This is a genomic window from Exiguobacterium sp. SH4S7, assembly GCF_004336795.1.
Lineage (GTDB): Bacteria > Bacillota > Bacilli > Exiguobacteriales > Exiguobacteriaceae > Exiguobacterium > Exiguobacterium aurantiacum_A.
The window spans coordinates 1-110,135 of the sequence record NZ_SJUT01000007.1 but is presented as its reverse complement, the minus strand read 5'-3'; the positions used below and the strand labels follow the sequence as shown (position 1 = coordinate 110,135).

Annotated in this window: 124 protein-coding genes and 1 pseudogene (1 of these 125 running past the window's edge); 87 read left to right on the top strand and 38 right to left on the bottom strand. The window is 50.1% G+C overall.

Annotated elements, in window-relative coordinates; translation table 11 throughout:
- Positions 1 to 413, top strand: partial view of a hypothetical protein gene (locus EVJ29_RS12990; RefSeq protein ID WP_071399028.1) — the 3' portion only. Its footprint begins 154 nt before the window's first position; 413 of the gene's 567 nt are visible here — the last part of the coding sequence; its start codon lies off the left edge, out of view; it ends in the stop codon at positions 411 to 413.
- Between the two features lie 571 nt (positions 414 to 984).
- A complete protein-coding gene (locus EVJ29_RS12985; RefSeq protein WP_131505217.1) occupies positions 985 to 1,959 on the top strand; it encodes a DUF2599 domain-containing protein in 975 nt (324 codons plus the stop codon).
- A gap of 380 nt (positions 1,960 to 2,339) precedes the next feature.
- Here EVJ29_RS12985 and EVJ29_RS12980 read toward each other — a convergent pair whose 3' ends face one another.
- Entirely contained in the window at positions 2,340 to 2,747 is a 408-nt protein-coding gene (locus EVJ29_RS12980; protein WP_233589699.1) for a hypothetical protein, read from the bottom strand.
- A complete protein-coding gene (locus tag EVJ29_RS12975; RefSeq protein WP_131490682.1) occupies positions 2,744 to 4,645 on the bottom strand; it encodes an ABC-F family ATP-binding cassette domain-containing protein in 1,902 nt (633 codons plus the stop codon). The genes EVJ29_RS12980 and EVJ29_RS12975 overlap by 4 nt, the downstream gene beginning before the upstream one ends.
- A 149-nt stretch (positions 4,646 to 4,794) precedes the next feature.
- Between EVJ29_RS12975 and EVJ29_RS12970 the strand changes: the two genes are divergently transcribed.
- From EVJ29_RS12970 to EVJ29_RS12945, 6 genes are all read left to right on the top strand, one after another.
- A complete protein-coding gene (locus EVJ29_RS12970) occupies positions 4,795 to 5,451 on the top strand; it encodes a redox-sensing transcriptional repressor Rex (protein WP_070328993.1) in 657 nt (218 codons plus the stop codon).
- Complete coding sequence (locus tag EVJ29_RS12965) at positions 5,451 to 5,669, top strand: twin-arginine translocase TatA/TatE family subunit (RefSeq protein WP_016509907.1); 219 nt, start codon at positions 5,451 to 5,453, stop codon at positions 5,667 to 5,669. Before EVJ29_RS12970 ends, EVJ29_RS12965 begins: the two co-directional genes overlap by 1 nt.
- A 3-nt stretch (positions 5,670 to 5,672) precedes the next feature.
- Complete coding sequence (tatC, locus tag EVJ29_RS12960; protein ID WP_070328994.1) at positions 5,673 to 6,461, top strand: twin-arginine translocase subunit TatC; 789 nt, start codon at positions 5,673 to 5,675, stop codon at positions 6,459 to 6,461.
- 140 nt (positions 6,462 to 6,601) lie between these two features.
- Complete coding sequence (locus EVJ29_RS12955; RefSeq protein ID WP_131505216.1) at positions 6,602 to 9,247, top strand: hypothetical protein; 2,646 nt, start codon at positions 6,602 to 6,604, stop codon at positions 9,245 to 9,247.
- Positions 9,248 to 9,351: 104 nt separating this feature from the next.
- The gene (locus EVJ29_RS12950; RefSeq protein WP_070328996.1) at positions 9,352 to 9,645 is read left to right on the top strand and encodes a YesK family protein; all 294 of its coding nucleotides are present in this window, start codon (positions 9,352 to 9,354) and stop codon (positions 9,643 to 9,645) included.
- Positions 9,646 to 9,838: 193 nt separating this feature from the next.
- On the top strand, positions 9,839 to 11,185 hold the full coding sequence (locus EVJ29_RS12945; protein WP_070328997.1) for an FAD-dependent oxidoreductase: 1,347 nt from the start codon (positions 9,839 to 9,841) through the stop codon (positions 11,183 to 11,185).
- 40 nt (positions 11,186 to 11,225) lie between these two features.
- Here EVJ29_RS12945 and EVJ29_RS12940 read toward each other — a convergent pair whose 3' ends face one another.
- From EVJ29_RS12940 to EVJ29_RS12930, 3 genes and pseudogenes are all read right to left on the bottom strand, one after another.
- Positions 11,226 to 11,408 (bottom strand): PspC domain-containing protein, encoded by a 183-nt coding sequence (locus EVJ29_RS12940; protein WP_131505215.1) that lies wholly within the window; start codon positions 11,406 to 11,408, stop codon positions 11,226 to 11,228.
- A 169-nt stretch (positions 11,409 to 11,577) separates the two neighbouring features.
- Positions 11,578 to 12,576, bottom strand: a pseudogene (locus EVJ29_RS12935) (RNA-guided endonuclease TnpB family protein).
- A gap of 246 nt (positions 12,577 to 12,822) precedes the next feature.
- Positions 12,823 to 13,758, bottom strand: coding sequence for an ABC transporter substrate-binding protein (locus EVJ29_RS12930; protein WP_131466363.1), 936 nt, complete (start codon positions 13,756 to 13,758; stop codon positions 12,823 to 12,825).
- Positions 13,759 to 13,886: 128 nt separating this feature from the next.
- Between EVJ29_RS12930 and EVJ29_RS12925 the strand changes: the two genes are divergently transcribed.
- From EVJ29_RS12925 to EVJ29_RS12905, 5 genes are all read left to right on the top strand, one after another.
- Entirely contained in the window at positions 13,887 to 14,864 is a 978-nt protein-coding gene (locus tag EVJ29_RS12925; protein WP_236633546.1) for a FecCD family ABC transporter permease, read from the top strand.
- The gene (locus EVJ29_RS12920; protein ID WP_131505214.1) at positions 14,861 to 15,907 is read left to right on the top strand and encodes a FecCD family ABC transporter permease; all 1,047 of its coding nucleotides are present in this window, start codon (positions 14,861 to 14,863) and stop codon (positions 15,905 to 15,907) included. Before EVJ29_RS12925 ends, EVJ29_RS12920 begins: the two co-directional genes overlap by 4 nt.
- Positions 15,904 to 16,716 (top strand): ABC transporter ATP-binding protein, encoded by an 813-nt coding sequence (locus EVJ29_RS12915; protein ID WP_131505213.1) that lies wholly within the window; start codon positions 15,904 to 15,906, stop codon positions 16,714 to 16,716. The genes EVJ29_RS12920 and EVJ29_RS12915 overlap by 4 nt, the downstream gene beginning before the upstream one ends.
- Before the next feature lie 89 nt (positions 16,717 to 16,805).
- Complete coding sequence (locus tag EVJ29_RS12910; protein WP_131466358.1) at positions 16,806 to 17,279, top strand: hypothetical protein; 474 nt, start codon at positions 16,806 to 16,808, stop codon at positions 17,277 to 17,279.
- Positions 17,280 to 17,293: 14 nt separating this feature from the next.
- Positions 17,294 to 17,878 (top strand): NADPH-dependent F420 reductase, encoded by a 585-nt coding sequence (locus EVJ29_RS12905; RefSeq protein ID WP_071399018.1) that lies wholly within the window; start codon positions 17,294 to 17,296, stop codon positions 17,876 to 17,878.
- A 37-nt stretch (positions 17,879 to 17,915) separates the two neighbouring features.
- On the opposite strand, the gene EVJ29_RS12900 is transcribed toward EVJ29_RS12905, so the two are convergent.
- Positions 17,916 to 18,251, bottom strand: coding sequence for a TM2 domain-containing protein (locus EVJ29_RS12900; RefSeq protein ID WP_131466356.1), 336 nt, complete (start codon positions 18,249 to 18,251; stop codon positions 17,916 to 17,918).
- Positions 18,252 to 18,368: 117 nt separating this feature from the next.
- On the opposite strand from EVJ29_RS12900, the gene EVJ29_RS15505 reads away from it, so the two are divergent.
- The 3 genes from EVJ29_RS15505 (at position 18,369) to bsh (ending at position 20,044) form a co-directional block, all read left to right on the top strand.
- On the top strand, positions 18,369 to 18,527 hold the full coding sequence (locus tag EVJ29_RS15505; protein WP_016509914.1) for a hypothetical protein: 159 nt from the start codon (positions 18,369 to 18,371) through the stop codon (positions 18,525 to 18,527).
- 83 nt (positions 18,528 to 18,610) lie between these two features.
- Positions 18,611 to 18,937: a hypothetical protein gene (locus tag EVJ29_RS12895; RefSeq protein ID WP_236633545.1), complete on the top strand. Its 327-nt coding sequence runs from the start codon at positions 18,611 to 18,613 to the stop codon at positions 18,935 to 18,937.
- Between the two features lie 132 nt (positions 18,938 to 19,069).
- A complete protein-coding gene (gene bsh, locus EVJ29_RS12890) occupies positions 19,070 to 20,044 on the top strand; it encodes a choloylglycine hydrolase (RefSeq protein WP_131505211.1) in 975 nt (324 codons plus the stop codon).
- 34 nt (positions 20,045 to 20,078) lie between these two features.
- On the opposite strand, the gene EVJ29_RS12885 is transcribed toward bsh, so the two are convergent.
- Entirely contained in the window at positions 20,079 to 20,357 is a 279-nt protein-coding gene (locus EVJ29_RS12885) for a hypothetical protein (RefSeq protein ID WP_131490686.1), read from the bottom strand.
- 121 nt (positions 20,358 to 20,478) lie between these two features.
- Here EVJ29_RS12885 and EVJ29_RS12880 point away from each other — a divergent pair, with 121 nt between their 5' ends.
- The gene (locus EVJ29_RS12880; RefSeq protein WP_131505210.1) at positions 20,479 to 20,844 is read left to right on the top strand and encodes a hypothetical protein; all 366 of its coding nucleotides are present in this window, start codon (positions 20,479 to 20,481) and stop codon (positions 20,842 to 20,844) included.
- Between the two features lie 67 nt (positions 20,845 to 20,911).
- The gene (locus tag EVJ29_RS12875; protein WP_131505209.1) at positions 20,912 to 21,301 is read left to right on the top strand and encodes a hypothetical protein; all 390 of its coding nucleotides are present in this window, start codon (positions 20,912 to 20,914) and stop codon (positions 21,299 to 21,301) included.
- A 31-nt stretch (positions 21,302 to 21,332) separates the two neighbouring features.
- On the opposite strand, the gene EVJ29_RS12870 is transcribed toward EVJ29_RS12875, so the two are convergent.
- The gene (locus EVJ29_RS12870; RefSeq protein ID WP_016510842.1) at positions 21,333 to 21,542 is read right to left on the bottom strand and encodes a YdiK family protein; all 210 of its coding nucleotides are present in this window, start codon (positions 21,540 to 21,542) and stop codon (positions 21,333 to 21,335) included.
- A 16-nt stretch (positions 21,543 to 21,558) separates the two neighbouring features.
- Positions 21,559 to 22,209, bottom strand: coding sequence for a CPBP family intramembrane glutamic endopeptidase (locus EVJ29_RS12865; protein ID WP_070329114.1), 651 nt, complete (start codon positions 22,207 to 22,209; stop codon positions 21,559 to 21,561).
- Between the two features lie 258 nt (positions 22,210 to 22,467).
- Here EVJ29_RS12865 and groES point away from each other — a divergent pair, with 258 nt between their 5' ends.
- Together groES and groL are read left to right on the top strand one after the other, a co-directional pair.
- Positions 22,468 to 22,752: a co-chaperone GroES gene (groES, locus tag EVJ29_RS12860; protein ID WP_016510840.1), complete on the top strand. Its 285-nt coding sequence runs from the start codon at positions 22,468 to 22,470 to the stop codon at positions 22,750 to 22,752.
- 42 nt (positions 22,753 to 22,794) lie between these two features.
- Positions 22,795 to 24,435, top strand: coding sequence for a chaperonin GroEL (groL, locus tag EVJ29_RS12855; RefSeq protein WP_070329019.1), 1,641 nt, complete (start codon positions 22,795 to 22,797; stop codon positions 24,433 to 24,435).
- Positions 24,436 to 24,626: 191 nt separating this feature from the next.
- Here groL and EVJ29_RS12850 read toward each other — a convergent pair whose 3' ends face one another.
- On the bottom strand, positions 24,627 to 25,223 hold the full coding sequence (locus EVJ29_RS12850) for a TetR/AcrR family transcriptional regulator (RefSeq protein WP_236633544.1): 597 nt from the start codon (positions 25,221 to 25,223) through the stop codon (positions 24,627 to 24,629).
- 156 nt (positions 25,224 to 25,379) lie between these two features.
- Between EVJ29_RS12850 and EVJ29_RS12845 the strand changes: the two genes are divergently transcribed.
- From EVJ29_RS12845 to EVJ29_RS12795, 12 genes are all read left to right on the top strand, one after another.
- Complete coding sequence (locus EVJ29_RS12845; protein ID WP_131505208.1) at positions 25,380 to 26,198, top strand: hypothetical protein; 819 nt, start codon at positions 25,380 to 25,382, stop codon at positions 26,196 to 26,198.
- Positions 26,199 to 26,264: 66 nt separating this feature from the next.
- Positions 26,265 to 27,209: a DUF5692 family protein gene (locus EVJ29_RS12840; protein WP_131505207.1), complete on the top strand. Its 945-nt coding sequence runs from the start codon at positions 26,265 to 26,267 to the stop codon at positions 27,207 to 27,209.
- 319 nt (positions 27,210 to 27,528) lie between these two features.
- On the top strand, positions 27,529 to 27,948 hold the full coding sequence (locus tag EVJ29_RS12835; protein ID WP_131505206.1) for a hypothetical protein: 420 nt from the start codon (positions 27,529 to 27,531) through the stop codon (positions 27,946 to 27,948).
- A gap of 146 nt (positions 27,949 to 28,094) precedes the next feature.
- The gene (locus EVJ29_RS12830) at positions 28,095 to 29,108 is read left to right on the top strand and encodes an HNH endonuclease (protein WP_131505205.1); all 1,014 of its coding nucleotides are present in this window, start codon (positions 28,095 to 28,097) and stop codon (positions 29,106 to 29,108) included.
- Positions 29,109 to 29,281: 173 nt separating this feature from the next.
- A complete protein-coding gene (locus EVJ29_RS12825) occupies positions 29,282 to 30,757 on the top strand; it encodes a TIGR02677 family protein (protein ID WP_131505204.1) in 1,476 nt (491 codons plus the stop codon).
- Positions 30,754 to 31,911, top strand: a complete 1,158-nt coding sequence (locus tag EVJ29_RS12820; RefSeq protein WP_131505203.1) for a TIGR02678 family protein — start codon at positions 30,754 to 30,756, stop codon at positions 31,909 to 31,911. The genes EVJ29_RS12825 and EVJ29_RS12820 overlap by 4 nt, the downstream gene beginning before the upstream one ends.
- Entirely contained in the window at positions 31,908 to 36,002 is a 4,095-nt protein-coding gene (locus EVJ29_RS12815) for a TIGR02680 family protein (RefSeq protein ID WP_161567358.1), read from the top strand. Before EVJ29_RS12820 ends, EVJ29_RS12815 begins: the two co-directional genes overlap by 4 nt.
- Positions 35,999 to 37,279 carry a TIGR02679 family protein gene (locus EVJ29_RS12810; protein ID WP_131505201.1) on the top strand — a complete coding sequence of 427 codons (1,281 nt, stop codon included), beginning with the start codon at positions 35,999 to 36,001 and terminating at the stop codon, positions 37,277 to 37,279. Before EVJ29_RS12815 ends, EVJ29_RS12810 begins: the two co-directional genes overlap by 4 nt.
- Positions 37,279 to 37,620, top strand: coding sequence for a restriction endonuclease (locus EVJ29_RS15585; protein ID WP_236633543.1), 342 nt, complete (start codon positions 37,279 to 37,281; stop codon positions 37,618 to 37,620). Before EVJ29_RS12810 ends, EVJ29_RS15585 begins: the two co-directional genes overlap by 1 nt.
- Before the next feature lie 129 nt (positions 37,621 to 37,749).
- The gene (locus EVJ29_RS15580) at positions 37,750 to 38,301 is read left to right on the top strand and encodes a restriction endonuclease (RefSeq protein ID WP_236633542.1); all 552 of its coding nucleotides are present in this window, start codon (positions 37,750 to 37,752) and stop codon (positions 38,299 to 38,301) included.
- 23 nt (positions 38,302 to 38,324) lie between these two features.
- Positions 38,325 to 38,618, top strand: coding sequence for a hypothetical protein (locus EVJ29_RS12800; RefSeq protein WP_131505200.1), 294 nt, complete (start codon positions 38,325 to 38,327; stop codon positions 38,616 to 38,618).
- 271 nt (positions 38,619 to 38,889) lie between these two features.
- On the top strand, positions 38,890 to 39,453 hold the full coding sequence (locus tag EVJ29_RS12795; protein WP_131505199.1) for a YdeI/OmpD-associated family protein: 564 nt from the start codon (positions 38,890 to 38,892) through the stop codon (positions 39,451 to 39,453).
- Between the two features lie 204 nt (positions 39,454 to 39,657).
- Here the strand turns inward: EVJ29_RS12795 and EVJ29_RS12790 are convergent, their stop codons facing one another.
- The 3 genes from EVJ29_RS12790 to EVJ29_RS12780 form a co-directional block, all read right to left on the bottom strand.
- Entirely contained in the window at positions 39,658 to 40,365 is a 708-nt protein-coding gene (locus EVJ29_RS12790) for an ABC transporter permease (RefSeq protein WP_131505198.1), read from the bottom strand.
- Complete coding sequence (locus EVJ29_RS12785; RefSeq protein WP_131505197.1) at positions 40,362 to 41,210, bottom strand: ABC transporter ATP-binding protein; 849 nt, start codon at positions 41,208 to 41,210, stop codon at positions 40,362 to 40,364. The genes EVJ29_RS12790 and EVJ29_RS12785 overlap by 4 nt, the downstream gene beginning before the upstream one ends.
- A gap of 131 nt (positions 41,211 to 41,341) precedes the next feature.
- Positions 41,342 to 42,328 carry a LytTR family transcriptional regulator DNA-binding domain-containing protein gene (locus EVJ29_RS12780; protein ID WP_131505196.1) on the bottom strand — a complete coding sequence of 329 codons (987 nt, stop codon included), beginning with the start codon at positions 42,326 to 42,328 and terminating at the stop codon, positions 41,342 to 41,344.
- Positions 42,329 to 42,450: 122 nt separating this feature from the next.
- On the opposite strand from EVJ29_RS12780, the gene EVJ29_RS12775 reads away from it, so the two are divergent.
- From EVJ29_RS12775 to EVJ29_RS12760, 4 genes are all read left to right on the top strand, one after another.
- Entirely contained in the window at positions 42,451 to 44,100 is a 1,650-nt protein-coding gene (locus EVJ29_RS12775) for a DUF2075 domain-containing protein (protein ID WP_131505219.1), read from the top strand.
- The gene (locus tag EVJ29_RS12770; RefSeq protein WP_131505195.1) at positions 44,097 to 44,405 is read left to right on the top strand and encodes a nucleotide pyrophosphohydrolase; all 309 of its coding nucleotides are present in this window, start codon (positions 44,097 to 44,099) and stop codon (positions 44,403 to 44,405) included. The genes EVJ29_RS12775 and EVJ29_RS12770 overlap by 4 nt, the downstream gene beginning before the upstream one ends.
- Before the next feature lie 94 nt (positions 44,406 to 44,499).
- Complete coding sequence (locus EVJ29_RS12765; RefSeq protein ID WP_161567357.1) at positions 44,500 to 45,165, top strand: DUF3841 domain-containing protein; 666 nt, start codon at positions 44,500 to 44,502, stop codon at positions 45,163 to 45,165.
- Between the two features lie 19 nt (positions 45,166 to 45,184).
- Positions 45,185 to 45,655 (top strand): hypothetical protein, encoded by a 471-nt coding sequence (locus tag EVJ29_RS12760; RefSeq protein ID WP_131505193.1) that lies wholly within the window; start codon positions 45,185 to 45,187, stop codon positions 45,653 to 45,655.
- 37 nt (positions 45,656 to 45,692) lie between these two features.
- Here the strand turns inward: EVJ29_RS12760 and EVJ29_RS12755 are convergent, their stop codons facing one another.
- The 3 genes from EVJ29_RS12755 to EVJ29_RS12745 are packed head-to-tail and all read right to left on the bottom strand — an operon-like array spanning position 45,693 to position 46,432.
- Entirely contained in the window at positions 45,693 to 45,971 is a 279-nt protein-coding gene (locus EVJ29_RS12755) for a hypothetical protein (protein ID WP_131466327.1), read from the bottom strand.
- A gap of 18 nt (positions 45,972 to 45,989) precedes the next feature.
- Positions 45,990 to 46,205 (bottom strand): hypothetical protein, encoded by a 216-nt coding sequence (locus EVJ29_RS12750; RefSeq protein ID WP_131505191.1) that lies wholly within the window; start codon positions 46,203 to 46,205, stop codon positions 45,990 to 45,992.
- Positions 46,205 to 46,432: a hypothetical protein gene (locus tag EVJ29_RS12745; protein WP_131505190.1), complete on the bottom strand. Its 228-nt coding sequence runs from the start codon at positions 46,430 to 46,432 to the stop codon at positions 46,205 to 46,207. The genes EVJ29_RS12750 and EVJ29_RS12745 overlap by 1 nt, the downstream gene beginning before the upstream one ends.
- A gap of 133 nt (positions 46,433 to 46,565) precedes the next feature.
- Between EVJ29_RS12745 and EVJ29_RS12740 the strand changes: the two genes are divergently transcribed.
- Together EVJ29_RS12740 and EVJ29_RS12735 are read left to right on the top strand one after the other, a co-directional pair.
- Positions 46,566 to 47,105: a DUF3841 domain-containing protein gene (locus EVJ29_RS12740; protein ID WP_131505189.1), complete on the top strand. Its 540-nt coding sequence runs from the start codon at positions 46,566 to 46,568 to the stop codon at positions 47,103 to 47,105.
- Positions 47,102 to 48,136 carry a flavin monoamine oxidase family protein gene (locus tag EVJ29_RS12735; protein WP_131505188.1) on the top strand — a complete coding sequence of 345 codons (1,035 nt, stop codon included), beginning with the start codon at positions 47,102 to 47,104 and terminating at the stop codon, positions 48,134 to 48,136. The genes EVJ29_RS12740 and EVJ29_RS12735 overlap by 4 nt, the downstream gene beginning before the upstream one ends.
- A gap of 41 nt (positions 48,137 to 48,177) precedes the next feature.
- On the opposite strand, the gene EVJ29_RS12730 is transcribed toward EVJ29_RS12735, so the two are convergent.
- Both EVJ29_RS12730 and EVJ29_RS12725 read right to left on the bottom strand, forming a co-directional pair.
- A complete protein-coding gene (locus EVJ29_RS12730) occupies positions 48,178 to 48,609 on the bottom strand; it encodes a MarR family winged helix-turn-helix transcriptional regulator (protein ID WP_236633541.1) in 432 nt (143 codons plus the stop codon).
- 21 nt (positions 48,610 to 48,630) lie between these two features.
- Positions 48,631 to 49,836 carry an MFS transporter gene (locus EVJ29_RS12725; protein WP_131505186.1) on the bottom strand — a complete coding sequence of 402 codons (1,206 nt, stop codon included), beginning with the start codon at positions 49,834 to 49,836 and terminating at the stop codon, positions 48,631 to 48,633.
- Between the two features lie 150 nt (positions 49,837 to 49,986).
- Here EVJ29_RS12725 and EVJ29_RS12720 point away from each other — a divergent pair, with 150 nt between their 5' ends.
- The 16 genes from EVJ29_RS12720 (at position 49,987) to EVJ29_RS12645 (ending at position 66,462) form a co-directional block, all read left to right on the top strand.
- Complete coding sequence (locus EVJ29_RS12720) at positions 49,987 to 50,442, top strand: hypothetical protein (protein WP_131466315.1); 456 nt, start codon at positions 49,987 to 49,989, stop codon at positions 50,440 to 50,442.
- 11 nt (positions 50,443 to 50,453) lie between these two features.
- Positions 50,454 to 50,915 carry a hypothetical protein gene (locus tag EVJ29_RS12715; protein WP_131466313.1) on the top strand — a complete coding sequence of 154 codons (462 nt, stop codon included), beginning with the start codon at positions 50,454 to 50,456 and terminating at the stop codon, positions 50,913 to 50,915.
- An 11-nt stretch (positions 50,916 to 50,926) separates the two neighbouring features.
- Positions 50,927 to 51,409 (top strand): hypothetical protein, encoded by a 483-nt coding sequence (locus tag EVJ29_RS12710; RefSeq protein WP_131466311.1) that lies wholly within the window; start codon positions 50,927 to 50,929, stop codon positions 51,407 to 51,409.
- Between the two features lie 44 nt (positions 51,410 to 51,453).
- A complete protein-coding gene (locus tag EVJ29_RS12705) occupies positions 51,454 to 51,879 on the top strand; it encodes a hypothetical protein (protein WP_131466309.1) in 426 nt (141 codons plus the stop codon).
- On the top strand, positions 51,876 to 52,364 hold the full coding sequence (locus tag EVJ29_RS12700; protein ID WP_131505185.1) for a hypothetical protein: 489 nt from the start codon (positions 51,876 to 51,878) through the stop codon (positions 52,362 to 52,364). The genes EVJ29_RS12705 and EVJ29_RS12700 overlap by 4 nt, the downstream gene beginning before the upstream one ends.
- 283 nt (positions 52,365 to 52,647) lie before the next feature.
- A complete protein-coding gene (locus EVJ29_RS12695) occupies positions 52,648 to 54,801 on the top strand; it encodes a glycoside hydrolase family 3 N-terminal domain-containing protein (protein WP_131505184.1) in 2,154 nt (717 codons plus the stop codon).
- A complete protein-coding gene (locus EVJ29_RS12690) occupies positions 54,798 to 58,016 on the top strand; it encodes a GH36-type glycosyl hydrolase domain-containing protein (RefSeq protein WP_131505183.1) in 3,219 nt (1,072 codons plus the stop codon). Before EVJ29_RS12695 ends, EVJ29_RS12690 begins: the two co-directional genes overlap by 4 nt.
- Positions 58,017 to 58,051: 35 nt before the next feature.
- Complete coding sequence (locus EVJ29_RS12685) at positions 58,052 to 59,584, top strand: alpha-glucosidase (RefSeq protein WP_131505182.1); 1,533 nt, start codon at positions 58,052 to 58,054, stop codon at positions 59,582 to 59,584.
- A 17-nt stretch (positions 59,585 to 59,601) separates the two neighbouring features.
- Positions 59,602 to 60,576, top strand: a complete 975-nt coding sequence (locus EVJ29_RS12680; RefSeq protein WP_131505181.1) for a LacI family DNA-binding transcriptional regulator — start codon at positions 59,602 to 59,604, stop codon at positions 60,574 to 60,576.
- 146 nt (positions 60,577 to 60,722) lie between these two features.
- Positions 60,723 to 61,964 (top strand): sugar ABC transporter substrate-binding protein, encoded by a 1,242-nt coding sequence (locus EVJ29_RS12675; RefSeq protein ID WP_131466297.1) that lies wholly within the window; start codon positions 60,723 to 60,725, stop codon positions 61,962 to 61,964.
- Positions 61,965 to 62,007: 43 nt separating this feature from the next.
- On the top strand, positions 62,008 to 62,895 hold the full coding sequence (locus EVJ29_RS12670) for a carbohydrate ABC transporter permease (RefSeq protein ID WP_131466295.1): 888 nt from the start codon (positions 62,008 to 62,010) through the stop codon (positions 62,893 to 62,895).
- Positions 62,896 to 62,907: 12 nt separating this feature from the next.
- On the top strand, positions 62,908 to 63,801 hold the full coding sequence (locus EVJ29_RS12665; protein WP_131466293.1) for a carbohydrate ABC transporter permease: 894 nt from the start codon (positions 62,908 to 62,910) through the stop codon (positions 63,799 to 63,801).
- Between the two features lie 121 nt (positions 63,802 to 63,922).
- Positions 63,923 to 64,861, top strand: coding sequence for a DMT family transporter (locus EVJ29_RS12660; protein WP_131505180.1), 939 nt, complete (start codon positions 63,923 to 63,925; stop codon positions 64,859 to 64,861).
- 18 nt (positions 64,862 to 64,879) lie between these two features.
- Entirely contained in the window at positions 64,880 to 65,305 is a 426-nt protein-coding gene (locus tag EVJ29_RS12655; RefSeq protein ID WP_016510013.1) for a DMT family transporter, read from the top strand.
- Between the two features lie 11 nt (positions 65,306 to 65,316).
- The gene (locus tag EVJ29_RS12650) at positions 65,317 to 65,976 is read left to right on the top strand and encodes a Crp/Fnr family transcriptional regulator (protein WP_131505179.1); all 660 of its coding nucleotides are present in this window, start codon (positions 65,317 to 65,319) and stop codon (positions 65,974 to 65,976) included.
- A gap of 12 nt (positions 65,977 to 65,988) precedes the next feature.
- Positions 65,989 to 66,462, top strand: a complete 474-nt coding sequence (locus EVJ29_RS12645; protein ID WP_131505178.1) for a DMT family transporter — start codon at positions 65,989 to 65,991, stop codon at positions 66,460 to 66,462.
- A gap of 3 nt (positions 66,463 to 66,465) precedes the next feature.
- On the opposite strand, the gene EVJ29_RS12640 is transcribed toward EVJ29_RS12645, so the two are convergent.
- Positions 66,466 to 66,669, bottom strand: a complete 204-nt coding sequence (locus EVJ29_RS12640; protein ID WP_071398978.1) for a hypothetical protein — start codon at positions 66,667 to 66,669, stop codon at positions 66,466 to 66,468.
- Between the two features lie 78 nt (positions 66,670 to 66,747).
- Here EVJ29_RS12640 and EVJ29_RS12635 point away from each other — a divergent pair, with 78 nt between their 5' ends.
- From EVJ29_RS12635 to EVJ29_RS12615, 5 genes are all read left to right on the top strand, one after another.
- The gene (locus EVJ29_RS12635; protein WP_071398977.1) at positions 66,748 to 67,245 is read left to right on the top strand and encodes a hypothetical protein; all 498 of its coding nucleotides are present in this window, start codon (positions 66,748 to 66,750) and stop codon (positions 67,243 to 67,245) included.
- Positions 67,230 to 67,727, top strand: coding sequence for a hypothetical protein (locus EVJ29_RS12630; RefSeq protein ID WP_131505177.1), 498 nt, complete (start codon positions 67,230 to 67,232; stop codon positions 67,725 to 67,727). Before EVJ29_RS12635 ends, EVJ29_RS12630 begins: the two co-directional genes overlap by 16 nt.
- Positions 67,724 to 68,533, top strand: coding sequence for an SMI1/KNR4 family protein (locus EVJ29_RS12625; protein WP_070329053.1), 810 nt, complete (start codon positions 67,724 to 67,726; stop codon positions 68,531 to 68,533). The genes EVJ29_RS12630 and EVJ29_RS12625 overlap by 4 nt, the downstream gene beginning before the upstream one ends.
- Before the next feature lie 67 nt (positions 68,534 to 68,600).
- Positions 68,601 to 69,068, top strand: coding sequence for a hypothetical protein (locus tag EVJ29_RS12620; protein WP_131466281.1), 468 nt, complete (start codon positions 68,601 to 68,603; stop codon positions 69,066 to 69,068).
- A 26-nt stretch (positions 69,069 to 69,094) separates the two neighbouring features.
- The gene (locus EVJ29_RS12615) at positions 69,095 to 69,580 is read left to right on the top strand and encodes a hypothetical protein (protein WP_131505176.1); all 486 of its coding nucleotides are present in this window, start codon (positions 69,095 to 69,097) and stop codon (positions 69,578 to 69,580) included.
- 237 nt (positions 69,581 to 69,817) lie between these two features.
- Here the strand turns inward: EVJ29_RS12615 and EVJ29_RS12610 are convergent, their stop codons facing one another.
- The gene (locus EVJ29_RS12610; protein WP_131490719.1) at positions 69,818 to 70,546 is read right to left on the bottom strand and encodes an AAA family ATPase; all 729 of its coding nucleotides are present in this window, start codon (positions 70,544 to 70,546) and stop codon (positions 69,818 to 69,820) included.
- A gap of 9 nt (positions 70,547 to 70,555) precedes the next feature.
- Positions 70,556 to 71,281 (bottom strand): hypothetical protein, encoded by a 726-nt coding sequence (locus tag EVJ29_RS12605; RefSeq protein WP_131505175.1) that lies wholly within the window; start codon positions 71,279 to 71,281, stop codon positions 70,556 to 70,558.
- A 144-nt stretch (positions 71,282 to 71,425) separates the two neighbouring features.
- Between EVJ29_RS12605 and EVJ29_RS12600 the strand changes: the two genes are divergently transcribed.
- From EVJ29_RS12600 to EVJ29_RS12580, 5 genes are read left to right on the top strand one after another with little or no spacing between them, the layout of a single operon-like run.
- Positions 71,426 to 72,067 (top strand): efflux RND transporter periplasmic adaptor subunit, encoded by a 642-nt coding sequence (locus EVJ29_RS12600; protein ID WP_071398966.1) that lies wholly within the window; start codon positions 71,426 to 71,428, stop codon positions 72,065 to 72,067.
- Positions 72,064 to 72,747 (top strand): ABC transporter ATP-binding protein, encoded by a 684-nt coding sequence (locus EVJ29_RS12595; RefSeq protein ID WP_131505174.1) that lies wholly within the window; start codon positions 72,064 to 72,066, stop codon positions 72,745 to 72,747. The genes EVJ29_RS12600 and EVJ29_RS12595 overlap by 4 nt, the downstream gene beginning before the upstream one ends.
- Positions 72,744 to 73,895: an ABC transporter permease gene (locus EVJ29_RS12590; protein ID WP_236633540.1), complete on the top strand. Its 1,152-nt coding sequence runs from the start codon at positions 72,744 to 72,746 to the stop codon at positions 73,893 to 73,895. Before EVJ29_RS12595 ends, EVJ29_RS12590 begins: the two co-directional genes overlap by 4 nt.
- Before the next feature lie 18 nt (positions 73,896 to 73,913).
- Positions 73,914 to 74,588 (top strand): response regulator transcription factor, encoded by a 675-nt coding sequence (locus EVJ29_RS12585; RefSeq protein ID WP_131505173.1) that lies wholly within the window; start codon positions 73,914 to 73,916, stop codon positions 74,586 to 74,588.
- Positions 74,585 to 75,892 (top strand): HAMP domain-containing sensor histidine kinase, encoded by a 1,308-nt coding sequence (locus tag EVJ29_RS12580; RefSeq protein WP_131505172.1) that lies wholly within the window; start codon positions 74,585 to 74,587, stop codon positions 75,890 to 75,892. The genes EVJ29_RS12585 and EVJ29_RS12580 overlap by 4 nt, the downstream gene beginning before the upstream one ends.
- 3 nt (positions 75,893 to 75,895) lie before the next feature.
- On the opposite strand, the gene EVJ29_RS12575 is transcribed toward EVJ29_RS12580, so the two are convergent.
- Positions 75,896 to 76,513 carry a TetR/AcrR family transcriptional regulator gene (locus EVJ29_RS12575; RefSeq protein ID WP_131505171.1) on the bottom strand — a complete coding sequence of 206 codons (618 nt, stop codon included), beginning with the start codon at positions 76,511 to 76,513 and terminating at the stop codon, positions 75,896 to 75,898.
- Between the two features lie 168 nt (positions 76,514 to 76,681).
- Here EVJ29_RS12575 and EVJ29_RS12570 point away from each other — a divergent pair, with 168 nt between their 5' ends.
- Positions 76,682 to 77,410: an ABC transporter ATP-binding protein gene (locus EVJ29_RS12570; RefSeq protein ID WP_131505170.1), complete on the top strand. Its 729-nt coding sequence runs from the start codon at positions 76,682 to 76,684 to the stop codon at positions 77,408 to 77,410.
- Entirely contained in the window at positions 77,403 to 78,416 is a 1,014-nt protein-coding gene (locus tag EVJ29_RS12565; protein WP_131505169.1) for an ABC transporter permease, read from the top strand. The genes EVJ29_RS12570 and EVJ29_RS12565 overlap by 8 nt, the downstream gene beginning before the upstream one ends.
- A gap of 37 nt (positions 78,417 to 78,453) precedes the next feature.
- Here EVJ29_RS12565 and EVJ29_RS12560 read toward each other — a convergent pair whose 3' ends face one another.
- Together EVJ29_RS12560 and EVJ29_RS12555 are read right to left on the bottom strand one after the other, a co-directional pair.
- Positions 78,454 to 79,953 (bottom strand): phytoene desaturase family protein, encoded by a 1,500-nt coding sequence (locus EVJ29_RS12560; protein WP_131505168.1) that lies wholly within the window; start codon positions 79,951 to 79,953, stop codon positions 78,454 to 78,456.
- A 210-nt stretch (positions 79,954 to 80,163) separates the two neighbouring features.
- A complete protein-coding gene (locus tag EVJ29_RS12555; RefSeq protein ID WP_131466262.1) occupies positions 80,164 to 80,643 on the bottom strand; it encodes a DedA family protein in 480 nt (159 codons plus the stop codon).
- Between the two features lie 269 nt (positions 80,644 to 80,912).
- On the opposite strand from EVJ29_RS12555, the gene EVJ29_RS12550 reads away from it, so the two are divergent.
- The gene (locus tag EVJ29_RS12550; protein WP_071398959.1) at positions 80,913 to 81,605 is read left to right on the top strand and encodes a response regulator transcription factor; all 693 of its coding nucleotides are present in this window, start codon (positions 80,913 to 80,915) and stop codon (positions 81,603 to 81,605) included.
- Positions 81,602 to 82,675, top strand: coding sequence for a HAMP domain-containing sensor histidine kinase (locus EVJ29_RS12545; protein WP_161567356.1), 1,074 nt, complete (start codon positions 81,602 to 81,604; stop codon positions 82,673 to 82,675). The genes EVJ29_RS12550 and EVJ29_RS12545 overlap by 4 nt, the downstream gene beginning before the upstream one ends.
- Before the next feature lie 28 nt (positions 82,676 to 82,703).
- Here EVJ29_RS12545 and EVJ29_RS12540 read toward each other — a convergent pair whose 3' ends face one another.
- Positions 82,704 to 83,324 carry an SAM-dependent methyltransferase gene (locus EVJ29_RS12540; RefSeq protein ID WP_131505166.1) on the bottom strand — a complete coding sequence of 207 codons (621 nt, stop codon included), beginning with the start codon at positions 83,322 to 83,324 and terminating at the stop codon, positions 82,704 to 82,706.
- Between the two features lie 213 nt (positions 83,325 to 83,537).
- The gene (locus tag EVJ29_RS12535) at positions 83,538 to 84,155 is read right to left on the bottom strand and encodes a glucosaminidase domain-containing protein (RefSeq protein WP_131505165.1); all 618 of its coding nucleotides are present in this window, start codon (positions 84,153 to 84,155) and stop codon (positions 83,538 to 83,540) included.
- Positions 84,156 to 84,288: 133 nt separating this feature from the next.
- On the opposite strand from EVJ29_RS12535, the gene EVJ29_RS12530 reads away from it, so the two are divergent.
- A complete protein-coding gene (locus EVJ29_RS12530) occupies positions 84,289 to 84,735 on the top strand; it encodes a hypothetical protein (RefSeq protein ID WP_131466254.1) in 447 nt (148 codons plus the stop codon).
- A gap of 47 nt (positions 84,736 to 84,782) precedes the next feature.
- Here EVJ29_RS12530 and EVJ29_RS12525 read toward each other — a convergent pair whose 3' ends face one another.
- Positions 84,783 to 86,276 carry a DHA2 family efflux MFS transporter permease subunit gene (locus EVJ29_RS12525; RefSeq protein ID WP_131466252.1) on the bottom strand — a complete coding sequence of 498 codons (1,494 nt, stop codon included), beginning with the start codon at positions 86,274 to 86,276 and terminating at the stop codon, positions 84,783 to 84,785.
- A gap of 154 nt (positions 86,277 to 86,430) precedes the next feature.
- Between EVJ29_RS12525 and EVJ29_RS12520 the strand changes: the two genes are divergently transcribed.
- The 8 genes from EVJ29_RS12520 (at position 86,431) to EVJ29_RS12485 (ending at position 94,045) form a co-directional block, all read left to right on the top strand.
- Positions 86,431 to 87,303 (top strand): TetR/AcrR family transcriptional regulator, encoded by an 873-nt coding sequence (locus tag EVJ29_RS12520; protein WP_131505164.1) that lies wholly within the window; start codon positions 86,431 to 86,433, stop codon positions 87,301 to 87,303.
- Positions 87,304 to 87,449: 146 nt separating this feature from the next.
- A complete protein-coding gene (locus EVJ29_RS12515; protein ID WP_131505163.1) occupies positions 87,450 to 88,463 on the top strand; it encodes a LacI family DNA-binding transcriptional regulator in 1,014 nt (337 codons plus the stop codon).
- A gap of 197 nt (positions 88,464 to 88,660) precedes the next feature.
- A complete protein-coding gene (locus tag EVJ29_RS12510) occupies positions 88,661 to 89,974 on the top strand; it encodes an ABC transporter substrate-binding protein (RefSeq protein ID WP_236633539.1) in 1,314 nt (437 codons plus the stop codon).
- Positions 89,975 to 90,036: 62 nt separating this feature from the next.
- On the top strand, positions 90,037 to 90,936 hold the full coding sequence (locus EVJ29_RS12505; protein WP_016510553.1) for a carbohydrate ABC transporter permease: 900 nt from the start codon (positions 90,037 to 90,039) through the stop codon (positions 90,934 to 90,936).
- Between the two features lie 3 nt (positions 90,937 to 90,939).
- Positions 90,940 to 91,866: a carbohydrate ABC transporter permease gene (locus tag EVJ29_RS12500; RefSeq protein WP_173647386.1), complete on the top strand. Its 927-nt coding sequence runs from the start codon at positions 90,940 to 90,942 to the stop codon at positions 91,864 to 91,866.
- A 24-nt stretch (positions 91,867 to 91,890) separates the two neighbouring features.
- Positions 91,891 to 93,243, top strand: a complete 1,353-nt coding sequence (locus tag EVJ29_RS12495; protein ID WP_131466244.1) for a GH1 family beta-glucosidase — start codon at positions 91,891 to 91,893, stop codon at positions 93,241 to 93,243.
- A 101-nt stretch (positions 93,244 to 93,344) separates the two neighbouring features.
- A complete protein-coding gene (locus EVJ29_RS12490) occupies positions 93,345 to 93,587 on the top strand; it encodes a hypothetical protein (RefSeq protein WP_131441496.1) in 243 nt (80 codons plus the stop codon).
- Positions 93,588 to 93,589: 2 nt separating this feature from the next.
- Complete coding sequence (locus EVJ29_RS12485) at positions 93,590 to 94,045, top strand: WapI family immunity protein (protein WP_071398940.1); 456 nt, start codon at positions 93,590 to 93,592, stop codon at positions 94,043 to 94,045.
- Positions 94,046 to 94,152: 107 nt separating this feature from the next.
- Here the strand turns inward: EVJ29_RS12485 and EVJ29_RS12480 are convergent, their stop codons facing one another.
- The 8 genes from EVJ29_RS12480 to EVJ29_RS12445 all read right to left on the bottom strand — a co-directional run bounded on the left by EVJ29_RS12480 (position 94,153) and on the right by EVJ29_RS12445 (position 100,803).
- On the bottom strand, positions 94,153 to 94,701 hold the full coding sequence (locus EVJ29_RS12480; RefSeq protein WP_071398939.1) for a hypothetical protein: 549 nt from the start codon (positions 94,699 to 94,701) through the stop codon (positions 94,153 to 94,155).
- A complete protein-coding gene (locus tag EVJ29_RS12475) occupies positions 94,698 to 95,018 on the bottom strand; it encodes a hypothetical protein (protein ID WP_071398938.1) in 321 nt (106 codons plus the stop codon). The genes EVJ29_RS12480 and EVJ29_RS12475 overlap by 4 nt, the downstream gene beginning before the upstream one ends.
- 253 nt (positions 95,019 to 95,271) lie before the next feature.
- Positions 95,272 to 95,910: a hypothetical protein gene (locus EVJ29_RS12470; protein ID WP_131466242.1), complete on the bottom strand. Its 639-nt coding sequence runs from the start codon at positions 95,908 to 95,910 to the stop codon at positions 95,272 to 95,274.
- A 615-nt stretch (positions 95,911 to 96,525) separates the two neighbouring features.
- On the bottom strand, positions 96,526 to 97,854 hold the full coding sequence (locus EVJ29_RS12465) for a PTS sugar transporter subunit IIC (protein ID WP_131505162.1): 1,329 nt from the start codon (positions 97,852 to 97,854) through the stop codon (positions 96,526 to 96,528).
- Between the two features lie 11 nt (positions 97,855 to 97,865).
- A complete protein-coding gene (locus tag EVJ29_RS12460) occupies positions 97,866 to 99,272 on the bottom strand; it encodes a GH1 family beta-glucosidase (RefSeq protein ID WP_070329087.1) in 1,407 nt (468 codons plus the stop codon).
- Between the two features lie 15 nt (positions 99,273 to 99,287).
- Positions 99,288 to 99,596, bottom strand: a complete 309-nt coding sequence (locus EVJ29_RS12455; RefSeq protein WP_070329088.1) for a PTS sugar transporter subunit IIB — start codon at positions 99,594 to 99,596, stop codon at positions 99,288 to 99,290.
- Positions 99,593 to 99,940 (bottom strand): PTS lactose/cellobiose transporter subunit IIA, encoded by a 348-nt coding sequence (locus EVJ29_RS12450; RefSeq protein ID WP_016510548.1) that lies wholly within the window; start codon positions 99,938 to 99,940, stop codon positions 99,593 to 99,595. Before EVJ29_RS12450 ends, EVJ29_RS12455 begins: the two co-directional genes overlap by 4 nt.
- A gap of 152 nt (positions 99,941 to 100,092) precedes the next feature.
- Positions 100,093 to 100,803 (bottom strand): GntR family transcriptional regulator, encoded by a 711-nt coding sequence (locus EVJ29_RS12445; RefSeq protein WP_070329090.1) that lies wholly within the window; start codon positions 100,801 to 100,803, stop codon positions 100,093 to 100,095.
- Between the two features lie 194 nt (positions 100,804 to 100,997).
- Between EVJ29_RS12445 and EVJ29_RS12440 the strand changes: the two genes are divergently transcribed.
- Genes EVJ29_RS12440 through EVJ29_RS12410 form a run of 7 tightly spaced genes read left to right on the top strand, consistent with a single transcriptional unit; the run spans position 100,998 to position 104,613 of the window.
- On the top strand, positions 100,998 to 101,429 hold the full coding sequence (locus EVJ29_RS12440) for a hypothetical protein (RefSeq protein WP_131490731.1): 432 nt from the start codon (positions 100,998 to 101,000) through the stop codon (positions 101,427 to 101,429).
- A complete protein-coding gene (locus tag EVJ29_RS12435; protein ID WP_131490732.1) occupies positions 101,426 to 101,854 on the top strand; it encodes a hypothetical protein in 429 nt (142 codons plus the stop codon). The genes EVJ29_RS12440 and EVJ29_RS12435 overlap by 4 nt, the downstream gene beginning before the upstream one ends.
- A 4-nt stretch (positions 101,855 to 101,858) precedes the next feature.
- Positions 101,859 to 102,305: a hypothetical protein gene (locus EVJ29_RS12430; RefSeq protein ID WP_131490733.1), complete on the top strand. Its 447-nt coding sequence runs from the start codon at positions 101,859 to 101,861 to the stop codon at positions 102,303 to 102,305.
- Positions 102,305 to 102,814, top strand: a complete 510-nt coding sequence (locus EVJ29_RS12425; RefSeq protein WP_131490734.1) for a hypothetical protein — start codon at positions 102,305 to 102,307, stop codon at positions 102,812 to 102,814. The genes EVJ29_RS12430 and EVJ29_RS12425 overlap by 1 nt, the downstream gene beginning before the upstream one ends.
- 10 nt (positions 102,815 to 102,824) lie before the next feature.
- Entirely contained in the window at positions 102,825 to 103,277 is a 453-nt protein-coding gene (locus tag EVJ29_RS12420) for a hypothetical protein (protein ID WP_161567355.1), read from the top strand.
- Between the two features lie 35 nt (positions 103,278 to 103,312).
- Positions 103,313 to 103,858 carry an AAA family ATPase gene (locus tag EVJ29_RS12415; protein ID WP_131490736.1) on the top strand — a complete coding sequence of 182 codons (546 nt, stop codon included), beginning with the start codon at positions 103,313 to 103,315 and terminating at the stop codon, positions 103,856 to 103,858.
- Positions 103,855 to 104,613 carry an endonuclease/exonuclease/phosphatase family protein gene (locus EVJ29_RS12410; RefSeq protein ID WP_131490737.1) on the top strand — a complete coding sequence of 253 codons (759 nt, stop codon included), beginning with the start codon at positions 103,855 to 103,857 and terminating at the stop codon, positions 104,611 to 104,613. Before EVJ29_RS12415 ends, EVJ29_RS12410 begins: the two co-directional genes overlap by 4 nt.
- 35 nt (positions 104,614 to 104,648) lie before the next feature.
- On the opposite strand, the gene EVJ29_RS12405 is transcribed toward EVJ29_RS12410, so the two are convergent.
- Positions 104,649 to 104,984 carry a hypothetical protein gene (locus EVJ29_RS12405; protein WP_131490738.1) on the bottom strand — a complete coding sequence of 112 codons (336 nt, stop codon included), beginning with the start codon at positions 104,982 to 104,984 and terminating at the stop codon, positions 104,649 to 104,651.
- Between the two features lie 354 nt (positions 104,985 to 105,338).
- On the opposite strand from EVJ29_RS12405, the gene EVJ29_RS12400 reads away from it, so the two are divergent.
- Complete coding sequence (locus EVJ29_RS12400) at positions 105,339 to 105,830, top strand: hypothetical protein (RefSeq protein ID WP_131505161.1); 492 nt, start codon at positions 105,339 to 105,341, stop codon at positions 105,828 to 105,830.
- A 248-nt stretch (positions 105,831 to 106,078) separates the two neighbouring features.
- Here EVJ29_RS12400 and EVJ29_RS12395 read toward each other — a convergent pair whose 3' ends face one another.
- Positions 106,079 to 108,433, bottom strand: coding sequence for a bifunctional diguanylate cyclase/phosphodiesterase (locus EVJ29_RS12395; protein ID WP_236633538.1), 2,355 nt, complete (start codon positions 108,431 to 108,433; stop codon positions 106,079 to 106,081).
- Positions 108,434 to 108,595: 162 nt separating this feature from the next.
- On the opposite strand from EVJ29_RS12395, the gene EVJ29_RS12390 reads away from it, so the two are divergent.
- Both EVJ29_RS12390 and EVJ29_RS12385 read left to right on the top strand, forming a co-directional pair.
- A complete protein-coding gene (locus EVJ29_RS12390) occupies positions 108,596 to 109,447 on the top strand; it encodes a CPBP family intramembrane glutamic endopeptidase (RefSeq protein ID WP_131490739.1) in 852 nt (283 codons plus the stop codon).
- Positions 109,448 to 109,463: 16 nt separating this feature from the next.
- Positions 109,464 to 109,994: a GNAT family N-acetyltransferase gene (locus EVJ29_RS12385; RefSeq protein ID WP_236633537.1), complete on the top strand. Its 531-nt coding sequence runs from the start codon at positions 109,464 to 109,466 to the stop codon at positions 109,992 to 109,994.
- Between the two features lie 60 nt (positions 109,995 to 110,054).
- Here EVJ29_RS12385 and EVJ29_RS15700 read toward each other — a convergent pair.
- A partial coding sequence (locus EVJ29_RS15700) for an IS3 family transposase (protein WP_131440828.1) occupies positions 110,055 to 110,135 on the bottom strand: 81 nt, incomplete at its 5' end.

Here is a 110,135-nt window from a genome sequence, read left to right as displayed (position 1 = left end):
CGCTCGAAGGCATCACCCGTGTGACCGGTGAGAACACACTCATCGAGACACTGTATGGTTATAAGAATCTAGAAGACCAAGACATCAAGAGCGTCATCGTCGTCGACCGTAACCTCGGCGTGCAGCCGAAAGCGAGCGACGCCTATTACGAGCTCTTCCCGGGCCGTGAGGCGACAGAGGAAGAAGCGGCCAAGTTCGATGCGCTCGTCAAAGAGTTCGACGAACAACAACTGTTCGCGCAAGTCATCTCGGCCCATGAGGCCCGTTATGTGACGAACCGCGAAGAGACGCTGACGTTTTATAAAGTGTTCGTCCGCGACGTCGATACGAACGAGTACGTGTTCTTTATCACGGAAGACGGCATCAAGCTCGACTTCCACACGCGCGGGTTCCAACCGTTGCGCTACTTCTAAAAAAGGCTCACAGAAACGGATATTGTCCGTCTCTGTGAGCCTTTTTCATTTGTCTTCGATGAAGAACGTGACGACGAGAAAAGAACTGCAACTACGGTAGACTTTATAGAAAATGCGCCAAGTGAGTATCGATAGTCAGCCGGCCAATAATATGTGCGCATGGATGGGACGCAATTCATAATCCATCAAGCGGATATTTTTAGTCTACTCCATTGATTTCACCTACTTTCTGTTGTTCGTTTACATAGTCTATCTGACAGTCGGATGAACCGGGCTCGTCACTTTATGGTGATCTTTTTAATAGTGGACTCTGGATGAAATTATAATCACAAAAATGGGAAATGGTTACTTTGAGGGCCATAAGCCTAGTATATTTTTCATGACCTAAGAAAATTGTTGTACTATTGTCCTTTTTGTTTTGATAAAAAAGACATCTAGAAAATTGATTAGCAATCTTGAATACTATTAGAGTGGTGGGAAAGACATGGGCAGAATAGAGAAAACAGATGATTGAACTGCCGATATTTGTCTTTTCCCAAAATATAAAGCTTATATAGTAGGGGACACAACGTTGAGTAAAGGTTTTATAATGAAAGCATGTATGAGTAGTTTGGCTTTATTTACAATACTGGGGACAGCACATCCAGCTTACGCATCTACAAGGGGGAGCGAATCGAAATTGCGTCCAGACGCAGAAGTAGATTCGATTGAAGACGATCGTTTAGTAAACGATACGGATCAGCTTAATGAAATTGAAGTATTTTTCACTAATCCATCAGTTACGATGACGAAAGAAAGTGATGAGTTTAGTATTATACATGAAGACTCAAATTTAGAATTCGATAAAACAGAAGAAGGGAAAGTGATTTTCAGAAACAAAGAAGAACAGTATTCTATTGAAAATGTGGCTTTAGTAGGAGGTGTCCAAATCCTCTACAACATTGAATCAACTGAGTCGCCAAAAGAATATGTCTTAGATTTAGACATTACTGAAGGTAGTCGAATTATTCACGAAGATGGAGAGTACAAAATTGTGAATGAAAAAGGTGAGGTAGAGGTCTTCATTGGCTCCCCTTGGGCGAAAGACAGTAATGGAAACGAAGTCGAAACATATTATGAGATTAAAGACCAACAGTTGATCCAACATATTGATTATGAAGGAACGGATTATCCTTTAGTCGCTGATCCATTGTTCTGCTCGGATACAATCGATAATACAGCGTCGAAGTATACGGACTCTAATACTTTTTCTGTATATCCACGGACATGTGCACGAACGTATATTACAGCTAGCTATACTTTGGGTGGCGCATTATTAGGCGTTTTTGGGTCAACTGCCATCGGAAAACAGATGTGGTCTGAAGTTGTAGCAGACGCTTCGTATCAAGCGACAAGTACGGCAAACCGCCCGAAGCTCAAAGATCAATTTATCTGTCATGCAGTTAACCCGACTACGATTTGGAAATCATCTTGGAATCTAGATACGAATCGACCGGATGTTTCATTGTTGGATACGTATAAAGCACTTTGTAATCCAGACTATTAAAGGCGAGGTAAACTATGAACATTCAATACTTTGAACCAGATTCGTTATTTTTCATTGTAATCGCGTTGCTAATCCTCTATCCAATCCTTCTTTTAGTAGGGGTGACTACGAGTAAAACAAATCTTATTGGAAAGATTATTTACGGTATTTCAGCATTCTTTTATGCTTACGTGATTTGGTATAGCTACAGCCTAGGCATTTACTTAGACGAGATGTCTGATCCGGCACAAGATGAAGTCATCTTTGGTAGTATAGGATATTTCCATTTAATTTTGTTGGCATTCCCCTACATCTTTTTAACGATGGGTTTTACGTTCAAACAGCATACTCGATCATAATAAAAGAGCGCCTTCCGCTATACGCGGATTGGCGCTCTTTCGTCAGTTTTTCGGTTGTCGATAATTATTTCGATACCACATATTCACCCGGCTCACGACGTAGACGATAAACGCGAGCACCCACATGAACAGCGTCTCTCGATAAAAGTGGCCCCAGACCGAGCCAGGCGCATAAAAGCTATGCACCGTGACATCGATCGGCCAAATGACAAGCCGGATGAACAACGTGCTCATAAGCAAGCCGCTGAAGAGGCTGATGATGATACCGGACCATGTTTGGATGATAAACCCGACGACAATCGGCAGGAAGTAAAATAAAATGATCGGGACGTTCGTCGCCTCGCCGCGGATGAGTTCCGAGATATACTCGGTCCCACTCGGCACGATGTAGACGAACCCGGTCAGGAACGCATGCATCCAATCGATCCGCATGGCACGGGAACGCATCATGAATGGAGTTCCTCCCATTCTGTGAACAGTTCCGTGATCGACTCTTTCGTCGCGTCGGACTCGGTCGACAGCTCTTGGGCGCGGGCGAAGTCGTTGAACACGTCCGGTTCGCATAACAGCTGCTCGATTTCTTCAAGCCGAGCTTCGTGGCGCTCGATTGTCAGCTCGATCTCTTCGACCCGCTGTTTCAACCGGCGTTCTTCGCGCTGCTGTTCCTTGTCGGCGCGCTGCTTCTTGACGACGACTTGTTTCGTCTCCTCGCGGGCGAGCCGGGCAAGGTCCTCGAGCTCTTCTTTCTTCTCGACGTAATACGAGTAGTCGCCGAGGTACTCATCGATGCCGTTCGGCGTGATCTCTAAGACACGCGTCGCGAGCCGGTCGATGAAGTAACGGTCGTGGGAGACGAACAAGATCGTCCCGGGATAGTCGACGAGCGCGTTCTCGAGGATCATCTTCGAGTCGAGGTCCAAGTGGTTCGTCGGCTCATCCAAGACGAGCAAGTTCGGTTGCTCGAGCTTGAGCTTGGCGAGCGTCAGCCGGGCCCGTTCGCCGCCGGATAGTTCTTGGACGCGTTTCATGACGTCGTCCCCGCTGAACAAGAACTGGCCGAGCAGACTGCGGACTTCTTGCTCGCGCATGAGCGGCCAGTCGTTCCAAATCTCGTCGATGACGCGGTTCGCGTCCGACAAGTTCTGTTGTTCCTGGTCGTAGTAGCCGATTTCGACGCCGGTACCGTAGCGGATGTCACCGGTGAGCGGTGGTTGTTGTTTCGTCAACACTTTGAGGAGCGTCGATTTGCCGACTCCGTTCGGGCCGACGAGGGCGACCGACTCGCCGCGTTGCAGTTGGAAACGCAAGTGTTGTGCGATCGGTTCTTCGTAGCCGATGGCGAGGTCGCTGCCGCTCAACACATCGTTCCCGCTTTGGCGTTTGATCGAGAACGACAACACCGCGCTTCGTTCGTCACCGTCCGGCACGTCCATGCGGTCGATCTTCTCGAGCCGCTTGCGGACGCTTTGGGCGCGTTTCGTCGTCGTCGCCCGGGCGATGTTCCGTTGGATGAAGTCTTGCATCTTGGCGATCTCTTCTTGTTGCGACTCGAACTGTTTCTTCTCTTGCTCGTAAAGCGCGGCCTTCTGCTCGAGGAATTTCGTATAGTTCCCGACGAAGCGGCGGCTGCGGTTGCGTGACAGCTCGTAGACGACCGAGACGACGCGGTCGAGGAAGTAACGGTCATGGGAGACGATGAGGACGGCACCTTTATAGCCGCTCAAATATTTCTCGAGCCAGCTGAGCGTCTCGATGTCCAAATGGTTCGTCGGCTCATCCAAGATGAGCAGGTCCGGGCTTTGCAGGAGCATCTTCGCTAAGGCAAGACGTGTCCGCTGTCCCCCTGAGAGCGTATCGATCCGACGTTCGAAGTCGTCCGGGTAAAACCGCATCCCGTGCAAGATCGAGCGGATTGTCGCTTCATACTGATAGCCGCCGCGGTCTTTGAACGTGTGTTGCTCCTCGTCATACGCCGCAAGCAGACGCTCGTAGGCGGCCGGGTCGTTCAAGATCCGCTCCGAGCCCATGTCTTGCTCCATCTGGCGGAGCGTCTTCTCTTGTTCGATCAAGTCGGTGAAGACGGTGAGCATCTCGTTCCACATCGTCTCGTTCGATTCTAATCCTGAGTCTTGGGCGAGATAGCCGATCGTCACGTCTTTTGGCTTCATGATGTCGCCCGAGTCATAGTTGTACTCGCCGGCGATGACTTTTAACAGCGTCGACTTGCCGGCGCCGTTGCGGCCGACGAGGGCGACGCGTTCGCCTTCTTGGATTTCTAGTTTGACATTCTCTAAAATCGGCTCGACGCCGAACGATTTGGATAAGTTGTTGACTTGCAGTAGGATCAAGTGAAAAAACCCCTTTCTCTCTGTTTAGTATACTTTATTTCTTCCCCTTTTCAGGTATATTCATTGAGTGCTTATGTGAATTCGTTTACAATCAAGGTGTATGAAATCAGATTCGTTTGAAACGCGTCGTAAAAAGGAGGCTCTTTCCGTTGAGTCAAAACGAACCAAAGATTCCGCAAGCGACAGCCAAACGGTTGCCACTATACTATCGGTTTATCCAAAGCCTACATTCGTCAGGGAAACAGCGTGTCTCTTCTGCTGAACTGAGCGAGGCGGTCAAGGTCGATTCGGCAACGATTCGCCGTGACTTCTCATACTTCGGTGCGCTCGGTAAAAAGGGATATGGCTATAACGTACAGTATCTGTTAGAATTTTTCCGTAAGACGCTGAATCAAGACGAGATCACGAACGTCGCCTTGGTCGGGGTCGGTCATCTCGGGACAGCGTTCGTCAACTATAACTTCCTTAAAAACAATAACACACATATCGTCGTCGGGTTCGACGCAGACGAGACAAAAGTCGGCACGACGATGTCAGGTGTCCCGATTCATCACGTCGATGAGATGGAACAGATTATGAAGCAAAACAAAATCGATGTCGCCATCCTCACGGTCCCGTCTGCCTACGCGCAACCGGTCGCCGATGATTTGGTCCGCTATGGCGTTCGAGGGATCTTGAACTTCACGCCGGCGCGATTGACTGTACCGGACACGGTCCGCGTCCATCATATCGACTTGTCGATCGAACTCCAGTCGCTCATTTACTTTATGCAACACTATCCATCCGCTGAGGGGGTCCATCAATAATGGAATTTCTACAATCATCACTCGTCGTCGGTATCCCAGGTGGCGTCAGTATTTTCGTCATCGCCATCATCGCGCTCATCCTCTTCGGGCCGAAGAAATTGCCAGAGTTCGGCCGGGCAGCGGGGCAGACGCTCCGTGAGTTCAAAAATGCCACGAACGGTATGATGAAAGAGCACGATGAGACCGACAAGAAAGAAATTGAGAAGAAAGAGCAGTAAGCCATGAGCCATCAACCTGATCAAGAACGGGCACTGTCCGATCACTTGACAGAGCTGCGGAGACGACTGATGCTGTCGGCATTTGTCGTCTTTGCCTTCTTTCTGATCGCTTTGCCGAGTGTCAAATACGTGCTCGCCTATCTGCAGGCGGACCTCGTCGAACGAGGGCTCGAGCTGAACGCCTTTGGGGTCGCGGACCCGCTCATGATTTACTTGAACTTGGCGCTCGTCATCGGGCTCGTCGCATCGGGTCCATTTCTACTGTATCAACTGTGGGCGTTCGTCGCACCTGGTCTGCATCCGAATGAACGAAAATGGACGCTCGCCTATATCCCGGTCATCTTTATCTTGTTCCTCATCGGTCTCGCATTCGCCTACTATTGGTTGTTCCCGCTCGTCCTCGATATCTCGACGGACCTCGGGCAAGACCTCGGTCTGACGCAAATCATCGGGGCGACGAACTATTTCACGTTCCTGTTGCAACTGACGATCCCGTTTGGACTGTTGTTCCAACTTCCGGTCGTGACGATGTTCTTGACGCGCATCGGTGTCGTGACGCCGTACTTCCTCTCAAAAATTCGGAAGTACGCCTACTTCGCCTTGTTCGTCATCGCGGCATTCATCACGCCGCCGGATTTGACGTCGCACCTCATGGTGTCGCTGCCGCTCTTCTTCTTATATGAGATCAGCTTATCGATCTCGCGTGTGACGTACCGCGGTGTGCTCCGACGTGAGAAAGAGGCGATGGTGAAAGAACAGATGGATTTGATGAAGCAAATGAATGAGAAGTGAACACTACGTCATGTGACGTGGTGTTTTTTTTAATTTTAGGGCTATTAAATTTTGAAAAAACAACTTAAAATTAGGAAGGTTGAATTAAAAATGGATTATTTTTGAAAGTTATGTATTCATAAACAGAAATGAGGAGAACGATGAACAAATGGTTATGGAGCATACTCGTTGTGCTCGTCATGGTGGCAGCGCCCGGATTAGACGTTCGGGCAGAGGGTTATGCCAAGCCTGAAGTCATTCCGGCAGGAGAAGTGGTAGGAAATAGTGAATATGTGTGGCGCTCAGGAGATCCTGAGACGCTCGTCCATGTGAAGACCGGTGAAGTCTATACATTACCGATTCGAGTGTCCGTCTTGCACAACATTCACGCAGTCGGGGACGGTCGATTTATTTTGGAAGGGTGGCAACAATGGATGGTATGGGATATCCATACCGATTCAGGTTCAAGCTTTCCGATTGAGCCGGGAAGCGGTCTGGATGCAGTCGTTGCGATCAATCAGTCGGCGGAAACAGTTTTATGGACCGACGACAAAAAATATGTCACCACGTCGATGGCAGGGGACATCCTCGGGTCGATCACTAAAGAGAGTATGTATGAAGCATACGGACTGCTCGACGACGGAAATGTCCTCGCATTCGTGGATGGCCAAATCACGAAACGGACAGTGACGGGTGAAGTGCTCGAGACGCTTGGTTCATATACGGGCCAGGTGAGGGGAGCGTCGTTGATCAAGGGAGCGAACCAGTGGGTCGTCACAAAATCCGGTGACTGGGAACATCTCAATATATTCGATATAGCGACGAAACGATGGATTGAGAAAGATGCGCCAGACGTAAGGAATCTAAGTTGGAAAGACGGCGTCTACTACTTCACGATTCGAAAGATGTACACGACGTTTTATGTCAGTTATAACGTGGCGACGAATGAGTGGCGAGAAGCGCCGATCGATGACGCGGACGTCCGACAGCACGGACCGTGGTATGTCTTTTCTGAAAACCGCACGGTAGGTTATACGCCGGAGTCGTTATGGAAAGCACCATGGAAACTGCTTGTCAACGTGCCGAAAACGACGGCACGTTATGAAGTAGGTCGTCCCTATGAAGTGAACGGAACCGTGACACTTGTCGATGGGACGGTTTTACCTGTCTCGGGTACCGAGTTGAAGGCCCGTTTAGCTTACCAAGACGATCCATTCGTCTGGGAGCAAGACAAACTGACGCTGCAGACGAATGGTTCTTATGACATGATTTTCGAGTGGAATGATTTGGACCGACGCTTAGATTTATGGGCGTCGAATTACGTACCCCTCACACTCGATCCACCGTCGGGCGTATTAGGTCCGATCAGTGGGAAGACGGCGCCGAACACGCCGGTGTTTGTCAGCGTGACGAAAAACTTGTATCTATCGAATTCATCGGATTCATTGTTGAACTATCAATCGACGACGGTCCAATCGGATGAATCAGGGCGCTATACGTGGCAACCTGCGCGTTGGTTCACACCGGGATCTCGCGTGACTGTGAAAATCGGTAGTAAGTCGGGCGTGTACGCCGAACCAATCGAACTTCAGACGGTCAAGGAGAGTGAGGACACGTCACCGAACGGCATCTCGGTTCTGACGAAAACGGTCACTTCAGGTGTCACGTTGAAAACGACGCCGAACGCCTCGGTGGATGTGTTGATTCGCAGTGGGAAATACTACGAAGTTTTGAATGAGCAGGCAGATGAGGACGGGCTCGTTTCGATTAAAGAGTTCAATACGATGCCTGTAGACACCGGAACAAAAGTCTACTACAAATTAAAAGAGGCACCCGCTTCAGCGTTCCGGCTCACAACCGTTGAGACAAGAGTGGAACCGCCTGTGTTTTCGTGGACTCGGACACCGTTGATGTATGACAAATCCATCAATGTCACATCGAGTACCGATCAGGCCTATCGCATTTATCGAAATGGTACGCATGTGGCGACAACACGCGCGATGCCGTACACGTTCGACACCCCACTGAAAGAAGGGGAGGTCATTCTCGTCACACGCTCGAGCGGCGATGCGACGTACCAACTCACGAAAAAGGTCCAAGCGTTCACACCGACGCTCAGTGTGACGGACACGCTGATGACGAAGACAGAGGCGACGCTCACGATCAAGAAGACGAGTACGGCGACTGTTCGATTTTACGTGAATGATAAGCTCGTCACGGCGAAACGTCTGTCGACGACGCGATACACGGTCCCGGCCAAACCGGGAGATGTGATTCGTGTCCGAGCGGCGGTCGGATCGAAGTCGCGTGACGTCTCGGTCAATTTGCCGAAGACATCGCTGTCGACGCTCTCAATCAACGATGAGAAGTCGCTTTGGGTCGGATACGTGATTCCGAACAGTACCGTCACGTTGAAGAACGGTTCGAAAGTACTTGCTACGGCGAAGGCAAGCAGTACCGGGCGAGTGACGCTCCGCTTCACCCGTCAGCCGATTAACGGGACGCTGTCCTTGACGAGTCAAGGAGGACTGTTCCGCCATGTGCAGACGTCGAAAGTGACTGTTGGTCCGACGCCTACACTCATGACAACGATTCCGTCGAGTGCGTCGAAGACACTCAAGGCGACTTCGAACGTCGCATACGGCACGTTGACGCTCACACGTGGCTCGACCGTCCTCACCAAGAAGACGGTGACGGCTACGTCGACGACGCTCAGTTTCGCCTCACAAAAGAAAGGGACGAAATTGACGCTCCGTCTCGTGACGCCGCAAGGTCGGAGTGTGACGAAAACAATTTATGTACGGTAATAGAGGAGCCATTCGCTGAAGCGGATGGCTTTTTTCTGAGATGGGGAATGTGACAAGAAAGTGATACGATGAAACCAATCAAACACACGTCAGGGGGAGAAGCGATGGCTTGGGAATATTACGGGGACGCGCTCATCGTCACAGGGATGTTGACGACGGTGCTCTTACTCGTCGTGCTATCTTTTTTGAAGTTACTATACAGGCGGAGACTCGTCTTTCCGTTGACGCTCGTGGTGATGGGCTATGTCCTGTTCATGGTCGGGCTCGTCTTCGTCCGGGGCTGGGACGGGATGGGCTGGAGTTTGATCGGTTTCAGTTTGTACGTGATCGGGCTCGTCACCTATATCGGTGTCGTCATCTATCACTGGGTGAAAGCGAGACGCACGTCCAATTCATGATCAAAACCGTTCCGGTCGCGGAGCGGTTTTTTTGTCGTCATAACCGTCGTTCAAACTTTAGACATAATTACGTGAAAAACTGAGCAAAGGGATTGTCAAACCTTCTTGTGAAATAGTACACTAAGTTCAGAAAGCGAATGTGATATTTGTCACAAACACTAACTTGCCTACAACTCAAAGGAGAAACTACCATATGAAAATCGCAGTCATCGGATGTACACACGCAGGAACAGCAGCAGTCAAAGGCTTACTCGCCAAGCACGACAATCTCGACATCACCGTGTATGAGCGGAACGACAACGTCAGTTTCCTCTCGTGTGGGATTGCCCTCCACGTCGGCGGTGTCGTCAAACGCGCTGAAGAATTGTTCTACTCATCACCGACCGAGCTCGAAGAACTCGGCGCGACGATGCGCATGAAGCATGACGTGTTGAACATCGATGCGGAAGCGAAGACGGTCCACGCCAAAAACCTCGAGACGGGTGCAGACGTATATGACACGTTCGACCGTTTAATCGTGACGACAGGATCTTGGCCAATCGTCCCGACGCTGCCGGGCATCGAGATGACTGGGATCGAACTTTGCAAAAACTATGGTCACGCTCAGCGCATCATCGAGCGGGCTAAGGGTGCGACAAATATCGCCGTCATCGGTGCCGGCTATATCGGCGTCGAGCTCGTCGAGGCGTTCGAAGTGTACGGCAAGCACGTCACGTTCATCGACAGTGCTGACCGCATCTTGAACAAGTACCTCGACAAGTCGTTCACGGACCAACTTGAAGCCGACATGACGTCACGCGGTATCGACCTTGAGCTCAGCCAAACGGTCGAAGCGTTCCGCGGCACAGACGGAAACGTCACGCACGTCGTCACCGACAAAGGTGAGTTCGAAGCCGACCTCGTCATTCTATGTGTCGGTTTCCGCCCGAACACGGGACTGCTCGCAGGACAAGTCGATATGCTCGGTAACGGTGCCATCATCGTCGACGAATATATGCGCACGAGCAACCCGGACGTCTTCGCAGCTGGTGACAGCTGTGCCGTCTACTACAACCCGGCGCGCACACACGCCTACATCCCGCTCGCGACGAACGCCGTCCGCATGGGTACGCTCGTCGCCGAGAACCTCGTCACACCGCGTGTCCGTTACCAAGGGACACAAGGGACGTCGGGCCTTCGTCTCTATGACTGGAATATCGCCTCGTCAGGCCTCACGGAAGAAGCGGCCGGATTGTTCGGCCTCGACGTCGAGAGCGTCGTGATCGAGGACGCGTACCGCCCTGAGTTCATGCCGACGGCGGAGCCTGTCCAGTTCAAACTTGTTTATGAAGTCGGCACACACCGTGTCGTCGGGGGACAAGTGCTCTCGAAAGCGGATATGACGCAAGCGGTCAACACGTTGTCGCTCGCGATCCAAAACGAGATGACGGTCGAAGAGCTCGCCTACGTCGACTTCTTCTTCCAGCCGCACTACAACAAGCCGTGGCACTTCATCAACAGTGGGGCGCTCGCGGCGATGAAAGACAAAGTTAACGCATAACGCAAAAGATTCGAAAGCAGCCGCTTTCGAATCTTTTTTTTCATAGATAGCGTGGCGCGTCCTGCATCGAGTTGGCGAGGATGATGTAGATGAAGACGTTGCCTGGTAAAAATAAAAAAAGGAGACGAACGCCGAGCGAGGACATGCCGAAGTACTCGGCGATGCCGCCGCAGACACCGGCGAGAGAACGGTCGGTCGCGGATTTTCGAAGTGCACGTTGCATAAAGTAGACTCCCATCTCGAATTTGATATGTAAATTTTACCATATGTGTAGTGAACTACTCACCACTTGTTTGCTTCGCAACTTGAAGTGGGAGCTTCTTGGGAAGACCGTGCTTTGACCAGCCACGGTTGTGGACCAAGCTCGTCGGGCAGTCCCTGCCTGGGGTGTTTCAGTCGGCGAGACCCAACAGGTTGAGGCTCGCGTTGACGTCGCGGTCGTGGTGCGCGCCGCATGCGGCGCATGTCCACTCGCGGACGTGCAGGTCCTTCTTGCCGCCGTTCTCGCCGCAGGCCGAACAGACCTGGGTCGAGGCGAACCACGGATCGGCTTAAACGAGCGTCCGGCCGTGGAACCTGCATTTATAGGCGAGCTGGCGGACGAACTCGCCCCACCCGGCGTCCCCGATCGACTTCGCCAGGCGGCGGTCCTGCATCATCTCCCTCGGCTTCAGCGTCTCGACCACGACGACTTGGTTCTCGTCGACGATGCGTCGTGACAGCTTGTGGAGGAAGTCGTGCCGTCGGTTCTTGACCTGCTCGTGTTTCTTCGCGAGGACGAGCCGGGCCTTCTCGCGGGAGAGCGCACGCTGCGTGCGTTTGAGCCGCGCCTCGGCCTTTCGTAGGTTGCGCGGGTTCGCGATCTTCTCCGTGACGAGCGCGTCGTTCGTCATGACGGCGAAGTGCCCGAGGCCGAGGTCGATCCCGATCTTGTGCTCGGCCGGGACCCACGGCTCGTCGTCCTGCTCGACGAGGAGCGACACGAAGAACTTGCCCGTCTTCGTCATCGATACGGTCGCAGAGCGGATGGCCCCGTCGAAGATTCGGTGCTGTGTGAAGCGGATGAACCCGACCTTCGGGAGCCGTACCCGGTTTCCCTCGATGCGGATCGTGCCGTGCTGGTTGTTCGTCGTGTAGGACGCGCGCGCTTTCCGTTTCGACTTGAACACCGGGAAGCCGGCCGCCTCGGCGAGGAACGGGAACAGCGGCTTGTAGGAGGCCGGCGTCGGCGGCTTCCGCTTCGGCCCGCCGTTCGCCTTCGCCTCCTCGTGGAGGGTGATGCGGTCCTCGAGCAGCTTGTTGTAGATGAACCGGGCGCAGCCGATCGTCCTGACCAGGAACTCGGCCTGTGCCGCCGTCGGGTGGAGCCTGTATTTGTAGCCCTTCAGCATGTCTCCGCCTCCTCCCGGCCGATGATCGTGATGAACGTCTTCCTCATCCGATACCCGCGGCCGGGGATGGAGAATCTGACGGAATCACGAACTTCTGTTCGTCATATCTGTCACAGGGGTGGCCAAGAGGTTTATGTACGGGCGATTCATCTCCCACCTACGCTGGGCCTCGCCCCAGACGCTTAGAGGTGGGAGAATTCTCGCTTAATTATGTTAAAAAAGCGCGCCGATTTGGCGCGCTTGTGCTTATTTCAAGATGGTGACGAGTTCGTCGAGCACTTCGTTGGCTGACAAGACGCCGCCTGACGTGTTCCACGTATCGTCGCTCACTTCGGTCACTTCACCGGCCTTGACGGCTTTCAAGTCTTTCCAAAGCTGGTTTGACTGCCATTCTTCGGCCGTCTTCGATCCGTCCGCACCGCCATATGTGAAGTAGACGATATGGTCGCCGTCCATTTCCGGGATGCGTTCCATCGTGACTTCTTCAGCGAATTCCGTGCGGTCTTGTGACGCCGGGCGTTTGACGCCGACGTCGCCTAAGATGACGCCTGAGAAGCTGTCCGTGAAGTAGATGCGTGACGCGCCAGGAAGGAAACGGACGACCGACAATTCTTTGTTCACGGCGTCGCCGAGCTCAGTTTTCGTGTCTTCGACGTGTTGGTCGTAGTCAGCTAACACGTCTTTTCCTTTGTCTTCGAGGTTGAGGGCGTTCGCGTAAAGCGCGAAGTTCTCTTGCCAGTCGCCTTTGAGCGTCTCTGACATGACCGTCGGTGCGATCGCGTTCAGTTTGTCATAGATGTTCTCTTGGCGAAGTTTCGTACCGATGATGAGGTCTGGCTCGAGTTTCGCGATCGCCTCGAGGTTGACCTCGCTCTCTGTCCCGACTTCCGTCACATCTGTCATCTCAGACTCGATGTGCGGGTACCACGGGTCACCGTTCCATGATTTGACGGCACCGACTTGTTTGACGCCGAGGGCGATCAACGCCTCGGTCCCTTCGTTCGTCAAGACGACGACGCGTTTCGGTTCTGTTGGGACTTCAGCCGTGCCCATGGCGTGCTCGACCGTGCGCGTCGCTGCTTCTTCTGATTCGTTCGAGTTGCTTGCCTCTTCCGACCCGCCGCAAGCAGCGAGGACGACGGTCAGACAGAGCGTAAGTAACGCTAATCCAAGTTTTTTCATATGAATAAAGTCTCCTTTGAATAGTAAGTTTTCCTTCCCGACTATAAGTGATAATGATTATCACTGTCAACCCCTTTTTCTAACAGCGAGATTTTGCTATGGTAGGGGAGGAAAGAAGTGAGGAAATGATGAAACCGTGGATCAAACTATTTGCCTTGATCATTGCATTACCAATCTTGAGTTATATCAGTTTACGGGTCGGCGTCATCCCGGTCGGTCACGAAGACGTGCTCGGCTTAGGCGGTGACGTCTCTTCCAAGGCGATGATCGCCTTAGAGGACAACCGGATTCCGCGGACCGCCGTCGCCCTCGTCGTCGGGAGTGTCCTCGGCTTGGCCGGACTCTTGTTTCAACTCGTGACGCGCAACCCGCTCGCGTCACCCGATATTTTGGCCGTCAACGCCGGGGCGAGTCTCGCCATCGTGCTCGTGACGTTGTTCGGGTTCAGCAGCATCGCCTCGTTCACGACGGCCGCACTCATTGGCGCTTTCATCGCCGGTGTCATCGTCTATCTCCTCAGCGCGAACGGTGGCAACGTCATGTACATGACGCTCGCCGGTGCATCGCTCGCGGCGCTGTTCAGCTCGTTCACCCAATCGATTATCGCGTATGAGGAAGGGGCGCTCGACGAAGTGCTATTTTGGCTGACCGGGTCGGTCGCGGGACGATCGCTGACGCTCGTGACGACGCTCTTGCCATGGATGATTGGCGCGACCGTGCTCGTCATCTTCATCAGTAAAGAACTTGAGACGTTGTCGCTCGGTGATCAAGTCGCCCGTTCGCTCGGTCAAAACGTCGGTGTTGTGAAGTTCGTCGCCGTGACGCTCGCCGTCATCTTGTCGGCGTTCGGTGTCGCGCTGGCCGGTCCGATCGCTTTTGTCGGACTGCTCGCCCCGCACCTCGCTAGGTACATGTTCGGTACGGCGTTTTTCGCGAGGTTGCTCGGGAGCGCCCTGCTCGGAAGTGTGCTGTTGCTCGCGGCCGATATTTTCGGACGTATCATTTTATTCCCCCGCGAAGTCACGGTCGGTGTCGTGCTCGCCGTCATCGGTGGAGCTTTCTTCATCTATCTCGTCAGTGCTAGACAAGGAGTCTTTAAGTCATGAAATCATACAGTTTTCGAAAAGGCCCGTTCTCGTTCACGCTCAGGAGGCGTGAAATCGTCTTGGCGATCGCTTTACTTGTCGGTCTCATCATTGCCATTTATTTAGGTCTCGCCATCGGAGAAACGTTTTTGACGCCGTGGTCACTCGGGGCACTCTTCGTTGGATCGGGTGATGCGTTCGCGGAGCTCATCGTCTTCGAGTTCCGGATGCCGCGCGTCTTGATGGCGATCACCGCCGGGGCCTGTCTCGCCGTCAGTGGGCATTTGTTACAGCTTACAATCAAGAACGAACTCGCCTCGCCCGAGATTTTCGGGATCGTCGGCGGGGCCGGGGTGGCGACGGCGACGTTCTTCACCGTCTTCACCGATGAGCGGACGAATCAGTTGTCCGTCCCGCTCGCCTATATCCCGTTCGCCTCATTTGCCGGTGCGCTCGCGGTCGGGGCGTTTCTGTTTTATTTATTGAAGCGCGGTGTCCCGCCGGTCCGGCTCGCACTCATCGGGATCGGGATCAGTATCTTCTCGCAAGGCATCGTCCAGTTCATGATGCTCGCCTCGAACGTTTACCGGAAGAACGACATCCAACAATGGTTGACCGGAACAGTATATGCAGCGACGTGGAAGCAACTTACGATCATGGTCCCGCTCGCGATCCTGTTTTTACTTGCCGCTTTCTTAATTGAACGGCACGTCCGGCCGCTCCACATCAGTGAGGCGGTCGCGACGAGCATCGGGGTGCCGGTGCGCGGGATCCAGCGAGGGACGCTCTTGTTGTCGTGCCTACTCGCCGGCGTCGGTGTCGCTTTCGTCGGCGCCATCGGCTTCGTGGGACTGATGGCCCCGCACATCGCCCGTCAAGGATTGAAACTGCCATATGTTTGGGCGACGCTCCTCGTCGGGGCGACAATCGTCGTGTTGGCGGACGCAATCGGTCGGACGATCTTTTATCCGTATGAGCTCCGGACCGGTGTGATGACAGCCGTCATCGGTGCGCCGTACTTCTTCTATTTACTTCGCCGTATGATGAAAGGAAGCATGAGATGAATACATTTGATTTACAGCAAGTCGCCATCGGCTATGAGCAGAAGACGGTGCTCGACGATTTGACGTTCTCGATCCCACACGGAAAGATCACCGTGCTCATCGGCGCGAACGGGTGCGGGAAGTCGACGCTCTTATCGACGCTCGCCAGGCAACGCGCCGCTTTAGCAGGCACGGTCTCGTTCCGCGATAAGCCGCTCGACGCTTACCGGGCGAAGGAGGCGGCCCGGCTCATGGCGTTCATGCCGCAAGTGAACGTCGCTCCGGACGGCCTGACCGTTGAACAGCTCGTCCGCTTCGGCCGTTATCCGTACCAGACGTTCTTCAAGCGCTATTCGGAAGACGATGAGCGCGCCGTCGAGCGAGCGCTCGCCTTCACAGACACGGTCTCGCTCCGGGACACGCTCGTCAGCAACTTGTCGGGTGGGCAGAAGCAACGCGTCTGGATCGCCCTCGCGCTTGCCCAAGAGTCGGAGACGATCCTTCTCGATGAGCCGACGACGTACCTCGACATGTCGCACCAAATCGAGATCCTCGACTTGATGTACCGGTTGAACCGGTTGGAAGGCAAGACGATCATCATGGTGCTCCACGACCTGCATCTCGCTTGTCGTTACGCCGATCACGTCATCGCACTCGCGGGCGGCAACGTGTATCGTCAGGGCAGTCCGAACGACGTCGTCGATGAGACGTTCATGAACGACGTCTTCGGCTTAAAAGTCGTCGTCACGAAAGACCCGTTGTACGGGACGCCGCTCTGTATCCCGTATTCGCATTACGAATTGAATGAGAAACGGCCACCTACGACCTAGTCTTCGGACTAGGTTTTTTTTCGTCTGAACCCGGGGAAGAACTAAAAGAAAGCTGATGTGTCCCTGTGTTTGTAAAAGGAGGAGCCAACATGAGTAAGAAGGAAAAACAGCCGTACCATATCGTCACGTTCACGTTTCCAGAAGAGTCGATTTCGTATCAGGCGTTCAGCAAGTTGAAAAAGTATCACGCCGACGGGCTCATCGGGTTTGAACAACTCGTCGTCATCAAGCGTGAGGACAACGGGGCGTTTTCATTTGAGGATGCGGTGCAGTTGAAACCGGTGACGAAGTCGACGAAAGGCGCGTTGATTGGGATGGCAGTTGGTATCCTCGGGGGTCCGTTCGGGATTCTGTTCGGGACGCTGACCGGTGGACTGATCGGCGGGACGAAAGACTTGAAGCACGTCCAAAGCATTCAAGAGACGTTCAAACGGACCGTCGGCAACATCGAGCCGGGGCAGACCGGTGTGATGGGGATTGGGGAAGAGTTCGACCCGTCGGTGCTCGACGGGCTCGCAAGCGAGCTCGGTGGAACGATCACGCGGACGGATGAAGAATTATAAGGGGGACTTTATACATGAAGATCGGGATATTAGGCGCCGGCAAGGTCGGGCGGACGCTTGGCCGCAAGTTCGAGGACGTCGGCTATGACGTGTTATACGGGACTCGTACCGAACGGGAAGGGACGATGTCGCTCCAAGAAGTGGCGTCAAACAGTGACGTTCTGTTACTGACTACTCCGTTCGCGGCGGCGATCGATTTGATTCAGTCGCTCCGGGATTTGGACGATAAGATCGTCATCGATGTGACGAACCCGATCGCCAAAGAGTTTGATGCGATTGAGCGGCCGGAAGGGAAGTCCGGGGCCGAACATCTGCAGGACTTGGCCCCGCACGTCCGCATCGTCAAAGCGTTCAACCAGACCGGGGTCGAGAACTTAGAGAACCCGAACATGTCGATGATGTTCATCGCCGGGGACGAGCAGGAGGCGGTCCGGGCCGTTCAAGGCTTGGCCTCGAAGATCGGCTTCGACGCGCATACGCTCCACCACTTGAAGCTCGCCCGTGAACTCGAGTCGCTCGCATGGTTATGGATTCATTACGCGACGAAAGAGCGGAAGCATCGTAACTTCGCATTCTATTTGAAAGAGAATAACTTCTGAAAAAAGACGGTCACGCGATTGCGTGGCCGTCTGATCGTTAAAAGGCTGCTTGTTGCTCGTTACGAGTTTTCAACGAAGCGATCGTTTCGCTTTCGATTGCCTCGACTTCGCGTTGTTGCCAGCCAGGCATGAGGAACGCGTCGACGAGTGCCCAAATACCTGTGATGATGGCACCAAAACCAATCGTCAAAACGACCATCAAGAGCATGGCAATGCCTGTTCCTGTTTTCTTGAAATAGAAGCGGTGAGCGCCTAAAGCGCCGAGGAAGAACCAGAGCAAATAAGCGACGACGAGACTGCGTTTCTTTTTCTCGACTTCGCTGTTGACGAGGAGCATTTCCTCAGTCGTTAAATCGGTACGTGAATAATTCATGGTGTGGTGTGCCTTCTTTCCAAAAATTGATATAATAAATGCATTCTTTATTGTACCGGGAAACGGATGAATTCCCATGAATTTCTATTTATTTTTTTAGAAGAGAGGAAGAACCAAATGGGCTTTGCCATTTTGACGTTCATCGTCGCGTTTATTCACATCATCGCGGGAGCGGTCGTGTTACATAAGTATCCGCAATATAAATCGATTGCCATCAGTGTGATTGTCCTTGGCTTCATGTATGGACTATTGACGGTCGGGTTTATCGTATTATGAAGAAGCGTTCGGTAATGCTTCGTGTTCGGGAGAAATTTTCGAACCAAGACGTACTGAAACTAGGGACGGGCGTTATGCTCGGGATGGTCGTAGTGGAACTCCTGCTCGGGGACGTGCCTCAAAGTACTTTGATGTCGTTCGCGTTAGTTTTTTATTATTGGCGCCATGACGTGGCGTATTCACAGGGTGACGCGACGGGGAAAGCCATCGGGGAACAAGCAAGTACGTTCACGCTTCGCGTCGTGATTGTCGCGTTGATGATCGGGTTCTTCATCTCGTTTCGGGTCGAGACAATCGACTATTCGTTGCGCGCGCTCATGCATTACGGACTGGCGCTCGTCTTCGGATTAAAGGGCTTTGGTCTCTGTTTTTTTCAAGACCTGGAACCTTCTATCGAACGTCACGTATAACATAGCGAGCGAGACCGGTGAAGCGACAGCTTGACCGGTCTTTTGTCGTCAGAAACTGTGGTTGAAGTCCCCGGATAACGTGAATAGACCAAAGAGTGTCGTTGTCTGTTTTTGAACGGAAGGAGTCCTGTTATGTGTACAGCCATCACGTATTCAACGAAAGATCACTATTTCGGCCGCAATCTTGACCTGAACGTCTCCTATCACGAACAAGTGACGATCACGCCTAGGAACTATCCCTTCACATATAGACGCGTGGGCGACGTCCCTCATCATTACGCGATGATCGGGATGGCGACGGTCGTCGATGACTATCCGCTTTATTATGAAGCGACGAATGAAACAGGTCTCAGTATGGCCGGGCTTAATTTTCCGGGGAACGCCGACTTCAAACCGGAGGCGAGCGGTTTAGATAACGTGACTCCGTTCGAGTTCATTCCGTGGATACTCGGACAGTGTGCCACGGTGGGCGAGGCGAAGCAACGACTTGAGACGATCAACTTAGTCAACATCGATTTCAGCAATGAACTGCGGCTGCATCCGCTCCATTGGATGATTGCCGACCAACAGCAGTCGATCGTCGTGGAGCCGCTCAAAAACGGGTTGCGCGTCTACGACAACCCAGTCGGCGTGTTGACGAACAATCCGTCGTTTGACTATCAATTGTTCAATTTGAACGACTACCGTCATGTGTCGACGAAGCTACCGGACAACACGTTTGCGAAAGCACTCGATCTCGAAGCGTATTGCCTCGGCTTAGGCGGTCATGGCTTACCCGGTGACTTATCGTCGACGTCGCGATTCGTACGAGCGACGTTCGCCAGATTCAATTCGGTCGCCGGGACAACCGAGTCCGAGAGCGTCAGCCAGTTCTTCAAGCTACTGGACACGGTGATGCAGACACGGGGGCTGAATGAGGCAGCGGACGGGACGTTCGAATATACGATCTATTCGTCTTGCTGCAATATGGACCGAGGCATCTATTATTATCAAACGTATGAGAACAGCCAGATCACGGCCGTGTCGCTGTTCAATGAAGATTTAGACGGGACGCGGCTGATTGCTTATCCGCTCGTCACCGGGCAACAGATTCATTACGCGAATTAAGACACAGCCTGCTTCCTGAGAAGCGGGCTGTGTCTTAGAGTGTATCGTTATAGAGCGGGGCTTCAGCGTCCGTGCTGATGACTTTCAAATGACGCTCGTTTTTCACATAGACGCTTTTATACGCCACACGTTCATCTTCATAGAATAGGATGACGCGGTTGCCGTCGTTGTCCGTCTCGACTTTCGGTTCATATTGTGCGACATCAATCGTCTCTTCGAGCACGCCATATTCTTCGTATGTTGACAGGTCGTCTGCGTTTGAACAGGCGACGAGAAACAGGGAAGCAACCGTCGCGAGAAGTACTTTCTTCATCAATATCTCTCCTTATTTGATAGTCCGTCTATCAAATATAACGTAGATTGACGTCTTTTTCAAAAGCGAATGAAACTTTGATTATTTTTCTTCGTATAGATTGAACAGAGGAGGGGAAATGATGAGCGGACGTAACATGGCAGTAGCGGTGAGTATTGGTTTAATGGCCGGATCCGTCCTATTCGGTGTGTCTTCGCATCTATTGTTTCTCATCGCGAGTGTGCTGTTTTATCGGTGGCACCGACGAAAAGCCGGACAGTATCCGACCTCGATCAGAGAACGCTTGTTTTGGCGCTCTAGTGAGAAGACATGGCTTGTCGCAATCATCGTGTTCATTGTGATCTTCTTAATCGGGTTTGGTGCGACGCGCCTGACGCAATCGACACAAGAACTCGCACTGACCGCGTTGACGTATTTGTTTGCGACAAAAGGACTGTTCTTGATGAATGAGATACATATGTATGAGCAGGAGCGGAACGAGACTTGAGTCTTGTCAGGATATCATCATAGATTAAGCTGGAAACACCGCTCAAACTATAGAAAAGAGGTAAGAAATGAGACTTACTAAAAAATGGTTCATCGTTTTATTAATCCTATGGCCCGTTTTGTTCGGGCTAGGTGTATGGGACGGCGAATATGCGATGAGCGCAGTCACCGGATTCGGGGTGACAATGGCGACTTATTACGAGCAAAAATTAGATCGATTAAACAAACAGAAAGCCGCAATGATTCGTGACTCGGCAAACTCAAAATTGATGACGTTCGTCTTTGGTACGCTCATGCTCACATTCATCATCGGTGTCTTCTTCTTCGATAAGCCGACGGTGCCGTTGCTCGATACGATTCATCTTGTCCTTGGTGCGTTATTGACGTTTCGGGGCCTATTTATGCGGAGCGCTTATCGAGATGAGCTGATTGATACTTCTAATGTGGTTCGAATGTAAAAAATCCCAAGCGACTCCGCTTGAGATTTTTTTATGCTGATTTATTGTTGTTGTCTTTTTTAGCTTTCCGAGCGAGCGTCAAGATTTGATACACCTTGAAGAAGTCGTAAGCGGCTACGGCGATGATGAAGTACGTCCAGAAGCTGAAGCCATACTCCTGCACCGAGTAGTAGGCGAGGACCGTAAACAGAATCCCGAATGAGAGACTGAACAAAAACATGACTTTTAAGTGTCGCGGCATATGTGCCACCTCATTTCTACATTAAAAATAGTACGACCATGACGAGCGCGTTGTTGAACGCGTGAATCGCGATCGGGACGATCAAGCGACGCGTCTTGGCGTAAGCGACCGTGAAGGCGAAGCTCATCGCCACATAGACAAGGATCTTGTTGTCGCCGTGGATGAGTGCGAACAAGAGTGAACTGACCGCAAACGCGATCCAAAACCCGAACCGGGCGCTCAAGTTCCCGAACAGGATGTGGCGGAACAAAATCTCTTCCATGATCGGTCCGAGCAAGACGACTGAGAGCGTCATGACTGGGACGAGACGGACGATATCAGCGATTTGCTCGGTGTTTTGTGACCCTACGAGATCACCTGATATCGCGGTCTCAATCAGGTTGGCGACGATGACGAGCCCGTACTGCATCAAAATCCCGAGCCCGATCCATTTGACCGTGTCGTTTAAGTTCGACTGGATGCCTTGTTGCTTATACAGCTTCAAATCCGGCCAAAGCAAGAAGAACGAGATGACGATCGTTAAACTGAAGCCGATTGCGAACCAAAGGCCGGTCGACAGCGGGGTGATCCACTCGGGACGGACTCCACTAATGAGCAGCGGGAAGAACTGCACGAACGCGTAGAGGAGAATTGGGATGATGTGCCGGATCCGAATGTTAGGCGCCATCGAAAACCGGGTATTTATCGATTGGTTTGAGTTTAATGTGGCCAATTCAACACTTCCTTATTCACAAGAGTTAAGCGTTCCTTTTGACCATTGTAACAAATAAGGTCTCTTGACCGCGAGTGGAAGCATTTTTCGATGTTCCCGCTTGCATTTTTCATCGTCTCATACTACACTAAACAGTGTTAGCACTCCATTTTGACGAGTGCTAAAACTTACGATACAACGATACATCATTCATATTCGGAGGAGGTTTTTTCAATGTTAAAACCACTAGGAGATCGCGTTATCATCGAAGTCGTGGAGAAAGAAGAAAAGACGATCGGAGGCATCGTGCTTCCTGACACGGCGAAAGAAAAGCCGCAACAAGGGAAGGTCCTCGCAGTCGGCACAGGCCGCGTGACAGACCAAGGCGAGCGGATCGCTCTCGACGTCAAAGAAAATGATTTGGTCATCTACTCGAAATACGCGGGTACCGAAGTGAAGCATGATGGAAAAGAATACTTAATCGTTCGTGAGAGCGACATTCTAGCAATCGTAGGCTAAGACTCACCATTCTTCAAAACTTTTTTTAGGGGGAAATGAACAATGGCAAAAGAAATTAAATTCTCAGAAGACGCACGTCACGCGATGCTTCGCGGCGTCGACGCACTCGCTGACGCGGTAAAAGTAACGATCGGACCGAAAGGACGTAACGTCGTCCTCGAGAAGAAGTTCGGCTCACCACTCATCACGAATGACGGTGTGACGATCGCGAAAGAAATCGAACTTGAAGACCACTTTGAAAACATGGGCGCGAAGCTCGTCGCGGAAGTCGCGTCGAAGACGAACGAAGTCGCAGGGGACGGTACGACGACAGCGACAGTCCTCGCTCAAGCGATGATCCGTGAAGGGTTGAAGAACGTCACAGCGGGCGCGAACCCGATGATCCTTCGTAAAGGGATCGACAAAGCGGTCCGTCGTGCGCTCGAAGAACTAAAAGCGATCTCGAAACCGATTGCGTCGAAAGAAGCGATCGCGCAAGTCGCGGCCATCTCAGCTGCTGACGAAGAAGTCGGCGAATTGATCGCTGAAGCGATGGAACGTGTCGGCAACGACGGCGTCATCACGATCGAAGAATCACGCGGCTTCACGACGGAACTCGACGTCGTTGAAGGCATGCAGTTCGACCGCGGATACTTATCACCATACATGATCTCAGACTCAGACAAGATGGAAGCGGTACTCGACAACCCGTTCATCTTGATCACAGATAAGAAGATCTCGAACATCCAAGAGATCATCCCAGTGCTCGAGCAAGTCGTGCAACAAGGGAAACCGATTTTGATCGTCGCTGAAGACATCGAAGGCGATGCGCTCGCGACACTCGTCTTGAACAAGCTCCGTGGCACGTTCAACGCGGTCGCAGTCAAAGCACCAGGCTTCGGCGACCGTCGTAAAGCGATGCTCGAAGACCTTGCGACGCTCACAGGCGGCCAAGTCATCACAGAAGACCTCGGCCTCGAACTCAAGTCGGCGTCACTTCAACAGCTCGGACGCGCATCGAAAGTCGTCGTCACGAAAGACACGACAACGATCGTTGAAGGTGCTGGAGACGAAGCAACGATCAAATCGCGCGTTCAAACGATCCGTAACCAGATTGAAGAGACATCGTCTGACTTCGACCGTGAGAAACTCCAAGAGCGTCTCGCGAAACTCGCAGGCGGCGTAGCCGTCGTCAAAGTTGGCGCAGCGACTGAGACTGAATTGAAAGAGCGCAAGCTCCGCATCGAAGACGCGCTCAACGCGACACGTGCAGCGGTCGAAGAAGGCATCGTCGCAGGTGGCGGTACAGCCTACATCAACGTCATCCCAGCGGTTCGCGCACTTCTTTCTGAAGTGACAGCGGATGAAGCGACAGGTGTCAAACTCGTCCTCCGTGCGCTTGAGTCACCGGTCCGTCAAATCGCGGAAAACGCGGGTGAAGAAGGTTCGGTCATCGTCGAGAAGCTCAAGAACGAGTCGGTCGGCATCGGCTACAACGCCGCGACTGGCGAGTACGTCGACATGATCGCATACGGTATCGTCGATCCGGCGAAAGTGACGCGCTCAGCACTTCAAAACGCAGCATCAGTATCAGCCATGTTCCTCACAACGGAAGCGGTCATCGCAGACAAGCCAGAACCAGCAGGCGCTGGCGGCGGCATGCCTGACATGGGCGGCATGGGTGGAATGGGCGGCATGATGTAAGTACGCCATCTAAACCCAACCCTTGATATCACAAGGCTTGTTGGTAAGATGAGAGTGATTTGCTAGCATTTCAATAGTGAAATATTTATGTAAACTGTACCCCGGTTGTTAGATACATCTGACAATTGGAGGTGCAGTTTTTTTATGACCAAATTAAAAATGAGCCCGGTATCGTACCGAACTCATTTCATTTACTTATCGTTAAGAAGTTGAATAAATGGTGGTAGTCCTTTTTCTAATAACAATTCGAAAACCTCCATCATATCTTCAACATCGTTATCGTTAACGTCTAGAAGGTACTGGAGGATCACGCCATCAATGGCCCCTAATAACCATGAGGTTAATGCTTGATTCAATCGTGTATCTTCAAGTCCGTATACATTGATTAAGATTTCTTCAATGCGGAAAGTCCATTCTTTATATTTTTGTTTGAATTTTAGCTGTAATTCCTGATTTCCTAATAGTATTTCGTGTGCGAAATGGTATTGCAGACGATTTTCCGCATCTTTTTTAAAGCGTTCTTCCGTCTTTCGCAAAATTTCTGTCTTCACCTGGTCTTTTCCTAACTCTTGCTTGGCAATGCCTTTTGCAATCCGGGTAGAGTCAGAAAGACTCTCGTCTAGAAGGTCATATAAAATGTCATCTTTATTTTTGTAATAATGATAAATTGCCCCTGTGCTCATGCCAGCTTCCTCTGCAATCGCTCTTACTGTCGCCCGGTTAGATCCGTGCCGACTGATTACTATCTTTGCCGCAGCAAGTATTCTTGATTTGCCATCCACCTTCATCATGAATCCCCCTTACAAAATTAACAATAACATAGCAAAAGAAATTACTTAAATGTATTATTGTGAATTATTTCACATTGACTATTTAATTAGCTGGGTATACACTAAAAACATAACGAACGTTCGGTTTGTTAAATCCAAGAATGAGGTGAAAACATGGTTATTTGGCCGCATGTAATTTCTATGCCAATCTATTTCGCGCTTTTGTTAGGTGTAATTGTCTTCTTTCGTAAGCACTACAAGCTTTCTGCATACTTTTGGCTCGCTTCTCTTTTAACATTTCCGTTGTGGTTAATGGGAAACGTAGACGGATGGTTTCGCTGGGTAAAAATTTTGAGTGTCATCATCCCGACAATCATCGTTGGATTTTCAAGAATTGCCGTGCATGAAGATAAGAAAGGTCCAATCTGGGACTTTCTGAAGAAAGATGATTTCTTGTGGTTCTTTTACGCCATTCTATTCCTCAACATTGCAGAAGCGACGATTAAAGATATAACGCTTGGGAACTATTCTAACGCGGCTTGTGGATTCCTTCTATGTGTAACGATTCCGTTCGCGCCAAAATACTGGAAAATCCTAAAAAATTCTTCGGCGGATTTGGTTGCCTATACGACAGGATCTTGGAACTTCATTTATACGTCATGGAACGCTTGTTTTGTGTATGCCGAATCTCCAATGTATTTCGCCAGTTCGTTATGTATTTTGTTGGCAGCCGAGTTGTACCCGGTCATGAAAAAACGTCCTGAATTATACATTACGGCTCGTATATATACGCTAGCAGCACATCTATTGTTAAGAGCTTGTTTTGATATCTTCCCAAAAGTCATGGATTCCACTTCATGGTTCAACCCACAAGTGATGAGTGTATGGGGAATCATTAACTTTGTGATTATCGTTCCTTATGTATTCTGGCATATGTGGCAGTTGCACAATAACAAAGCACAATATAGTTTTAAACGGTTGAAGTCGGCATAAGTCGTTTTTTGTTACACATACTTGTTCAATAGTGAGCAAACTAAAAGAGTTTCAGGAGGCGCCGTCATGGGTTTGTTATACGAATCAACAGACGTTATGGGATGGGGAATATGGATTTTTGTCCTATTTGCACTAATGGCTTTTAATGAGTTCAGTCGCACGACAAAATGGGGTGGCATTGCCTTATTTCTTATTCTCCCTATCATATTGACGATTTTTGTTTGGCCAACAACAGCCGCCCCAGGCAATGAGTATGGAACAGGTACGTGGTTCAACTGGGTCAAAACGTATTCTGCTTTGGCGGGATGTCTTGGCTTCATGGCTATTCGTTATTATCCGTCGATCGCGAAGAAGAAGTGGGTCCTATGGTTTCCGCCGGGAATTTTAGCGCTCAATATTTTAGAGGCATGTATTCGTGACTTTCAAGTGTATATGTATGGTGCCTGGGACGGAGCGTATATCGACAACCTTTGGGTCATGTCAGGACCATGGAATATTATGAATGGCATAGCTGGATTGCTAAATATCGTTGCAATCTGTGGATGGGTCGGCATTAAAATTTCTAAAGATAAATCAAAAGACATGATTTGGCCAGATATGATTTGGCCTTGGATTATCGCATATGATTTATGGAACTTCGCGTACGTCTATAACTGCATTTCAGATCATTCGTTTTACGCTGGATTTGCGCTGTTACTAGCTTGTACGATTCCTTCTTTCTTTATCAAAAAAGGCGCGTGGCTACAACATCGAGCTCATACGCTAGCTCTATGGATTATGTTTATTATGACCGTTCCTTCATTTGCAGATCGACTTGCACCTGTACCCTCGACACATGACCCAAGAGCGTTTTTCATCGTCAGTTTAGTGTCCTTGTTAGCTAATATTGCATTAGTCGCTTATCAGTTTTACCGGATTCGGAAGTTGAAGCTCAACCCGCTTAAGGATGAGATATACGTTGATACAAAAGCGTATAAAGAAATCATGGAAGATAATGGATTGAGTGCTTGAACAATCAGTATCGATTGATGAAAGGCAAAAACAGCATCTCATGAGTTCCTTGAACTGAACGAAACAAGCTAAACAGTGAATGATTCATTCCGCAAACTTCAAGACCTGGGTCCGGTGTTGCACCGGACCCAGGTCTTGAAGTCGTTCTTGATGCGATGATGATTGTAGTAATAGAGGCAGCGCGCGAAATCACTGAGAGGAAGTGATAGATTTTTTAAAATAGGTAAACGAAACGGGTCAGCACTGTCGAATGAAAATACAGTCTATAAAATTTACTTACTATATAATTAGATTTAATAGCGAATACGGAGGTGTGAAGATGAGTGAAGAAGTAGAACTTGTTCAATCATTAGAGAAGCTTAAGGACAACAATTATGCGTTGGACGGGTTAACCTCAATGGAATATGAGATGGTACTAAAAAATGCTCCGGCGATTATAAATGCGGTTAGTAATATGGGGGCAGTTGGTTCGAAGTCTCAAGAAAATGTATATAATACGATTGATAAAGTCATCGAGATTTTCTCTGAACAATTAAAAAATCCGAATCTAAGTGATGAAGCTAGAGACAAACTTAATGATCGCATTGAGCGAATGGTAGAGAAGTCCTTTCAGAAAGATTCTGAATTTAAGAGATGGATGGGCGCATCGATTGCAGCGGGAGTTGGGAGCGTGGCTTTACTCGCCAAAAATCCTGAAGTTAGAAAGACTCTGGTGAATTTACTCACTAAGAACAAATAATAGTAACTCATTTTAGTTGTTGCGAAAGTGAAATATGGAATGGAGCGGCGAAGTGATTCGTCGCTCCATTTTGAATGAAGATATCTATTTCAGGACGTACATAATGTATCAAGCAGCAAACTTTAAACAGCGAAGGAGGATTTATAATGGCTACACCTATCACCATATTTAAAAACGACCAGAAAATAAGTGAGCAGTCGAATATTCAATTTGCAGCAACATTCTTCTCAGACCTTTTGAATTTGAATAAGTCGAAATGTTTTAACGCGATTGAAAGGGGTTATACATACGACATTCCATTTTTTGATCAGGAGGATGAGTATCGATTTGTTGCTCCAAAGGATATTGCGTTAAAGAGAAGGATTGAGTTAGAAGAGAGAGACCATCATAATGCACGTCGGATTTGGCTCATCCCAGCAAATCCGAATGAATATGACTTGGAGCGCGCGTTCAGTCGATATGATTCTTTACATTGGAAACGGTCTTTCAACTATGAAAATGGAGACATCCTATTTATCTATATATCAGGTCATGTCCGAAAAGTACGTTATAAAGTTGAAGTGGTAGCAGGCATCGTGGATTCTTCTGTTGTGAATCACAATCGCACATTTTGGAAAGATGAAGATAAGTTTGAGGATTCTAAACAATGGGATTGGTCTTATGTTCGATTGGTAGATGAAGTAGAGACTGACCTATTGTCTTTAGAACATTTACGTGAGTATGGTTTGAAAGGAAATATTCAAGGGTCGATGAAGCTGACGGGAGAATTGAAAGACTACATCACGTCATTTTTCGATAAGGATTTAACAGGTGAGTATTACCCGGACGAAGTGTCTGAACTACTAGAAGAAGGGGAGCGAAAAATCGTTACAGTTAATACGTATGAACGTAATCCACTCGCGCGTAAAAAATGTATGGAGCATTATGGTGTGAGCTGTCAAGTCTGCCAAATTAACTTCGAACAAATATACGGTGAGATCGGTAAAGACTTTATTCATGTACATCATATTAAACCACTTCATGAAATAGGACAAAACTATGTGGTAGATCCGATAAACGATTTGAGGCCAGTTTGTCCAAACTGTCATGCGATGCTTCATCGAAAAGAAAGCGGTGAATATTTAACGATTGAGCAGTTGCGAAAGCGGTTGTTAAAGTAATGACTCCTTTTAAATATTCACTTTTGCGAGCTAAGGATTCTTATCCCTAGCTCGTTTTTGTTGAACCCATCACAAAACCGTTCATCCTCTTCCAAAAATAGGAACTTCCTATTTCCGCTCTAACAGATCTGTATTATGCTTAATCATGGAGATTAGCTGAGAGGAGCAACCGCATGCAATCAGGTCTACAAAAGAAGATTAAAGAAGCCACGTATTTGACGGCGGAAAAAGCGTGGAGCTACCGTCCGATTTTACGTTACTTCTACATCCAACATGAACGGATGCGTGAATTTTTATATCCGGAAGAGATTTACGAGTATTTAAGTCAGTACATAGAATTTCAAGAATATACGATGGACGGGTTGCATCAGGATTTGGAGTCGCTCGTCAAATGGGGCAATTTGATCGCGAGTCAAGAACACCGGAAGGCGAAGACGATTGAAGAATACAAAAAGAAAAGTTTCCGTTATCAATGTACGCCATACACGGTCGAGTTCGAGCGGATGATGGTCCAACTCGAGCAACTAGGTGACAGTTTCGGCGGCTCACTCGAGAAGACGCAGTTCGAGCGGCTCTATCACGTCCTCGACGCCATCGAGAAAGCAAACGGACAGTCCGACGCTGAATGCGCCCAGCTTTGGGAAGACGCAATGCTCTACTTCCGCCAAATCACGCAAAACACGTCGGACTATATCGCCTACATCCATAGTGAGAAAGTCGTTGACAAGATGAAGACGGAAGCGTTCCTCGTCTATAAGGACCGCTTCACGACGTATTTACGCGACTTCATTATCGCCTTGCAGAGGACGGCGATGCAAATTCAGGATTTGCTGACGTCGCTTACAACGAAGCGGCTCGAGCCGTTCTTCCAACAAGTTGTCCGGCACCAACATCAGGCGTTCCGGTTCGAAGAAGACGACATGGACCCGATGATCGACTTAGTCGAAAAATGGCGTAACTTGAGAGCGTGGTTCCTCGGGACGACGCATGGCGAGAGCGAGTTTGAACGTCTGCAAGAACGGACGAACGAAGCCATCCGCCGCATCACCCGGATGGTCCAACGAATGAGCGAACGGCATCAACAGTTCCGGAGCCGGCGCCGTGATTACGAACATTTGGCAAAGTGGTTCGATGGGATCGATACGATTGAAACGGCCCATGAGTTGTCCTCGGTCGTGTTCGGCGTGTTCCACACCCGACACTTGTACGGAGATGAAGTCCCGACCGACGACATGTACGTCGACATTTGGGACGAGACACCGATGCGGCACGAGACGAAACCACGGACGACGAAATATAAAGAATCGACGAAAGCCGGTGCCATCATCGACCGGTCTGAGAAGATCGCGGAGATGCGCCAACTTCATTTGAAGCAACTTGAAGAAGAGAAAGAAGCGATCGAACGATACATCGAAGCGGGCGTCATCTCGATCAAAGCGCTCCCGGTCATCGAGCCGCACGTGCGGAAGCTGTTATTGTCGTGGCTCGGTAAAGCGATGGTGCGGGAAGATCGGGTCGTCAAAACGGAGTATGGCCGACGCGTACGGGTGACGCTCGAGGAAGAGCGTGTCATCCTGCGAGCGACCGACGGATCACTTGAGATGCCGAACGTGGAGTATCACTTTATCGATGAGGAGGTGACGTCATGAGTGAGGAAGCAAAAGTAGATGAACGGATGCTTGAGGCGCTCGGGATTCTATTCGAACAGTTTTGGGTGTTGCGAGCGGAGCAACCGCTCGTCTACCAAAAAATCCGTGAACGTGAACATCAGTTGAAGCGTTACGTGACAGAGAAGTTCGGCTTCGATTTGATCGTGCATCAACATTTCATCAAACTCGAGAAGCTCCCGGTCGAACCGAAGCCATGGATGGGCATCCAGGCGTTCACCGAACCGATGGATTACGCCATTTTCTGTTGTGCGCTAGCATTTACGGAGAGCAAGTCGGTCGATGAGCAGTTCTTGCTGTCCCATATCACGGAGGACGTTCAAGAGATGTACCCGGGCGACTTGCCTCTCGACTGGACGAACTACCGTCATCGCAAATCACTCGTCCGCGCGCTCAAACAACTCGATGAGCTGAAGTTGATTCGAGCGGTCGATGGGGATGTCGACTTGTTCGCGACGAGCGAGACGGAAGAAGTGTTGTATGAAGTGAGCGTCCACGCACGCTACTTCATGCGGTCTTATCCAGATGACTTGTTCAACTACGAGACGATTCAAGACATCTTAACGAGTGAGTGGAGTCGTCAAAAAGAAGATGAGCGCCGGAAACGAGTGTACCGCAAGCTCATGTTCTCTCCAATCGTGTACCGAGAATCGAAAGACGACCCCGACTTCGCCTATATCCGCAATTTCAGGAATCGGCTCGGGGAAGAGTTCGAGAAGTTCACCCCGTTCCGGTTAGAAGTATTCAAAAATGCGGCCATGCTCGTCTTGCCCGAGCAAAAACAACGCTACACGTTGTTCCCAAACCAAAAAGGGATCACGGGTGCCGCCTTGCATGTGGCAGACCATATCAGGAAACGTGAACTACCGATCAATGAGATGGGCGAGATCCGGATCACGTTGCTTGAATTTGAACGAATCGTTGAGGCGGTCCAGCTTGAGTGGGGACCGGGCTGGGCGAAACAGTACCGGGAAGACACACCGAAAAAAGTAGCAGCAGAACTCGTTTTGCTCCTACGTGAATGGGAGTTCGGATACGTGGAGGCGGATTCAGGGATCCTTGTCATCCAGTCCGGGTTCGGTCGCACGACAGGATATTATCCAGAAAAATTCGTAGAGGAGTTGGCGAACAAATGAGGGCGCAAAATCGCTGGCAAATGAACCGGGCAGGCTTGCTCAATTTTTGGTATTACACAGAAGAAACGTTCGATTTCTCGGACGGGAAGTTGTTGCTTCGAGGCAGTAACGGCTCGGGGAAATCCGTGACGATGCAGAGCTTCCTGCCCGTGTTACTCGACGGGAAGAAGTCACCGGACCGGCTCGACCCGTTCGGTTCGCGAGCGCGCAAGATGGAAGACTACTTACTCGGTGAAAAAGAAGTCGTCGACCGGGAAGAGCGGACGGGCTACTTGTTCATCGAATACAAGAAGGCCGAGACGAATCAATACGTGACGACAGGGATCGGGCTCCAAGCAAAGCGTGGGAAGCCACTCAAATTCTGGGGGTTTGTCATCACGGACAATCGCCGCATCAACATCGACATCGAGTTGTATAAACTCGACCGCCAAGGGACGCAGACGAGTAAGATCCCGTACTCGCGGGTCGAACTTGAACGGGTCATCGGGGAAGGTGGGAAAGTCGTGACGACGCAGGGTGAGTATATGCAGCTCGTCAACAAGTACGTCTTCGGCTTTGAGTCGATCGACGCCTATGAAGAGTTGATCAAGCTGCTCATCCAGTTGCGAAGCCCGAAACTGTCGAAAGACTTCCGGCCGACCGTCATCTACGAGATTCTCGAGGCGGCGTTGCCACCGTTGTCAGATGACGACTTACGCCACTTGTCCGACACGATCGAACAGATGGACCAGACGAAGCAACAACTCGAGCAGCTCGAACGTGAGCTCATCGCATTGCAGAAGTTGAGTCGAACGTACGATGCATATAACGAGCGTCACGTGGCCGACCTCGCCGTCGAGTACCGGATCGCGACCGAACGAGAGACGACAGAAACACAAGAACTCCACGAGTTACGTGAACTCCAAGCGTCAAGGGCGCGTGAGGTCGAGACGCTGAAACAATTGATTCAACAACTCGAGCAAGACAAAGCGACGGCCGAACGTCAGCGCCAACGTTTGGCGTCCCACAAAGTTTGGAACTTAGAAGACGAGTTGAAGAAAGAAGGGAAGACGTTACAGCGCATCACGGCCGATTATCAGCGTCAAGACGAGCGGCGAACGAAGACCGCTCAAAAAATCTATGATACGAAACAGCGCCAAGACGAAGAGCAGTTGGTCCATCGCGCCACGCGTCAAGCGATTGACGGACTGATCGAGGATATGGAGTACGACGCGGAACAGGCGGCGTTCGACCGTCATGAGTTGAACGTCTCCGACTATCGACGCTTGAATCAAGACTTCGACTTCCTGACGTGGAAACAAGAAGTGGTCGAACATACGAATCGCCTCGGCAAAGTAGCGGAAGGGATGCGGGCGCTCGAAGAGACGAAGCAAAAGCTCCAAACGGAAAACAAGCAACTCGCCGACGAGCAACAAGCGCATGATCAGAAAAAGCACGAACAGAATGATTGGAAGAAGACGTTCGAACAAGACCTCGAGCGTCATCTCGCAGACGTGTATAGCTGGACCGAGGAGCATCCTGAGTTTGACGTCGAAGGAGAGACGGTCGGACAGATCGAGCGCACGCTTCGAAACGACTATGACCCGTCGACGTATGAGGATGTGTTGCGTCTCGTTCAACCACATGTGGTCCGTTACCAGAACCGACTGCGCGAAAAAGTTGCTTTGAAGAAAGCGGCCGAACAGGCGATCAATACAAACATTCAAGACGTCGAGACGACGCTTTCTGAATGGAAAGCGAAGACTGATCCCGAACCAGCCATCGATCCGATGACGAAAGCATACCGTGACCAGATGCGGGCCGACGGCGTCGTCTTCGCGCCACTATATGCGCTCGTCGAGTTCGTGGACGGGGTGGATGTAGACATTCAAAAACGGATCGAAGCGGCGTTGATTGACAGCGGGATGTTAGACGCCCTCATCACCGAGGCGGATGTCACATACGACCGGGTCTTGTTGCCGGCGCCGCAGATGATGGCACACACGTTAGCCGATTATTTGAAGCCGAGCCCGGGAGATACGGGAATCGCTTCAGACCGGATCGACGACGTGCTTCGCAGCGTCCTCATTGGCGACGGTGAGACGTCGATCCGAGAAGACGGGACGTATCGACTCGGACAATTGAAAGGACATGCGGTGCCGGTCGAACACGTTCGTTTCCTCGGACGCGTTGCCCGGAAACGTTATCGTGACGAGAAGATTGAACAGTTAAAGTATGAGATTGAACAACTTCAACTCGAGCGCGTGACGTTACGTGGTGAGCAAGCGGAGTTGCGCCAACAAATCGAGTTGGCTGACGCGGCATGGGACGTGTTTCCGTCCGACCGCGATCTGCGAATGAGCCACCAAGAGATTCAAAAGGTCGGATTTGAGATCGAGAGCCTGGAGCGACGTTGCCGGCAGATTGAAGACATGTTGAAACAGACGAGTGAGCGTTTCAACGTGTTGAAGCGTGAAGTATATACATTGGCCGAGCCGTTCGAACTAGAAAAGACGCAATCCGCGTTTGAGCAAGCGAAGCGGGCGATGGTGAATTATAAAGATTTATTACTCGAGACGCATCGGGAGCACGACAATGCGGTCGCGTCGAACAAACGGCTCGTAACGATTGAAACGACCATCGAGGAAGCAGAAGAGGACATCCTCGAACTGATGGGTGAACTGAACGAGCTCGAGGACGGGATGGAACGGGTTCAAAAAAATATTGCTCAAATCGAGGACCAACTGGCGAAAGAAGGCGCCGACGATATCCGTCAACAAATCCAAGACGTCCAAGCGGAGTTGGCAAGAATTGAACGTGAACGGAGCCAGTCACTACAGCTCGTCGCGACTCGACAAGCACAACTTGAGACGGACGCGACCAAGCTAAACGATAAGAGTCATAGCCATACACTGTCGAAAGCGATGCGGCAAGCATGGGAAACGGCGCTTAAAGCGGAGTGGAGACGAGGTGTCGTCTCACTCGACGTGGACGGAGACGATCCCGAAGCGTTGTCTCGAACGATTGAAGCAGTGTACGGGAAACGACTTACAAGTAGCGCATCAAAAGCCGACGAACTTTTATCAAAAGCGTTCTTCGACCAACAAAATGATTTGATGGAATACCAGATGCGAACCTTCAAGGAAGAGCTATCACTTGAATTGTGGATGCAGGGCGTTGACGACCGCTTCAGACGAGAAGTCGAAACGTGGCAACAGAAAACAGCCCGCCGTATCATTTCGCTCGACTTGCGTGGCCAACAAGCGAGCCCGCAGGCGGTCAAACGAACGGTCGAGGAGGAATTAGCACGGCAAGAGAGTATTTTGAAAGAGAGTGATGAACAGCTGTACGAAGAAATTCTTTTTAAATCGGTCGGGACGAAGCTCCGCTCCCGAATCCGCCGCGCCGAACAATGGACCGAGAAAATGAACGCGTTGATGGAGAGCCGGAATACGTCGTCCGGTCTCACGTTCTCAATCAAATGGCGACCGCGTACGGCGGAGAGCGAGGAAGAACTCGACACGAAAGACTTGGTCCATATTTTGAAACAAGACGCGAAGCTGTTAAAAGACGAAGATTTCGAACGGATCACGACCCATTTCCGGTCGAAACTGAGTAAAGCGAAGCAGATGATCAAAGAAGACGGGGACGGACAGACGCTCCTGCAAGTGCTTCGTGAAGTGCTCGACTACCGGAAATGGTTCTCGTTCGTGTTGTACTTTGAACGGACGAATGAACCGAAGCGCGAACTGACGAATAACAACTTCTTTAAGTTCAGCGGCGGGGAGAAAGCGATGGCGATGTATATTCCGCTCTTCACGGCATGCTACTCGCGTTATCAAGAGGCGGCCGATACAGCGCCGTATATCATCTCGCTCGACGAGGCGTTCGCCGGGGTCGACGAGAATAACATCCGCGAGATGTTCGAGATTGTCGAGCAGCTCGGCTTCGACTACATCATGAACTCACAAATTCTGTGGGGGGATTATGATACGATTTCGTCGCTGTCGATTTGTGAGCTGTTGCGCCCGAAAAACGCCGACTACGTCACTGTCCTCCATTACGTGTGGGACGGGGAGAAACGGCATGCGAAAGAAGAGACATTGTTATGAAGCCGTTGGTCGAAGAAGCCGTACATTATTTCAAAGCGTCGACAGGATTCTCGCGTCTGTTTGAACAGTTCCGGAAGAAATATGCATCGCTCGGGAAAGTAGGTGGATCGGTTTCGATTCAATCGTTTAAAGATGATGAACTCTACGCGATCGCCCGTTTCTTCGGAGACGACGTTGCATCGATCCAGTTGAAAAAAACGTTGACGCTTCGAGCGTTCGAGAAAAAACTGCAGACGACAAAATTTGAAGGGGTGACGTTATTCGAGTTACTTGAGGCGTATTTCGGGGAGTCGCTCGTAACGAAACAAGAAGCGCTTGTCCAAATCGAAGGACAGCGAGCGGAACGTTTTCGTGAGCTCGCGCTGACGTACCCACAACTTGGCTATTGGTTCACCCACATCGAACAAAAGTCAGCCGATACACATTGGATCAATCGAATGCTTGGAACGGATCAGTTTGATCTGTATTGTAGACAGCTGACGCAAGCACTAGACGGGGTGCCGCTCGATTACGAGCGGCTGCCGGTGTTTGGGCAACGTATCGTCGGGAATCCGCATGCGTTCGACCGGACGAATGATTTAGGGCGACTGTTGATTCACGCACTGCACGTCAAACGTGGGCAAGGTGGTCCGCCACCGAGCGACACGGAGCGGGTAAACGAACTGTTGCTTGAGTACAAACTACTTCGGGACGACATCACGAACTATGTGTCGTGTGCAAATTTAGCGGCCGACAGTAAGGGTGTAGAACATGCGATGTGGCAAGGGGCACGAGCGACACACAGTGTCTTGAACGTGCCGATGCGGGAGTTGTTGAACGTTGACCGGATTTATCCGAGTCATGGGAAAACGGTGTGGATTGTTGAGAACTCAGGAGTGTTCTCGAGTTTACTCGATGACGTGCCGAATGCACCGTTCGTTTGTACGCACGGACAGTTCAAACTCGCGGCCTATCGGTTGTTGGACGCACTTGTCTCTTCAGGTTGCCAGTTGAAGTACGCCGGAGATTTTGATCCGGAAGGACTGCAGATGGCGGCACGGTTGAAAGAACGTTACAACGACAAGCTCGACTATTGGTGTATGGACTTGGAGAATTATGTGGCGTCCGAGCCGAGTGTTGAAATGTCAGCAGAACGATTGGTGAAACTTGAACGGGTGACGGATGCTGAGCTGCAAGACGTCGTGGAAGAGATGAAGCGGAGAGGGAGAGCGGGGTATCAGGAGGCGTTGATGGAAACGATGGCAATACATTTAAAAATGGGAAGGGACGATGTGTGATGAACAAACCGATTTGGTTAGTACGAGCTGGGAGAACAGGGCATCAAGAAAATGCGGCACTTGAACACAATTTAGTTGCGATCGGGTGGGAGGACTTAGGGGACCTGACTGACATTGAGGATAGGGACGAATTGATTGAATTATACGAAGAGACTTACTTAGAAGATAAGGCACGAGCAATTAGCAACATGGCTAATCAAATTTGGCGTTTTGCCAAAGAGATTCAAATCGGAGATTATGTCGTGCTTCCGTTAAAGACAGAACCGGTCATCGCTATCGGTCAAGTGACAGGACCATATGAATTCAATACAAAGATTACGGACGAAGTAAGGCATATTTGAAGAGTGAAGTGGCTGACGACAGATATGCCACGAACTCGCCTAGATCAAGATTTGCTGTATTCCCTTGGTGCATTTATGACGGTATGTCGGATTCAACGAAATGATGCTGAAATAAGAATTCCAAATGCATTGCAACGTTACAAAAACGGTGTGGATTCGCTTTCTACTCCACCGATTTCTGATGTCGATGAGGACGAAATAGTCGATTTAGAAGCAATTGGTCGTGACCAAATTCGAATTCTCATCGAACGAGAGTTTGCCGGACACCGATTGCAAGACTTGGTCGCAGCCATTTTAAAAGTAGAAGGGTTCCAACCGGTTGTTTCTCCTCCAGGTAAAGACGGGGGCGTCGACATTTTGGCGGGGAAAGGTGTTCTTGGCCTTGAAGAACCGCGTATTTGCGTCCAAGTAAAAGCGACGGTTTCACCGGCTGGGATAGATGTAATCAACAGTTTGTTAGGTGTGGTAGCAAGCTATGGTGCGACGTACGGATTGGTCGTCTCACTAGGAGGTTTCACGAAAGACGCTCGCAATAAAGCGAAGGAACAATTCTTTAAAGTACGTCTATGGGATTCGGATGATCTGATCGAGGCGTTGCTCCGTGTATATGATGAACTGGACGAAGAAATGCAGGCTTCTTTGCCTTTGAAACGAGCATGGGTGACTGTTCCGGGAGAATGATACGCTAGAGGGAGTAAGAAAATATGAAAAGACAAACGTCTATCATCGTTGTGACTGGTTTATTGTTGTTAGCTGGTTGCGATGGTACTGATAAGTTTGGAGCCAATGCCGATCACGCTTCTGAGGAAAAGCAATATCAAGAGTATTTAGAGATGGTAGAAGAGTTAGAGGGTCTTCGAGAAAGAAATGCGGAGTTAGAAGAGGAAGTTTTCAACTTAACGGAGTATCGAGATAGTCGTGAAGATGCGTACGAGTACTTCTGCGAGTACGGATACGATGAGATTAGTGAATCAACGTATAATGAGTTGTGCCAATAAAAAATTCTTATACGGACAGTAATACTCATCAATAATACTATCTAAAGCCATTTCATAAGAATTATGGAGTGGCGTTTACCCTAATCGCGGATTAATCAATGTGAATACGCAGCATGAAGATGCACTGCCGTTCGTGTAATCCGATGTTGTGATGGTTTGATGAGATCAGAAATTAATCATGAGCAGTGTCCAAACGGGCATTGCTTTTTGTTTACCCTCTATCCCTGTACATAAGATAATAAAGAAAAGGTTGAGAGGGGAGAGAACACGCATGGAAATTGAACAGGTCCTGCGATTTCAGCATCGGAACGACTTTCGAAAATGGCTTGAAGCACATCAAGACGAACAATCGTTTTGCTGGGCCATCCTCAGTCGGAAGGGTAGCAGCGATGGACTATTATATTTAGACGCCGTGGAAGAAGCGTTATGTTTCGGATGGATTGATGGGATTGCTAAAAAAACAAAGGAAGATGAATTAGCGCAACGGTTTTCGCCAAGAAGGAAGAAAAGTAATTGGACCGAACTGAATAAAGAACGTGTCCGCAGGCTCCAACGATTAGGGTTGATGACAGAGAGCGGGATGCGTGTTCTGCCTGATATGCGCAACGAATCGTTTGTCATTGATGAAGAAATAATCGAACGCTTGAAAGAGGAGATGCAAGTGTACGAACACTTCATGGGATTCCCTGAGTTGTATCGCCGCATCCGCATTGATACGATTCAAAGTGTTCGTCAAGATCGCGATTTATATGTGAAACGACTTGATAAGTTTATCGAGAAGACAAAAGCTAACGAGATGTATGGGCAGTGGAATGATGGGGGGCGTTTATCATAATGTATGATCAAATTTCTAGGATTGTTGTTATCCATCAGTCTCGCGTACTGGGCCATTGATTATGGGATTCACGATGAGGGGTTAGGATTTCATAGAAAAGTTCCATTGCTTACCGTGTTACCTGCGTGCTTATCCTACATGTTTCTCTATGAAGTTGATTTAAAAGAACGCTTCAACAAAAGCGACGAGTAATATCGTCGCTTTTTAGTCTGTCTGTTTCCGGTTATACATGACAATACTGCCAACAAATACGACAAGTGCCCAAGCAGACAGAATCACAAGCTCCACCCATGTAGAACCAAGTCCAGCCCCAGACTCAATCTGAAACGCAAGATCGATTAACACGACGTTCGGTAAGTAGTCGAGAAGGCCGATGATCGCGAACCGGTCTTCGTACACTGACAACATCGGTGAAAACGAGAAGAAGAAGAACGCTGGCATGACGATGAGCGAAGCTTCCATGACCGTCTTCGTCATCAATCCGAGAATCGTCCCAATCCCGATATAAAAGAACGTCGAGACAATCAATACGAGTGAGATGACGAATAGGTTCGCAGGGCTGTAGCCCATGATGAAGGCACACGCCGCAATGAGGATGAGCGTCGTCACGAACGTGAGCGCACTCTTCCCGAGCAAGATGTCGAGCGTGCTCGCTGGCGACAACATCAACCCACGGAGCGTGTTCTTCTCTTTCTCTTCGGCAATCAAGGCGCACTGGACGAACGTAGCGACGAGACTGAACGTGATGTTGATGACGAAGTACGTGATGTCGATGCCTTCTCCGCCGAGCTGTGAATAGAAGACGGCGAAGAACAACGGCATAATCAACGTCGAGGAGACGAATAAGTTCCGCGACAAGTCTTTGTAGTCTTTCTGGAAAATAGCGAGTGCCCGTTTCATTGAAAATGTCATGATAGTTTCCTCCCCGTCACTTCGATAAAGATGTCCCCGAGCGTAGGCTCGTTCGAATGGATGGCCGCGATGTTTTGGTCGCGCATCTGTTCATGGAGCCAATCGGCCCCGTCTTTCCCTTGTTTCAAGTCAACCGTCTCCCCGTCATGCAGTTCGACGCGCATCGATCCGTTCGCGTATTTCCGGCGCAATACTTTCGGCGCGTCGAGCAATTGGATTTGTCCTTGATGCAAGAAAGCGACGCGGTCGCACAGTTCTTCAGCCTCGTTCATATCATGCGTCGTCAAAAAGATGGTCGTCCCTTTTGCTTTCAACCGCTCAATCCCTTTATAAATGTGTCGCGAGTTGACCGGATCGAGCGCGGACGTGGGCTCGTCTAAAAATAACAGCTCCGGTTCATGTAGTAGCGCCCGAGCGAGCGTCACCCGCTGCAACATCCCGCGTGAGAGCGCCGCGATGCGTTTTTTGCGTTCACCTGATAAGTTCACCATTTCTAGTATTTCATCGATGCGTGTCCGCGGCTCATCGTATAAGTCGCAATAGAGCTGTAAGTTCTCTTCGATCGAGAGACGTGTGTAGAGGCCGCTGTTATCGGTCAACACGCCGATCCGCTTCCGATACTGTTCTTGTTTTAACTCGGAGACCGGGACACCGAACACGGTCGCGTCACCTGACGTCTGGGCGAGTTGTGACGTCAAGATTTTGATCGTCGTCGTTTTCCCCGATCCACTCGGTCCGAGAAAGCCGAACACCTCGCCTTTTTTTACAGAGAACGTCACGTCCTGTAGCGCCTCTTCATTGCCGAACAACTTTTTCAATTGATTCACTGTAATGATATCCTGCATCGCTCGTTCCTCCTTGTTGATGTCGTCTTGCTTGCTTACATCATATCGAGAGGAAAAGGCGGACGCATTAGAATGGCGATAAACGGTGCTTTTTGAGGAGCGAGTGGAGCGAAGGAGACGGTGAATGGAGCTTATTTCAGCCCGATCATCGTCTTCAATTCGGCCATTTTCGTCTTTGAGAGCGGAATGGTCGTCTTCTCGGCATCGTCTAAGACGAGACTAAAACTGTTTTTCGTATACGTGATGACTTCTCGTACCCGTTGTAGGTTGACGATGTACGACCGGTGGCAGCGGAAGAAGCCGTAAGGAGTCAGACGCGTCTCGAGTTCGTTCATCGTGAAGACGCTCGGGAACTGTTCGGATTGGCTATGCAACATGGATTGTCCGTCCTGGCTTTCGATGTAGTCGATTTCTGGCGGGTCGAGCAAGACGATTTTCTCGTTCACTTTCGTCGGAATCTTTTCGAAGCGGACGTGCATGACGTCAGGCGTGACATCTTTGTTCGCATCCGGTTCATCAGGTTCGACATCGAGTAGGCGCAAGTGCCGGTGGTCGATGCGATAGACGGTCGATGTAACGAAGAGGGCACTCTCCATGTTGCTCGTCAGAAGCAGGATCGTCTTTTGTTGCTGCTTCAGTTGCATCAAGACGGTCGCGAACAAATGCCGTGTCTCTTGGTCGACGTTCTGATCCGGTTCTTCGAGGATGTAGATGTCCCGATTATGTAAGAGGAGCGCGGCGTATTGGACGCGCCGGACGAGCGACAGACTGAGTTGGTTCAATCGTTTGTTCCGGTAAGGAGTGAGTTGAACGGTTTGAAGGACGGCATCCAGCGATTCCGTCGATTCGTAGAGCGTGTGTGTGAAACGCAAGAATTCCTCGACCGTCAGCCGATCATATAAACCGTCACGGATAGAGAAGAGCGAAAGCGTACGATTTTCTGTATCGATGGTTCCAGAGTAGGTCGCATACTTGTCGGTCAGTAGCGCGAACAATATTTCCCGGGAAGTGACGCCGCAGTGAATGGCCGCGATTTCACCCGGGTTGATCGTAAACGAGATATTTTCAAGGATGAGTGTATCTTGTTGGCGAACAGAGACGTTGTCGAAAGTAAGCACCAAATCCCTCCCTTTTTAGTTGGAGTATACCATTGATTCAAAGAAGACTTGAGTAACGAATTGGAATAACACTATGCTAAACTGGAGATAATTTGAAATTAGATGAGGGTGGGCCGGTGACTATGATCGAAGTCGTTCCGTTAGCATTTGAAAAGAATAGTCTAGACGCGATTGACCGGACGGCTGACTATTTGAACTATCCGGTCATTTACATCCTGAACGGACAAAAAGAAGCGTACATCGGGGAAACGGTGCATTTCCAAAAACGGATGAAGCAACATTTGAAGCTGAAGCAGGCAGAACGCAAGAATGTGGACCAAATCAATCTCGTGAAGCACGAGACGTTCAATCGGTCGGCCACGTTTCATCTCGAGACGAAGCTGATCAACTACTTCCTAGGTGATGAGAAGTACGCGTTACAAAACAAAAGCAAGATAGCGAGTGACTTCACGCATAACTACCACAATAAATCGTTCTATGACGATCAACTGTTTCCTGAATTATGGAGCGCGTTACATGAGAAGGGACTCGTTCGGAATGAACTTCATGCCATCGAAAACAAGGACATTTTTAAGCTGTCACCGTTCAAAGAGCTGTCGCTCGAACAAATGGAGTTGAAGGAGCGCGTGCTCGAGTTTTGCGAGACGCGAATCGATAAGGCAAAACCGGAAGACATGTATGCGGATTTGTATGTCATTGAAGGCGAGGCGGGCGTCGGCAAAAGCGTCGTCCTCAGTTCAATCTTCAATACAATCCAAGCCCGGACGAATGAGGCGGGCTCAAAGCTGCATCAGACGGAGAACTATTTGGTCGTCAATCATGAGGAGATGCTGAAGACGTATAAAGGGATTGCCAAACAGGTCAAACATTTGAAGGCGGGCCATTTTGCGAAACCGACGCCGTTACTGAACAAACTAAAAGATAAAAAAGTTGATATCATCTTGGTCGATGAGGCGCATCTTCTATTGACGAAGTCAGATGCGTACAACAACTTTCGTGCGGATAACCATCTCGAAGAATTGATGAAGGTGGCGAAAGTCGTCATCGTCATTTTCGACCAACATCAAGTATTGAAGTTGAAAAGCAAGTGGAATCAAGGTCTACTAGCTGCATTCAAACAGAAAGCAAAGCATGCGGAGACATATCAGCTGACGAATCAATTCCGGATGCAAGCGAGTGAAGAAGTCATCGAATGGATCAACGCCTTCAAAGACAAGCGCATCCAGGCATTCCCGGAGTCAAACGATTATGAGTTACGCGTGTTTGACACGTTAGAACAGATGCATCAGTTGATCGTGCAAAGAGATAAGGAGCATGGACTCAGCCGGGTCGTGTCGACGTTTGATTACCTTCATAAGAAGGACGGTGAGACGTATTACGTCTATGAGTCGAATGGGGCATACAAGATGCCGTGGAATACGACGGGTGGCAAGACGACGTGGGCCGAGAAGTCAGAGACGATTGCGGAGGCTGGATCAATCTATACGATTCAAGGCTTTGACTTGAACTATGTCGGGGTCGTTTTAGGTCCGTCGGTAACATACGATCATACGGAAGAGTGCCTAGTGATCGACACGAATCTTTATAAAGATACAGGAGCATATGCCGGGATTGACGGCATCGACAACGTTGAATTGGCGAAAGAACAAATCGTCTTGAACTCGATTAACATTTTGATGAAGCGAGGCGTTCAAGGGCTTTATTTGTATGCAAGCGATGAAGCGTTGCGACAGAAACTGTTACATATTCAAAGAGAGAAGGTACAGACATGAACGAAATACAACGACTGATGGACAAAGTGATCGAATTCCGAGACGAGCGCGATTGGGCGTTTCATCATAATCCGAAAGACTTGGCGTTATCGTTGTCGCTTGAGGCGAGCGAACTGTTGGAGCTGTTCCAATGGGTGTCGAGCGAAGAAGCGCTCGAGACGAAACACGTCGAAATGAAAGAAGAGCTCGCGGATGTCCTCATTTACGCGCTGACGTTCGCCCATGCGGCAGGAATTGATGTGTCGCAAGCGATTGAAGAGAAGCTTGAGAAAAACGCGGTGAAGTATCCGAGTCCGAACGCCTAAGTTGCAATCGACCGATTAACCTTGACCATTATTTTCACTACTTGTTGATATGAAATCGGATAAAGTGGTGAAAGAACAAATATGGAGAGGGTTAATGAATATGGGCATCTATTATACGTATCAGCATGAAAACGCTTGGAAAGTAGCATTGGAGAGAGGATATCTACAAGGTGACCCTCAATTCGCCATGTTCAATGACGAAGGGTTCGAATTTTTCGAACCCGCTTACGACTGGATGGTTGAACAATATGAGCAACGAATTGGGATTTCGCTGAATGGAAACTATCCGGTCTGGTGTTTGGACGAGTTTCCTGACCTAAGCACTGACGGACATATCGGACAAGGAAACAAAGGTGTTGTGTTGACGGTTGAATTACCGGACGATCAAGTGTTGGCTTCGGAAATTTCATTTTGGGACTTCGTTCCGTATAACTCTACTTTTTGCGATACGGCCGAAGCATTTGACCACCGGGAAGACATTGACCCGGCATATACACGAAAGTCTTGGGAAAAAATCTTTGATCGAAAGTGGTGCGAAGAGATGGCGGTCAATCGGTCAATCGAGGCACCTGACTATCAATACGTGATTCATCGCATCGAGCTACATCAAGTCCGAGACGTCATGCCGTTCCAAAACTTGAATGACAGTTGGTTGGACCGGATCCGAGGATTTGGGTGGCGTCTCGGCTATCGACTTGGTTTGAAGAAGTCGATTCCATTCCATTGGCAAGGAAACTGTCATTTTAAAGAAATCAGTTGAAGAGAGGAAGACGAGATTCATGACCCAACGCGAACGGTTTGATCACTTATACGAAGCAGGGAAACGTTCCACTCGCCAAGCGTTCCTTCTTGGAGTGTTCATCGTCTTACTCGGCCTTATATTTTGGTTCACAGGCGAGCTTCGACTCGCTGAACTAATTTGGTTCGTCTTGTTCATTCCAGCCATTGGGTTCGTCAAAATATGGTCACGAACGAAGACGTTGCTCACGTTCAACGATGCTCCCGACTATCGGCGACTTGTCTGGTATGAATATTGTAGCGGGATGGCCGTGATTGTGATTTTTTGTATCTTGATTGTGACGTTGCTGTTACGTCCGGAACAAGCAAATATTTTAATTCTCGTTGTGGCGTTCAATCTATTTGCATGGATTGCCTCTTCTAAGATTGATCAAAGGCTTGCTAACATCGACCCGGAGCACGTCACACATAAAGTCTACGAACGAGGAAAAGTCGGTTTCTTTCCGAAATGAAATCAATCAAAAGGGAGTAGCGCGCGCTACTCCCTTTTTATGAAGTCGATCGACCAGTAATGCGGTCGACGAGTCGTTTCGCTTCAAGTAGTGACATGTCATGAGTCTCCCGTAAAAACTTTACGGCCGTGACGACCCCATGCGTATCAATTTTCTCTTTCACTATTGCAGCCAACGCATCGTCTAGTATGAGAGGATCGTTCTGAATTTGCTTTCGCCGCAGTGCACGTACGTCTTTTGCTTGCTCAGCAATTACATTGATTAAAAAGGCGTTTAGCAGGAGCGATGCGATTAAGAACATGGTGTTCAACTCCATGGAAACACTCCTTTCGCTTTAGTCAGGCATGATGGTGAAGCTATATGCGTTCGTCAGCGGGTTATGAATAATTAACTCGTAACTGAGTTGTTGTTCGTCCGCCTTGTCGACCAATAGATTGATTTCGGACATGTTGAATACGCGTTGACAGGCGATAGTAGAGACTAGTAATACACCGCCGATGATGGCTGTGATGACGAGACGTTTCGTCCAAATTGTGAATGATGTCGACATTAAGGACGCACCTCTATTTTTTCTTCGATTCGCTCGAGGCGCTCCACTAAGACGTCGAATTGTTGTTGCTGATGAGCTGCGGCTTGACGTTCTAGCTCGAGTCGCGTGTCAGCTCGTTTTTCATAACGACCGATAAATCGAACGATCAATACGATGCCGGTAATGATTAACGCGAGTGGGACAATTATTGCCAATAAACTAAATAGTAATGTGATTAAAACATTCATCCTCTTTCCTCCTTTACGTAATCCACACGACTAGTATACTTCCAAATTCATACAAACTCAAAGAGCTCGAGGGTGGATGGATTGACCTCACGTTCGTTATGCTATAGATAACAGACATTAAAGGAGTTCGATTATGGCAATTTACTATACATATCAACACGCAGCAGCTTGGGAAGCCGCAGAAAAACGAGGCTACTTGTTCGGCGACCCAGAATATGCCGTGTTTCAAGATGAAGAGTTGGCATTATATCGCCCTGCCTATGATTGGCTGGCCGGACAATACGAAAAACGGACGGGTCAGTCGCTCGCGGGAGCGTATCCCGTTTGGTTGAGTGATACGATTCCAGACGTCGGACGAGGAGGGTATCTTGAGCCGGGAGAGCCCGGTGTCGTCTTGACCGTCGATTTGCCGGATCTGAGTGTGCTCGCGATAGAGGCGGGCTATTGGAACTTTGCTGTGAATCGTTGGTTTTTGACGTTCGAGGACAGGGAGGCGACAAGTGAAGAAGAATTGCAGACGTCATGGGAGAAGATGTTCGACCAGGATTGGTGCGAGGCAGTAGTTGAGGAGTATCCCGAAACGAACACGAAATACTACTATCTCGTCAATCGAATCGAGGTCGGCCAAGTGCTTGACGTGACGACGTTTATCGAGGAAGGAGCAACATTATGAAAATCGCCATTATCGGAGCTGGTGTCAGCGGCCTTTACGCCGCCTCGCTCCTCATCGAAAAAGGCTATGACGTAACAGTATTTGAATCACGCGATCGCATCGGCGGGAGGGTGTTGAGCCAAAACGGCTTTGATCTCGGTCCGACATGGTATTGGCCGGATACCGAGAAGACGATCACGCAACTCGTCGATCGGCTCGGACTTCTTGCATTCTCACAACATGCGACCGGTGACTTGATGCTCGAGCGGCAAGTTGGCGTGATTGAGCGCCACACGTTGCCATCCGAACAGACCGTTCTATCGATGCGACTTGAAGGTGGTATGGCGACACTGACTACAGCGCTAGCTGCGAGACTTCCAGAAAGGACAATCGAACTCGAGACGACCGTCACGTCGATTCAACAGACAGAAGACGGGGTATCGGTCACGGTCGAAGCAGGATCGTCAAAAACGTTCCAACACGTCATGTTAGCCATCCCGCCACGGCTCGTCTCACGCATCTCGTTTCAACCAGAACTGTCTGAAGCGACGAAGGCGAAGCTGTCGGCTACACCAACGTGGATGGCCGGACAAGCAAAAGTGGTCGCCGTGTATGACCGACCGTTTTGGCGAGACGCCGGCTTATCGGGGCTCGGTATGAGTTGGTCCGGGGTGTTGCAGGAGATTCATGACGCGTCAGCGCCGGGAGGGTACGGGGCACTGTTCGGTTTCTTCCGGTTATCACCTTTTGAGCGGGCCACACTAGACCGGGACGAGCTCAATCGTCTCGTCGTCGAGCAACTCGTTCGACTGTTCGGGGAAGAGGCACGCGAGCCGCGTGACGTCTTGTACGTGGATTGGTCGAGTGACCGCGACACGGCAAGTTCGCAAGATGCTCAACCGTTGACCGACTTCCCTGTTTACGGACCGATTACGCTCGACACCGCTTGGGCAGGACGTCTCTCACTTGCTGGGACCGAGACGGATTCCATGTTCGGCGGTCATATCGAAGGGGCACTTCGTTCTGCAATCCGGGTCGTCGAGCAACTCTAATCAAAAATGCGTATCCTCCCAAGTCGGGACGATACGCATTTTTATTTGAACTTCTGAATCATCAACGCGAGCGCGCGATTGATCATCTTCATCTCGTCATCCTCGAGCACGGAGAACATCTCTTCGGCGAGCTGTTCTTCGATTTGGTCGACTTGTCTCGAGTAGTCATGGCCGATCGGACCGAGGCGGATGAAACTCTCTCGCAAGTTGTCCGGATTTTTCTCTTTTTGGACGAACTGGCGTTGTTCGAGCACCTTGAGTACTTGGCTGACCGCACTTTTTGAGATATTCATCTTCGTCGCGATCTCGGTCGTCGTCCATGTGTCTTTTCGTTTGAAGAGCAGCAACATCTGTTCTTGCTGGTAACTCAGTTCAAACTCGTTCAAGTCGGTAAAGTATTTGGTGAACAGCAAGTCGAGCTCGTCGACTTGACGATACATCTCGATGACTTGTTGTTTGCGTGTCTCTTTCAAAACCCGTTCTCCTTTCATTCCTTAACGTGTGTCACGGAACGTCTGGCTCCGCACATACAGGACGATACTAAACACTAGTCCGATTATACCAAACGTGATGAGGAGTGTTTGAATCGGAACGGACAACGCGACAAGGATTGATAGAACGGCGAACGCGATCGGCTCTAGGCCGGACGCGGCGAGCGCCATGATGCTCATGACGCGACCGATCTTATCTTGGTCGCTATGCTCTTGCATGAGCGTGACGGCCGGTAAATAGACGAGCATCAGCATGAAGCCGCTCATGGCCGCCGCGAAAGCGAGCATCGGGATGGACTCGGCTTGCGTGTAGAAGAGAAATGCGACAATCGTCAAAAACAAGGCGCGGAAAACGAAGCGGCCGCGGTGGACCGACCGTAACAATAAGACGAGGAAACTTGCAACGAACGTCCCGACAGCAAGCCCGCCTTCAATCAAACTCAAGTCAAACGCCGTGCCGCCGCGTTCACCGACGAGGATCGGGATGCTCATGATGAGCGGTCCCATGATGAACAAGTTGACGATCGCAATCGAGAACGTACCGCTTCGCAAAATCGGTGTCTTCGAGACGTAGCGGATTCCTTCTTTCAAATCAAAGACGACGTGCTTGAGCGACATCGTCTGTGCCGCTGGAATATGGTCTCGAATCAGCCGCGGCATCATCAAGAAAGCAGAGATGAAGATGAGCGCAGCCGCCGTACTAAAGCTAAGACCGAAGCCGCCCCACGTCAACAGAAGACCGGCTAAAAATGGACCGATCACGAACATGAGCTCGAGCGACCCTTGGAATAACGAGTTGGCGCGTTGAAGTTCATGTTTTTTGACGAGTGATGGGATGAGTGAAGACAGTGCCGGATACGACATGCCGTCCAATAGTCCGAACGCGATCGAGATAAGGATTAAGACGATCACGGAATAAGCGTCGGCCAAGTGCAACGCGACGACGACGAGCATCAAGACGCCTTGCCCGAGGTTCGTCAAAAATAAGAGACGACTCTTTTGATAGCGGTCGGCGAAGACGCCGCCGAACACCATCATGATCACGCGCGGCAACGAGACGGCCGTCATGATGATTCCGAGCAGGGCCGGTTGTTTCAACACATCGATTGTGAGCCACGACATACTCAAAAAGAAGATGGAAAAACCGAGCGTCAGCGTCATGCCGGACAGCCAAGTGAAAATGAAACGGGAATTGTGTAGCAAGTTCATAAGGAGACCTCATTTTTAAATAAAGTTAAGTTAACTAAACTATAAGACGAGATTTTAATCTGGTCAAGCAAATCGGACCGACGAGAAAAATGTAAAAATACGGAACTTTTTGAGACGGATGAACGTATAATTACAGAAGAGGTGAACGATATGAACAAACATGAACGTCTAAAGAAAATGATTAAAGGAAATCGAAAATGGCTTCTCGTCAGGCTCGGTTTTGCGATTCCGCTTGCTGTGCTTATCTTCTTATTTTTACAAACCGAGACACACGCCCTCTTGTACGGAAGTTTGATGATTGTGGCATTGCTAGCGTATGGATTGAATGCTATTCGCGAAAGTCGATTTATGAGCAGCTTTACCGAGCGGGTCCGGGCTAAACGAATCATTCACATCCAGTATGGATTTGATTATGTGATGATTGTTGCTATAGGATTCGTTTCCCCATTGCTCATGAAACTAGACGGAGTCAGCTGGATGCCGTTTCTTGTGCTCTCACTTGGAGCTGGAATCCTGTTAATTGTCGAGCGTCTGCTTGATGAGAAAGTAAAACTGATCGACCCCGAGCAACCGACGCGTCGCGACGTCAAACGGGAAAGTTTTTAAGGGGTGATTCGATGACAAAACAAGAGCGCATCAATGTCATCTATAAATCGAACGTTAAAATGGCATTGCTTCAAGGCCTCATCACGTTTCCGATGTCGTTTTTCATCGTCGGTTTGATTGAATCGGATTCATGGAACGGTTGGTACGTGACCGGTGTAGCCGTCTGTTTGTTGTTACTTGGGGGCTCTTTTTTAAAGGTGAGTCGGTTCGAGACCGGGTTGACCGAGCACGCTGGTGCAAAAAAAATCATTGCACGACGAAACGGATTCACCTTCGTCCTGTTTGTTCTCTCGATTTTGTCGATTGCACTGACAATTAAACTCGGTTGGATGTATGCGTGGATAGTGGTGCTGACAATCGGTGTGTTGTATGGAGGATACCGCTTGATTCGAAAACAAGACGAGCGATTGACGGACATCGACCCGGAGCATCCGAGGTTTCGGGAGATTCGACTCGATAATGTTAGGGACTAAGGGGGAGACTGATGGACCGGGAAACTCGATTCCAAGCGCTGTTACAAGTGGACAAAACGTATCGACGTTTTATGATTGGGAGCAGTGTACTCCTTTTCGTGGGTGCGCTCTACTTTATGATGCAGACGACTTACTCCAGCATGATCGCGGTTGTTGGCCTCGTGCCGACGCTGTTTTTCGAATGGAAAAAGACGGTTGTCTACCTGCAGTTTAATGAAGACTGGGCGTATCGTCGTCTCATCAAAGTGAATTTTTTCTCACTATGCTTTACTTTCTTTTTACTGTTCGGTCTTGTCGCCTCGTTTTTGACGGGCCACATGAACCGTGATGGATTCATGTGGGCAATGGTGATCGGGGCACCACCTTCCATCTTGTTGCCATTTTGGATTGATCGGAAACTGCTGCAACTTGACCCGGAACATGTTACTTCCAGTATGCTAGCGAAAGCAAACCGCGAGCAACTGAAGCGTCGTCTTGACGGAATCAATGATTAGAAAAGGACTGAAACGGTATGACGAAACAAGAACGAATAGACCGAATGGATACATATCGCAAGCAGTGGAAGAAACGACGGGAGACGTTATTCGCCCCGTTCCCTGCATTCTTATTTTTTTCTCTCCTCGCTGAAGAGATTTGGTGGTTATGGACAGGGTTGATGGCATTGTTAGCAGCCGGACTGATAGTATCTTTATGGAAGGAAGCCGATGTGTTTGCTCGTCTGTCCGATAAACTTGAGGCGCAACGGGCGACACGGAACGTCTACTGGATTCTCATCGGTTGGCTCGCCCTCACAGTCGGTAGTGTCGTCAGCTATAAACTCGTGGCCCCGTGGTGGGTATGGGTGCTCCTAGTGTGCTGCGCGGTCATGCTGACGCTATTTTATAACCGATCCAACAAATCCGTCAGTAAAGACCCTGAGCAACCGCTTCGTTCAGAATTAGCTACGGCGAGAGGTATCCTATGACTAGCCTGACGAGAAAAGAACGCATTAATCAGCTACTCGCACAAGACGATACCCATTGGTTTGTGCGGTGGTGGATTTGGATGGCCGGGCTCGTCGCCACGGTCGTCGTCGGCTATATGGCACCGACGTGGCTCCCGTTTGTCTTGGCCATCTCCTATTTCCCGTATTTATGTCTGGAGTGGCGTAAGACGAAGCTCTTGCTCACGTTCAACGAAAGTCGTCGCTACAAGCGATGGGTCTACATGGGCTTCGTGTTCGAATGGATCGGATTCGTCGCGATTTTGAGCCTGTTCGCTTTCTATCATGCAGGTGTTGTTTCGATTCAAGTTCTGCTGGCACTCATTGTCAGTTTGATTGTTTTCAGTATCCTCACCCCACGCTGGCTCGATCGATTCATCTTGATGTTCGATGACGACCATGTCACCGCGAAAGTGTTGAGCAAAGCAAAAGAACAACGGAATACCGAGCACAAAACGAGTCAATGACACATGTCATGGTTCGTTTTTTTTCATTAAGCAATCTCGAATTATGAATCAATAAGCTTCGTAAAGACGCTAGTTCACATAAGGATCCACTTTGTGAGAGTTGGAGACTGCCGAGAGCGCAGATACCAGAGCCATTGACCTAAAGATAAGATTTATCCATAAATTATATTTTTTATAGAAACGTTTCGATAAACCATTGCATCTCATTTTGTAAGCGCTTATACTTTTGATATACACAGGTGAAACGTTTCGATTTTCAAATTAGAGATAAAGGCGGGATGGAATGAGAGCGACACAATTAGTGCAGCAAATGACGGTAGCCGAAAAAGTGGGACAGCTTGTTCAGACACTGCCATCCATTTTTTCGGATGACGAGCAAGATGTGATTACCGGACCGATCGCGGAGCTGCTTAAGGAAGACGGCATCACCGACGAGAATCGGTGGAACATGGGATCGGTCATCGGGATCAGCAACGCGAAGCAAGCGCGAAAACTGCAGGAAAGTTATTTGCGACATAATCGACTTGGCATCCCGCTCCTGTTCATGGCAGACATCATCCACGGGCACCGGACGATTTTTCCGGTCCCGCTCGCGATGGCCTGTTCTTGGGATCTCGACGGACTTGAACAAATGGCACGCACTTCTTCTATCGAAGCGACGGCCTCCGGTCTACACGTCACATTCTCTCCGATGGCTGACTTGTCACGCGACCCACGTTGGGGACGTGTCATGGAATCGACCGGAGAAGACGTTTGGCTGAACGGGGAGATGGCGGCGGCGTTCGTCCGTGGTTATCAGACGAACGATTTGACGAAAGAAGACACGCTGGCAGCCTGCGTCAAACACTTCGCGGCCTATGGTGCACCGGAAGGCGGACGCGACTACAATACGGTCGATGTGTCCGACCGCGAACTGCGTGAGTACCATCTACCAGCCTACAAACGGGCCCTTGAAGCAGGGGCGAAGATGGTAATGACGAGTTTCAACGTCGTCCATGGTGTTCCGGCCACGGCGAGCGAATATCTCATGCGGGACATCCTCCGAAGCGAGTGGGGGTTTGAAGGCGTGCTGATCTCAGATTGGACGGCGATCAAAGAACTCATTCATCATGGCGTCGCCGAAACGTTGAAGGATGCGGGCGAACTCGCGCTACGAGCTGGCGTTGATATCGACATGATGTCGGGCGCATATTCGAACCATATCGAAGCGATGCTTGAAGCAGGGATCGATGTGGCATTACTCGACGAGGCGGTCTTGCGAGTTTTGACGCTGAAAGAAGAGTTAGGCTTGTTCGACAACCCTTACCGAGGGATCGATCAGACGAAAGAGACAGCGCTCCATCTGTCAGATGAGCACCGTGACCAGGCGCGGCTCCTGGCTGAAAAGAGTGCGGTCCTCTTGAAAAATGATGGTGTCCTCCCGTTACAAAAGCAACGTGTCGCGCTCATCGGACCGTTCGCCGACTCGAGCGACGTGCTCGGTCCATGGGCGGGCTACGGGAAAAAAGAAGAGGCCGTGACGTTGCGACAAGCGTTCGACCGGGCCGAACTTCCATATGTGTTTGCGGACGGGGCGACCGTCGAAGAAGAGATTGATTGGACGGAAGCATGCCGTATCGCCGAGCAAGCGGACGTGATCGTTCTAGCGCTCGGTGAAGCATCATGGATGAGTGGAGAAGCCGGCAGTCGGACGGACATTCGTCTTCCGAAGACACAACGCGAAGGGCTTAAACGCCTGAAGGCGCTCGGGAAGCCGGTCGTGACAATCTTATTCAACGGCCGTCCGCTCGATCTTCGCGACGTCGTCGAGCAGTCGGATGCAGTGCTTGAAGCCTGGTATCCGGGGACCGAGGCCGGTTCGGCACTCGTGAACTTGTTGTATGGGCAAGTCAGTCCGTCCGGGAAGTTGACGATGTCGTTTCCTTACAACATCGGACAAGTGCCGATTCGCTATGATGCGCTACGGACAGGGCGTCCGTCAGACATCGAACACGCCGACCCACGCTACACGAGCAAATATCTCGACGCACCGAACGAGCCGCTCTTCCCGTTCGGATATGGCATGACATACACGACGTTTAGTTACAACGACTTCATCGTCAAAGAAGTAACGGACGGCATCGTCGAGGCGACGGTCGTCATTCGGAACGACGGGGCGACGACGGCAGACGAGATCGTCCAATGGTATATCCAAGACAAAGTGGCCAAAGTCTCGCGGCCCGTCAAGCAATTGAAAGGGTACGACAAAGTGACGCTCGAAGCAGGTGAGTCCGTGACGGTAACGTTCACTGTTGAAGCAGACATGCTCCGCTATCTTCAGCCGAACGGTACGTTTGACGCCGACCCTGGAACGTTTACGCTCTTTGTGGGCCCGAACAGCCGTGACGTATTGGCAAAATCTTTTGAACTAAAAACAAAAACGAGGTGTACGACGTGAATGTATTAACCGAACAGACGACGCTGACAGCTGGAGACGTGAGCCTCTCGCTCACTCCGATGGGAGATATCCGTCAATTGAAAACCGGACCGATCATGGTCAACCAGTTGATCCACCATCCATTTGATGGCTCAATGGCAAACCTTTATGTCCGATATGAGGGAGAAGTTGCCCGTCCGTTGCTTGGGCTTCATTCACCTAGTGATTTCGTGGCCTCAGGCCAGGAAATCGTTTGGTCCGGGCGATACCCTGAGTTCGCTTATGAAGTACGGGGGACGCTCAGTGACAATGGCGTTCGCTTTGACGCGACATTCGAAGGGACAGGCCGATTCGACGTCACGTACGTCCAAGATCTCGGGCTCGCTGATGAAGGCGGTGTCCGCACGAACGAGGCGTACATGGCCCAGTATATCGACTATGTGAAGACGGATGCAGCGCTGATGGCACGCCAAAACCAAAAGCAGTCGACCGGGTTCCCGGCGATTCGGATGACGTCGTCCCGAGCCATCGCAGAATATGCGACGGACGGATTTGACGTGTATGGGACATCGTATAAATTGACTGGACGGGCCGCGGGGCTAGACGGGGCATTGCCTTCCCGCGTGTATCAATATGAGTTCGCCTTGCCGACGCTTCGGACCGAAACGTTGGACATGGGGACGGACCGAGAAATCGCGTTCGAATTGTCATTCGTTCAAGATCATCCAGAGGCGCTGACCGAGCAATCGATCGAGCGTTTCGTAACGGTCGAAGCGGGAGCGCCTGTCGAACAACCAGTACGTCCGCGTCCGCGTCTTCGCCAACCGTTCCAACCAATCAGCGGAGCCGGGCTCACGATGACCGAAGTCGAGCGCCTCTATCCGGTGCGCCGACTCGAGGAGACGGAAGACGGACAGCTCTTGTCCTTCTTCACAGAAGAGGGCGCGCACGTCGTGTTGGCGGCGAAAGAGCACCTCGTTGAGCGGAGTCACGGCAACATCTTATTGAACGCCGGCAGCCTGATGCCGGACGAGTCGAAGCTCGCGACGACCGTGTTCATGAACGGCGTCTTCAACTCGCACATCGTTTACGGCAACACAAACTTCAACAAGTGGACGACCAACGTCCGCAACCCGCTCAACGTCCCGAAAACTTCAGGGCAGCGCATCTATGTCGAGATGGACGGGGCATACCGTTTGTTGACGATGCCGAGTCTGTTCGAGATGCGGCTGAACGAGGCAGTGTGGCGCTACGAGCTAGACGGGGAGACGATCGTCGTCCGTACGTTCATCGCTTCGGATGCTCCGGTCATCAAGACGACCGTCGAATCGTCGCAACCGCGACGATTCGTCATGAGTAACCAGATCGCGATGAACACGCAAGAGTACGTCGCCCCGTTCCACATGGAGCAGACGGACAACCGGCTCGTATTCAAGGCGGACGAGGCGGCAGACAGCGCCGCGACACGACCTGATCTGACGTACGCGATCGAGAGCAATCAGCCGTTCCAACTCCTCAAAACGTCGGATTGGTTCGATCAACCGTTCGAGGATGATCTCGTCTGGATGGCTTACGAGCCGAGTGAGCGTGTGACGATGCATCTTGGTCTGGCGACGCATACTCCGTTCGAGCTAGATGAAAAGCAGGAGCTACACGCTTACCGTACATGGATGGACAGCTATATGAACGGGCTCACACTTGAAGGTGAGACGGCGGACATCGAGGCGTTGAATATTCAGGCGCTATGGTACGTCCAAAACATGCGGGTGCACTATCAGTCGCCGCACGGTCTTGAGCAATATGGTGGAGCCGCCTGGGGGACGCGGGACGTGTCGCAAGGACCGATGGAGTTCTTGCTTTCGACCGGTCACTTTGACGAGGCGCGTAAACTTCTCCTCGTGATTTTCAGCCATCAATTCAAAGATGGGGACTGGCCGCAATGGTTCATGTTCGATGAATATGCGGGCATCCAACAAGAAGATAGCCATGGTGACGTCATCGTCTGGCCTCTCAAGGCGCTCTCGGACTATTTGAGCCGGACCGAGGACGTGACGTGCCTCGATGAAACGATTCCGTTCCGCGACCGGGACGGTAAAGCGGAGGCGAACGCTACACTTTATGCACACGTCGAACGCGCTCTCGGATTCATTGAAGAGCATTTCGTCGACGGCTCGGTCTTCTCCGCCTATGGCGGGGGAGATTGGGACGATACGCTGCAACCGGCCGATGAGGACTTGAAACGTCACTTGATCAGTTCATGGACGGTCACCTTGACGTACCAAGCGTTCCGTCAGTTGCATGAACAGTTGCCAACGTCTGCTTTGGCAGAACGTCTAGGCGAGTTGAGCCAAATCATCCGCAAACAGTTCACTGAGGAGATGATCCGTGACGGTGTGATCGCAGGGTTCTTGAAAGAAGTCGATGGACGGTTCGAGGCAATGCTCCACCCGTCCGATGAAACGCTGCCGATGCGCTACCGCTTGTTGCCGATGACGCGCAGTGTCATCGCGGAACTTGTCGATCAAGACCAGATGACACGTAACTTTGATTTGATCGCCACGCATTTGACGTTCCCGGACGGGGTTCGTCTCATGAACCGGCCAGCTGAATACCGCGGCGGCGTCAGCCGTCACTTTATGCGGGCCGAGCAGGCGGCAAACTTCGGTCGGGAGATCGGACTGCAATACGTGCACGCCCATATCCGTTACATCGAGGCGCTCGCGAAAGCAGGACATCGTGAGAAGATTCGCCCGGCCTTCAACATGATCAACCCGGTCCGGATGGACGAAGTGAAAAATGCCGCACCACGGCAACGGAACGCCTACTTCAGCAGCTCGGACGGGGACTTCGCTGACCGCTACGCAGCGGAGTCGCAATTCGACCGCTTGAAAGATGGGACAGTACCCGTGAAAGCGGGATGGCGCATCTATTCGAGTGGACCGGGAATCTGGTTCAACCAGCTCGTCTCGAACTACCTCGGGATTCGTCTCGGGACAAACCATGTCGAGCTCGATCCGATCGTGGATGCCGATATGCATGTCCAGCTCCGCCTCTTCGGTGCGGATACGACGATCCAGTTCCGTAAGGGTGACCCGAGCGTGACATTGAACGGTCAGAAATTGACCGGTCACGCTCTGTCGAACCCTTACCGAGAGGCAGGACAACGCATCGGAAAAGATGAATTTTTACGCTACGCCAAGGAAAAGAATGAGTTAGTGATTACGGTGAAAGGGTGACGAATTCGTCACCCTTTTCTTAATAGGAGGAGCATATGGACGCAAAACAAATGAACACGGTTTATCAAGTGTATCCGAAGAGCTTTCAAGACAGCGACGGTGACGGGGTCGGTGATTTACAAGGAGTGGTCAGTCGCCTTGATTATTTAAGCTGGCTTGGGGTCGGCATGGTGTGGCTGAATCCGGTATACGTCTCGCCCGGTTACGATAACGGTTATGACGTCGCGAACTATGCGCGGATTGACCCGATGTTTGGGTCGATGGAAGATATGGACGAGTTGATCCGAAAAGCGAAAGATAGAGGGATCGGCATCATGATGGACATCGTCGCCAACCACACGTCGCATCAGCATGATTGGTTCCTCCAGTCCGAGCGTGACCCGGAAGGAGCATACGGCGACTTCTACATTTGGCGCGATACGCCGAACGAATGGAGCTCGTTCTTCGGGGGCGGGACGTGGACGTATTCACCGGTCCGGGGCCAGTACTATTTCCATGCGTTCGCCCCGGAGCAACCGGATTTGAATTGGGGGAATGAGCAAGTACGGACGGAGATGGCGGGCGTCTTGGCGTTTTGGGCCGAGCGCGGGGTGACTGGTTTTCGTTTTGACGTCATCGATTTGATCGGGAAAGATGTCGACCGCAAACGATGGCTCGACTTTCCGTTGATGCGCCGCTACTTAAAAGATTTAGTGGCGCAAGTCGACACCTCTTCTTTGCTTCTTGTCGGTGAAGCGGGCGGATTGACCCCGGACGAAATTCTAGCTTTGCAACGGGACGGTTCGCTAGACATCGTCTTTAACTTTGAAGTCTGTGCCCTCGACGAACAAGCGGGGCAGGGTAAATGGAAGCTCGCCCCGTTCGAGCCGTCGCGGCTGAAAGCCACGCTCGACACGTGGCAACGGGCGTTCGCGGTCGAGGGACGCAATAGCCTGTTTTGGAACAACCACGATCAACCTCGTGCCATTTCAAGATGGTATGACGGTGACGAGCGGGCGGCGAAAATGCTCGCGGTCCTCTTATACGGGTTGAAAGGGATCCCGTTCCTCTACCAAGGGGAAGAAGTCGGCATGACGAACGGTATGATCGCGCCAGAGGATTATCAGGATATCGAGACGGTGAATTACTTACGGACGGGCGGGACGCTTGATGCCGTCCGAATGAAAGGACGTGATCACGCCCGGCTTCCGATGGCATGGGGCGAAGGAGCGGACACGTTCAGCACGGGAACACCGTGGCTTCGGTCGCTTCACCACGACGAAGGTAGGGACGTCTCGACGATGCGCTTGGATGAAACGAGTCTGCTTCACTTGTACCGAGAACTGATTGCACTGCGTCGGACGAATCGAGTGCTACGTGACGGGGCGTATGAACTCGTTCCGACCGAAGATCATCTGTACGTCTATCGCCGCTTCCTCGCGGAGGAGACACCACTCCTTGTCGTCGTGAATCTGTCTCCGGACACGGTACCGATACCGGTTGAATGCGGGGACCGATTGATTGCCACAGAGCAGGTCGAGTCACCAATGCTACGGCCGTATGAAGCGTTCATATGTTATAATTTTTGACAGAAGGAAGTGAGGAAATGGCAGGAATCAAAGACATCGCAAAAGAGGCGGGCGTTTCGATATCGACCGTTTCGTATGCGCTAAACGGTAGTCCGAAAGTGACAGAAAAAACGAGGCAACGCATCATTAAAATCGCCGAAGAGTTGAACTACGTGCCAAACGCCGCGGCGCGTACGCTAAAGACAAGAAAAACGCATATCATCGGAGCGTTTCTCGGGGACTACTCCGGATCGTTCTACGGGGAGTTACTAAAAGGGATCAACCAAGAGCTGGCTGATACCGGCTATGAGTTGATCGTTTGTAACGGTCCCGAATCACATCGTCTGATGACTGAGCGCATGGTAGACGGGGCGCTCATCTTAGGGCATCGCTTCACCCAAGAACAAATTTTAGAGTTCGCGGATCGAGGCCATCCGCTGACGATGCTCGACCGTGAGATTGAACATCCGAACATCAGTTGTGTGCTACTCGATAATCAAATCGGAATGAATCAAGAGATGGACGCCATCTTGGAAACGAACCCTAATCAGATTCATCTTGTGAACGGTCCGGTCGGCAACCATGATGCTGTCGAACGACGGAAAGTCGTCGTTGATCGCGCAAACACAGCCGGAGTCGCTGTTCGAGAATGGAACGGCGAGTTTACGAAACGTTCAGGTATCCGGGCAGCGAGTGAATTGCTTGAAGTGATTCAAGAAGGCGACGCCATTATTTGTCTGAACGACGATATGGCACTCGGGGTTTATGACGTCTTGCAAAACTTTTCTCTCCGGATCGGGGAAGATATCTCGCTCGTTGGCTTTGATAAACTTGAAATCACCAACTATACTCAACCTCGAATCGCGAGTGTCAGCTACTCGAAGCCGGACTGGGGCAAGAAGGCGGCTCGTGCGTTGCTCCATTTGATTGAAGCGAAGGAAAATTCAAAACAGACAATCCCTTCAAAATTCATTAAAGACGCTTCAATCCGAAAAAAAAATAATAAAAAATAAAATACGTATTGTAAGCGGATACATTGTGAACTATAATGTTTATAGAAACGTTTAACCTGTTGATTTTGCAGTAAACCTTTGTATAAACATTATTTTTTTACATGATAATCGAAACGTTTCGATTATCGAGAAACGGAGGAATTCAGATGAAGAAATTAGGGTTAGCAGCGGTAGCGGGCACGGTAATCATTTCAGGTGTGTTGGCGGGATGTTCTTCTGGATCGAGCGGCGATGACGCGAATACAATCACGGTCTGGGCGATGGGCGAAGAAGGAAAAGCTTTACCGAAACTAGCAGAACAGTATGAAAAAGAGAATGAAGGTGTCAACGTCAAAGTACAGGCGATCCCTTGGGACACGGCGCACGATAAACTGTTGACTGCGGTCGCTTCGAAAAATGGTCCGGATGTCGTTCAAATGGGAACGTCTTGGATGCCTGAATTCGTAGAAGCGGGAGCACTCGCAGATATGAAAGACCTTGTAAAAGATTACCCGGAGCTCGATCCATCGAACTTCTATGAAGGATCGGTTGAAACGGTTCAATTCGAGGACGGCCTTTACGGAGCACCGTGGTATGTCGACACACGCGTTCTTTATTACCGGAAAGACGCGCTTGAAAAAGTAGGTTACCCGGAAGCACCGAAAACATGGGATGAATTAGAAGACGCTTCGAAAAAACTAGCGGCTCGTGACGGGGAAGACATGTACGGGATCACGTTGGACACGAACGACCAAATGCTATCGTTCATGTTCGCTCGTCAAAACGGTTCAGAGCTGTTGACAGAAGATCAAGAACCGCTCTTTGATCAACCGGAATTCATTGAAAGCGCAGAGTACTTAACTAATTACTTCACAGAAGGATATGCGCCAATCGATTTAGGGCTTGATGTCGTTCAAGCGTTTGGGGCCGAGGAACCGAACGTGCCGATGTTCATCAGTGGACCGTGGATGATCAACATCATCAATGACCAAATGCCGGACATTGAAGATAAGTGGGGTACAGCCGTCCTTCCAGCGAAAGAAAACAATATCTCGTTCCTTGGTGGATCGAACTTGAGTATTTTTGAGAGCAGTGAGAAGAAAGACGAAGCTGCGAAATTCATCGCCTATATGAGTAAACCAGAAACACAGACAGAGTGGATGGAGATGACGAAGTCACTTCCATCGACGAAAGCGACATGGGCAGAGAATGAGACGCTCAAAAACGATGAGAAACTCAAAACGTTCGGTGAGCAAATGGAAGCAGCAGAGCCGATGCCGATGATGACAACGTGGGAAAAAGTAGCGCAAACGTACTTGCAGAGTTTTGAGAAGATGTATCGCGGTGCGGCTACTGTAGAAGATGAAGCTAAGGTGTTCCAAGAAAAAGCGAAGTCGATTTTAAAATAAACGGAGGGGTACACCCCCTCTCGTTTTATTAAAGGAGAACCTTATGAAACAATTTCTTAATGATCGAGCGCCATATTTGCTCGTCGCTCCGACCGTTCTCTTGTTACTCATGTTCTCAATCATGCCGTTATTCATCGCGTTTTTCATGAGTTTTACAGACATGGATTTGGCGGGGATTGCGAACTGGGCAAACATCGAATGGATCGGGCTCACCAACTACATCGAAATCTTCAAAGATGAAGTGTTCATTCAAGCGCTATTGAATACGGTCGTTTATGTCGTCATTGGGGTACCGATTGTCATCGGTCTCTCGCTCGCGATTGCGATGTCGATCAATTTCGGGACTGGCAAAGTCTTCGAATGGTTCCGTGTCGTCTTTTATATGCCGTCGATCACGAACGTCGTTGCGGTCGCCGTCGTCTGGGGCTTCTTGTTTAATCCGCAGTACGGCCTCTTCAACTTCCTATTAAACACAGTCGGCCTTCCAGACGTACCTTGGCTCCAAGACCCGTTTATCGCTAAGCTATCGTTGATCATGCTCGCTGTATGGCGTGCAGTCGGAATCAACATGATTATTTTCCTAGCGGCGCTTCAAGGGATTCCACGCACGTACTATGAAGCGGCAGCGTTAGATGGAGCGAGTACGTTCCAGCAAATGTTCAAGATCACAATCCCGTTGCTCCGTTACGCGATTTTCTTCGTGACGGTCACGACGCTGATCGGCTGGATCCAGTTCTTCGAAGAACCGCTCATCATGACCGAGGGTGGACCGCTCAATTCGACGACGTCGCTCGCACTCTTTATTTACAACAACGGTTTCCAGCTTAGTAACTTCGGTTATGCGGCTGCCGGGTCCGTCGTACTGTTCATTTTGATCATCACGGTGACACTCATTCAGTTCCGTCTTCAAAAGAGCGAGAATAACTATTAAGGAGGGACATTCATGATTCCAAACGAAAAACCGGTTGCCGTGAATGTGAAGCGGGAGAAATTCTCGCCACTTCCCGACTTAAACCATAAACGAAAAGCCAAGCTGTCGCAGTTGTTCGTCGCGCTCGTTTTGACCGTCCTTGGCATCGCCTTCATGTTGCCGTTCTTCTGGATGGTGATCTCGTCCTTTAAAACGGATGCGGAAATCTTGTCGCTACCGTTGACAATCTTACCGGAAAACGTGACGTTCGAGCATTACATCGATTTATTCGTAAATTTAAACTTTTTGACGTATTTGAAGAATACGTTGTTGATCGTGCTTGCATCATTTTTCGGTTTATTGCTCACAGCAATGGCCGGTTATGCGTTTGCGAAGCATAAATTTAAGGGAAGTAACGTCCTGTTCATCGGTGTCTTGGCGACAATGATGATCCCGGGTCAGGTTACGATGATTCCAGTTTATTTGATGCTCAATCAAATGGGTCTTACGAACACGATGACGGGGATTGTCCTCCCCGGTCTCGTCGGGGCGTTCGGGGTCTTCTTGTTCCGGCAGTTCATGACGACGATTCCAGAAGAAATGTTAGAAGCGGCCCGCTTGGATGGAGCGAGTGAGTTTCGGATTTTCTTCTCAATCGTCTTGCCGATGTCAAAACCGATTTTGGCTGTACAAGGGATCTTAACGTTCATCGGGGCCTGGAACAGCTTCTTATGGCCGCTTATTATCGCTAACGACGAAGCGCTTTACACGCTGTCTGTCGGACTTGCGCTCCTCCAAGGGCAGCACGGTGGGAACTATGCGTTACAGATGGCCGGGGCCACATTTATGGTCGTGCCGATCATCATCATCTTCATGATTTTCCAAAAGTACATCATCGAAGGGTACAATATATCTGGGATGAAGTGAACCTTACGCCATGTAAGGTTCTTTTTTTATACTCAGGACATCGGTCCTTTATACTTTGGATGAGTGAGATGTACATTGAGATAATAACTTGCACTACATCATAGAATCGAGGAAACGAAATATGTTAGCCATTATTATTGGACTCGTGATCGGCATCTTACTACCGATACAGACGAGCGTGAACTCGCGTCTGCGTTCGATCGTCGGGTCACCGTTTGTCGCTTCGTTCCTATCATTCGCGGTCGGGACGATCTTTTTATCGCTCATCCTTCTTGTCTCTGGACAAGGATTCGGGTTCGACTCATCAATCTTTCAGCAACAGCCGATCTGGATATGGTCGGGCGGTTTGTTAGGGGTTATTTTTTTAACGGGGAACATCCTCTTGTTCCCACGGCTCGGCAGCGTCCAGACGGTCATCATGCCGATCTTTGGACAGATCGTGATGGGGCTGTTAATCGATCACTTCGGTTGGTTCAATTCGACCGTGAGCGTCCTCAAACCGTGGCGCGTGTTTGGGGCCTTGCTTGTTTTACTAGGGGTCGTCGGGACGGTCGCACTCACAGACTGGATCAATCGCCGACGTGGGAAATTTGTCATCGCGAACCGGGTGGAGACCGGTAACTTGAACGTCTGGCGTTTACTCGGAATCGGGACCGGGATGATGAGTGCGATGCAGACCGCCATCAACGGCTATTTAGGGACTGTGCTCGAGTCTGCGCTAAAAGGCGCGCTCGTCTCGTTTGTCGTCGGAATCGTCGCACTTCTCCTCATCTTACTCATCCTCCGGCCGAGCGTTGAATGGCGCGGGCTATCGGGACAACCGTGGTGGATTTGGCTTGGCGGGATCATCGGCGCGCTCTTTATCGGCGGGAACGTCTTGATTGTCCCGATGGTCGGGACCGGCATCGCCGTCGTCATCGTCATTGTCGGTTTACTATGCGGAAGTTTGCTGATCGACCGGTTCGGTTGGTTCGGTGCGGCCAAAAATCCAGTGACCGGGATTCAACTCGTCAGTTTGCTCGTCATGGTGCTCGGCATCATGATGATCCGCTTGTCATAATATAAAGGAGGGGATACGATGCGCGGAGTCTTGTTCGCCATCAGCGGCGGTTTCTTTTTAACGTTGCAAAGCGTCGCCAACGCACGAATCAGTTCACAGATCGGCACGTGGCAAGCCGCGACATTGACGCAAATGACCGGCTTCATCGTGGCGCTGCTCGTCATGCTGGCTGTGCGTGACCGGACGTATAAACAGATGCGACACGTGCACCCGCTCTATTTGTCGGGTGGCGCGTTCGCAGCTCTCATCTTGTTCAGCAACATGACAGCCGTCCATCAGCTCGGCGTCACGTTGACAATCTCCTTGTTTCTGATTGCGCAGCTCGCCCTCGCGCTCGTCATCGATTGGCGCGGCTGGTTCGGGATGGTACGCCGAGAGTTGAACGTGTCACAATTGCTCGGTGTCGCCATGATGGTCGCCGGCATCATCTTGTTGAAATGGTAGGAGGGGACCGGATGCTAGAACAGTATTTGACGCAACAAGAGTTACAAGTCTTGCCACAAGCGACACACGAACATTTCACGCTCGTCCGTTACGAGCCAGGTGCGACGATTTGCGCCCAAGGTGACGACGCGCACCACCTTCATTTTCTCGTCAAAGGCAAGATTCGCGTGGCGCATACGTCGGCAACTGGCAAACGCCTCGTACTGTCGTTCAAACGTCCGTTCGATTTGATCGGTGACATCGAATACGTGCGCCGGACGCCATATTTAAATACGGTCGAGGCGGTCACATCGGTCGAGATGCTCGTCATCCGGTTCGACGATTTAGCCCGGCACGCGGCGGACGATGTGGCGTGGCTCCATTACCTGCTAGAAGAGATCACGAGAAAGTTCGAGTTGAAGTCGCAGTCGATGAGTTTCAACTTGTTTTACCCGGTCGACGTCCGGCTCGCGAGCTACTTGCTGTCGATGACGCCGGACGAGCGTGCGCTCGGGTCGACGGTCGATGAGTTGACCGATATCGCTGACTTGATCGGGACGAGTTATCGCCATGTCAATCGGACGCTCAAACGCTTCGTCGAACAAGGATTGATCGAACGGGATCGTCGGTCGATCGCAATCATCGATCGCGCCGGGTTAATCGCTGCCGCAGGGGAGAGTATTTATGAGTGAGGGGGAACGACAATGGCACTTGGAATGATGCTCGCGGTCATGGGCGGCATGCTCGTCTGTGTACAAAATACGTTCAACGCCAACGTGAAACAACGGGTCGGGGCTTGGGCGACGACGACGCTCGTCCTCGCACTTGGTTTTCTCGCCTCGCTCTTCATCGGATTGATCAGTGAAGGCGGCGGTTTGTTTGATTTTCGTGACATGGAGACGTGGTACTGGTTCAGCGGCATCATCGGTGTCGGTGTCGTCATGAGCGTGACGCAAAGCGTCCAGCAGCTCGGTCCGAGTTACGCCATCTCGATCGTGATGGTGTCGCAAATCTTGTTCGCTTTGCTGTGGGATACGCTCGGCTGGTTCGGACTTGAGGCGATTCCGTTCACGTGGAAGACGGCGCTTGGCATCGTATTGATCGTCGGCGGGGTGCTGTTGTTCCAGTTGAGTGGGAAGAAAATAACCGCGCGCCAGCAGGTAAAACAAGTAGGTTGATCTTCAGAATGATTTACGACAGTTCGTACAAGTTTGCCCGTGTTCCTGCCGTCTCACGACGGTTTGGCAATGCGGGCATTTTGTCGTGTGCGAGGCGTTCGGTTGAATGAGTGAGCGTTCCTCGAACGATGACGGATATAAAGTATAGGAACGAGTCACAATAAAACCGACGATGCCGAGCAAGACGGCTAAAATGAGGATATCCATCGAAATCCCTCCTAATAATTGGTATGCTTGTTGTATATACGCGTCATGGATGGATTTGGTTTCAAAGGGGGAGATTGGATGATTACACGGAAAGAACGGACTGAAGAACTATATGGATTGGCTGAAAAGCAGTCTAGCATGGGCACGGCGCTTCGAATCGGTCTGATTGGTTTAGCCGCAGGACTATGGTTTTATGGGAATTTTTCGCTAACTCATAGTGCGATGTTTCTGTTTGTCACGACTATTGCGGTGCCGTTTAGCTATATGTCCTGGAGAAAGACGCGCACGCAGCTGTCGTTCAATGACAATCGTGCGTATCAAGGATTGATTCGAGTAAAAGGGATTGGGGACATCGCAATGTTATGGGGCATGTTCGGTTTAATGATAGGACATGAATTAAACTTCTTTGAACTATCGACGCTCAGCAGCGTGGCTGTCAGCATATTGGTCGTCCATTTACTGGCTGCGACGTTGATCGACAAACGATTGCTCCGCATCGATGACGAGCACGTCGTCGACAGTCTGTTCGGGCTGACGAAGCGGGAGCAGATGAAACGGAAATGGGACGAGAAGTGATGGTCGAGCATACAAATCGCTTGCTTCAATTGATGCGACTTGAACAAGTATCGATTCGTTTGTTTGGTCTGCTAGTCGCCGTCATCATCTTAAGCTCATTCTATCTTCATAGTCGGTATACGTTGACGAACGTTCAAGTGTTCGCGGCCTTTGTAGTCATTTACGCAGCACTGGTCTTATGGGGCTGGTCGCGGATGAAGCTATTGCTCCGCTTTAGTTCGGATAAGCTGTATCGCCGATATGTTCGAATCAACTTTTTATTCATCTTCATGACGGTAATCGGGCTCGCTATATTTGTTTGGGGCACAGTCATTCAAAACTTTCAAAACGTAACGTATTCATTGCTTGGTACGCTAATCGTTTTACCATTCCTATATTTTGAATGGTGGGTGAATGAGCGACTCAAAAAGATTGACCCAGAGCATGTGACGAATCAAGACATTCGCCAATACAGACGAATGAAGAAAGCAGGAGAACAATGATCATTTGGAACGATATACCGGACGACCCGAACCGGTTGCCCGTATTAACGGACGACGTATTGATTGAAGTGGAAGGGCGCCTTGGGGTGAAACTGCCGGACGATTATCTCCAGGCGATTCGTATCCAAAACGGGGGATATGTCGAACAGCGCGATTTGCCGATTGTATGGAATGGACAAGATGACATCGCCCTCGTCGATTCAATTTCTGGGGTCGGGAGTCACAAAGGGTTAATCGAATCGAGAGCCTTGTTGACGGAATGGGGTGTCGAGGATGACCAGTTAATCGCCTTCGCAGGCGATGGACATTTCTTCCTCGTGTTCGATTACCGTGAAGGAGCGACGCCAAAGATTGCCTATATCGATACGGATACGGAAGAGATTGATGTCTTGTTCGACTCGTTCAGTCAATTTAGCGAAGCGCTCACGACGGTCGACATGGGAGTACATGCAGAAATGATTCCAGAACCGGTCGCTGAAGTGAAGCAGAGGCAGTCACTCTTGGACGATGCACGACGTCTGCTTTATAGCGAAGAACCGAAAGAGAAACTGCACGGTGCGGTTGTTTGGTTCAATGAAGTGGACTCGCTCGGAGCGAACGAACTCGTTCGTGAACTGTTAACATGGATGGATCACGAGCTGTTACGAGATACGGCGACAAGCGTCATTCAAGAAGTCATCATTCGACGGAAGCCTTTAAATCAACAACTGTTCGAAGCATTTTTTGAGACGCTCCACAGGCAAGACGACGCCTATAGTAAACAACGTTACGAAGAGACGATGTACATTCTCGACAACGATATTTGAGTCGAGTGAAACTATTTGCTGTTCTCTTTCGTAAAAAAAGGTAATGAGATTTAATGAGGGGGATTTGATGGTTGACCATACGGTAAGACTTGAACGAATGATTGAAAATGACCAGAAGCGACAAAAACAGACGCTGTATCCGACATTCGGGTTCATTGCACTGTTCATCGTTTATTTCATGACAACGGAGGTTTTGTTGCTGTTGCCGATCATCTTGGTCGGACAGTTCCCGATGCTCTATAAAAGCTGGCACCGCATGAAGTTGTTGCTTACTTTCAACGACGCTGTCCGTTATCAACAAAAAGTACGGTCCGAATTTGGTTTGGCTGTCGGGAATCTCGTGTTTCTCCTGCTATTGATTACGAGTTCGATGCTTGGATGGATCACATTGCTTACATTTATCATCGTCATTATTGTCGGACTCATCACGTTCATGACGCTCGGTTTCCGGATCGACCGTGAGTTGAAAACGATTGACCCGCAACATGTGACAGGAATTGAACTCAGCAAGGTGCAACGTGAACGCAAAAAATGAAAGAACGTTTGATGGAGGCAGTGACTATGGTGGAAAAACAAGAACGACTGAAACAAATGGTCGAGAACGACCGCAACGTGAACCGGACGGCGCTATTGCTCACGTTCGCAATTTTAGGGGTCGCCTTTTACTTCATTTTCACGCAAGACATTAAAGTGGCGACGTTCGCCGTCATCATCATGGCGACCCAGTTGCCGAGTTTATATCGGGCCTGGCACCGGATGAACTTACTGCTCACCTTTAACGACGAGGCGCGCTATCAAAAGTTCGTCCGTCTCGAATTCGGCATCGTGCTCGCCAATGTCATCTTGCTGGGTATCTTTATCGCCATCGCCTGGTCGATTGAAGGCTCGCTCCTCGTCTTCGCGGGAATGCTTCTCGCCTTGTTCATCCCATTTATTTTCTTGTCGGTGTGGGTGAACCGGAAGCTTGAACTGATTGACCCGGAGCACGTGACGAACCATGAGTTGCGGACGGCGCATCGCGATGCGTCGAAGAATCGGTTTAACTAGAAGGAGATAAATAAATGCACCTCACAGATGGAATGTGGCAACTGATTAACATCGTTCTGACGTTTTGTGCAACGTGGATTGGTTTTATGGTTGTCTATCGCTGGATGGAAGACTAAAACCCAGCTTCTGATTCGTCAGAGGCTGGGTTTTCTTATGAAAACATACCGACTAAACAGCCACAGATGACCATACCAGCTGTATAAAACTTGAAGCGGTGTTTTTCCCAAAACGAGTCATTCACGTTGTCACCGCCACATCATCTTGAATGCCTTCGACCATCTTCACGAACGCCTCGTCGGGGTCGGTCGTCCCGGACGCGCGCAACCAGTCTCGGAAATCTCCTTCATACAGGACACGACCTTCATGGAGGAAGATGACATGGGACTCCAGCTGGGATAAGTCATGCAGTTGGTGCGTCGAGATGAGGCACGTCCGACCGTCTTTTACGAGTCGCTGTAAATGGCGCATGATGTTGATGCGTGACGCCGGATCGACGCCGCTCGTCGGTTCGTCGAACAAGTAGAGCGATCGTTTGACCGAGGCGAGCAATGTCACGAATAGCCACTTGCGTTCTCCGACCGACATTTTGCCGAGCTTCATCTTCCACAGATGCTCGAACAGCTCTTGTTCCCGGGCGGTCGTGAGTCCGTTGACATAAGTCGCTAGTCGCTTGAAGTCAGGCCGCTTTGTAAGTCGTCCGATGAAGTACGTGAGATCTTTTCCCGTTAATTCGTTGTGATACAAAATCTGTTGCGTTAAATACAGCATGTCAGACGATGGCACGAGTTGTAGCGAGGCCCGGTCGACTGGGAGCGTCCTTGTCATACAGTCAAACAACGTCGTCTTCCCGGCCCCGTTCAGGCCAATCAAGACGTTCAGTTTATTCGGATGTAGCGTGAATGAGACGTCGTCGAGCACGGGACGTGTTGCTTTCGGATAAGAGTAGGTCAAGTTTTGAATGTTCATCATTTCCTCCTAGCGTGTGACAGATGAGACGAGGTTGAAGTGATTCATCGCGAACAGGCCGACGATGACGTAACCGACAAGAGAGAGAAGTGTCGTAATCAGGTTAAACGAGACGTCGACTTGCGTGACACCATGAACGACGGCAAGCGACAGTTGAAGTAGGGCATAAAACGGATTGGCATAACCGAACCAGACATCTGGCTGTTTGACGGCTAAAAGGAACAGCGGATAAGCAAGAATGTTCGCAAATTTCATCAAACTTGATACTTTCACCGGTAGAAGCGTCAAGACGACACTCCCGAGCGCGAACGGAAAGCTGCCGAGCAACAGCAGGATTGGGCTCGCGAGCAAACCGAAAGTGAAATGACCGTGGACGAGCGTGACGACAACTGTGAACAGTAGGAGACTGATTGCGGCAAACAAGAGCTGGGCCAATAAGATGGCCAACATGTATGTATATTTGTTGCCGGAGATCATGACGTACGTCTTCATGAGACCGTATTCGCGCATTCGTGCGAGTTCGAGCGCAATCCCGTTCAAATAAGTCGCCAAGATGATGTACACCCAAAAGTACGACAAATACGTGGCGTATTCGGCAGACGTCATCGTACCGATATTTGGTGGACTGTACAGGAGGGCGACACCGAGCGGGAGTCCCATCGTTAAAAGAAATGGCACTTTATCCGTAAGGACGATTTTTGCGTACAGAAAGAAATAACTCGTGATTTGATGCATATATACCTCCGAGGTTGATGTGGATTAATTCGATATACGCATTTACTAGCATGATAGTTTCAATTATTTGTAAATTTATCCGTTCACACTTTGTTTATAACTTCTGTTTATCCTTGAGGTACAACCAAAAGGAGGAATTGACAGATGAACAAAAAACTGAAGTGGGGATTAGGTGGCGGTGCCCTGGCCATCGCGTTAGGAGCTGGCATTTTCTTGATGCCGCAATCGGTCGAATATAAGTCAGAGCAAGTGGCGACGGAGACGATTGAGAACGTCTATACGTTTGCCGGTCAGGTGACGACTGTCGGAGAAGATGCGACCGGACGACTGTTGATCGACGAGCGGGATTTAGGGAAAGTCGAGGAAGGTGATGCGCTGACGATCTATGCGAACGCATTGGACACTGAACTCGAAGGAACGGTCGAATCGATTGCCGATGAAGCGGAAGCATTGACGACTCCGGGCTCGTCAGCACGTTATGCGATGAACGTCACGTTGCCTGAAACGGACGGATTACGAAACGGGATGACGCTCGAAGGCTCGATTGTCGTCGAACGTGTCGAAGAAGCAGAGACGCTATCACTCGACAGCATCACGTTTGAAGAAGGCGACGCCTACGTGTACGTCGAGGGCACGGATGGTCCGGTGAAACGGCAAGTCGAGCTCGGCATCAGCGACGGCAGCCGCGTTGAGATTAAAGACGGATTAGACGAAGATAGCGTCCTCTTAATGGATGAGGCGACAGCTGGAGGCATCATGCCACCACAGATCGGAGGAGGACAATGAGCGCACTCATTGAAGTCACCGATTTGACGAAAGCGTACGGGGCGGGTGGAAACGAACAAATCGTGTTGAACGGGATCGATTTGACGGTTCACGACGGCGAGTTCGTCGCCATCCTCGGGCCGTCTGGTTCGGGGAAATCAACGCTTATGAACATTCTCGGTTGTCTGGACGGATACACGAGCGGTCGCTACAGCTTTGGCGACCGTGACGTGACCGGGTTATCCGAGACCGAATTGTCGGCGTTCCGCAATCAGCAGATCGGGTTCATCTTTCAACAGTTCAACTTACTGCCGCGATTGACGGCAAGCGAAAACGTCGAGTTACCGCTCATCTATCAACGGCTGTCGAAGTCGGAACGAAAAGACCGGACGCACCAGGTGTTGACGCGTGTCGGGCTCGGCGATAAACAGAACCATTACCCGAATCAACTGTCGGGTGGGCAACAACAACGTGTCGCCATCGCTCGGGCGCTCGTGACAAATCCGTCTCTACTGCTCGCCGATGAGCCGACCGGGGCGCTCGATCAGACGAACGGACGTCAAATTCTGAACTTGTTTCATGAATTGCATGCGGAAGGGAAGACGATCATCATGATCACACATGACCTCGACATCGCCAAAGAAGCGACGCGCATCGTCTACGTTCGGGATGGCCGTATCGAGAAGGAGGAACGACGATGATTCGAGAAAATATACGTATGGCTTGGCTGACGGTGATCAGTCATAAGATGCGCTCTTTCTTGACGATTCTTGGAATTGTCATCGGGACGGCGTCCATCATCACACTCATGACGGTCATCTCAGGTGTCACGTCCTCAATCAATGAAGAAGTCGCGACGTTCGGGGCGGACCGGATGAGTGTCCAAATCGAAGATGCGACGAAGAATGGCATCAGCGTAATCGAAGTAGAACGTCTCGAAGCGATTGACGGCGTCGAGTCGTTATCGCCTACGACAAGTCATCAAGCAGGCGTCTATTTGGGCGGTCAAACGACCGAACAGAGCGTCCTTGGGAAGAGTGACGCGTTCTTCTCGGATTCGACACTCGCTTCCGGGCGTGGCATCACGCCAGTGGACATCTCGGAGCGGACGCGCGTCGCCGTAATCGGCGATACGATTGTGAAGGAATCGTTCCCGACCACGTCGCCAATCGGTGAGACGATCACTATTGGCGGGATCCGTTACATCGTAGTCGGCACGCTCGCCCCGTCTTCAGAGTTTTCGATGTCGACGGACGAGACGATTGTCATTCCGGTGACGACCGCGCTTCACCAGTTTCATGTGAATACGATTTCGACGTTTGACCTGTACACGGAATCAGGACAATCTGAGACAGTAAGTGATGAATTGACGCAGCAGTTGACGACCGCATTTAACGGTCGGGACGCGTTTACCGTCACGAGCTTTGAAGACGCCCTCGCGTCCATCGACCAAATCAACGCCTTGCTCAGCATGCTGCTCATCGGCATCGCGTCCATCTCGCTACTCGTTGGCGGTATCGGCATCATGAACATGATGCTCGTCTCGGTGACGGAGCGGACGAGTGAGATCGGCTTACGAAAAGCATTAGGCGCGACACCGGCGAAAATTCGCCAGCAGTTCTTGTTTGAATCGGTGCTCTTGTCCGTCCTCGGTGGGTTGGTCGGTGTAGTGGTCGGCGCACTCCTTGCCTTCGGTTTGACCGTCGTCATGGGTGTCCCGTTCACGTTGGCTAGTTCGACCGTCGTTTTGGCACTCGGGTTTTCAGTCGTGATCGGTGTCATCTTTGGATATATCCCGGCCCGTAAGGCGTCCGCCTTGCAGCCGATTGAAGCGTTACGAAACGCATAAAGAAAGAAGGAATCTCGTATGGTCACGCTATTGCTTGTCGAAGATGATCCGGCACTCGGAGGTCTTCTGTTTGAATATTTGACGACAGCGGGCTACCGCGTGCTGTGGGCCGTTGACGGAGAGGAGGCGCTAGATCTGCTCGATCAGCAACCGGTCGACGTCATCGTGACCGACATCATGATGCCGCGTCTCGATGGTCGAGCGTTGACCGAGCAACTGCGGGACGCCGGTTACACGCTCCCAATCTTAATGTTGACCGCGCTCGAGACGTTGCCTGACAAGAAGAAAGGCTTCCGGGCCGGGGCCGACGACTATCTCGTCAAGCCGGTCGATCTAGAAGAACTCGAGCTCCGTATCGAGGCGATGCTACGACGAGCCAATATATATCGAGACCACCAGATTCAACTGAACGATTGCGTGTTAGACGAAACGTCACTGACGGTTATCACCCCGGTCGAGACAATCGAGGTGCCGAAGAAAGAGTTTGAGTTGCTGTATCATTTGGCGACGCATCTTAATCAAGTGTTCACGCGACAACAGTTGCTCGATCGCATATGGGGCTATGAAACGGAAAGTGACGTCCGTACGATCGACGTCCATGTTAACCGTCTCCGGAGTCGATTGAAGCATGTCGACGCGTTTCAAATCAGTACTGTCTGGGGACTTGGGTACCGTTTGGAGTTGAAGTCATGAAGCGATTCTTCAGCTCAATTTACGGACGTTTCCTGACCATCTTCTTCGGGCTGTTGCTCATCCCGATCTTACTGACGCTGACGCTCTTCTTGACGTTCCAAATGAATGCGTTGACGTCGCAAGTCGAGACGATGCTCGTTGAACGGGCCGAGAGCATGCTGACGGCTTCTGAGCGTTATGAATTAGGAGCCGATGAGGTCATCGACTTGTTTTCCGAACGGACGCTTATTGTCGAGACGGACCTCTACGCGGCAGCAAGTTGGTCGGTCGCGGAGCGCGCGCGTCTTGAACGAGGCGACGTGCTGACCGTAAGCGACGAGCGATTGCCTGCCGTCACGCTTTTAATCGATCGGACTGTCGTGACGTTGTCCCCGAACGCGGACGAGAACCCGGTCACGATTTTCCGCGATCTATCGTTTCAGACGTTGTTGCTCACGGCGCTCGTCTCGAGCGTGCTTGTCTTGTTCGCGGTCCGGCTCATGACGAGACGGATCGACCGGGTGACCGAGGCGGCAAGTAAAGTCGCTTCTGGTGATTTGACGGTACGGGTACATGACGGCGGGGACGATGAGATCGGCAAGTTGGCGAGTCAGTTCAATCAGATGACCGAGACGTTGGCGACGAACGAGTCTAAAAACGAGGAATTGACGGCGATCATGGCGCATGAATTCAAGACGCCGGTCGCCTCGATCCTAGGCTACGCGACGCTATTGAAACGGGCTGACGTACCGACGGAAAAACGAGTCAACTATGCGACAATGATCGAACAGGAAGGCAAGCGGCTGTCGCGGTTGTCACGTGACTTGCTGCGCCTTGCCAAGTTGGATCACTCGGTCGTCGGATTAGACGTCAGCCGCTTCTCGCTCAGTGAACAGATGCGGGAAAGTATCTTATCGTTTGAACGAGAGTCGAGTCGCAAACGGTTGAACCTGATCGCTGAGCTTGATGAAGTCGAGATGGTCGGCGATGCCGGACTGCTGCACCAAGTGTGGATCAACCTGATCCAAAATGCGATGACCCACTCTTATGACGGCGGCACGATCCGCATCAAGCTCATGCAAACGGCGGAATCGATTGTTTGCGAAATCACGGATGACGGGGAGGGCATGACCCCGGAACAAGTGAGCCGTATGTACGAGCGATTCTATCAGGCCGACCCTTCGAGACATCAAGGCGGGTCAGGACTCGGTATGGCGATCGTTCAAAAAATCGTCACGTTGCACGGTGGTCATGTAGACGTCACGAGCGAATTGAAGTCAGGGACGACGGTGCGTGTGACGCTTCCCGATCAAAAAGACAGGTAGCTGCTACCTGTCTTTTTGTCTGTCCGGCTTCAACCCGCCCGCGACGAGCGGTCCTTCAAACGTGATCGTATAAATGATGCGCGCGATGTCCTCTACCGTTTCAGTTCGGTCATTGTAGAGCCATTCATAAATGACGCCCATATGGGCCGATGAGATATAGGAGACTAAATAATCGGGCGGGACGAGCGACTGCGTCTCGTCGAACAATACGGTCGGGGAACGGTGAAACAGCGCCGTGTACATGTAGGCGCGGAGTCTCGCCTGGAACTGCGGGTCGCCGTTCGGACCGAGAAGCGGTTTCATCAAAATCTTATTTTGCTCGATGAACCGGATGAACGGGACGAGCAACTGATGGGGAGCGGAGCCTTTCTGATTGCCAAAGACGTTCGGCAAATTTTTGATGAGTTTTGTTTCGGCCTCATGAAAGATCGTTTCAATCGATTTCTCCATGAGATCGTACTTATCCACATAGTGGCTATAGAACGTACCCCGGTTGATGCCGGCGCGTTCCGTGAGCGCCTTCACCGTGACTGCTTCAAATCCTTGTTCTTCGATCAATTCGAGCAACGCCTGTTTGATCAACTGCTTCGTCCGGACGACCCGTAAGTCTGTCTGTTCCATATTTTTCCTCCTTTATCCAACACATTATCGCCGTCTGTTGGAAAACCAACACTGTGACCGAGATTGATGATTGTTGACCGTTCGAGCGCGGACTATACTGAACGTATAAACCAACACGGTGTCTTTTAGTCCAGTGTACACGAGGCAGACATCGGGAGGGAGTCCAATATGAATATTCAACTGAACGACGTCAGTAAATCGTTCGGTGACCAACTGGCCATCGATCATATCGGCTTCACGATCAACTCGGGCGATATCTGTTGTCTGCTCGGTCCTTCGGGGTCGGGGAAGACGACGCTCATCCGTTTGATGATCGGCGCATTGGCGGCAGACAAAGGATCGATTCGAGTCGGTGAGACGGTGATGCCGAACATGAACATGCTTCATAAGATTGGGTTCATGCCGCAAAACGATGGACTGTACGACGATTTGTCGGGTGAGGCGAACCTCGAGTTTTTCGGCTCGATTTATAAACTCGGCAAGGCGGCGCTCAAACAGCGCATCGACGACGTGCTCGCCCTCGTCGACTTGTCGGCTGACCGGAGAAAGCTCGTCCGTAATTATTCGGGCGGGATGAAGAAGCGGCTGTCGCTCGCCATCGCCATCCTTCATCAACCGGACGTCTTGTTTTTAGACGAGCCGACGGTCGGGATCGACCCGATTTTGCGCCGCCAGATTTGGGATCAGTTTCAAATGATTCGAGCCAGCGGGACGACGATCATCGTCTCGACCCACGTCATGGACGAGGTGCTCGAATGTGACCGGGCCGCGCTCATCTACAACGGGCGCTTGATCGCCTATGACACGGTGACGCACTTGCTCGAGCAGACCGAGAACGGCCGTGTCGAGGAACTGTTCCTCATTGCCGGACGAGAGGAGGCGAAGCGCGATGCGTAACTTGGCGAAACGGGTCATCTTTCAGACGTTGAACGACAAGCGGAGCGTCGCCTTGATTTTGATTGCCCCGCTCCTCATCCTCACACTCGTCTACTTCTTACTCGGCGACTCGGATTACGTGCCGGTCGTTGTGCTCGACGAGGCCGCCCAGCAGCAGCTTATCGACGCGTTCGAAGCCGAGATGCTCGACGTGCGACTCGATACGGTCGAGGAGCCGGTTGCTTATTTGGAAGACAATAAAGACGTCGATGCCGTCTTCGAAGCGGGACAGGCGGGTACCATGATCACGTTGCGCGAACCGTCGACGAAATCGTCGAAAGCGGTGCGTGAGATCCAAGCGGCGTTGTCGGCGCTCAATCCGGCGGCCGATATCGAGATGAATTACGTATACGGAGAAGAAGGACAGTCAACGTTTGATTCGTTCGGCTACGTGTTCTTGTCGCTGTTCTCGTTCTTCTTCGTCTTCATCCTGTCGGCGATGGCGCTCGTCAAAGAGCGGAGCGGGGGCACGCTCGAACGGCTACTCATGACCCCGATCAAACGCGGACAAGTCATTTTAGGGTATACGCTCGGCTATGGCGTCTTCGCGGTCGTGCAGTCTGTCTTCATCGTGCTCTATACGATTTATGTGCTCGGGCTGACGTCGCTCGGGAACATCGGGTGGGTCATGTTCGTCATGCTGCTCATGGCCGGGACGGCCGTCTTGTTCGGGGCGACGATTTCGGTGTTCGCCCGCTCGGAGCTCCAAGTTGTCCAAATGATCCCGTTCACGATCATCCCGCAAGTGTTCTTCTCAGGATTGATCCCGCTCGACTTGATTCCGTACGGGCTCGGCAATTTGAGCTACGCCATGCCGATCTTCTACGGGGCGACGGCGATCAAGGAAGTGATGGTGTACGGGAGCGGTTTCGCCGGGATCTGGGGTTATGTGCTCGGTTTAATCGTTTACGCAGGCGTGCTTTATTTATTGAATATGCGGGCGCTCGGGAAGTATCGTGGGCACTAAAAAAGGATTCGAGCGTGGGCTCGAATCCTTTTTATGATCAGTTTTTAACGCCGTCACGCTTCGCGATCTTGTCGCTCACTTGTTGACCGCTCAGTGTCACCATCGGCATGCCACCGCCAGGGTTCACGGTGCCGCCGACGAAATACAGGTTGTTGTACAGCTCGCTTTGCTTCTTATGCTTGAAGCCGCCGTTCCGTTTTTTATCTGCGACGGTGCCGTAAATCGCGCCCCGGTCCGATCCATACGTGCGTTCGATGTCATGAGGCGTCCAGACGTCGCGCGTCACCGTGTTGTCTCGTAACCCGGCCAAGCCCATGCGTTCGAGCTTATCGAGGACGCGTTCTTCAAACGCCGCATACTCTTCTGGTGTGAACGGTTCGTCTTGGATGTACGGGATGTGCGGCAGGATTTTAATGTTCTCATGTCCTGCCGGCGCCTGTGTCGGGTCGGTCTTATTGACGTTCACCAAATAGATGGTCGGGTCGTCCGGTAGCTCGTGTTTCTCGAAGATCTTATCCATCTGTTCGTGCAAGTTCTCGGAGAAGAAGAAGTTGTGGTGTCCTAAGGCCGGATACTCTTTTTTGACGCCGAGATGAATCACGAAGCCAGAACTCGCCGGTTCATACTTTTTCACGAGCTTGTCGACATAGTCTTCATCCGCATCGACCATCTTTTGATAGAACGGGATGACTTCCATGTTGGAGACGAAGTAATCGGCTGACCGAAGTCGGCCGTCCTCGAGCTCGATGGCGGTGATCTTCTCGTTGATCGTATGGGCGCGGACGACACCTTGCCCCGTATGGATTTGGACGCCGATCTCCTCGGCGAGTTTCGTCAATCCTTCGGCCAATTTGTGCGTACCGCCTTCGACGTACCAGCAACCTTGAGCGTACTGCATATAAATCATCATGTTGAGCACGGCCGGGGCGCTGTAAGGAGACGAACCGACGTACTTGACGTAGTAGGAGAGCATCGTCCGTAAATGCGGGTTGCTGATCCGTTTCGAGATCCCGTCGTACATCGTCGACGTCAAGTCAAATCCGAACAACGTCGAAAACAGGCCGGTCTTCGCCACCGCTTCTAGCGGCGATTCAAACCCTTCCTTCAAGTAACTCTTCTCGGTCGTATGGTAGATGCGCTCGGCATAGTTCAATAGTGCCCGATACTCTTCCATGTCTTTATGTGACAGCGTCGGATTGGCACGCTCCATCACGTCGAGGTCGTGATATAGATCCAATACCGTGCCGTCCGGGAAGAACGAGCGCCACTCGAGGTCGAGACGTTTGATCGGCACGTAGTCTGCCATCCGCTTGCCGCTGCCCGTGAATAACTTTTCAAAGATTTGCGGCATCGTTAAAATCGACGGACCGAGGTCGAAGCCGAACCCGTTTTGCTCGAGCCGATTCACTTTCCCGCCGATATGGCCGTTCTTTTCATATAAGGAAACCTCATACCCTTGTTGAGCGAGAGAAATGGCCGCTGACAAGCCGCCAAGTCCTCCCCCGATCACAATCACAGACTTGTTCACGTTGTTCATATACCGTGTCGCCTTCCTTCCAACATCTATTTTGCATACATTCAGCTTTTAAGTACTTTGCCGTCGGTCGACAGATTCCCTGCCTTGACGAGGAGGGGAAGATGCAATTCTGCACATTCAACATATAAACCGTTGGCATTCGATTCTTCTCCGTATACATACCCGTTTGGATACGTTTGGAATCTGAATGTATGAAGTGAGTGGCGGCCGTTAAAGGGAAAGAATCCAATCTTTCGTTTGATGGAAAATCGGGACGCGTTCAGCTAACTGAATCACGGTGAACCACGCACCGGTATAACCAAGCGCGGATAAGACGTTATAGAACGTATACGTTCGAAACGACAACGAGGTGAATCCGGCGACATAGTGGATCGGGTGGCGCAAACCAGGAATAAAGTAGGAGACAAGAATGACGCGTGCTCCGTATCGTGCATACAGCGCCTCGGCTCGTTTTAAATAACGCGAATCACGTTTTGAAGTTGGGATGAATCGATTCAATCCGCGGCCAATCAAATAAAACCAACTAAAGGCAAACGTGAAGACCATCCAAGTGGATATGAACACGATCCATTCGGGAACTGTCGTCACGGCTGTAATCGTCAAATGGGTGACCATCAAGACGTCATCGGACAACGGTGTAAACATGATACCGATTGCGAGCACCACGTATTGTGTAAGTATTGTTTCCAATCGAGTCACTCCTTCTAACGTCTAGTATGGAGCGATAAGCGTAAGAAGTGTTTAGCAGAGTCTTAAGAAATGTTAAGAAGTTCAACAGAATGCGTTGTGATGCGCTCGGTACACTTCATATAGGTATATAACTAAAACGTGAATCTGCATGTTTTTGCCGTTTCACAGGCGAAAGTGTATGGGAAATGTAAAAGATGCTACGCTAGTTGAACAAGATGAATTCAAAGTTCGTCTGTCAACACGTAGTGCACGAAGTGAGGGGGGAGAGAATGCGTCCACAACCGACAATTCTGATTGCCGATGACGATGAGGCGATCCGCGAGTTGCTCGCCATTTATTTAAAAAATGAAGGATACGCCTTGCGATTTGCAAAGACGGGTCAAGAAGTGCTTGACGTCGTCGCACACGAAGCCATCGATTTACTCATCCTTGATTGGATGATGCCCGTCATGGACGGCATCGAGGCCTGTATTGAAATTCGCAAGACGCAGTTCATGCCAATCCTCATGCTGACAGCAAAGACAAGCGATTTGGATCTGATGCAAGGCATCTCGATTGGTGCGGACGATTACATGAAGAAGCCATTCAATCCGCTTGAGGTGACACTTCGCGTGAAGTCGCTACTTCGACGCTACCGGGACTACGGTGCTGACCAGTCGGCCCAGTCCGGCGTGCTCATTTTTGATGACGTCACACTCGATATTCAAACAAGACAATGCACGAAAGGGGACACCTCGATTCGGCTGACACCGAAAGAGTTTGATATCCTCGCCTACTTCATGCGCCATCCGAACCAAGTGCTGACGGTCGAACAGATTTATGAGGCGGTTTGGGGAGAAGACGCGTTTGAAGTCGACAATACGGTCATGGTCCATATCACGAAAATTCGCGAGAAGATTGAAGAGACGCCGCGGAAACCTTCGTACATTAAAACGGTATGGGGCGTGGGGTACCGCCTATGAAAAAGCGACAGTTGGACCGGTTACTCGTTAAATTAATCGGGATTATCCTAATCAACGCCCTCATCGCCACGATTGCGTTTCTAATTATGGGCTATTTGATTAGCTTGTATTATATTCAGAACGAGACCACACCTGATCCGTTGATTTATAATCTTGCTTTCTTAAGCGTGACATTTATTACAATTATCATTTTTGTGATTGGCTTTTCATTGATGACGCGAAAGACGCTGCAAAAAATCACGGATTTATCAAACGAGATTGAACAAATCGCAAACGGAGATCTTGGACGAACCGTTGAAGTGACGGGGCGAGATGAACTCGCTACACTTGCAGAGAGCGTCAACCAAATGTCGAGGCAGTTGCATCAATTGTTCGAGAAAGAACGGTCGCATGAGGAAGAACGAAATCAACTGTTCTCTAACTTGTCCCATGATTTACGTACCCCGTTGACGAGCGTTCGCGGCTATGTTCAGCTACTCCAAACTGAACGGGAATGGACAGATCAAGAGCAAAGTCACTTCAACGTATTACATGAAAAAACGGCACAGCTCGAACATCTTCTCGATCAACTGATGGATGTGAATCGGTTGTATTCCGCACAAGTGACGTTATCGAAACGTCGCTTGAATATCAGCTTGTTGACGAGCCAATTGGTGCACGAACTACAACCGTTGTTTGCTGAAAAGGGATACCGTTTAATCGTGAACATCCAACCGGAAGTCTACGTGGAAGCTGACCAAGAGCAGCTCATCCGTGTCTTTCAAAATTTGATGTCGAATGCGTTAAAATATGCGACAGCTGAAAATCCGATTGAACTGACACTCGTCCAACAGGAAGCAGTGGTTGAGTGGCAACTCTGTAACGGGACGGCACAACAGACGATCGATGCGATGGATCAATTGTTCGACCGGACATACCGTGTCGATGCATCACGAGGTGAGACACCAGGCGACGGGCTCGGGTTATCGATCGCACGTCAAATCATGTTGCTTCATGAGGGGACGCTCACGGTGCATTCACCGGAAGCAGGACGCATTTGTTTTCGGGCGTGCTTTGCGCTTCGTATGTAAACAGTTGTCGATAGACAAAAACATCGAATCAGCTTTCGCTTGATTCGATGTTTTTGCGTTTTTGACCGATGTATTGGATGATCGCGGATGTCCCTTGATGAAATTTCCCCTCGTGTCGTTCCACAACACCTTCAAACAAGCGGCACGTGTTGAGTGAGCCGGTGAAGGTAGAGAAATCATGCGCTGTGTATAAGAGCGTCTTTTCTTTTGGTCCGCCTGTCCCATAAGCGAGTTGCTCTTCACTATACACTTCTGTCACGAAGTAGCCTCCTGGCTTCAATGCCCGCGTGATCCCGGTAAAGACGGCCGTTTTCACTTCTTTCGGGAAATGACCGTATATACATAAAACGGCATCGTAAGCCTGTTCAGGCCAGTTCGCTTCAGCCAAATCGACGAGACGGGTCTGCAGCGTCACGCCGCGACGTTCGGCCAAACGTGTGGCTTTGTCTAACCCGACTTGCGAATAATCCCACATTTCGACGTGGAGTCCTTGCTCCGCGAGCCAAACGGCGTTTCTGCCTTCTCCCTCGGCGATTGCGAGAACGGTCATTCCTTTTTTGAACAAGTGCGCTTGTTGCTTCACGAACTCATTTGGTTCTTCTCCATAGACATACTCATCCGTATCAAAACGTTGATCCCAAGTTGACATGTGATGTTCCTCCCTATCGACGGACGAGCCGGCATGCGATCTCGTCTCTTCATTTTACTCGATGAACAAAAAAAGCATCCGAGCAGATGCTCTGAATGCTTGTTAGCGTTTAAGTAGCAAGACGACGCCCGTTACGAGAAGCGTGAGTCCGCTGAATAACCGTACTTGATTGCAAGTCACTATCGTTCACCCCTATAAGTCATGATCGTTCGTTCATTTTTTGGCGACCCGGATTTGGGTCCGTCCCATCTCTTTATAGATAGAGAGAATCTCGGTGCCGTAGTTGCCTTTTGGCTGCATCGCCCATTTGCGATGCAAGGCCGGCCATGTCGTCGCAGAGCCTCGTTTCACATAATGGAAGCGCGGGTCGACGCGGGTCGAATTTAACGCTTCTTTAGAAGCATATGCTTTCAAATGTTGAATCTGTGCCGTCACGCCTTGGTGCGGGGAGCGGAAGTAATGGCCTTTGACACCTTTGCCGACTGTACCGATCCCTGAGTAATTGTGCTGCTTCGGAAGGACATCCCCGCCGTAGCGGAAGTAACCTGTCTCTTTCAATGCTTGGGCAAAGGCGACGTCCCCGCGGACGCCTTCTTTTGCGCCGATGATGACGAACAGTTTGGCGAGCTCTTCGACTGTCACGCCATGAAGGCGGACGGTTCTAGGATTTTTCGCTTTCACGTAGTCTGCCATCTGTTTAGGAGTTAAAGTCGATGCTCCCATAATAGCACGATTCTCTTTCTTTGGCGCGGCTTCGGCCGATGTTTCGAAGGTGAAGCATGAAGTTAAAATCAAGATCATAGCTAAGCCGAAAGCGAGCACTTTTTTCATCAAGACATCCTCCGATTCGATTGAATAAACTATACAGATAATACCATATTATTCAGAGGCGCAATCATTAATTTTAGCTAAAAAGGGAACATAATCCAAATTTACGTCGTAGATTAGAATTGAGGTGAGGGAAATGGATAAACAACAACGAATTGAAAAGATTCAAATGTATCAAAAGAAATGGATGCCGTTGCACGTATCCATCGCCCTGTTTGTCGGGCTATCATTCGGGCTGTTTTTGATGAACGACTCGCTCGGTTACTTGATTGGCTTTTTCGTGGCACTTTCAGCGTTGACGTATATGGAGTGGAGAGAGAGCCGTTATTTGCAGAGCTTGACGAAACATCGTACAGTGAAACGACTCATCCCAAGACCATACGTCATGCGAAGTGTGCAGTCGATGCTTGGCGCGCTCGCTATCTACTTTTTATTTCAAAACGACTTGCCGCTTTATATGTTGGTCGTCTTCGGAATAGTCGTTGGGATGCAGTCTTTGACAGCTCAATACTATGAGCGAAAAATCCGAAAGCTCGATCCGGAGCAGCCGAGTCGGGAGGATATGCGATTTGCGAAAGTTTGAACGACAGAAAAGCCGCCCTGTTCTCACAGGACGGCTTTTCGTATACGCTAATTCGCTTTTTTGAGCGCTTGCTCTTCTTCTTTGAAATCAAGGTTTCGAACATCAACCCGTTTCACAAAGAACGCCAAGATGAGCGCTAGGATGTTCATCCCTAATGCGACGTAGAACGACACTTGAATCCCTGACAGTAGCGCTTGTTGCGTCATCGCACCCATTGCGCTTTCAGTGAGTGTCGACGGATCGACGCCGGTCATAAGTGACTCGGCTTCAGTCCGCGTCACCGAGTTCATAATTGTCACCAAAATAGCCGTTCCAATCGCACCGGACACTTGTTGTGCCGTGTTGTTGATGGCCGTGCCGTGCGGGTTAAGGTGTGTCGGCAACTGGTTGAGACCGTTCGTCATGATGGGCATCATGACCATCGACATCCCGAACATGCGAAGCGTGTACGTCGTGACGATGTACGTATACGTCGAGTCTAGCTGGACGTTGGCGAGCATATACGTCGAGATCGCGGTGATGGTGAGACCTGTGATGGAGAGTAACTTCGGTCCGAACTTATCGAACAGTTTCCCCGTGATCGGTGACATGATCCCCATGATGATGGCACCTGGCAACAGCATCAGTCCTGAATCGAGCGGCGAGATGCCGCGGACGCTTTGGACGTAGGCCGGTGTCAAAATCATCCCGGAGAACATGGCGACCGCGTTGACCATCGCGATGATCGATGCGAGTGCGAACATCGGATATTTATACGCCCGTAAGTCGAGGAGCGGTTTTTCCATGTTGAGCTGGCGGACGACGAACGCGATCAACGCGACGAGACCGACGATCATCGTCGTCAAGACGATCGGGTTGTCCCAACCGTCCGAACTGGCCGAACTGACGCCGTATAAAATTCCGCCAAAGCCGAGCGTCGACAAGACGAGCGACAAGTAGTCGAGCGATTGGTCTTTGTTTTGAACCATGACGTTCTCGGCTTTCCAAACGGCAAGTCCAAGCCCGATGATGGCGAGCGGGAGAATCATCTCAAACAAGACACGCCAGTCATAATACTCGACGATATAGCCCGACAGTGTCGGACCGATCGCCGGTGCCGTGATCATGACGAGCCCGAAGATTCCCATCGCCGTTCCGCGCTTCTCACGCGGGAAACTGACGAGCATGACGTTCATCAAGAGCGGTCCCATCGTCGAGGCACCGACCGCTTGAATCATCCGCCCTGAGAGCAACCAGCCGAACGTTGGCGAGAAGGCGGCAATCGCCGTCCCGAGGGCGAAAATCGCCATCGAGGTGATGAAGAGCGCCCGGTTTGAGAAGCGGGTGATCAAGTAGGCCGATGCTGGGACGAGGACGCCCGTAACAAGCATAAAGCCGGTCGCGAGCCATTGGACGGTCGAATAGTCGGCGATGTCCAAATCGACCATGATCGATGGAAGCGCGACGTTAAGTAATGAGTTGTTCAAGAAGGCGATGAACGCCCCGACGAACAAAACCGCAAGCATGAGGTACGGCGGTTTCTTTTGGAATTCTGGTTTCATACGAGTTGCTCCTTTATTTTCTAAATAGTTATATACTAGTAAGTGTCGATGTGATGATTTTATACCCATCGTATAAATAAATCAACAATTTTGTACCGGTAGTTCAAAATGCTATACTTAGGGTACAAACCAAACAGAACGGAGTAATCAGTATATGAAAGATAAGAAACGAAAAGTCGCCGATGTTGCCATGACGTTGTTCATCGAAAACGGGGTACAACAGACATCGGTTCAAGAAATCATCGAGCGAGCCAATATCTCAAAAGGCACGTTCTACAACTACTTCGCCTCGAAGACGGACTGCGTCGCCAACATCCTTGAAAACTTGCGTTATGACGCCGGCCAGCGTCGTATCGAGATGCAGATGGGACGGGACAAGCGCGATAAAGATGTCTTTATCGAGCAGATCTCGATTCTCATTCAGTTAAATGAGGAACGTAATCTGTACGCCTTGTTCGAGTCGATCATGTCGGCGAACGAGCCTGAATTGAAAAAACTCGTCTTGCAGCATCGCGTCTACGAGATCGAGTGGCTCGCGATGCGACTGACGGAAATCATCGGCGAACCGATTCGTCCGTATTCGATCGAATTGACGATTCTATTCAACGGAATGTTGCAACACGTGCTGTTCACGCTGCGCATCACGAACACGGCTTACTCGATCCAACGGCTCGTCCGCAACCTGTATGCTTACGTCGAGCTGATGGCGGCACGGATGGTCGAGACCGGTGAACATATCTTGAACCCGGTCACGGTCGATCAAATGCGGGGGACGACGGATAAAAACTTGGTCACGAAAGAAGAGTTGGTCGAGATGGCAGAGCGGATCCAAAAGCATGTTGTGATGACGGAAGAACAAGGGGATTTATTTGAGGCGATCACGTATGAACTAGATCAAGACCGGCTTCGGAAGATTGTTCTTGAACAGTTGCTTAAACCATTTCAACGTCTATTTAAAGGCGTGACCGGCGAGACCGAGGTACAAAAATTTACGAATCTTGTCTGGTTGTACACACGGACACATTGACGACAAAAACTTTCCTGTTACTGTTATATAGAAGAAAGACGTCATAAAAATAAATCTCAAAATATTCCACGAAAAAGAATTGATTCCTACAAATTCATGCGCTACAATCAAGTTACCGAAAGCGCTTTCGGGAAGAGGAGACTGACATGGGTACGATCTATGATTTAGCAAAGAAAACCGGCTTTTCGATTACGACCGTCTCTAAAGCGTTGAACAACTACAAGGACGTGAGCGACAAGACGAGAGCCAAAATTTTAAAAGCTGCCGCCGAGATGGATTATCTTCCAAACGCACACGCCCAGTCGTTATCGACGAAGAAATCGTGGGCGATCGGAGTCATGTTCTCGGAAGCGAACGAAGTCGGAATGAAACATCCATTTTTTAACGGAATCATTGAAAGTTTTCGTCACGCGACAGAGGAACAAGGCTATGATTTGATGTTTGCCTCAAGGAACCTCCGCCAGCGTGACATGAGTTATCTCGAGCACTTCAAACACCGCGCTGTTGACGGTATCGTCGTCATCTGCTCGGACCGGATGGATGAGCAAGTTCAAGAACTCATGCAAAGCGACATCCCGATCGTCGTCGTCGATATGGACAGCGCGGATTGTAGCGTCGTCTATTCAGACAATATCGCGGGTGCACGTTTAGCCGTGAACCACTTGTACGAACTCGGTCATCGCAAGATCGCACATATCGCCGGTGACAGAACGATTGACGCCGGTGCGGCCCGAATCAAAGGGTACGAGCTCGCCATGCAGGCACTCGATCTTCCAATTGAACCAGGTTATTTGATCAACGCCGGATTCTTTTCAGTCGAAGAAGGTAAACAAGCGATGGAGAAGCTTCTCCAGCTCGAAACCCCTCCGACCGCAGTATTCGTCGCGGGTGACCAGATGGCGATTGGTGCGATTGAAGCCGTCCATGAGCACGGTCTCCGGGTACCGGAAGACATCTCGATCATCGGTTACGATGACATCGACATGATCAAGTACATCACGCCGAAGCTGACGACGATTCGTCAAGATACAGACGAGATCGGCGAAGCAGCGGCCGAGTTGTTGATTGAACAGATGACCGCTAAAGAACGACTCACAGAACGTCGCGTCATTCCGGTCAAATTGATCGAACGCTTGTCATGCGCACCGGTCAAAAAGTAAAGTAGTCCCGATGATATTTCGAAGTCGCTCTCTCCCCTTTAACCGGATAGAGGGAAGAGCGCGATTTCGAAAGTCATTCCCAAAAAATCGAAATCGCTTTCGATATTTTATTTCGACATTTTCGAAAGCGCTTTCGACAAATTATTACCTCTTCTTGCAAGCGCTTTCTAAAAAACATTAAAAGGATGGGTTCACACATGCGTAAAAAATTAGTCAGCTTACTTTCAATCGGAGCACTATCAGTCGGCGTCTTGGGCGCGTGCTCAAACGACGAAGGAACTTCAGGTTCTGAATCAGGTTCTAAAGACGACGTTCTAAAAGTTTGGTCGTTCACAGATGAGCTCAAAGAACCAATCAAAACGTACGAAGAGCGCAACGGCGTCAAAGTCGAATTGACAATCGTTCCAATCGCCGACTATCCGACAAAACTCAAGCCAGCACTTGAAAGTGGCGTTGGGGCACCAGACGTATTCACTGGGGAAATCGCGTTCCTTAAGCAATGGGTTGACGCAGGCTACTGGGAAAACCTTTCGGAAGAGCCGTACAACGTCAATGAAATCGCGGACGACTACATCCCGTACGTCTTTGACCTCGGTAAAGACAAAGAAGGCGATGTGCGTGCCCTCTCATGGCAGACGACTCCAGGTGGTGTCTACTACAAACGTAGCCTAGCCAAAGAAGTGCTCGGCACAGATGACCCGACTGAAATCGGAAACATGATGAGCTCGATGGACGGCGTCTTTGAAGTTGCTGAGAAGATGAAGCAAAAAGGCTATCGTATGTTCCCAGATGAAGGCGCAATCCGTTGGTTCTCACAAGGCGCAAACCCTGAAGCATGGGTAAACGACAAGAACGAACTCGTCTTGACACAAGATAAGATTGACTACATGGACTACGCGAAAGAGCTTCGTGAGAAACAATACACGGCACTCGCTCCAGAATGGTCGCCATCTTGGTTCGAAGGTATGTCTAAACCAATCAAAGTTAAAGAAGGCGGCAAAGAAGTCGAAACACAAGTCTTCTCATACGTCCTTCCAACATGGGGTCTCCACAGCGTCTTGAAAGACAGCGCGAAAGATTCAGCCGGTGACTGGGCAGTCACGAACGGTCCAAGTCCGTACTTCTGGGGCGGCACATGGCTCGGAGTTTACGAAGGATCGAAAAACAAAGAAGCAGCATACGACTTCGTTAAACTCATGACGCAAGACGAAGAGTTCTTGACAGGTTGGGCTGAAGAGACTGGTGACGTTCTTTCTTACAAACCGGTCACAGATAAGATCAAAGACGATTTCAGCGACGAGTTCCTCGGCGGACAGAACAACTACGAGTTCTTCCTCGACCAAGCTGATAAAATCACACCAGGGATCGTAACGAAATACGACCAACAGCTCGACACACTCTACGGCGCGTCTGTCCTCCAATACGTTGAAGGCAAGAAGTCGAAAGACGAAGCAATCGCAGAGTTCAAAAAACAAGCGAAGAACGCTTACCCAGACATTACAGTTGACTGAAGCAAGCTAACCCGTGGGGGGATTTCCCCCCTTAAGGGTTGCTATGGAAGGAGTAACACGACGTGAAAAAACTTGACCGTTACGGCTATGCGTTTATTGCCCCATTTTGGGTCGTCTTTTTGACATTCAGTATCTACCCGGTCTTCTTGACCCTGTACTACAGTTTCACCAACTATACCGGCAGTCCGGGTGAAGAGGTCGTCGGTTTCGCGAACTACGCGCGTTTGTTGACAGACACATACTTCATCGAGGCGTTCGTCAATACGATTAAGATTTGGGGAATAAACTTTGTCTTGCAAATCGGTCTCGCACTGGCTCTCGCGCTCTTGTTCTCAGATCTTCGTTTGAAATTGAAGGGCCTCGCGTTCTTCCGTTCATTCTTCTATCTTCCTAACTTGATCACGATCAGTTCGGTCGCACTCTTGTTTGGAATCTTGCTTGACTGGCAGCACGGATCACTCAACATGATGCTCTTGAAACTCGGCATTATCTCAGACCCAATCAATTGGTTATCGCAACCGGTGACGGCACAACTGTCCGTCTCACTCATTTTGACATGGATGTGGTTCGGTCACTCGTTCATCATCGTCATGGCCGGTGTGTCGGGGATTTCGCAAGACTTCTTCGAAGCTGCCCATATCGATGGCGCGAACCGTTGGCAGATGTTCACGAACGTCACGGTGCCACTGCTTAAACCGATTCTCTTGTATATCATGATCACATCGCTCATCGGTGGCCTTCAATTGTTCGACCTTCCGCTTCTCTTGACAGACGGAGTCGGTGCGCCAGATGGATCACTGAACACGATGGTGCTTTACTTGTACAACCAAGCATTCAAGTATAACAACTACGGCTATGCATCAGCGGTTGCTTACGGCTTGTTCTTGATCACGCTCGTCTTCTCGGCGGTCGTCTTCAAAGGCATGTTCCGTAAAGAGCGCGCTGCGCAGAAGGGAGCATAACCAATGGAACAAAATGCAGAATCACGGCGTATGCTCGCCGACAGCGAAGTACAGCCGCCGCGCGAGGAGAAACCTCTCCGCGTGGAGCCGCCAAAAAACAAGGTCAAAAAGAAACGGTTTAGCCGTGGCTTGATCTATACAGGCTTGGTCATCTTGACGATTATCTGTTTCATCCCGTTCCTCATGATGCTCGTCAACGCGACACGGACGAACGGAGAAATCATGACCGGTTTCTCGCTCATCCCAGGGACATCACTACTCGATAACTATGCGATCTTGAGCGACTACATCAACATCTGGACCGGATTTAAAAACAGTTTGATTGTTGCAGTGCTCGTGACGTTACTCTCGGGTTACTTCTCAGCCATGACTGCGTTCGGATTTTCGTTCTATGAATTCAAAGGGAAAAATGTGATGTTCATCTTCATGCTCGTCATGATGATGGTCCCGGGACAACTCGGACTTATCGGTTTCTACGAGATCAGCAAGACGCTCGGGATTCTCGATTCGTTCATCCCGCTCATCATCCCGTCGATCGCGAGTCCGTTCGTCGTCTTCTTCATCCGCCAGTACACGCAAGCGACGCTGCACGTCAGTATGATCGAAGCAGCGCGGATCGATGGAGCGAGCGAGCTTCGCATCTTCCATACGATCGCGCTTCCGATGATGATGCCAGCTGTTGCGACGATGTCGATCTTCACGTTCATCGGCTCGTGGAACAACTACTTGATGCCGCTCGTGCTCTTGTTCTCACCAGAGAAGTACACGTTGCCGGTACTCATGGGCTTCTTGAAAGGTTCGCAAGTCGCCGAAAACCTCGGCGCCCTTTACCTCGGTATCGCGATTTCAGTCGTGCCGATCATGATCGCCTTCTTGTTCTTGTCGAAATACATCGTCAGCAGTATCTCGGCTGGTGCGGTCAAAGAATAACTAGACAGAAAAGAGGAATTGACTATGCAGTTTAACAAAGACTTTGTCTTCGGAACGGCAACTTCGTCTTATCAAATCGAAGGCGCCCACAACGAAGGCGGGCGTACGCCGTCGATCTGGGACATGTTCTGTGACATCGACGGACGTGTGTTCGAAAAGCATAACGGTGACGTCGCTTGCGACCATTACCATCGTTATGAAGAAGACATTCAGCACATCAAAAAGCTCGGCGTTGACACATATCGCTTCTCGATCGCCTGGCCACGCATCTTCCCGGCCAAAGGTGAGTTCAATCCGGCCGGTATGGAATTCTACAAGACGCTTGCGACGCGTCTCCGTGAAGAAGGCATCAAGCCGGCTGTCACGCTCTACCATTGGGACCTCCCGATGTGGGCCCATGAAGCAGGCGGCTGGGTGAACCGCGACTCGGTCGACTGGTTCCTCGAGTACGCGAAAGTGTGTTTCGATGAGCTCGACGGCATCGTCGACTCATGGATCACGCACAACGAACCATGGTGTGCCGGCTTCCTCGGCTACCATGCCGGTGTTCACGCACCGGGACATCGTGACATGAACGAAGCGGTCCGCGCCGTGCATCACATGTTGCTCTCGCACGGGAAAGCAGTCGAACTGTTGAAGAACGAGTTGAAGTCGACGACGCCGATCGGCATCACGCTCAACTTGGCACCGGTCTACGCGAAGACGGACTCGGCGAACGACAAACTCGCCCAGAGCAACTCGGACGGCTACTCGAATCGCTGGTTCCTCGATCCGGTCTTCAAAGGCCAGTATCCGGTCGACATGATGAACTTGTTCTCGAAATACGTTCACTCGTACGACTTCATCAAACCAGGTGACATGGAGACAATCTCGACAGAGTGCGATTTCTTTGGCATCAACTTCTACAGTCGTGGACTCGTCGAGTTCAGCGCAGCGAACGACTTCATGACAGTCGCCGCTTACTCCGATTACGACAAGACGGGCATGGGCTGGGATATCGCCCCGAACGAATTCAAAGACCTGATCCGTCGCTTACGTAACGAGTACACAGATCTTCCAATCATCATCACAGAGAACGGCGCAGCGTATGACGACGTGCTTGAGAACGGCGAAGTCCATGACGATAATCGCATCGACTACGTCCAAAAGCACCTCGAGGCCGTATCTGACTTGAACGACGAAGGCATGAACATCGCCGGATATTACCTCTGGTCGCTCATGGACAACTTCGAATGGAGCTTCGGTTACGAGAAACGCTTCGGCATTCTCTACATCGACTTCGACACACAAGAGCGCGTCTGGAAAGACAGCGCGAAATGGTACGCAGGCGTCATCGCGGACCATAAAGCCAAACACGCAGATAGCATCGAGGCGTAAGACGAATCCATCCCTGCCGCTACAGGGATGGATTTTTTGTGTGGAACCGATTCAAGCGGGGAACGTATAGAAGAGGACAACGAATGAAAGGGGCGGTTCAGATGAAACGCGAGTATGCGACATACGAAGTGACAGGTTACGACGATAAAGGGAAAATCAAGTTCATTCACTTGAAGGAAGGCGAGTTCGTCTTACCGGTCGAGATTAAAGGCGACGACTTGACGAAAATCAAGAAGATGATGGAGCTCAATCCGGGGGTGACGGTCATCGTGCATGCGGCCGTCGATCAGAAACGGATGCGTCTACAGGAGATTGACGGCTATTCACTGCGAAAGGACGGATAACGATGCCGATTGCGAAATTGATGTCGCGTGACGAGACGATGGATGTGACAATCGAGAGTTACGCGTACGCCTATTCAGACGCCGACAACATGCATGACGCGTCGTGGCATCGGAATTGGGTCGGGCTCCATACGCCTGACCATCGCATCACATTCGACGACATTATGCTCGACAGTTTGCTCGTGGCGCACTACATATCTGTGTTCGAGTCGTTTGTAGCGGGCGACGTGCAGGAAGTCGTGTTCGCGCCGACAGAACCGTTCATCAGCGTGACGTTGACGAGACGGGACGCGGATGGGGATGAAGTGAGCGTACGAGGTATCTTGGAACATCCGCTCGAGGACGAGGCAGAGGAGATTGATTTTGAATTTGAGACGTCCATAACGAATGTGGACAACTTCTTAAAAGGATTACGGGACATCGCAACTGATTTTCCAGTACGGGGGCCAATCAAGTAAAATCCATCTGTCTAGACGACAGATGGATATTTTTATGCGTTCGTTTTTTAATCGTTAAAATAAAATTTAAACGATTAAAAAAGTTTGTAAACAACAAATGGCTCGATTTAGCGGCTAATACGACGAACCCGACGCAAAATCTCGAGTTTCGATACGTTTGGATACTGTTGTTGGATGGTCTCGACACAGTCGGGTACGGTCGCGGTCCGTAACATCTGAACAATTTGATGATCGAGGGAATCGTTCGGTGCAGTTCCCGCTTTGCCCGGTGAATCGTTCCGAAGCCAAAGATGTGCCCCAAGCCAATGCACGAAAACAATCACGCTCATCGTCAGTGGTGACAACGCGACATTCGGGAATAACCAGGTCACGCTATATAAACTACCGGCACTTGTCGCAAGATGACCGACGGCGCGTAGGAACGGCAATGCTCGAGTGTAACGAAGTGACGCGAGGACAGCGCCGAAACCGTCGATGAGGAGTCCGAAGCCAAAAGATATGCTATAAAAGCAACATAATGCGATCAAAAGGGAGAGCGGTGCGGGCAAGCTCCTTTCGAGCAGCCAGATGAGTCCGATATCAAGTAAAAGCAAAGGAAGGACGAGGAGGACAAGAAGTCCTCCGACGATCCCTCCTGACTGTAAGAATGATTTCATGATTGCGACTGATATCGGCCAAGTGCAATGAACGCGCATACGATACAGACCATATGCAACGCAATTCCGATGAGCATGGCGTATGGGACGATGGATTTAAAGCCGAGACCGAATGCGAGTGCGGCGCTCGATAAGATCATGAAGCTCGGCGTATAATTGCGTGTTTCCGCTTGCTTCTTTTTAGAGACTGTAAAGTATCCCGCGACGAGTAAACAGACAGGTACTAACAAGATGGGATAGACAGACTGTAGTGCTAACCCGACTAATCCGGACACGCCAGCGAGAACAGCAAATAGGGCAGGATAGTACACTTCCACTTTTCCACCCCCTTTACTTTTTTCCCTAAATATAACAGCCCTTCTCTGTGATGAGAAGGGCTGTCGTTTTTGTTACAGGTCGATACTTGGTTTAAGTATATAAAGCGGACTTATTAAAGCAAGAAATTATGTTTCTCAATTTACGTATTATGTAGAAAAGAAATTAAGTATTTAATTTATACTCATGAGTTAAAAAGAAGGAGAATAAGGAAAAAAGATGTAGGAAAGTAAGATTACCTCCCTACAACGGAAGTTAGCTAAAAATTTTACAAGCTGCTTTTTTACTACCATATTTTTCGACAAGCGTTTGGAAAACGTATCTGCAGGCAAGAGCAGCTGCGCCTGCTCCAAATGGACCAGCCACTCCGAATCCTATTGTACCGGCCGCTGCTGCACAAGCAACATAGCTAGAGAAAATACAGGCCCATTTGTAAGCTGTATTACTATTACTTTTTGCATTTATTTGATGTGAGACCTTGCCAGTCTCGTTTGCAACTTGCGAAGTGAATTCATGGTGAGAATTATTAAATGAGTCGATAGAATATAGTTCGAATTTCGCATCTTTTGAATCATGACTCACATAATATTGAATACTGTAGTAAGTGATGTGATCTTTTTCAACGTACAAGTTATAATATTTATTTTCTGATGAATTGAATATGTTAATTACACCAGATTTGACACTTTCATCTAACCAATAAGAAGAGATAATGTCATTGGGATCTTGATGAATCAACTCAAAAATTTGTTCATGATTCTTGATGTCATTCAAGTTTAAATGCTGATTTGTAGCCCCAGAATGTTCAGCGGCATTAACTGAAAGTGAAAAAGAACCAAACAAAAGTAATAGAGTACTCATTACAAGTGTAAATTGCTTATAAAACTTTTTCATAAGTTTACGTTACCCCCTTTTAGTGTTAAATTAAGTATATAATAAATATTAAATGGAATAAAGGAGGGATTTAAGTGAAAATGTACCACAAACTCACTTATACACAAAAATTTAAGAGAACATTGTATGCAGGGTTACCTATTCTTATCTTTCTTACTTTGTTCATTTTTTTGACAGTAACTTCGCCTCTTGAAAAAATATTAGTACCGCTTTTATTATTAATTATGTTTTTGGCTCAGTTGCTATATACTTATAAAAAATCTCAATCTGAACACCAAAAATGGGATTAATCAAATTTGTTAAAAGAATATTTACTGCGAATGACTTTCAATAAGAATAGAATATGGGCTTATATTGAGATTTATAACCTATTCTGATTTTGTTTTAATGAACTATAAATTAAGTAGAACACTCCGAAGTGAATACAAAACGCTAATAGCGATAGCCTGGTGTAGAATGAAATTACTAAATTGGTATTCGATTCGTAGATGACCATTGACGAAACGGAGGAGCTTGATTTTGAGTTCGAGACGTTGCAAGGACGCTCAACGTTCATAGACATTTTCCTAAATATAACAGCCCTTCTCATCGTTGAGAAGGGCTGTCGTTTTTTACTTAGGCTGATGCTTGGTCTGATTCTTCTTGTGCTTTCAACTCTTCACCGTACGAGACGCGATCTTGCATGCGGACGAACGGGAGGTAGATGGCTACGGCCATTGCGATCGTGACGATCTGCAAGAGCGCTGCACGCCATCCGCCGATTAAGAAACCAGAGATAATCGGTGGTGTCGTCCACGGCACCTGAAGTGCGTTGAACGGATCGACCCAGCCCCAAAGGATTGAGAAGTACACCATGAACGATGCGATTGCAGGTACGATGACGAACGGTACGAACATGATCGGGTTGAACACGATCGGCATCCCGAAGATGACCGGCTCGTTAATGTTGAACAAACTTGGTGCAAGCGAGAGCTTACCGAGCTGTTTCAAGTGAGCCGAACGGGCGACGATAAGTGTGGCGATGATGAATCCGATCGTGATTCCTGAACCACCGAGCTTCGTGAAGACGTCGAGGAACTGGATTGTAACGATTTTCGCGTTCTCACCGGCAACGAGTGTTTCACCCGCATCGATGAGTGCTTGGTTTTGAAGTGCGTTTGCTGTAAGGAGTGGCCCCATGATACCCATGATGATTGCGGCACCGTGAATTCCACACCACCACATGACTGACATGAGAACCATGATGATGACTGCTCCTGCTAGCGTGTCGGTCAGGTTTTGAAGTGGTGATTGAAGCACGTCATAGACGACTTCTGTGAACGTACGCTCTGCAACCGCTTGGAAGATAGCGAACGTCGCAGCAGCAAGTGCGATGATCGCAAGACCAGGAACGAGTGCCGAGAATGAGTTCGAAACACCAGGTGGGACACCGTCAGGCATTTTAATGCTGATCCCGCGTTTGATGAATTGCGAATAAATGAATCCGACGACTAAACCGACGACGATGGCAGCGAGGACACCTTGTCCACCTGTCCATACTTTCGGGATGACTCCGTTGACTGCTTCTCCTGATTCAGAGAGGACAGATGCTTGTGTGATGATCAAGAACGAGATGATTCCGAGGATACCAGCTGGTACGCCTTCGATTTTTTCGTTTTTGACGTACGAGTAGGCGATTCCGAATACCCCGATCAAAGCTAGGATGTCAAACGTCGCACCGACGACTTGCGTGAGTGGGAGCGTCCAATCGGCTCCGAACAATCCTGACATGAACTCGGCCCAACCTGGAATCGGTAACGCCAAGATCAGTAGGAACAGCGAACCGATGATCGTCATCGGCATTGTCAGGATGAACCCGTCCTTAATTGCAAGGACGGGCTTTGCGTTCGCAAATCGAACGAAACCTGGTGTGAACTTTTCAAATACTCTTTCTAAGCGGCTCATGGGGAACCTCCTTATAGGTTTTCAGCGCGCGTGGCGATGATGTCTTTGTACCAGTGGAACGATTTTTTCTTCTTGCGAGCGAGACCGTTCGCGTGATCAACGTAGATGAAGCCATACTGCTTCTTATATCCGTTGAGCCAGCTGAGAAGGTCGATTGCCGACCAAGCGTAGTAACCTGCGACGTTGACACCTTGTTCAACGGCGTGTTTCACAGCGCGTAAGTGGCCTTCGATGTATTCGATACGTGGGTCGTCGAGGATTTCGCCGTCAACGATTGGATCGACGTCGCCGAGACCGTTCTCGGTGATATAGATTTTCACGTTGCCGTAACGCTCCTTCAACATGTGCATGCCGTCAAGGAACGCTTCCGGTGAGATTTCCCATGCCCATTTCGTATATACCTTGTCATCCATCATGACTGTCTTGTAGACGCCGTCGAACGATGGGTTACCTGGGCGGCCTGTCGAGTTCTCACGACCACCGGCCATAACGAGCGCTGAGTCATTTTTCATGACGCGTTGCGGGCTGTAGTAGTTGAGACCGATGAAGTCGTTCATCGGTGCTGTACGCTTGAGAAGCTCGAGCTCTTCAGCTGTCATTTCAGGGAGAAGACCTTGCTCTTCAAGTCCTTTCACGACGTATTCTGGATATTCGCCTTTCAAGATCGGGTCATAGAACCAGTGCGTCGCATAAGCGTTCGCGTGCATTTCCGCAAATTTGTTCTCCTCGGCTTCATCGATGCTGAAGGCCGGGTTGAATACGTGCGTGATGCCGATTTCACCTTCGTAACCGTTTTGTTTGAACAACTCGACGGCACGGGCGTGTGCGACGAAAACGTGGTGTGTCGTTTGGAAGTAACCTTTGACATCGCCTTCAATACCTGGTGGGTGTGCCCCAGTCAAGTAGCCGAGCGAGCAGAAGATGACCGCTTCATTGAACGTGATCCAGTGACGGACACGGTCGCCAAACGATTGGAAACAAGTATCGGCGAAACGTACGAACGCGTCAACCGTAGCTGGATTTTTCCAGCCGCCTGTTTCTTCAAGCGCTTGCGGGAGGTCCCAGTGGTAGAGTGTCACGAACGGGACGATGTTGTGCTTCAAGCACTCGTCGATCAAGTTGTTGTAAAACTCAAGTCCTTTTTCGTTTACTTCCCCTGTGCCGTTCGGGAAGATACGCGGCCATGAGATTGAGAAGCGATATGATTCGAGTCCCATTTCGGCCATGAGCGCGATGTCTTCTTTATAACGATGGTAATGGTCGACTGCGACGTCGCCGTTCGTATCTTCAAATGTTTTTCCAGGAATTTTCGAGAAGACGTCCCAGTTTGAGAGTCCTTTCCCGTCCTCGTTCCATGCGCCTTCGACTTGGTAAGAAGCCGAAGCAGCGCCGAACAAGAAATCTTTTGGCATTTTCAAAGTGGTCACCTCAGTTTATTTATTTACAAGCTTAAGTGCGTGGTCTAATACTTTCGTTCCGTTCATCATGCCGTAGTCGACTGTGTTGATGACGTCGATTGGAACGCCTTTTGGCTCACAGATCTGTTTGCCTTTTGAAAGCAAGTACTTCACTTGTGGTCCGAGAAGAGCGACGTCGAGGTCGTTCACGTACGTTTCCATTTCTGATTCTGGGTAGGCTGCAATTTCTGCCTCGAGGCCACGTTCAGCGGCAACCGCTTTCATTTTTTCTACTAACATACTTGTTGACATACCTGCTGCGCAGAAGAGTCCGATTTTCATCATTTTTGATCCATTCCTTTCAATTGGTTGATTTCGTTTTGCATGTTCATCATGTAGCCGAGCATCTCTTTTACGAGGATCGTGTTCATCAAGTGGTCTTGCGCGTGCACCATGAGGACGCCGACTGTCGCCGTTTTCCCTTGTGCTTCGAGCGTGACGAATTTCGTTTGGATAGCGTGTGCTTCTTTCAACGTCGCGTCTCCAGCCTTGACCGCTTCAGCCGCTTCCTCTGGTTTGCCTTCTTGCATGAGGAGCATTGCGTGGTGGTAACTTGCTTTCGCGTCACCTGAGAGGGCGATTAAACCGAAGATGTCTTCGGGTGTAATTTCGATTGTTTCAGAAACCATAATATCTCTCCTTTTTTGTATGGATAACTAAGATTCGTAGGTACAAATTCTATAGTTTGATACTAGCACGACACCGCTTACATGTAAACCCTTTCTTTTTGAATAAAATGTGAACGAAAAAAACGCACGCGAGATCAACCTCTCGAGTGCGTTTAAGACTTGATGTTAGAGACTTTCAGCATCTTAACATGGCGGAAATGATGTGTCGAGCGCGATACGTCGAAGATTTGACCGTTCGTTAAATAAACGGTGTTGTCGACGAGAAGGGCCGGATCGTTCTCGTTCAACCCGAGTAAAACGGCATCATCGGCGTTCAAGAAATCGGCGTAAATGACGCGGTCGGCAAAACCGATGGCGAGCTTTTGGTCGTTACGGAAGTAGTTATAAATCGACTTCTCGGTGATGTTTCGGTCGAGATAGACGACGAGATTTTTGCGGAAGTACGAATCTTCGACCGAGAACGGGTGGTCGTCGACGAGACGCAGCCGCTTGACGTAATAAACAGGCGTCCCGACCGGACACTTCATCCGTTCCGCCACTTCTTCGTTTGCCGTCGTCTCCTCAAAGGCGAGGACGTGTGTCTCGACTTTTCGTCCACTGAAGTCGCTCGTGAGACCTTGGAGTTTTTCGAGGTTCACATAATCGCTGTCGTAATGGTCACGGACGAAGACGCCGCTCCCTTGGACTTGATAGGCGTAGCCTTTGTTGACGAGAATCTCGATCGCTTTCCGGACCGTGTTGCGGCTGACGGCGTATTTCGTAGCATATTCGTCTTCCGTGAGGAGTTTGTTCGTATGCTGATAGACGTGATTGACGATATCCGTCTCAATCTGTTCAGCTACTTGCTTATACTTTGGGGCCATGACTGTTTGCACCTTTCACATCAATTTGTAGGAATGAATACGCTATCATTATAGCAGAAATAATTTGCAACGGTCGTAAATCATTCGCCAATTGTTGAAAAACGTCGAATGATTATTGAGGGAATATTTGGATAACTTGAAACCCCACCGTTTCATTTCCGTATACAATAAGAGAATAGTAGGGAGGGGAAGTCATGAATCAACCGATACGAATTGAACAAGAGACGGCTTGGAAGAAGCAACAGACACGGGTCGGATACATCTTTTTAAGCGTCGTGGTATTGGCCATCGTCTTATCCTTCTTTGGGAAGCAACTGTGGCTCATCATTCCTCTCACTCTCGTTGGGGTCAGAATGCTCATGTTAGACGTGCAAAAATATCAGATGAGACGTACGTTTTTAGTCGATCTTGCTACGCGGAAGGTGCTAAGGTGGCATCTCGTGTACGATATCGTGAGCTCGATCGGTTTACTCGTTTTAGTGAGTGGCCTGTTGGTCTTCAATCAAGACGACCTGTATTGGGCGTTCGGGGTGTTCATTTGGGGGACGTTGACAGAAACGGTGTCACGCCGTTTAAATCAACATGATCCGATATTATGCGCCCTCGAGCTGGAGGAAGTGCGATGAGGGAACGAGTCGAACAGGAACGGGCGTGGGTCCGTTCGTTTCAACAACTCATGTTTGGGATTGTAGGGGTGTTTCTAGTCGTCATTCTTCCAATCGTGTGGTGGACGGACAGTCTGTTTTGGGGCATCGTCTACATGGCCCTCGTGCTCGTTCCCGTCAATGTGATGTATGTACGTCGCTATCAGATGCGACAACGGTTGAATCCGAAATTGACGCATCGCTATCGCCAACAGTTGGGGAGTGACGTGTTGAATACGGTTGCCTTCTTTCTCGCATTGAACGGCAATGAATTGTTGGAGACGAAAGTTTTCTATACAGTCGGTTTGCTCGTGATTGTGTTAGCTGGATGGATGACGATGAGGATTGATAAGCGGATGAAGCAGGAAGACGTGTGGCGTTCTACATATAAAGAAATAGGGAGGTGAGGGGATGGGTAAACAATTGCAGAAAGAAATTCTGTGGGTGAAGCGAATCCAACGCTTCGGTGTTCCGTTGCTCGTTGTTTATGTGACTTCATTGGTTGTTTCCCTTTTCTTTGAACGGATGTTGTTAATTCCCTTGATGTGGACTGTCGCGGTGTTTCTTGTCGTGATGGGACATCAGCAATATCGCATCCTGCGCCAATTCTCAACGCGACCAAAGGGTTTGCAGTGGCTGAAAATCGAATATGCTGATACGTGGATTAGCGCAATCTTAATGGGAACCTTTATGACGACGCTACTGACGACTGAATCGTTTGGTTTCTTAATTGGCGGCGTGTTTGGCATCTGGGGACTAACCGAATCATATCGAAAACGATTGATTGTCCGGAAATTGAAAGCGTACGACCCTGACATGCCGACATACGACCAAGTGATTGAAAGGATGAAACCATAATGGAACTTTCACCGCAAACAAAACAACAGATTGATACGGTGTTGCGAATGGATAAATGGACAAGCTGGGGCGTTGGGATCTTTGTGGTCGCAGCAATCATCGGCATGCTGACTTATGCGTCGTATTGGGAGATGCCGGATTCGTTTTTCCTAATATTCATATTCTCAATATTTAGTCTCGTCATCACTACGGAGATGATGCGTTTCCGGATGTGGCGCCGCTTTGTGAAGAATGAGAAGGCGCGAAAGCTGTTGACGCTACGGTATACAGCTTCGTTATTTGGACTTGTCGCTCTTGGTTTTTATGGCATCGTCGCGTTCAATCAAACACAGCAACCACAATCGTTCCAAGCGTTTCTCTTATCACAAGCCTTTTTCTGGGGCGCGACGTTCTTCGGGAAATGGCTCGACCGTATCATTCAAAAACATGATGGGAACTATTTGACGAATCAAGATATCAAAGCAATTAAAGAAGCGCGGGAAATTGAAAAGGAAGAACGATATGGATAAGCGCACTCAAATGCGGGAACTGATGGCGTTTGATAATGCGAAGAAGCCATCGATTTTACTACTATCATGGGTATTCTTTTTCGTCCTGTTTTTCATGGTTGAGTATAAATGGTTATCACCAGTGACGGTCTTTTTTATCGGTGCAATCGTCAGTCTGCCAGACTTTTATAAAGCAAGGAAGCGTGAAGCAATCAAAAAGAAGTACTTGATCTCTCGAGAAGCGAAACGACTTATTCATTTCAATTCGATAAGTGGTCTACTTATGTATCCATTCATTTTACTGTGGGTATACGCTGTTCTTACAGATTTGATTTCAATTTCGACATTTTTCCTTATTGGGGCAGCCTCTTTTCTTTTTTCATTTCCAGGAGGAAAGTGGTACGAGCGCCACATGGTCAACCTCGACAACAACTACGTCACGGAAGATGAACTGCGAGAAGAACGAAAATGGGGGAGCGCTTGAGCGCTTCCTCTTAAATTTTCGAGGAGGAAGAGCGGATGAAGGGGAAAATCGTGATCGTTTCAGGTCCGGCGGGCGTCGGGAAATCGACAACCGCAAAACAGCTCGCTCGACAGATGAAGAAAAGTGCATACATTTCAGGCGATGAAATTAGTCATATGGCAGTCTCCGGTCGCGAAAAACCATGGGAGTCCGAGCAGGCGAATGAACTTGTTTGGAAAAACATCGTTGCCTTGAGCAATAACTTTCTTGAGGCCGATTATGACGTCATCGTGGACTGGATCGTATTTTGGAACGATGTACAGACATATACGTCACATTGGATTGAACAAGGGATTGAAGTGCGATACGTCATCTTATGGGAAGAGCAAGACGTTCATTTCCAACGCGATCAGCACAGGCCGGCGGATTCACAGATGGGGGAACGTGTCATCATTTTACGGAACGAGTTTCTGGACTCGGGTGCACCTGGTCCCTATTATCTTGATAACACGACAGAAGAGTTGACCCGGACGATTGAACTGATTCAAAATAGCGCACAATTTTTGTTGAAACAGAACCATCGAAATGGAGGCATAGAATGAGGATTGCAACCTTTAACATTTGGAACAATCCAACCTTATGGAACGAGCGAATCGAGGCCATCTGTGAGGAAGTAAAACGTGTTGCCCCTGACATGCTTGCGCTTCAGGAAGTTAAAACATACATAGACGGCGAAACAGGAATCGATGTCGCAACATATATCGCGAATCAGACGGGATATCCGTTTTGTGTGTTTCATCCTTATCCCGATTCACCGGATGAAGGACTCTCCGTTTTAAGTAAAGTTCCGCTCGATACGAATGATGCGATTTGGCACTACGAGGTAGAAGAAGCAAACTACTGTGCGATGAGGGTAACGTTCCAAGTAGGAGGCCACGTGTTCGGATTGACGAACGTCCATTTAAATTGGAGGTCGTCGGACATACGGGAAGCACAAATGAAGGCGGTCCACGAATGGATCGGCGAGGGGGAACGGTACGAAATTTTATGCGGGGACTTCAATGATGACCCGCAGTCAGAGAACCATCACTATTTGACCGAACACCGGTGGGTCGATGTCGCCAAGTATGATGAAGGAGGAGCGCAACCGACATTGGACTATACAGATAATCCATATTTGCAACAGGATTCCTTATCGAAACAATCCTCGCGCTATGATTGGATTTTATTGCGTCACGCTAAAGTGAACTCTCTAGTTATTAAAAGCGTAGACGTGTTCGGACATGCACCCGTTAGCAAAACTAATATTCTACCGAGTGATCATTATGGGGTTCTATTCGACCTCGACATTCCCTAAAAACGGTGAGGCACATGATGAGCGCTTCACCGTTTTCATTTGAACGTACGGATAATGAAGTAAAGGCAAGTGAGGAAAGGGAGCAAGAACAGTGCACCGAGCCACTGATCTTGTCCGAAGACGAGCCAGGCGAACAACTGGAACGATAGAATGCCACCGGCCGCGAGCCCAGCGAAGCGGAGCGCTTTCGGTCGCTTTGATGGTTCCTCCCACCACTCTTTAAAGAACGGCAAGCTGAACAACAGCGCCAAGCCGAGAAAGAATGCAGCCGGAAATACGAGCACATCTCCGCGCGCATCCTGTCCGTTAAACTGCAGCCATTTCGAGAGAATCGATAAGATGATGCCGATGACGAGAAAGAGCCCGCTCATATCCGTTCCTCCGTTTCATCTCTATATACTATTATCATGCACGAACCGCGTCAGGCGGACAAGCCTCCAAAAAAATGGCTTGTTAGTGAAAGTGGTGACTTTTACGTGAACGGTAAAAAGTCGACAGCACGAAGTTTGTTCAGGCGACTAGTTTTGCCATTCGAAACGGACTAGCATGAGACTGTATCTGAAAAAAAACGGTCGAATAAAAAACAAAAAAATAATGCTTACGAAGCAGGCCTCCAATTTGCTACACTATGAAAATCAGTTTGTAGAGATATCGGTTTCGGACCGAAAATATATGTCGCAAGATACGTCTACCATCTGAAATCATATGTGTACGGAGGCTTTATTATGCACTTAGAAGACCGGTTACCTCAAAACCCAAAAGAAGGCGTTTTGTTCATGTTGATTATCTCGATTTTATCCGTGAACACGATTGCCCCGATCATCGTCGGCATGGAGCGAGGCTTTAGTGTCGCCCATTACGTCGATACGCTCAAAATCATCCCGTTCGCTTGGATTGCGCTCATCGTGTTGATCCGTTTCATTGTGAAGCCGCTAGCCGATATACTATTTAACCGGCTTGCCGGTCAGACGGACGGCTTCAACGCCCGTATCTTGTTGAACATCGTCTTAAACGTCTCGATGATCTCGTTTGTCATGACGATTATCGGACCATGGATCGGTATGGGCGAGATCAACTTCGAAACGTTGCATCACTTCTTCCCGACGTGGTTCCGCAATTTCGGCATCGCGTTTTGGATAGAGTTGTTGTTCGCTCAGCCAATTGCTCGAGCCGTCATGAAGTCGATTCATACACGAAAACGCCTGAAGACCGCTTAACTTTAGACACAGCATCTTTCCGATTGAGGAGAGGTGCGTCTTACTGTTTGCCGATGATTTTGACAAAGAGCAAAATAGTAGGTGAAGTAAGCGGTCCAATCGTATGGTTAGATAAAGATAAGCAACGGCCTTACAGGATGAACCACTTAATTTATCGTTTGAGGGTGAAATCGACGGGTAACCAATCACTCAGCACCAACAAAAGAGGTGACTCTGATCCGATACGGATGAGTCACCTCTTATTGGTTTTAAGCCCGGGTCTTCCCGAACTCGATATAGGTCGTGACCGATTTGACGTGCTTCACGACGTCTTTCTCGCGAAGCGGACGGCTGAAGTAAAAGCCTTGGACATAGTCGCACTGCTCATTGAGCAACCATTCGAGTTGGTCAGACGTTTCGACGCCTTCCATCAATACTTTCATGCCGAGGTTATGGCCGAGTTGGATCATCGACCGGACGATCGCTTCTTGGTTGCGGTCTGTGAACAAGTTGACGATGAACGAGCGGTCAATCTTGAGCACTTGGACCGGAAGTTCGCGCAGTTGGCGGAACGACGAGTAACCAGTCCCGAAATCATCGAGCGAGATCAAAATCCCGTACTGATGAAGTTGGGTGAGCTTATCGCGCGTCGATGCCTCGTACGATAGCATCGATGATTCCGTCACTTCAAGTTCGAGGAACATCGGGTCCATGCCGGTCTCTTGTAAGATGGTTTGGAGCGTCTCGACGAAGTCTTCACGCGCGAACTGGAGCGGTGACACGTTGACCGAGAGCGTGAACGGCTTGACGCCGGACTTGTTCCACCGTACCCAAGCGAGACACGACTCGCGCATGACCCAGTTGCCGATCTGGTGGATCAGTCCGGTGTTTTCTGCGATCGGGATGAATTCGGTCGGTGTGACATCGCCGAGTTCGAAATGATTCCAACGCAAGAGCGCCTCGACGCCTTCGAGTCGATTTTTCGTGAGCGATACTTTCGGTTGATAGACGAGCGTGAACTCGTGACGATCCAGTGCGTGAATGAGCGCTTTCTCGATCTCAACCGTGCGTAAAATTTGATGCTTCGATTCGTCTTCGAACTCTTTGATTTGGTTTTTCCCGATCCGTTTTGATTCGTGGACGGTGAGTCGCGCGTATTGGACGAGTTCGTCCGCGGACGTCGTGTCTTTCGGATAATGGCTGACGCCGGCGCTCATCGTGAGTTCGACGGTCGTCCCGTCGATATCGAACGGTTGTGAGATCGCTTTAATACATTTCTCCGCTTTTTGTTTGGCGAGTGTGCTGCGCTTATCGAACAGTAAGATAATGAATTCCGAAGCACCGACTCGTGTCAAAATGTCATCTGGATGAATCGTGACGCGAAGACGTTCGGCGATTTGCATCGTCAATTCGTCCGTGCCGTGATGTCCGAGCATATCACTCAAGAAACGCCAGCGGTCGATGTCGATGTAAAGACAAGCGACCGGGTCTTCGATTTGAATATGTTCCGCAAGGATGCGTTCGAGCTTGTGACGGTTCGGCAGATCAGTGAGCGTATCGTGATACGCCATATGTTCGACGAGACGTTGTGAGGCGATCGCCTCCGAGACGTCCCGTAAAAACCAGAGCACTTGGTCCATCGCTTCACCTTTGAGCGGGTAGCTCGTCACTTCAATCGTCTTATCGTCGATCTCGACCCGTCTTGGGTCATAGAACTGTTGATTGATCGTCAAGGACGAGTGGTAGTCTTGGAAAAAAGTATCGTCCGTTTTGTCGAACAAACGATAAAACGCGGTGTTGGCGTACTGGATCATGCCATCTTTCGTCGTCGTGACGACCGCATCCGTCGTCGAATCGAGAATCGTCGCTTGGATGAGTTCACGTTTCTTGAGGTGACGGTCGAGCGTGAGCGACAAGAAGAAGATGGCAAACAAGATGACCGTGATCGCCGTGACGAGCCAGGCGAGAAGCGACGGTTCGACGGCATTGGCGAACGGGCCGTTCGCTTCGATGAACGCGAACGATGACGCGGCCATACCGACAAAGTGCATCCCGAAGATGGCGACGCCCATGAGCAGTGAAAAGAACACTTTCAGCTCGAGGTCGATCTTTTGTTTGGCGTACTTCGAGTAGAAGCCGATCCATAAGGCGATAAGTGAGGCCGCGATGGCGATGATGATCGACAACATGGCCAACCATGGATCATACGAAATCGCGACGCCTTGAATCGCGTCCATGCCGACGTAATGCATGCTGGCGATACTGGTTCCCATCAACAGTCCCGCACCGATCAAGGCGGGATGAGTCGTCCGGCGCGAGACGATCAAGAAGCCGAAGATACAGCCGGCCATCGCAATGATGACAGACAGCAAGACGAGCGGGATCGAATACGTGACGGGGCGCAACGCCTCGTGAGCGAGCATGGCGATGAAATGCATCGACCAAATCCCGAGTCCGAGGGTGGCGCCGCCCGCCAAAATCCACATATTTTGAGTGGAGCGATTCGTCGCGTTCACGCGGCGTGCCAGTTCGATGGCAGCATAAGCGGAAACAGCGGCGATAATATAAGAAAGAATCACGAGAAAGTAATTGTGACTCATCGAGTGTTCGACTACTGGTTCCATGTGTACCTCGCTAGTAAATGTGATTTTATTGTAACTCTGATTATACCTCGGCAAATAGTAGCCGACCTATCATTTTGCTTCATATGTTAAAAATATTTTGCCGGTGAAGTAGGCAAGTCGCTTCTAGAGTGGGTAAACTACATATAAAAGGAGGCGGAGCGCATGATCCCGACACGAAAAGAAGTCATAACGTTTATCGTCATCGCGTTCGCGTTCTCATGGTTAAGCTGGTGGGGGCTCTATACGTGGACAAGCTTGCCGATTTTAGCGACCGTCTTGATCGGTTCGTTCGGACCGAGCGTGGCCGGCAGTTATATGGCGTTTCGAGAAAACGGATGGAGCGGGGTGCAGACACTGTTGAAGCGAGGCTTCGAGTGGCGGATGGCCGGTAAGTACTATGCGTTCGGCCTGTTGCTCATCCCGTTCTTATTTGTCCTCGCGTACTGGCTGACCGATGCGAGCGGTGCGTTACTGCTGAACGAACCTTGGCTCGTCATCCCGTACTTCCTCTACATGTTATTTCTCGGGGGAACGGTTCAACAAGAGTATGGTTGGCGCGGGTATTTACTCGACGCGCTGCAACTCAACAAGACGCCGCTCCAGGCGAGCCTGTTCGTCGGCGTGGTGTGGGCGGTTTGGCATATTCCCCTCTTCTTGATGACGGGCACCGGACAGGCATCCCTCCCGTTTTGGGCTTACGCCGTCGCCATTCTATCGTTTACGTTGATCATCTCGTGGTTATATAACGTCACGACGATGAACTTATGGGCGGCCTTTTTACTGCATACGACGTTTAACGTCTCGTATGCCCTCGTCCCCTTGATCGAGCCGGGGCAGGTCTCAATCGGTTTTCTTTATTTGACGCTCTTGTTGTTCACGACGGCAATCGTGCTTGTCTGGAAGACGCACGGGTATCTCGGGTATGACCATCTCGAACAGCTCGAGGCGGTGGAAGGGTCGCATCAACCGAACGTTACGTTAGGCAGAGACACGGGTAAAGAAGGAAACGTATGATTATGGATAGAGGGAAGTGGAAATATTGAACTTTCGTCCGCTTGAACGAGATGATGTCAAACCGCTCCAGCGTTTGTTTATGGAGAGTCTGAGCGATTTGATCCGCCGGGAACAGTTTGAAGACGCTGATTTGTTGGACGAGGAAGTGGCGCGCTTGAATACGACCGTTCAAGATAGTTTGGATGACGAGACTGTCCAATTGTTTGTTGTGCTAAAAGACGACGTCATCGTTGGAACAGCGGCTATCCTTCCTCCGAACGAGATTATCACGGCACATCTCGATGTCGAGCCGGACGTACCGGAAGTCGGATGCATCTATGTGACGCCGAGCGAGCAGCGGCAAGGGGTCGGTCATTTCTTGCTTAAAAACGTGATGGACGAGCTGTTGATCAGGGGACAGCCGATTTTTTATCTCGATGCGGGGTTTCCGACCGCGCAAACGTACTGGGAAAAACGGATGGGTCCACCTGTACTCACGATCGACCATTATTGGGGACTCGGTGCCCCTCATAAAATCTGGCGGTGCGATGTGACGCAATACAAATAGAGACCTGGCTGAACTGAACTGCTCCCCGTCAAGTAGACAGGGTAAATAATGAAAACCAGCCTAGGCGGCTTGAGCCCTGTATTCGACAGGGCTCAAGCCGTTTAGTCGTTTCTGGAGACGATCATGGTTGTAGAACGATAT

Excerpts from the sequence above, each read along its gene's own strand:
- EVJ29_RS15585 (WP_236633543.1), top strand. The coding sequence starts at position 37,279 with ATGAACAAACCGATTTGGTTAGTACGAGCTGGGAGAACAGGGCATCAA.
- EVJ29_RS12415 (WP_131490736.1), top strand. The coding sequence starts at position 103,313 with ATGAAGGGGAAAATCGTGATCGTTTCAGGTCCGGCGGGCGTCGGGAAA.
- EVJ29_RS12435 (WP_131490732.1), top strand. The coding sequence starts at position 101,426 with ATGAGGGAACGAGTCGAACAGGAACGGGCGTGGGTCCGTTCGTTTCAA.
- EVJ29_RS12950 (WP_070328996.1), top strand. The coding sequence starts at position 9,352 with ATGGCTTGGGAATATTACGGGGACGCGCTCATCGTCACAGGGATGTTG.
- EVJ29_RS12760 (WP_131505193.1), top strand. The coding sequence starts at position 45,185 with ATGACCCAACGCGAACGGTTTGATCACTTATACGAAGCAGGGAAACGT.
- EVJ29_RS12825 (WP_131505204.1), top strand. The coding sequence starts at position 29,282 with ATGCAATCAGGTCTACAAAAGAAGATTAAAGAAGCCACGTATTTGACG.
- EVJ29_RS12530 (WP_131466254.1), top strand. The coding sequence starts at position 84,289 with ATGGATAAACAACAACGAATTGAAAAGATTCAAATGTATCAAAAGAAA.
- EVJ29_RS12930 (WP_131466363.1), bottom strand. The coding sequence starts at position 13,758 with ATGAAAAAACTTGGATTAGCGTTACTTACGCTCTGTCTGACCGTCGTC.
- EVJ29_RS12455 (WP_070329088.1), bottom strand. The coding sequence starts at position 99,596 with ATGATGAAAATCGGACTCTTCTGCGCAGCAGGTATGTCAACAAGTATG.
- EVJ29_RS12485 (WP_071398940.1), top strand. The coding sequence starts at position 93,590 with ATGCCGATTGCGAAATTGATGTCGCGTGACGAGACGATGGATGTGACA.
- EVJ29_RS12645 (WP_131505178.1), top strand. The coding sequence starts at position 65,989 with ATGGCACTTGGAATGATGCTCGCGGTCATGGGCGGCATGCTCGTCTGT.
- EVJ29_RS12420 (WP_161567355.1), top strand. The coding sequence starts at position 102,825 with ATGCGGGAACTGATGGCGTTTGATAATGCGAAGAAGCCATCGATTTTA.
- EVJ29_RS12650 (WP_131505179.1), top strand. The coding sequence starts at position 65,317 with ATGCTAGAACAGTATTTGACGCAACAAGAGTTACAAGTCTTGCCACAA.
- groES (WP_016510840.1), top strand. The coding sequence starts at position 22,468 with ATGTTAAAACCACTAGGAGATCGCGTTATCATCGAAGTCGTGGAGAAA.
- EVJ29_RS12430 (WP_131490733.1), top strand. The coding sequence starts at position 101,859 with ATGGGTAAACAATTGCAGAAAGAAATTCTGTGGGTGAAGCGAATCCAA.
- EVJ29_RS12535 (WP_131505165.1), bottom strand. The coding sequence starts at position 84,155 with ATGAAAAAAGTGCTCGCTTTCGGCTTAGCTATGATCTTGATTTTAACT.
- EVJ29_RS12880 (WP_131505210.1), top strand. The coding sequence starts at position 20,479 with ATGAGCGGACGTAACATGGCAGTAGCGGTGAGTATTGGTTTAATGGCC.
- EVJ29_RS12590 (WP_236633540.1), top strand. The coding sequence starts at position 72,744 with ATGATTCGAGAAAATATACGTATGGCTTGGCTGACGGTGATCAGTCAT.
- EVJ29_RS12830 (WP_131505205.1), top strand. The coding sequence starts at position 28,095 with ATGGCTACACCTATCACCATATTTAAAAACGACCAGAAAATAAGTGAG.
- EVJ29_RS12715 (WP_131466313.1), top strand. The coding sequence starts at position 50,454 with ATGACAAAACAAGAGCGCATCAATGTCATCTATAAATCGAACGTTAAA.
- EVJ29_RS12585 (WP_131505173.1), top strand. The coding sequence starts at position 73,914 with ATGGTCACGCTATTGCTTGTCGAAGATGATCCGGCACTCGGAGGTCTT.
- EVJ29_RS12910 (WP_131466358.1), top strand. The coding sequence starts at position 16,806 with ATGAGTAAGAAGGAAAAACAGCCGTACCATATCGTCACGTTCACGTTT.
- EVJ29_RS12800 (WP_131505200.1), top strand. The coding sequence starts at position 38,325 with ATGAAAAGACAAACGTCTATCATCGTTGTGACTGGTTTATTGTTGTTA.
- EVJ29_RS12490 (WP_131441496.1), top strand. The coding sequence starts at position 93,345 with ATGAAACGCGAGTATGCGACATACGAAGTGACAGGTTACGACGATAAA.
- EVJ29_RS12405 (WP_131490738.1), bottom strand. The coding sequence starts at position 104,984 with ATGAGCGGGCTCTTTCTCGTCATCGGCATCATCTTATCGATTCTCTCG.
- EVJ29_RS12710 (WP_131466311.1), top strand. The coding sequence starts at position 50,927 with ATGGACCGGGAAACTCGATTCCAAGCGCTGTTACAAGTGGACAAAACG.
- EVJ29_RS12630 (WP_131505177.1), top strand. The coding sequence starts at position 67,230 with ATGGGACGAGAAGTGATGGTCGAGCATACAAATCGCTTGCTTCAATTG.
- EVJ29_RS12395 (WP_236633538.1), bottom strand. The coding sequence starts at position 108,433 with ATGGAACCAGTAGTCGAACACTCGATGAGTCACAATTACTTTCTCGTG.
- EVJ29_RS12915 (WP_131505213.1), top strand. The coding sequence starts at position 15,904 with ATGAATACATTTGATTTACAGCAAGTCGCCATCGGCTATGAGCAGAAG.
- EVJ29_RS12905 (WP_071399018.1), top strand. The coding sequence starts at position 17,294 with ATGAAGATCGGGATATTAGGCGCCGGCAAGGTCGGGCGGACGCTTGGC.
- EVJ29_RS12835 (WP_131505206.1), top strand. The coding sequence starts at position 27,529 with ATGAGTGAAGAAGTAGAACTTGTTCAATCATTAGAGAAGCTTAAGGAC.
- EVJ29_RS12725 (WP_131505186.1), bottom strand. The coding sequence starts at position 49,836 with ATGAACTTGCTACACAATTCCCGTTTCATTTTCACTTGGCTGTCCGGC.
- EVJ29_RS12410 (WP_131490737.1), top strand. The coding sequence starts at position 103,855 with ATGAGGATTGCAACCTTTAACATTTGGAACAATCCAACCTTATGGAAC.
- EVJ29_RS12655 (WP_016510013.1), top strand. The coding sequence starts at position 64,880 with ATGCGCGGAGTCTTGTTCGCCATCAGCGGCGGTTTCTTTTTAACGTTG.
- EVJ29_RS12940 (WP_131505215.1), bottom strand. The coding sequence starts at position 11,408 with ATGCAACGTGCACTTCGAAAATCCGCGACCGACCGTTCTCTCGCCGGT.
- EVJ29_RS12925 (WP_236633546.1), top strand. The coding sequence starts at position 13,887 with ATGAAACCGTGGATCAAACTATTTGCCTTGATCATTGCATTACCAATC.
- EVJ29_RS12565 (WP_131505169.1), top strand. The coding sequence starts at position 77,403 with ATGCGTAACTTGGCGAAACGGGTCATCTTTCAGACGTTGAACGACAAG.
- EVJ29_RS12425 (WP_131490734.1), top strand. The coding sequence starts at position 102,305 with ATGGAACTTTCACCGCAAACAAAACAACAGATTGATACGGTGTTGCGA.
- EVJ29_RS12675 (WP_131466297.1), top strand. The coding sequence starts at position 60,723 with ATGAAGAAATTAGGGTTAGCAGCGGTAGCGGGCACGGTAATCATTTCA.
- EVJ29_RS12480 (WP_071398939.1), bottom strand. The coding sequence starts at position 94,701 with ATGAAATCATTCTTACAGTCAGGAGGGATCGTCGGAGGACTTCTTGTC.
- EVJ29_RS12765 (WP_161567357.1), top strand. The coding sequence starts at position 44,500 with ATGAATATGGGCATCTATTATACGTATCAGCATGAAAACGCTTGGAAA.
- EVJ29_RS12445 (WP_070329090.1), bottom strand. The coding sequence starts at position 100,803 with ATGGCCCCAAAGTATAAGCAAGTAGCTGAACAGATTGAGACGGATATC.
- EVJ29_RS12580 (WP_131505172.1), top strand. The coding sequence starts at position 74,585 with ATGAAGCGATTCTTCAGCTCAATTTACGGACGTTTCCTGACCATCTTC.
- EVJ29_RS12390 (WP_131490739.1), top strand. The coding sequence starts at position 108,596 with ATGATCCCGACACGAAAAGAAGTCATAACGTTTATCGTCATCGCGTTC.
- bsh (WP_131505211.1), top strand. The coding sequence starts at position 19,070 with ATGTGTACAGCCATCACGTATTCAACGAAAGATCACTATTTCGGCCGC.
- EVJ29_RS12470 (WP_131466242.1), bottom strand. The coding sequence starts at position 95,910 with ATGAAAAAGTTTTATAAGCAATTTACACTTGTAATGAGTACTCTATTA.
- EVJ29_RS12705 (WP_131466309.1), top strand. The coding sequence starts at position 51,454 with ATGGATACATATCGCAAGCAGTGGAAGAAACGACGGGAGACGTTATTC.
- EVJ29_RS12945 (WP_070328997.1), top strand. The coding sequence starts at position 9,839 with ATGAAAATCGCAGTCATCGGATGTACACACGCAGGAACAGCAGCAGTC.
- EVJ29_RS12680 (WP_131505181.1), top strand. The coding sequence starts at position 59,602 with ATGGCAGGAATCAAAGACATCGCAAAAGAGGCGGGCGTTTCGATATCG.
- EVJ29_RS12605 (WP_131505175.1), bottom strand. The coding sequence starts at position 71,281 with ATGCATCAAATCACGAGTTATTTCTTTCTGTACGCAAAAATCGTCCTT.
- EVJ29_RS12845 (WP_131505208.1), top strand. The coding sequence starts at position 25,380 with ATGGTTATTTGGCCGCATGTAATTTCTATGCCAATCTATTTCGCGCTT.
- EVJ29_RS12840 (WP_131505207.1), top strand. The coding sequence starts at position 26,265 with ATGGGTTTGTTATACGAATCAACAGACGTTATGGGATGGGGAATATGG.
- EVJ29_RS12850 (WP_236633544.1), bottom strand. The coding sequence starts at position 25,223 with ATGAAGGTGGATGGCAAATCAAGAATACTTGCTGCGGCAAAGATAGTA.
- EVJ29_RS12640 (WP_071398978.1), bottom strand. The coding sequence starts at position 66,669 with ATGGATATCCTCATTTTAGCCGTCTTGCTCGGCATCGTCGGTTTTATT.
- EVJ29_RS12770 (WP_131505195.1), top strand. The coding sequence starts at position 44,097 with ATGAACGAAATACAACGACTGATGGACAAAGTGATCGAATTCCGAGAC.
- EVJ29_RS12525 (WP_131466252.1), bottom strand. The coding sequence starts at position 86,276 with ATGAAACCAGAATTCCAAAAGAAACCGCCGTACCTCATGCTTGCGGTT.
- EVJ29_RS12815 (WP_161567358.1), top strand. The coding sequence starts at position 31,908 with ATGAGGGCGCAAAATCGCTGGCAAATGAACCGGGCAGGCTTGCTCAAT.
- EVJ29_RS12595 (WP_131505174.1), top strand. The coding sequence starts at position 72,064 with ATGAGCGCACTCATTGAAGTCACCGATTTGACGAAAGCGTACGGGGCG.
- EVJ29_RS12665 (WP_131466293.1), top strand. The coding sequence starts at position 62,908 with ATGATTCCAAACGAAAAACCGGTTGCCGTGAATGTGAAGCGGGAGAAA.
- EVJ29_RS12720 (WP_131466315.1), top strand. The coding sequence starts at position 49,987 with ATGAACAAACATGAACGTCTAAAGAAAATGATTAAAGGAAATCGAAAA.
- EVJ29_RS12790 (WP_131505198.1), bottom strand. The coding sequence starts at position 40,365 with ATGACATTTTCAATGAAACGGGCACTCGCTATTTTCCAGAAAGACTAC.
- groL (WP_070329019.1), top strand. The coding sequence starts at position 22,795 with ATGGCAAAAGAAATTAAATTCTCAGAAGACGCACGTCACGCGATGCTT.
- EVJ29_RS12865 (WP_070329114.1), bottom strand. The coding sequence starts at position 22,209 with ATGGCGCCTAACATTCGGATCCGGCACATCATCCCAATTCTCCTCTAC.
- EVJ29_RS12670 (WP_131466295.1), top strand. The coding sequence starts at position 62,008 with ATGAAACAATTTCTTAATGATCGAGCGCCATATTTGCTCGTCGCTCCG.
- EVJ29_RS12495 (WP_131466244.1), top strand. The coding sequence starts at position 91,891 with ATGCAGTTTAACAAAGACTTTGTCTTCGGAACGGCAACTTCGTCTTAT.
- EVJ29_RS12775 (WP_131505219.1), top strand. The coding sequence starts at position 42,451 with ATGATCGAAGTCGTTCCGTTAGCATTTGAAAAGAATAGTCTAGACGCG.
- EVJ29_RS12635 (WP_071398977.1), top strand. The coding sequence starts at position 66,748 with ATGATTACACGGAAAGAACGGACTGAAGAACTATATGGATTGGCTGAA.
- EVJ29_RS12740 (WP_131505189.1), top strand. The coding sequence starts at position 46,566 with ATGGCAATTTACTATACATATCAACACGCAGCAGCTTGGGAAGCCGCA.
- EVJ29_RS12700 (WP_131505185.1), top strand. The coding sequence starts at position 51,876 with ATGACTAGCCTGACGAGAAAAGAACGCATTAATCAGCTACTCGCACAA.
- EVJ29_RS12695 (WP_131505184.1), top strand. The coding sequence starts at position 52,648 with ATGAGAGCGACACAATTAGTGCAGCAAATGACGGTAGCCGAAAAAGTG.
- EVJ29_RS12785 (WP_131505197.1), bottom strand. The coding sequence starts at position 41,210 with ATGCAGGATATCATTACAGTGAATCAATTGAAAAAGTTGTTCGGCAAT.
- EVJ29_RS12660 (WP_131505180.1), top strand. The coding sequence starts at position 63,923 with ATGTTAGCCATTATTATTGGACTCGTGATCGGCATCTTACTACCGATA.
- EVJ29_RS12980 (WP_233589699.1), bottom strand. The coding sequence starts at position 2,747 with ATGATGCGTTCCCGTGCCATGCGGATCGATTGGATGCATGCGTTCCTG.
- EVJ29_RS12810 (WP_131505201.1), top strand. The coding sequence starts at position 35,999 with ATGAAGCCGTTGGTCGAAGAAGCCGTACATTATTTCAAAGCGTCGACA.
- EVJ29_RS12745 (WP_131505190.1), bottom strand. The coding sequence starts at position 46,432 with ATGAATGTTTTAATCACATTACTATTTAGTTTATTGGCAATAATTGTC.
- EVJ29_RS12520 (WP_131505164.1), top strand. The coding sequence starts at position 86,431 with ATGAAAGATAAGAAACGAAAAGTCGCCGATGTTGCCATGACGTTGTTC.
- EVJ29_RS12735 (WP_131505188.1), top strand. The coding sequence starts at position 47,102 with ATGAAAATCGCCATTATCGGAGCTGGTGTCAGCGGCCTTTACGCCGCC.
- EVJ29_RS12440 (WP_131490731.1), top strand. The coding sequence starts at position 100,998 with ATGAATCAACCGATACGAATTGAACAAGAGACGGCTTGGAAGAAGCAA.
- EVJ29_RS12545 (WP_161567356.1), top strand. The coding sequence starts at position 81,602 with ATGAAAAAGCGACAGTTGGACCGGTTACTCGTTAAATTAATCGGGATT.
- EVJ29_RS12920 (WP_131505214.1), top strand. The coding sequence starts at position 14,861 with ATGAAATCATACAGTTTTCGAAAAGGCCCGTTCTCGTTCACGCTCAGG.
- EVJ29_RS12575 (WP_131505171.1), bottom strand. The coding sequence starts at position 76,513 with ATGGAACAGACAGACTTACGGGTCGTCCGGACGAAGCAGTTGATCAAA.
- EVJ29_RS12560 (WP_131505168.1), bottom strand. The coding sequence starts at position 79,953 with ATGAACAACGTGAACAAGTCTGTGATTGTGATCGGGGGAGGACTTGGC.
- EVJ29_RS12755 (WP_131466327.1), bottom strand. The coding sequence starts at position 45,971 with ATGGAGTTGAACACCATGTTCTTAATCGCATCGCTCCTGCTAAACGCC.
- EVJ29_RS12900 (WP_131466356.1), bottom strand. The coding sequence starts at position 18,251 with ATGAATTATTCACGTACCGATTTAACGACTGAGGAAATGCTCCTCGTC.
- EVJ29_RS12620 (WP_131466281.1), top strand. The coding sequence starts at position 68,601 with ATGGTTGACCATACGGTAAGACTTGAACGAATGATTGAAAATGACCAG.
- EVJ29_RS12510 (WP_236633539.1), top strand. The coding sequence starts at position 88,661 with ATGCGTAAAAAATTAGTCAGCTTACTTTCAATCGGAGCACTATCAGTC.
- EVJ29_RS12540 (WP_131505166.1), bottom strand. The coding sequence starts at position 83,324 with ATGTCAACTTGGGATCAACGTTTTGATACGGATGAGTATGTCTATGGA.
- EVJ29_RS12625 (WP_070329053.1), top strand. The coding sequence starts at position 67,724 with ATGATCATTTGGAACGATATACCGGACGACCCGAACCGGTTGCCCGTA.
- EVJ29_RS12515 (WP_131505163.1), top strand. The coding sequence starts at position 87,450 with ATGGGTACGATCTATGATTTAGCAAAGAAAACCGGCTTTTCGATTACG.
- EVJ29_RS12820 (WP_131505203.1), top strand. The coding sequence starts at position 30,754 with ATGAGTGAGGAAGCAAAAGTAGATGAACGGATGCTTGAGGCGCTCGGG.
- EVJ29_RS12685 (WP_131505182.1), top strand. The coding sequence starts at position 58,052 with ATGGACGCAAAACAAATGAACACGGTTTATCAAGTGTATCCGAAGAGC.
- EVJ29_RS12550 (WP_071398959.1), top strand. The coding sequence starts at position 80,913 with ATGCGTCCACAACCGACAATTCTGATTGCCGATGACGATGAGGCGATC.
- tatC (WP_070328994.1), top strand. The coding sequence starts at position 5,673 with ATGAGCCATCAACCTGATCAAGAACGGGCACTGTCCGATCACTTGACA.
- EVJ29_RS12610 (WP_131490719.1), bottom strand. The coding sequence starts at position 70,546 with ATGAACATTCAAAACTTGACCTACTCTTATCCGAAAGCAACACGTCCC.
- EVJ29_RS12450 (WP_016510548.1), bottom strand. The coding sequence starts at position 99,940 with ATGGTTTCTGAAACAATCGAAATTACACCCGAAGACATCTTCGGTTTA.
- EVJ29_RS12465 (WP_131505162.1), bottom strand. The coding sequence starts at position 97,854 with ATGAGCCGCTTAGAAAGAGTATTTGAAAAGTTCACACCAGGTTTCGTT.
- EVJ29_RS12795 (WP_131505199.1), top strand. The coding sequence starts at position 38,890 with ATGGAAATTGAACAGGTCCTGCGATTTCAGCATCGGAACGACTTTCGA.
- EVJ29_RS12870 (WP_016510842.1), bottom strand. The coding sequence starts at position 21,542 with ATGCCGCGACACTTAAAAGTCATGTTTTTGTTCAGTCTCTCATTCGGG.
- EVJ29_RS12400 (WP_131505161.1), top strand. The coding sequence starts at position 105,339 with ATGCACTTAGAAGACCGGTTACCTCAAAACCCAAAAGAAGGCGTTTTG.
- EVJ29_RS12965 (WP_016509907.1), top strand. The coding sequence starts at position 5,451 with ATGGAATTTCTACAATCATCACTCGTCGTCGGTATCCCAGGTGGCGTC.
- EVJ29_RS15505 (WP_016509914.1), top strand. The coding sequence starts at position 18,369 with ATGGGCTTTGCCATTTTGACGTTCATCGTCGCGTTTATTCACATCATC.
- EVJ29_RS12750 (WP_131505191.1), bottom strand. The coding sequence starts at position 46,205 with ATGTCGACATCATTCACAATTTGGACGAAACGTCTCGTCATCACAGCC.
- EVJ29_RS12875 (WP_131505209.1), top strand. The coding sequence starts at position 20,912 with ATGAGACTTACTAAAAAATGGTTCATCGTTTTATTAATCCTATGGCCC.
- EVJ29_RS12500 (WP_173647386.1), top strand. The coding sequence starts at position 90,940 with ATGGAACAAAATGCAGAATCACGGCGTATGCTCGCCGACAGCGAAGTA.
- EVJ29_RS12600 (WP_071398966.1), top strand. The coding sequence starts at position 71,426 with ATGAACAAAAAACTGAAGTGGGGATTAGGTGGCGGTGCCCTGGCCATC.
- EVJ29_RS12895 (WP_236633545.1), top strand. The coding sequence starts at position 18,611 with ATGGTCGTAGTGGAACTCCTGCTCGGGGACGTGCCTCAAAGTACTTTG.
- EVJ29_RS12955 (WP_131505216.1), top strand. The coding sequence starts at position 6,602 with ATGAACAAATGGTTATGGAGCATACTCGTTGTGCTCGTCATGGTGGCA.
- EVJ29_RS12615 (WP_131505176.1), top strand. The coding sequence starts at position 69,095 with ATGGTGGAAAAACAAGAACGACTGAAACAAATGGTCGAGAACGACCGC.
- EVJ29_RS12570 (WP_131505170.1), top strand. The coding sequence starts at position 76,682 with ATGAATATTCAACTGAACGACGTCAGTAAATCGTTCGGTGACCAACTG.
- EVJ29_RS12885 (WP_131490686.1), bottom strand. The coding sequence starts at position 20,357 with ATGAAGAAAGTACTTCTCGCGACGGTTGCTTCCCTGTTTCTCGTCGCC.